Raw genomic sequence first — 115,343 nt, 5'->3', positions numbered from 1 at the left:
TATCGCGGGTGTAAACCTTTTCTGCCACATCATCCAGACACTTGTCATACCGGTTGGCGATGATGGCCTGGCTCTGCTGCTTGAAGGCATCCAGGTTGTTTACGATGCGGCTTCCGAAGAAGGTGGTTCCGTCTTTCAGCGTAGGCTCGTAGATGATAACCTGCGCGCCCTTTGCCTTGATGCGCTTCATTACGCCCTGTATGCTGCTCTGGCGGAAGTTGTCGCTGTTGCTCTTCATCGTGAGCCGGTATACGCCTATGGTGCAAGGCTTCTCTTCCTCCTCGCTGAAGTTGTTCTGGTTGGCATAATCGTAGTAGCCAGCCATGTTCAGCACGCGGTCGGCGATGAAATCCTTGCGGGTGCGGTTGCTCTCCACAATCGCCTGAATCAGGTTCTCAGGCACATCGGCATAGTTGGCGAGCAGCTGCTTGGTATCTTTCGGCAGACAGTAGCCGCCGTATCCGAAGGAAGGGTTGTTGTAGAAGGTGCCGATGCGAGGGTCCAAACCCACTCCGTCGATAATTGCCTTAGAGTCGAGGCCCTTCATTTCGGCGTAGGTATCCAGCTCGTTGAAGTAGCTCACGCGCAGGGCGAGGTAGGTGTTGGCGAAGAGTTTCACCGCCTCTGCCTCGGTAAGTCCCATGAACAGGGTTTCTATGTCTTGCTTGATGGCTCCCTCTTTCAGCAGTTCTGCAAAGGTGCGGGCTGCCTGGTCCAGTCGCTCGTCACCATTCGGTCTGCCTACGATGATGCGGCTCGGGTAGAGGTTGTCGTAGAGTGCCTTGCTCTCGCGCAGGAATTCAGGAGCGAAGATGATGTTCTTGCTGCCCGTCTTCTGGCGGATGCTTTCGGTGTAGCCTACCGGAATGGTGCTCTTGATGACCATGATGGCATCGGGATTCACCTGCATCACCAGACGGATGACTTCTTCTACGTGCGAGGTGTCGAAGTAGTTTTTCACCGGATCATAGTTGGTTGGTGTGGCAATCACTACGAAGTCGGCATCCTTATAGGCTTCTTCTCCATCGGTTGTGGCTTTGAGGTTGAGTTCCTTTTCAGCCAGATATTTCTCTATGTATTCGTCCTGGATAGGCGAGCGGCGCGAGTTGATGAGCTCCACCTTTTCGGGTACCACGTCTACTGCCACCACCTCATGATGCTGGCTCAGCAGGGTAGCGATGCTCAGGCCTACATATCCTGTTCCGGCTACGGCGATTTTTATCTTTTTATTCTCCATTTCTTTCTGTTCTTTTAGGCAGTCTATACCTTAATATATATATTAGATGCAAAGATAGTATAAAAGGAGGAGACTACAAAATGAAAATGTTTTTTTTATTAAAAAATAACGCGAGAAGGGGGATGGGAGGAAAAGGAGTGCTCAAAAAGGGAGAGGAAAAGGGGCAGAAAAAGGCCTCCAAAATTCGCGAATTCTAAAACGGATGGCCGGTTGGGCGGAAATTCGCAAATTTTGAAGGCTGGGGAAGCTCTGTTTAAAAACTTCCGGATTATCCTCCGACGCTCTCATAATGTCAATAAATCGGAATAATCGGGAATGGTCTCAAAAAATACATATTTTTTACTTTCATAATCCATCTTGCAGATGTAATGCTCCAGCCCGTTGCTCACCACCAGAAAGTCGACATGGAGCAGAAGATTGTAAACCGAAATCTGGTCGAATACTTTCTGTGTGATGGGGATGTGAGGGGCTTTGTACTCGATGATCATGCGGGGCTGCAATTCACGGGAGTAGAGCACACTGTCGGCGCGCAGCACCTTGTCGCCACATTTCAGCTGGATTTCGTTGGCGAGCAACGAGGCAGGATACCCCTTGTGCTCGATGAGAAAATGAACGAAATGCTGGCGCACCCACTCTTCGGGAGTGAGCGTGATGAACTTCCGGCGCAGCACATCCAGTATCTGGGGATGCTGTTTTGAGCCCGAAACCTTGATGTCGAAAGATGGCAAATTTAAGCGAATCATTTTTCTGTACCTTATTATATATAGGGTTATATTTCTTTCTTTTCTGTTTTCGATATGGTTTCTTTTCTTCTTTTAACCATACCTCATTTTCAAAAACTACCTCTTTTATATAGGAAGTTCAATTTATTTTTTGTAACTTTGCAGTCGAAGTGCAGCTGAAAACTGCACCTCAGAAAACTGCGAACTTGGAGGCGGAGCAAATGCTTGTCCGCGCCCCCGGAGTTTGCTGGGTGCAAAGTTACAAAAAATAATCCAATGGTAGAAAAGAAAAGTGCAATAAGTTACGAGTCAATCATGAAAGATTTGAAGGCTCGGAAGTATTCTCCCGTCTATGTTCTGATGGGTGAGGAACCTTTTTATATAGATAAGATCTGCGACTACATTTCAGAAAATGTGCTCCAGCCCGAGGAGCGTGACTTCAATCAGACGGTGGTTTTCGGAGCTGATGTTACGGGTGCGCAAGTGGCAGATTTGTGTAAGGGCTACCCGATGATGGCGGAGTATAGAGTAGTGGTTGTGAAAGAGGCTCAGAATTTGCGGAATTTGGAAGCGCTCGAGAAGTACCTCGAAAATCCGGTAAAAACAACCATCCTTGTTTTCTGTCATAAAAACGGCAAGCTCGACAGTCGTAAAAAGTTTTCTGCCCTCGCTGCCAAGGCGGGTGTGGTTTTTGAAAGCAAGAAGCTTTACGACCGAAATCTGCCGGGCTTCATCGAGACTTATCTCAAGACCCGTAAGGCAACCATTGAACCCAAGGCTACCCAGATGGTGGCAGATCATGTGGGAGCAGATTTGCACCGACTCACTTCCGAGCTCGACAAACTGCTCATTTCTCTTCCAGAGAACGACCGGCGTGTTACTCCGGAGATTGTGGAGCGAGAAATAGGGGTGAGCAAAGACTTCAATGCCTTCGAGCTGAGAAGTGCCATCATCAGCCGCGATGTGTTCAAGGCAAATCAGATAATAAATTATTTTGACAGCAATCCGAAGAGTGGTTCTCTCTTCACGCTTCTCCCGATGCTCTTTACTTATTTCCAAAACCTGATGATTGCTTATTATGCACCCAACAGGCAGAACGAAAATGAGCTCGCAAAATTCCTGGATTTGCGCGGAGCTTGGGCGGCGCGCGAATATATTACAGGAATGAGGAACTATACGGGCGTGAAAGTGATGGCGATTATTGAGAAGTTTAAGGAGGTGGATGCGAAGATAAAGGGACTGGATAATCCATCCACTCCGGTGGGTGAACTGATGAAAGAACTCATCTTTTTTATCCTTCACTGATGCTGAAGAGCGAGGTGGGGGAGAGTAGGCGAGCTCCTGCTGAGAGTTTTCTCTCGGCAGGAGCTCGTTTTCGTTTTCTGCCTTCTTTGCCGCCTGTTTCCAGAAAGCAGCCAACTAGCGTTTAGCATTATAAATTTGCCCCAAATAGGGGATTTTCAGCTCTTTTTGGAGCATTTATCTGGGCTCATTTTGGGCGATTTTTTGGCAAAAATGGGGGATTTAAGCGATTTTTCGAGCTAGATGCCCATTTTTCGTTTTCGCCTGAAAATAGACTTAACTTTATTGGTTATCAGTAACTTACATAAATTAACCCTCTTCATTACTCGCGAATTTGCCCGTTTCCTTGCCGATGGGCTGGAATACGCTAGAAATGGAAAAATTTGCCATTTCCTGTAGTCTGAAATTGGTCGTTTGCATTTATTAAGGTTTACGATTCCTAAGTTTAGGTTTTTAAATTTATAAATCAAAACGTGCGGTTTTGATTTATAAACATAAATACAAGGAAACTAAATGCACGAATTTATGTTTTATATTTACAAAAATAAAGATAAAACAAGGTATTTATGATTGTGAATGAATAAATATTCATGTCGTATTATGAATTTGTAAGTAATGGAAACTCAGTTGGTTATGTATTTTAGTTGTTTTATAAACCATAGTTTTTTACATAGGTGTGGTGGAAATATTGCATAAATCGCTCTATATGCCATTATTTAGGAGGTTTATAGTATGAATAACCAGTGATTTAGCCTAAATCTATAAAGAAAAAGTTAGTCATATATTTTGATTGATAGGTTTATATTTATAAAACTAAACATAAAAACCGAACACTGGAGTGAGTAGAATTCAAATTTACAAACAGAAACCTAAAGTTTAAAAATCTAAATTTATTCAGAAATGTTTGGTTATTCTAAATTTTTGCTTTATCTTTGTAAAATCAACCGAAAAAGGGTCCAAAAGTGGCTTGTTCGGAAATAAAACATCGTATCAGTAGAAAAATGAACACTAAAAATTTTAGAGCATGAAAGATAGAATCAGACAGCTGATGGAGGACCAGCACCTCACTCAGCAAAACTTCGCTCAGATGATCGGAATCTCGACCGCTACGCTGAGCAATATTTTCAACGGGAAGACCAATCCATCGCTCAGCATTGTGGATGGCATCCATAAGAGTTTTCCACAGGTAAACGTTTATTGGGTACTCTACGGTACTCCTCCTATGTATCAGAACCAGGCTTCCCAGGGTGGCAGTGAAGAGGGTGCTGCTGATATGCATCAAGGCATTACGGATGGGGCAGCCGGTGGTGCTGAGGGGATGAAGCAGGGCAGTCAGCCTTCTGGAGCCGCCTCTGCCGAGCCTATGCTCGATTTTGGAGCCGAAGGAGCCACAGCCTCCCCTACTTCTCCCTCGCTCTTTGACCAGCCTCAAATGCATGGTGTAAATCGTACACCTAAAAATATAGCCCAAGCGGCGGTAAAATTTGTAGACAAACCGCAAAGAAAGATTACCGAAATCCGTATTTTCTACGATGATCAGACCTGGGAAACCTTCGTTCCTAAGAAATAAAGTAGGGATTGGGGAACCCTAAAACAAACACATAGGAGCGGCGATAAAGAAAAAATATCTCTTTTCTTTTCGTAGATTCGGATTTTTGATGTACCTTTGCATCGTAGAAAACGTAGGTGGTCGTAACCGGAAGCTACGCGTACCTATTATGATATACGTATATTATATAATAAGCATATTAAAAATTAGCAATAAGATGAAAAAATATGTTCTCGACCTCAAGGTGGTTTCTGTAGAGGCGCTTAGCGATAAGCACGTTTTGATTAAGCTTACCGATGAGAAACCTTTGCCTGAAATCTTGCCTGGCCAATTCGTAGAAGTAAGAGTAGACCATTCGCCTACTACCATGCTTCGCCGTCCTATTTCCATCAATTTCGTGGATCGTGAAAATAATCAGCTCTGGTTGCTCGTTGCAATGGTGGGCGACGGTACTCGTCAGCTCGGACAGCTCAAGGAGGGCGATGTGCTCAACTGTATGCTGCCTCTCGGCAACGGCTTCACCATGCCTACCGGGAAGAGCCAAAAATATCTGCTCGTAGGTGGTGGCGTAGGTGTGGCTCCGCTCCTCTATTTCGGAAAACTCATCAAGGATTTCGGGGCTGAAGTTACCTTCCTGCTGGGTGCACGCAAGGCTACAGATCTGCTCGAACTGGATGAGTTTGCCAAGATCGGAAAGGTATGCATCACTACTGAGGATGGCTCGGCTGGCGAGGTAGGTTTCGTTACCAACCACTCTGTTCTGGAGAACGAGAAGTTTGATATGATTTCTACCTGCGGACCTAAGCCGATGATGGTGAGCGTGGCTCGCTTTGCCAAGAAGGCTGGTGTGGAGTGTGAGGTTTCTCTTGAGAACAAGATGGCGTGCGGTGTGGGCGCCTGCCTCTGCTGCGTAGAGAAAACTACCGAGGGTAACCAGTGCGTCTGCAAGGATGGACCTGTCATCAACATCAAGAAACTTACTTGGGAAATTTAAGTGAAGAGTGAAGAACGAAGAGTGAAGAATTCGTTGGAAACGAAGAACGAAGAGTGAAGAACGAAGAATTCTTTTGCCTTTGTTTGTAAAAACATTTTTAAGTAAAACAGAAGATTATGGCTGATTTAAGTGTAAAGATAAAGGATTTGGAGTTGAAGAACCCTGTGATGACTGCATCGGGTACTTTCGGCTACGGATTGGAATTTGCCGATTTCGTTCCTCTGGAGGAGATTGGCGGTATTATCGTGAAGGGCACTACCCTGGAACCGCGCGAGGGAAACGACTATCCGCGTATGGCTGAAACGCCTCAGGGCATGCTCAACTGCGTAGGTTTGCAGAACAAGGGTGTGGAGTATTTCTGCTCTCACATTTATCCTCAGATCAAGGACATTGATACCAATATGATTGTCAACGTGAGCGGACATTCGCCTGAGAGTTATGCCGAGTGTGCGGCGCGCATCAACGAGCTGGATAAAATTCCGGCTATAGAACTGAACATCTCCTGTCCTAACGTGAAGGATGGCGGCATGGCCTTCGGTGTAACCTGCGAGGGTGCAGCCAGCGTGGTGAAGGCGGTGAGAAAGGTTTATAAGAAGACCCTCATCGTGAAACTTTCGCCTAATGTTACCAGCATTGCCGATATCGCTCGTGCCGTGGAGGCTGAGGGTGCCGATTCTGTTTCGCTCATCAACACGCTGATGGGTATGGCGGTGGACATTGAGAAGCGCCAGCCTCTCTTGAGCATCCGTACGGGTGGTTTGAGCGGTCCTTGCGTTAAGCCTGTTGCCTTGCGCATGGTTTGGGATGTGGCTCATGCCGTAAATATTCCGGTTGTTGGTCTGGGCGGCATTTCTTCTGCCAAGGATGCCATTGAGTTCCTGATGTGCGGTGCTACGGCCATTGAGATTGGTACAGCCAACTTCATTGATCCTGCGGTTACGAAGAAGGTGAAGGATGGAATCAACGAGTGGCTTGATGCTCACGGATGCAAGAGTGTGACTGAGATTATCGGGGCCATCAAGTAAATGACACCTTATTATAATAAGGAGTGGCTCATACCTTGACACCCTGTTTTAGAGTGTCAAGTGGGTTAACTCCTTGATATACAACAGAATACTTTTCGAAAAATATAAGGTTATGGATTTAAATCAGATAAACCCTGTTCTGTTGCTTGCTACGCTGACGCAGCAGATTGTAGAGCAGGAGAAAGAATTGGCAGAACAGAAGGATTCTGCGGAACACTCGTCTGTAAAAGCCTCTCTGAGCGCGAATCTCCTGAAGCGCGGCAATCTGTTGATGCAGATGGGCGACAAGGATGGTGCCGGAAAGGACATGAAGCGCTACCTGGAGCTGAACCCCGAGAAAGTAGGGGAGCTGACAGGAGAATTCAAGGCTGAAGGCAGAGAACATTGCAGATAAAGGAAGGGGCTTGCCTCACGGATTCCGGTGTTGCGTCTCTCCCTAGCGCCTAGCTTTTGAGTACATTTTTCTGCATTTTTCCGTATTCTGATGATAAAAATCGGGCGAAAATATGTTTTTTAGCATAAAATATAAGGAAAATGAAGAAAAATATATCAAATTGTTTGGCAATATCAAAGAAAAATGTTACTTTTGCAGTCGAGTTGAGATTTTAGCAAGTCGAGACTCGAAATCTGAGCACTCCCTGCTCCTTATATAATAAAGAGGTGTAGGAAAGAACTCGGGAAAATCTGAGCACAGATAAGTTCCTTATATAATAAAGGAGAAACGGGCTCGGAAAGAACAAAAGTGAGTAACATATAAAATGTAAAGACAATGAAGAAGTTTAACGCATTCTTTTTTAGCTATTACTTTTACTTTGCAAATAATTGTAAAGCGGGAAGTTGCGTGTAAATTTCAACTTAGGATATTAGATTCTTGAAATCATCGAAACGGTCCCGCTCTTATTGAGTAGGACCGTTTTTCGTAACATTAGACAAGATAAAAGAAACATGAAGAGAATAGCAATTCAAGGAGAGCTGGGATCTTTCCACGACATTACCGCCCACCAGTATTTCGAGGGCGAACAGATTGAAATCATCTGTTGTGCTACCTTCGAAGAGGTGTTCGAAAACATCAAGCGCGACCCTACAGTAGTAGGCATCTGCGCCATAGAAAACACCATTGCGGGCAGCCTGCTCCACAATTACGAACTGCTCCGGCAGAGCGGAACCACCATGGTAGGTGAACACAAGCTCCATATAGAGCACAGCATCTGCTGTCTGCCAGAAGACGACTGGAGCACCCTGCAGGAGGTTCACTCCCATCCGGTAGCCCTCATGCAGTGCGGCAAGTTCCTAGCCAACCATCCCGATCTCAAGGCGGTGGAGGCAGAAGATACCGCAGGCTCGGCAGCCTACATCGCCCAGCACAAGGTGAGGGGATGGGCAGCCATCTGCTCTTCTTACGCTGCCCACATGCACGGCATGAAGGTGCTGCAGGAAGACATCCACGACAATCCGCACAACTACACCCGGTTTCTCGTGGTCTGCAATCCCCAGAAGGCAGCCCTGCTCCGTCCCATCGAAAAGGCCAACAAGGCGAGCATCGTCTTCAGTCTGGCTCACGATAAGGGATCGCTCTCCAAGGTGCTCACCATCCTGAGTTTCTACGACATCAATCTCACCAAGATCCAGTCGCTGCCAAACATCGGACATGAGTGGGAATACCTTTTCTACGTAGACCTCACCTTCGACAACCTGACCCGATACCGCCAGAGCATCGACGCCATTACGCCGCTCGTGAAGAAAATAAAGGTGTTGGGAGAATATGAGGAGAAAGAATAGTTGATAGTTAACAGTTAATAGTTGAAAATAAGAATTATGATACAACCAGCCAATAGAGTAACGGAAATACAGGAATACTACTTCAGCCGCAAGCTGAAGGAAGTGGCTAAGCTTAATGCCGAGGGCAAAGACATTATCAGTCTGGCCATCGGAAGTCCAGACATGCCGCCTTCTAAGCAGACCATTGACAAGCTCTGCGAGGTAGCCAACAATCCCAACGCACACGGATATCAGCCTACGGTGGGCATACCAGAGTTGCGCAAAGCAATGGCTGGTTTCTATAAGCGCTGGTATGATGTAGACCTCGACTGGGCTACAGAAATCCAACCCCTCATAGGTAGCAAGGAAGGCATTCTGCACGTAACGCTCGCCTTCTGCAATCCTGGCGATGAGGTGCTTATCCCGAACCCTGGATACCCTACCTATACCGCCATCAACAAGATTCTGGGTACCAAGATTACCTACTACGATCTGAGAGAGGATAACGGATGGCAGCCCGATTTCGACGCCCTGGAGAAGATGGACCTGAGTCACGTAAAACTGATGTGGACCAACTATCCTAACATGCCGACAGGCGGTGTGGCAAAGCGCGAAACCTACGAAAAGCTGGTGGCATTCGCCCAGAAGCACAACATCGTGGTGGTGAACGACAACCCATATTCGCTCATCCTCAACGAGCACCCTATGAGCATCATGCAGGTGCCGGGAGCTAAGGACTGCTGCATCGAGTTCAATTCCCTGAGCAAGAGCCACAACATGCCAGGCTGGCGTGTGGCGATGATTTCGAGCAACAAGACTTTCATCTCATGGATTCTGAAGGTGAAGAGCAACATCGACAACGGAAGCTTCCGAGGCATACAGCTGGCTGCTGCCGAGGCGATGCTTAACAACACGGATGAATGGCATCGCGAGAACAACATCCAGAACTACCGCCGCCGGCGCGACATTGCTGAGGAGATCATGAAGGTGCTCGACTGCCAGTTTGACCCTAACCAGGTAGGCATGTTCCTCTGGGGCAAGATACCTGAGAAATATGCCGATGTAGAAGACCTGACAGAGAAGATTCTGCATGAGGCACGCGTCTTCCTCACCCCTGGCTTCATCTTCGGAACCAACGGCAAGCGTTACATCCGTATCAGCCTCTGTGCCAAGGATGAGAAGATGAAAGAGGCTCTGGAAAGAATCAAGAAGGTTTTTGAAAGGTAAAAGGCCTTTGAAAGGTAAAAAGGTAAAAGGGTAAAAAGAGCCTTTCCCCTTTCCGCCCCCGTTCCCAGCGATTCCATCGCTGGTCCCCAAAGAAAAAAGTAAAAAAATAAAAATATTCGACTATGGAATTAGAATTAGAACCATTGAATTTTCCTAGTGATCAGGAACGCCCTTGCGTCATTGCCGGCCCTTGCTCGGCAGAGACAGAAGAGCAGGTTATGACTACCGCTAAGCAGTTGGCTGCCAAAGGTTGCCACATGTTCCGCGCAGGTGTGTGGAAGCCACGCACCAAACCGGGAGGCTTTGAGGGTAACGGTGAAACAGCCTTGCCTTGGATGAAGCAGGTGAAGGAAGAAACAGGCATGCTGACAGCTACTGAGGTGGCTACCCCAGAGCATGTAGAGCTCGCACTGAAATATGGAATCGACATTCTCTGGGTAGGCGCACGTACATCTGCCAACCCATTCGCCATGCAGGCACTTGCCGACAGTCTTCAGGGCGTAGACGTGCCAGTGCTCGTTAAGAACCCGGTAAACCCAGACCTCGAGCTTTGGATCGGTGCCCTGCAGCGCATCAACCAGGCAGGCATCAAGAAACTCGGTGCCATCCACCGCGGATTCTCCAGCTTCGACAAGAAGATTTACCGCAACCTTCCTATGTGGCAGATTCCTATCGAGTTGCACCGCCGCATACCACAGTTGCCAATCATCTGCGACCCTAGCCACATCGGTGGCCGACGCGACCTCATCGCCCCTCTCTGTCAGCAGGCAATGGACTTAGGTTTCGACGGCCTAATCGTTGAGAGCCACTGCAGCCCAGACGATGCATGGAGCGATGCTAAGCAGCAGGTTACCCCAGAGGTGCTGGATTACATCCTCAGCCTCCTCGTAGTGCGCGATGAGCATTATTCTACAGAGGGTCTGCACCAGCTGCGCGGTCAGATTGACGAGTGCGACAACCAGCTGATGGATCTTCTGGCTAAACGTATGCGCGTTTGCCGCGAGATTGGTACCTACAAGAAGGAGCACAACATGACCATCGTTCAGACCAACCGTTACAACGAGATTCTCGACAAGCGTGGAGCCCAGGCAGCCCTCTGCGGCATGAGCTCTGAGTTTGCCGCTCAGATTTTCGAGCACATCCATGAGGAGAGTGTCCGCCAGCAGTTGGAAATCCTAAACCAGAAGTAAATTAAGTGAAGAGTGAAGAACGAAGAGTGAAGAATTCAAATGCTTTGAGGGCTAGGGTTCTTTGCTGTAGTTTTTCGTTTAAACAAATGATGCTGTAGAATTCTTCGTTCTTCACTCTTCACTCTTCACTTGAAAAATATGAGAATATTAATTATGGGAGCAGGTAAGATGGGAAGTTTCTTCATCGACCTGCTCAGCTTCGACCACGAGGTGGCGGTTTACGAGAAGGATGCCAAGCGCCTGCGCTTCACCTACAACTGTTACCGCTTCACTAAGATGGAAGAGATAGAGATGTTCCGCCCCGAACTGGCCATCAATGCGGTGACGGTAAAATATACGCTGCCAGCCTTTGAAGAGGTGTTGCCACATCTCTCTCACGACTGCATTATCAGCGACATAGCTTCGGTAAAGACCGGACTGCAGGAGTTTTACGAGAAGAGCGGTTTCCGCTTCGTGAGCACGCACCCTATGTTCGGCCCAACCTTTGCCAATCTGAACCAGCTTTCAGAGGAGAATGCAGTCATCATCAAGGAGGGTGACTACATGGGCAAGATATTCTTCAAGGACCTCTACCAGAAGTTGGGGTTGAGTCTGCATGAGTATACATTTGATGAGCACGACCAGACGGTGGCCTACTCGCTGAGTATTCCTTTCGTGAGCACCTTTGCCTTTGCGGCAGTGATGAAGCACCAGGATGCTCCGGGCACCACCTTCAAGCGCCACATGCAGATAGCCAAGGGCGTGCTCAACGAAGATGATTACCTGCTGCAGGAAATTCTCTTCAACCCATACACATCGGGGCAGGTGGCACAGATCAGAGAGGAGCTTGCTGAGCTCATCGACATCATTGACCACAAGGATGCGAAGCGTATGAAACTCTTTCTCACCAAGATACGTAATCATGTGAAGGAAGATATTGAGATTAAAGAAAAATAAAATTGTTGTTACGAGGGGGAGCCCTTATATTATTTCCCCCTTCAGGTTATTGGTGTTTTGCATGTGAATGTAGAACCAGTCAAGTTTTTTTAAGGCCTTGCATGTGAATGTAGGGTCTTTTTTTATGTGTTGCCGGAAGCGGAAAAGCTTAATGACCTTAATGACCTTAATGACCACCCCCGATTAGTGATTAATGATTAGGCAGGTGTGCGTCCCCGGTAAGGCGCCAGCAGGTGGATAATAAGGAAAAAGGGGGCAAAATGAAAATATGTAAGGAGATAGGGGCGATTTCTGAAATATTATTTGTACCTTTGCACCCACAAATCAAAGGATAGATTGTAGAATCAGTAAAAAGGATTGTAGAATCAATAAAACAGATTGTAGAATCAGTAAAAAGAAGAGCAGTTCTATTATGAGCGAACAGAAAGAAACAAAGAATATGAAGAATGCTGCAGAGGCACAGGCCCCTGAGCAGAATACAACAGAACCAGCAGCTAAGCAGAATGATGATGCTAAGCAGGCTGATACAACAGAACAGCAGGCGGATGCTGCTGCCTTCCAGGTAGTGAACGAGGGCTTTTCAACCCACGAAGCCATTGAAGAGGCAAAACGCTGCCTACATTGCAAGATTCCGCAGTGCAAGAAGGGATGCCCGATAGGCAACGACATACCTGATTTCGTACACGAACTCTCTATGGGTAACATGGGTGCAGCGATGAGCATCATCAATGCCAAGAGCAACTTGCCGGCCATCTGCGGCCGTGTATGCCCTCACGAGAAACAGTGTCAAGGCAACTGCGTGCTCGGAAAGAAAGGCAAACCGGTACAGATCGGCAAACTGGAGCAGTTTATTGCCGATTTTGATACCAAGATGAACCTTTCGCGCGAGATGTTGCCACAGAAAACACGTGGCCGTGTGGCAGTCATCGGTTCGGGTCCAGCGGGCTTGACCGTAGCTGGCGATCTGGCGCGTCAGGGCTTCAACGTCACCATTTTCGAGGGCCAGGCTGAGCCGGGAGGCGTGTTGATGTACGGTATTCCTGAGTATCGCTTACCTAAGTCGGTAGTGCGCGATGAGGTGGCTAAGATTGCTGCCCTCGGCGTGCAGTTTATCACCAACTGCATGGTGGGCGAGAACAATGTAACCATCGACAGTCTGTTCCGTGCAGGCTACGACGCCATCTTTATGGGCACAGGTACCAGCGTGCCTCAGAACATGGACTCTACACCGGGCTCAAAGCTCCACGGTGTGAGCCAGAGTACATACTTTCTGCATAACGTGAATGCCTATAACGAAGGCGCGTTGACCCGCGACATGGTTCCACTGCGCGACGGCGAGAAGGTGGGTGTCATTGGCGGCGGAAACGTGGCCATGGATGCTGCCCGTACTGCTATCCGTCTGGGTGCCGATGTAACTGTGCTGTACCGTAAGACCCAGGAAGAGATGCCTGCCATCCAGAGCGAATATGAAGATGCTGTGAAGGAAGGCGTGAAATTTGAGTGGAAAACTACCATCGAGGCCTTTCTGAAGGGCAAAAACGGCCGTCTGGGAAGCTGTGTGCTGAACACTCCTGAGGGTGAAAGGGTAGAAAAATTCGACAGAATCTATCTCGCCATTGGTTCAAGACCAGCCAACCGTATCGTTTCTACCACTGCCGGAATCGAGGTGGATGAGAAGGGATATGTAAAAGTTGTTGAACGTCCGTTCGGTATGACCACCCGTCGCGGTGTGTTTGCCGGAGGTGATGTGGTACACCGTCCGCAGACTGTAGTCCTGGCAATGAAGGCTGCCAAGGAGGTGGCTCAGGGCATCGCTCAGTATGTAGATGCCATCAAGCTTCTTGAAGAGGCTAAGAGAATCGAGCAACGTGGAATAGTAGAATAATCAAATGAACTCAATAGAATATAAGTGAATTATTTCTGCAGTTACGGAACTGGTTTAACAGAGAGTTGTCACTAGGCTCGGCAGAGCTGCTGAGCCTAGTGATAATATCTGGGAAGCTATGTGTTTTGACTTAAAAGACTATATGCAAGAACTCTAAAAACTGTATGCTTTTACTTACTAAAAATATTTCTTAGTGTTGAAAACACCATATCTTTCCTTTGAATGATACTATATACCTTTGAATGATGCTATATAAATAGGCCAACTGTTATAGACGCTTAATTTTTTTACATTACTCTTTAAATGAACTTAAACTTCTTGGGGAATTTAATGAAGTATCAGATTTAATCATTACTTTTGTATCAGATTCATATTAAGAAGAAGTAATTTGTCTGGTACAAAGAAAAGATATAAATCAGAGAAAAAGCATGAAGCGTATCATATTGATTTTAATAGTATTGCTTGCCATGTTAGGGCAGGTAGCCTATGCGCAGAAAACGTGTGTCATCGCATCGGCAGAAAATCATGTGCCTATTCGTGAAGCACTTATTCATACCAATAACAATCATTGGGCAAGAACAGATTATCGGGGCTATTGGACGATGCGCTATCAGTTTGATTCAGCAACCGTATCGAAACCTGGTTTTATGAAGGCAACTATCCGGTACAAGGAACTGCCGGATACTCTGTTTCTCTTGCCGGATGCCAAACAATTAGGCGAAGTGACAGTTTGGGGCAAAAATCAGGAAGGCATCAAAAACATGGAAGAGGATATTCAGGAGAAGATAAACTCTTTGCCAACTTCATCTGCTGGCATCGGGTTTGATGCTTTCGGATGGATGGATAAACAGGGGAAACGTGATAAGAAGCATCTGCAACAGGCTAAAAAGGTATTTGAAAAAATGGAACATAAGGATCCTGTGGTAGCTGCTTATGAAAAAGCAACGGGGAAAAAGTATGAATTGACTAATCCGTATGATGTTTCGGCTTTTAAGAAAGATCCTTCTTCTGAAATGGCTACAGAAGAGAAAAAAGCAACTTCTGATGCTGAATCAAAATCGAATAAGAAGGAGAATCCTGAAAAATAAGCACAAGAGTAAACTGAAGAAATGAACTCGGGAAAGGCAGAGCGACAGCTATTTTAGCCGACGGGATAAAAAAAAACATAAACAAGTTGGCTTTCTCGAAAAAAAGTCGTATCTTTGTAGCCAAAAATATAAAGAAAGAAAAATGTTTGAAAATTTAAGTGATAGACTGGAACGCTCGTTCAAAATCTTGAAGGGCGAGGGAAAAATTACAGAAATCAACGTGGCGGAAACCATGAAGGATGTGCGCCGTGCACTCCTCGACGCCGACGTAAACTATAAAGTGGCTAAGGAATTCACCAACAAGGTGAAGGAGAAAGCACTCGGCATGAATGTACTTACTGCCGTAAAGCCGGGACAGTTGATGATCAAGTTGGTGCACGATGAACTGGAAGAACTCATGGGCGGCGAAGAAGCTCCATTGAAGCTCGAAAGTCATCCGGCCGTCATCCTCATGAGCGGTCTGCAGGGTTCGGGTAAGACTACCTTCAGTGGCAAGCTTGCCAATATGCTCAAGACCAAGAAAGGCAAGAAGCCATTGCTCGTGGCCTGCGACGTTTACCGTCCGGCAGCTATCCAGCAGCTCCATGTTGTGGGTGAGCAGGTGGGTGTTCCGGTATACAGCGAGCCAGAGAACAAGGATGTGCTCAGTATCGCCGACCATGCTATCCAGCAGGCTAAGACCAACGGCAACGATGTGGTAATCGTCGATACAGCCGGACGTCTTGCCATTGATGAGCAGATGATGAACGAGATCAGCAATCTCAAGAATCATCTCCGTCCAGACGAAACCCTTTTCGTGGTTGACTCCATGACCGGTCAGGATGCCGTAAACACAGCCAAGGAATTCAACGACCGCCTTGACTTTAACGGCGTTGTTCTCACCAAGCTCGATGGTGATACCCGCGGTGGTGCAGCCCTCAGTATCCGTACCGTGGTAACCAAGCCAATCAAGTTTATAGGTACCGGCGAGAAAATGGACGCCATTGACGTGTTCCACCCAGCTCGTATGGCAGACCGAATCCTCGGCATGGGTGATGTGGTATCCCTCGTAGAGCGCGCACAGGAGCAGTTCGACCTGGAAGAGGCCAAGAAACTGGAGAAGAAGATCAGAAAGAACCAGTTCGACTTCAACGATTTCTACAACCAGATCCAGCAGATTAAGAAGATGGGTAACATCAAGGATCTGGCAGCGATGATTCCGGGTGTTGGCAAGGCCATCCGCGACGTAGATATCCCAGAGGATGCATTCAAGGGCGTAGAGGCCATTATCCAGAGTATGACTCCTAAGGAGCGCACCAACCCAGCCATCCTCAACACATCACGCCGCCAGCGCATCGCTAAGGGTTCGGGCACCAACATCCAGGAGGTGAACAAACTCATCAAGCAGTTTGACCAGACCCGAAAGATGATGCAGATGATGACCGGCAACAAAATGGCGCAGATGATGAGCCGCATGAAGGGTATGCCAGGCATGCCTAAGATGCCGGGAATGTAAGAAGTGAAGAACGAAGAGTGAAGAATTCGTATGCTTTGCAACTTAACATAGAACATTTAATATTAATATAGAATAAAAATGCAGCTTATAGACGGAAAGGCGACGGCAGCCGCCATCAAGGAACAGATAGCCCAGGAGGTGGCACAGATCGTAGCCGCCGGTGGCAAGCAGCCACACCTGGTAGCCGTGCTCGTAGGGCACGACGGGGGCAGTGAAACCTATGTGAAAAACAAGGTGCTGGCCTGCGAGAAGTGTGGATTCAAGTCGACCCTCATCCGTTATGAGGAGGATGTTACCGAAGAAGAGCTCCTGCAGTGCGTAGACAAGCTGAACCAGGATGATGATGTTGACGGATTCATCGTTCAACTTCCTCTGCCTAAGCACATCGATGAGCAGAAGGTGACCATGGCAATAGATTACCGTAAGGATGTAGACGGATTCCACCCGGTAAATGTGGGCAGAATGTCGCTCGGCATGGCTTGTTTCATTTCTGCCACTCCGCTCGGTATCCTCACCCTGCTGCAGCATTACAATATTGAGACCAGTGGCAAGAAATGCGTCATTCTGGGCAGAAGCAACATCGTAGGCAAGCCAATGGCTCAGCTGATGATGCAGAAGCAGTATGGCGATGCTACCGTCACCGTATGCCACTCCCATTCCAAGAATTTGAAGAAAGAGTGTCAGGAGGCAGATATCATCATCGCAGCCATCGGTCGTCCTGATTTCGTGACAGCTGATATGGTGAAGCCGGGAGCCGTAGTCATTGATGTGGGTACCACCCGCGTGCCTGATGCTACGAAGAAAAGCGGTTTCCGCCTGAATGGTGATGTGAAATTCGACGAGGTGGCAGAGAAGTGTTCCTTCATCACTCCTGTTCCGGGAGGCGTTGGTCCGATGACCATCTGCTCGCTGATGAAGAATACGCTGGCTGCCGGCAAGAAGGAATATTACAGCTAGAAAGAAGATAATTATTTCAGAAAGAAGCAGTGTTTAAGTCACTGCATACTTGATTTTTTATAACTCTCTAATTTGTGGGGGCAGGGTGCAGTGATGCACTCTGCCTTTTTATCAAGCCGAGAGAAAGAGTGTAAAATAAACAAACAATATTAATCTAAAAATATAGAAACATGATAAAACTAAAGTACATATTTACATCAGCGCTACTCGTGGCAGCTGCCAGTGCCAGTCAGGCTGTCAGCAGGCAGCAGATGCAGACGCAAATAGACAAGGATGCCCCTGCATACACCATACAGGGCAAGGATTCCATCTGCCAGATATTCATCTATTCGCCAGCACCCAACCAGGGGTTGCATCTGGCTTATTTCACCGACGATGAGCGTTGGGTGGATGTAGGACAGCTCTGCGCCAGCGACTATGGTCCGTGGGGAGCTGAAAAGAAGATGTATAACCCCTTCGTGGTAAAAGCCAACGACGGCACATGGCGCGCACTCTGGAGCGTGAACCAGCATGCGCCGCAGTTTGCCGTAGCCTATTCAGAAGACCTCATCACCTGGCGCCCGCAGGATTATCCCATCATCCGCGAAAAAGGCGTGAAGGATGTGGCTGCCTATCAGATGGATGACGGTAACTTCGACATCTATCTCAAGACATCCAAAGGCAAGCGATACGTACAGGCAAGCAACGATTTCCGTACCTTCAAGGAAGATACGCTGGAAGCTTCTGCCGATGAGATACTCTGGCAGCGCGACACCGCAACCATAGACGGAAAACTCTTCCAGGGCTGCGATTTCGAGGTGCCGGCTGTACATCTCAACTACATTCGCTCCTGGTTCCACGCCCTCTCTGAAGAGGCAAAACTCAACGCCCAGCCGATACCGAAGACCGATGCCGACCTCGCAGCTTATGTCAAGGACAACCACATCGACCTGCCGAAAGATTCGGAAATCCCTGCTAACCTCAGCATCAATCCACAGAAATCCCACCGCATCTCCAACAAGCTGATGGGTATCTTCTTCGAAGACATCAGCCGCGCTGCCGACGGAGGACTCTCTGCAGAAATGTTGCAGAACGGCGACTTTGAGTATAACAAGGAAGACCACCGCCACCAGTGGAATGCCACCACGGCATGGGTGGGGGTAGAGAAAGAGGGCATCGCCACCGAAAACGGGGTGAGCCAGAACAATCCCCATTATGCCGTTTTGGGCGCCACACCTATTTATAATATAGGTTGGGACGGCATCGCCATACGTCGCGGAGCTGCCGTTGAGGGCAAGGAGGGTAAGCATCAGCCGGCCATCTACGAGGTGAGCCTGCACGCCCGCTGTTTCGATGCCAAGAAGAAAAATCTCACCCTGGCGCTCGTAAACCAGGAGGGATTGCCGGTATGCCAGGCCAAGATTAAGGCGCAGGGAACTGACTGGAAGGAATATAAGGCGCAGCTCATCGTTACCGATAAATATGAGGGCGAACTCGCCAGCGAAGCCATCACCAAGGAAGGCAAACTGGGCAAGAACATCCGGTTCGCCATCTTGCCTAAGGGCGAGCAGAAAGTGGCGGTAGATTTGGTAAGTCTCAAACCACAAGATACTTACAAGGGGCATGGACTGCGTAAAGACCTTGCCGAGGCCATTGCCGACCTGAAGCCTCGCTTCGTGCGCTTCCCGGGCGGCTGCATGCTCCACGGTCAGGGGCTCAAGAACATTTATCACTGGAAGGAGAGCGTGGGTCCGCAGAAAGATCGCAAGCCAGCCTACAACATCTGGGGATACCATCAGACCCGCCAGCTGGGTTTCTATGAGTATTTCCAGTGGTGCGAGGATATGGGAGCCGAGCCGCTGCCTGTATTGGCGGCAGGTGTTCCTTGTCAGAACTCTGTGGCAGATGAGCGCGGAGTGGCTGGTCAGCAGGGCGGAATCCCGATGAGCGAGATGCCGCAGTATATTCAGGACGTGCTAGACCTGGTAGAATGGGCGAATGGCGACCCTGCCACCTCTAAGTGGGCTAAGATGAGAGCCGATGCGGGTCATCCGGCTCCGTTCAACCTCAAGATGATAGGCATCGGCAACGAAGACCTTATCTCTACCGATTTCGAGCAGCGCTACCTGATAATCTGCAAGGCAGTGAAGCAGAAGTATCCTCAGATAGAGGTGGTGGGTACCGTAGGTCCGTTCCACTTCCCGTCTTCCGATTATATTGAGGGTTGGAAGATTGCCCGCGAAAACAAGCGCTGGATTGATGCCGTAGACGAGCATTATTATGAGCAGCCGGGCTGGTTCCTGAACCATCAGGATTATTACGACCATTACGACCGCAAGGCTCCTAAGGTTTATCTGGGCGAATATGCATCTCGCGGTGCCAATGCGGTAGACAATGCGCTGGCTGAGGGCATCCACCTCTGCAATGTGGAGCGCAACGGCGATGTGGTAGAAATGACATCTTATGCTCCTCTCTTGTGTAAGGACGGATACAGTAACTGGCAGCCGGACATGATTTACTTTGATAATAATAATGTACGCGCGAGCGAGAGCTACAAGATGCAGAAGATGTTCGGTCAGCATGCCGGTGACCTTTACATCTCATCCGTGCTCAGTCTGCCGGATGCGCTGAAGAAATATGTGGGCACCAGTGTGGTGAAGGATTCTAAATCGGGCAAAACCTGGCTTAAAGTGGTGAATGCCTTGCCTCGCACGCTGAAACTCTCGGTTTCTGGCTTGGGCAACAAGCAGGTAACCATCGCAGGCAGAAGCGCTCAGGTTTTCGAACTTTAGCTTTCTTCAGAAGATGTTTTCTGATAGAAACGGATAGAACCAATAATGGCTCAGATTATTCATTTTGAGTAAAATAGAATAGAGAAATAGGATATTAAAATGTTCTTTTTCTCCATATTTCATGTTTTACAGCATGAAATATGGCCAAAAATTTGGCAGTTAATAATTTTTTTTATTATTTTGCACCTTGAAAATGAAGTTTTAAGTAATTTATATACAATCAAATTTTAGAGAGAAAATGAAAAAGTTAGTATTAATGTTTGCTGCTGTCGTAATGGCAGTATCTGCATCTGCTCAGACTACACAGGAGAGCAAGTTCTTTGACAATTGGTATCTTGGTGTAAACGTTGGAGCTGCTACAAAGACTACTCACAATGCATGGTTCAAGAACGTAAATCCTTCAGTAGGTGTACGTCTCGGAAAGTGGTTTACTCCAGTTTGGGGTGCTGCTGTAGAGGCTGACCTCTATGCTCGTAATCGCAACCTGCCTTATACACATAAGACTTTGGTTCGTGGTGCAAGCGGTAAGTTCATCGGTACTATCAATGCAACAAACCTCTTCTTGGGTTACAAGGGTGAGCCACGTAAATTCGAAATCATCCCATTGGCAGGCATCGGCGCTTACCACTCTTTCAATCTTCATAATGGCAACCTCAATGCCCTCACAGCTAACGCAGGTGTTGACTTCGCATTCAACCTTGGCGCAAACAAGGCTTGGCAGGTATATGTAGAGCCATCTATGAATTGGTTCCTTCACGACAACAAGAGTGCTTGCAATGGTTGCCAGTTTGATGTTAACAAATCTGCTTTCCAGGTTAAGGTGGGTGTTAACTACAAGTTCAAGGGTTCTAACAACTCTCACAACTTCACTATCGTAACTCCACGCGACCAGAACGAGATTGATGGTTTGAATGGTCAGATCAACAACCTCCGCAACGACTTGAATAGCAAGGATTCTGAACTCGCTGCTAAGGACAAGCAGATCAAGGATCTCCAGAATGCGCTCAATGAGTGCCAGAAGACTCCTAAGTATGTAAAGCCAGCTACTGCTACCAATTTGCAGCCAACAGTATTGTTTACTGTAGGTAAGTCAAAAGTAGAGCGTAGCCAGATGCCAAACATCGAGATGATTGCTCAGTATATGAAGAATCATCCAGATGCTAAGGTTGAAATTAAGGGTTATGCATCTCCAGAGGGTTCTAAGGAACTTAACCAGAAACTTTCTGAGGCTCGTGCCAATGCTGTAAAGAACATTCTCGTTAAGACTTACAAGATTAGCGCAAAACGTCTTCAGGCTAAGGGTATGGGTGCTACTGACAAGCTCTTCAAGCAGGTTGAGTTCAACCGTGTTGCTACATTCAATGATAACAATGCAGCTGAATAAAGAAATAAGTAGTTCAGATATTTGGTCTTGTGACCAGGTCCTCCTAAACTTCGGTTTAGGGGGATTTTTTTTCTTCTTGCCTTTCTTACATGTCTGGCCACCTCGCTTTATACTTTTTCGTCAGGTAATCTTAATAAGATAAGAGTTCAGTGTGGTTAATAAGCTCTTTCTTGTTTTTTTTGCACAAAATCAGCAGAAATGAGTATCTGTTGTGATAAATTGTAAGCATTTTATTTGTTTTTCTAACAAAAAAACGAAGTTTTGTGAAATTTTATGCGAAATTAGTTGGCTATTACATAAATTCTCTGTATCTTTGCAGGCAAATTATAACAAATGGGTTCGAAAGAGTCCTTTTAAGCAAGGAAATAAAAGAAAAAAGATATGAAACATCCATTAAGAAGTAGCGTCTGCACTGAAGGCAGAAGAATGGCAGGTGCCCGAGCACTCTGGGTCGCTGCAGGTATGAAACACGAGCAGTTTGGTAAACCAATCATTGCTATCGTGAATAGCTTTACTCAGTTTGTGCCAGGTCATACCCATCTTCATGAAATCGGTCAGATCGTCAAGAAGGAAATTGAAGCTATGGGGTGCTACGCAGCCGAATTCAATACCATTGCCGTTGACGACGGTATCGCAATGGGACACGACGGAATGCTCTATTCCCTCCCAAGCCGTGACATCATTGCCGACTCTGTAGAATACATGGTCAATGCTCACAAGGCCGACGCCATGATCTGCATCTCAAACTGCGACAAGGTAACCCCAGGTATGCTCATGGCATCTATGCGACTGAACATTCCTACCGTGTTCTGCTCAGGTGGACCTATGGAAGCTGGACGCTGGAAGGGTGAGAACGCCGACTTGATTACAGCTATGATTAAGGGTGCTGATACAAGCGTTTCTGACGAGGAGATGATGCAGATTGAGCAGTGCGCCTGCCCAGGTTGCGGTAGCTGCTCAGGTATGTTTACCGCCAATTCAATGAACTCACTCACCGAGGCCATCGGTCTGAGTTTGCCAGGCAACGGAACCATTCTTGCTACCCACAAAAACCGTATCCAACTTTTTAAAGATGCAGCACGCCAGATAGTTAAGAACGCTTATGCATATTATGAGGACGGCGACGAGAGCGTATTGCCACGCAATATAGCTACCCGCGACGCATTCCTCAACGCCATGACCCTGGACATCGCCATGGGCGGAAGCACTAACACCGTGCTCCACTTGCTGGCAGTAGCTCAGGAAGCTGGCGCAGACTTCAAGATGGAAGACATCGACCAATTGAGTCGCAAGGTGCCTTGCCTCTGCAAGTTGAGCCCTAACACCCAGAAATACAGTGTACAGGAGTGCAACCGCGCAGGTGGTATCCTCGGTATCCTGAACGAGCTGAACAAGGGCGGTCTGATCAACGGCGCCGTAAAGCGTGTTGACGGCAAGACACTCGATGAGCAGATGAAGAAATACGACATTACCGACACAGAGATTGATGCCGAGGCTGACAGAATCTACCACTCAGCACCGGGCAGAAAGTTCTCTACCCAGATGGGTAGCCAGGACGCTCAGTGGGAGAGTCTTGACATCGACCGCGCCGAGGGTTGTATTCGCGACCTCGAGCATGCCTACACCAAGGATGGCGGACTGGCAGTGCTCTTCGGTAACATCGCCCAGAATGGTTGCGTAGTAAAGACAGCCGGCGTAGACCCAGTGCTCTGGCATTTTGAGGGTCCAGCCGTATGCTTTGATTCTCAGGAAGATGCATGCGAAGGCATCCTCGGCGGAAAGGTTAACTCAGGCGACTGCGTAGTCATCACCCACGAGGGTCCGAAGGGTGGCCCTGGCATGCAGGAGATGCTCTACCCAACCTCTTACATCAAGAGCCGTCACCTGGGCAAGGAATGTGCCCTCATCACCGACGGCCGCTTCTCAGGCGGTACATCAGGCTTGAGCATCGGTCACATCAGTCCTGAGGCTGCAGCAGGTGGTAACATCGGCAAGATTAAGGATGGCGACATCATCGTCATTGATATCCCTAGCCGCTCCATCAATGTGAAGCTCTCTGACGAGGAACTCGCTGCACGCCCACAGCAGCCGCTGAAGCGCAACCGCTTGGTTAGCAAGGCACTGCGCGCTTATGCCCAGAGCGTAAGTTCGGCAGATAAGGGCGGTGTGAGAATCATCGACTAGTCTTCAAGAGTCTTTGAAAAGACAGTTTTTAGAGTCTTTGAGAAAAGAAAAGTTTTTGAATTATTCAGAATAATAACATATAAATGGCAAAAGAAGTAATAACAGGAGCCGAAGCACTGATGCGCTCCCTGAAAAACGAGGATGTTAAAACCATCTTCGGATATCCGGGCGGCAGCATCATGCCAGTGTTTGATGCACTGTACGGTTACACGAGAGGTGAAAAGAAGATGTTTGACCACATCTTGGTACGTCACGAGCAGGCTGCTGCTCACGCTGCACAGGGTTATGCCCGAGTCAGCGGCGAAGTGGGCGTCGCTCTTGTCACTAGTGGTCCTGGAGCTACTAATACATTGACCGGCATCGCTGATGCCATGATGGATTCTACACCAATTGTAGTCATCGCCGGACAGGTAGGCGTAGGTGCCCTGGGTACCGATGCCTTCCAGGAGGTAGACCTCGTGGGTGTTACCCAGCCAATCTCCAAGTGGTCTTACCAGATACGCCGTGCCGAGGATGTGGCATGGGCTGTGAGCCGTGCTTTCTACATCGCCCGCAGCGGACGTCCGGGACCTGTGGTGCTCGACTTTACAAAGAATGCGCAGGTGGCTACATGCGAGTGGGAACCAGTGAAATGTGAGAAGGTTACATCTTACAACCCTTATCCTACGATAGATGAAAAGGCGGTGGCTGAAGCTGCCGAACTCATCAACAATGCCAAGAAACCATTCGCCCTCGTGGGTCATGGAGTAGAGCTTGGCGGTGCACATAATGAACTCATCGAATTCCTCGAGAAGGCAGATATCCCTGCCGGCAGAACCCTGCTCGGCCTTTCTGCCCTGCCTAGCAACCACCCGCTCAACATGGGTATGCTCGGCATGCACGGTTCTTATGCTACCAACATGAAGACCCAGGAGTGTGATGTGCTCATCGCCATCGGTATGCGTTTCAGCGACCGTATCACAGGCGTGCCTTCTAAGTATGCTCCTCAGGCAAAGATTATCCACCTGGACATTGACAAGGCTGAGATTGATAAGGTTATCAAGACCGATGTGGCTGTGGTGGGCGACTGCAAGCAGAGTCTGCCAGCCATTACCCGTCTGCTGAACAAGAATGTTCACCGCGAGTGGAGAGACTCCTTCGAGGAATACTGCCAGCAGGAACAGGAAAAGGTAATAGAGAAGGATATCCATCCTACAGAGGGACCGCTGCTCATGGGCGAGGTGACCAACGTGGTAACGGAAGCTACTCATAATGAGGCTGTTCTCGTAAACGACGTAGGTCAGAACCAGATGATCAGTAGCCGCTACTTCAAGTTTACCAAGAAGCTGAGCATCGTAACCAGTGGTGGTTTCGGAACCATGGGCTTTGGCCTTCCGGCAGCCATCGGTGCCACCTTCGGAGCTCCCGACCGCACCATCTGCTGTTTCTTCGGCGACGGCGGTTTCCAGATGAACATCCAGGAACTAGGCACCATCATGGAGCAGCAGGCACCGGTAAAGATGATTCTGCTGAACAACAACTATCTGGGCAACGTTCGCCAGTGGCAAGACCTGATGTTCGGCGGCCGTCACTCCTTCACCCACATGATGAATCCTCATTATGCAGAGATTGCCAAGGCCTACGGCATACCATACGATGTGGTAATAGACCGCAAGGACCTTCAGGCTAAGGTGGAGAAGATGATCAGCACCAAGGGTCCTTACCTGCTGGAGTGCGCCATCAAGGAGAATGAAGACATCGTTCCGATGACGCTGCCGGGCAAGAGTGTAGATGAGATGCAACTCGAGTTGAATTATTAAAAGTTCTCGGCTATATATATAATAAGGTGTAAATTCCTTCAAGAGGGAGCATCCTCCGAAAAGGAAAGACTCCGAAAAGTAACCGATTATTTTAAAATTTGGAAAAATGGAGAATAACAACGAAAAGAAATTATATACATTGCTTGTTTACTCAGAAAACATTGCCGGTATCCTGAATCAGATTACCGCCGTGTTTACTCGCAGACAGGTAAACATCGAGAGCTTGAATGTTTCGGCCAGCAGTATCAAGAATATACACAAGTATACCATCACGGTTTGGAGTGATGAAGAGCAGATTGAGAAAATCAACAAGGCAATAGAGAAGAAGATTGACGTGGTGAAGAGCGATTACTACTCCGACGACCAGATCTTCATCCATGAAGTGGCTCTCTTCAAGATTTCCACTCCGGTATTGCTCGAAAATCCAGAGGTTTCGCGCACCATCCGCAAGCATGATGCCCGCATGATGGAGGTGAATCCTACCTACAGCACCGTGCTTCTGGCAGGACTTACCGAAGACATCGCCGACCTCTTCCAGCAGCTCAACAGCTACAACTGCCTGCTTCAGTATACCCGAAGCGGCAGAATCGCTGTAACGAGAAGTTTTGACGAACCCATCTCTGATTATCTCAAGCAGAATTCAGAAGATTAGATTTCTTTCATATTTTGATGCCCTTTGTTCCCCTGGCTTCAAACTAGCGGAGCAGGGGGCTTTTTCGGTTTAAAACAACAAGACAAACAACAAGATAAAAGGACGAGACAGATATTATGGAACAGAAAATATTAGATAAGGTAGGGCGTTACGAATTTCTTTCGGAGCCTTTCCACTGCGATTTCAGCAGCCACCTCTTTATGGGGCATCTCGGAAATCATCTGCTCAATGCTGCCGATTTTCACAGCAACGACCGCGGGTTCGGTATGAACTACCTCATGCCCCGACACAAGACATGGGTTCTCAGCCGACTGGCTATTGAGATGACAGAGATGCCGAAGTCTTACGACCGCTTTGTGGTAGAAACCTGGTGCGAGAGTGCCATGAAATATTTCACATCCCGAGATTTCAAAATCTGCGGCAAGACATCATCATCAGAAGAAGCCAAGGTTTACGGTTACGGCAAGAGCGTGTGGGCAATGATTGATACGGAGACCCGACAGCCTGTTGATATTTTTGAAATTCACGACGGACTCATCAAAGAATATATTGATTCGGAAAAACCTTGTCCTATCCAGGCAAGTTCGAGAGTGAAAATGGGCAAGGATGCCAAGCTGGTGAGAACCATTGACACCTATTATCATGATGTAGATGTTAACGGACACATCAACTCGGTAAAATACATCGAACATATCCTCGACCTCTTTGATCTGGATTATTACAAAAATCACTTTTTGCAAAGATTTGAGATAGCTTACGTAGCAGAAAGTCACCAGGGAGACCAACTTCATTTCTATTTGGAAGAAACAAGTGAGGCAGAAAAAATGCAAGAATACTGCATAAAGATAACAAAAACCGGCAAAAATGACGTAAATGAGGTGGAAGTTGTAAGAAGTAAGGCTAAATTTATTAAAAATTGAAAGAAAAATTTGGTGGTTTCATTTTAATTGCTTACCTTTGCACTCAGAAAATAAAAATAAACCCAGAGCCGCCTTCTTGGATAGGGGGTGGACGGATCAAACAGGCTATCTTTGGATAAGAATACAGCTCGCATCCGTATGGACAAGTATAACCCGCGGCTCCACAAACGGCAAGCCGCACAAAAAATTAAAAATTATGGCAGAAATGAATTTCGGTGGCGTAATGGAAACTGTTGTCACCAGTCATGAATTTTCATTGGAGAAAGCACGTGAAGTATTGAAGAACGAAACTATCGCAGTTATCGGTTATGGTATCCAGGGTCCTGGTCAGGCTTGTAACCTTCGCGATAATGGTTTCAACGTCATCGTCGGACAGCGTCAGGGTAAGACCTACGAGAAGTGTCTGAAGGATGGTTGGGTTCCTGGTAAGACTCTGTTCTCTATCGAGGAAGCTGCTGAAAAGGGTACTATCATCTGTATGTTGCTTTCTGATGCCGGTCAGATTGCATGCTGGCCAAAGATTAAGCCATACCTCACACCAGGTAAGACTTTGTATTATTCACATGGTTTCGCTATCAACTGGAGCGACCGTACAGGCGTTGTTCCACCAAAGGATATTGATGTAATCATGGTTGCTCCTAAGGGTTCTGGTACTTCTCTCCGCACTATGTTCTGTGAGGGTCGTGGTTTGAACTGCTCTTACGCTGTATACCAGAATGCATCTGGCAAGGCAGAGGATAAGACTATTGCCTTCGGTATCGGTATCGGTGCCGGTTATTTGTTTAAGACTACATTCCAGCGTGAGGCTACTTCTGACCTCACAGGTGAGCGTGGCTCATTGATGGGTGCAATTGAGGGATTGTTGGAGGCACAGTATGACGTGCTCCGCGAGAATGGTCACTCACCATCTGAGGCTTTCAACGAGACTGTTGAGGAGCTCACACAGAGCCTTGGCCCTCTCTTCGGTGCTAAGGGTATGGATTGGATGTATGCTAACTGTTCAACAACAGCTCAGCGTGGTGCTCTTGACTGGGCTCCTCGTTTCCGTGAGGCTATCAAGCCTGTAATGGAGTGGTTGTACTACTCTGTAAAGACTGGTAACGAGGCTCAGATTTCTATCGACAAGAACTCTCAGGCTGATTACCGCGAGAAGTTGAACGCTGAACTCGAGGCTATGCGCAACAAGGAAATGTGGCAGGCTGGTGTTACAGTTCGTAAACTTCGCCCTGAGAATAACTAATTTTTTTCTCGTACATAATGTTGAAAAGGGAATGGCCCGAGAGGTGTCGTTCCCTTTTTTCTGTTTATAAGGGGCTTTAGTGATTTCATTTGGGAGCGGGCTCATAAAGTATAACTTATGATACACCTTTCTACTATTTCATTTATGGGTCATGAACGATTTTGTCTCCCTCGACATAAAACATATTCTCTGCAACCATTTCTTCAAGAACTGCAGCCATATCTTCTGAATCATATTTCAGTTGGTTTAATTCTGTAATGTCATGTGGCTTTCCGTCTTTCAGCAAGTCTAGAATTTCTGATATAATGGTTTGCTTCTGGGGTATTTTGTGGTCTATGCAGACATCACATATCCCGCAGTCGTCCTTCATTTTCGTTTTTTCGCCAAAATAATTCAGAAGCTGGCGCGAACGGCAAATGCTGTCGTTCTTTGCATAACTGATAATGCTCTTGATGTGGGCAGTAAACTGTTTCTTGCGTACTTCCCATACCTCCTCAGGGATGATAACTCTGAAACCATCTTCCCTAGGACGTGTGTAGCTGATATAAGGTGTCTTGCGGCGGGGAATGAAGTCGATGATGTGGCGGGCACTCAGATTTTTCAGAATCATGTATACCTGCTGACGGTTTAGTTCGCTTACACGCTCTATCAGCGATTCATCAATGTAAACATAGTCGGTAAACAGACCGCCGTAATTACGCAGAAGCCCCGTAATGACAGACTCTTCCTTCTCCGAAACATTCTCTAGCAGATAGAGATCATTTCGGCTGATGTTAAATCTGATTCTTGCTTTTCCGTCAGGATTGTCCTCGTAGTGGATATAGCCTGAGCGCTCCAGAATGTGCAGAGCCGAGTCTACGCGAGTAGGGAAGTACTTGTAGGTGAAGCAGAACTTCTCTATCTCGAACATGAAAGTCTGTCCCATTCCGCTTCCAACTGCCACCTGGAAAAAGTAAGCAAGATGCTCGTAAACGTCTTTGATGAATTCTTTGTCTGGGAAGGTTTCGTCTATGCGTTTCATGAGTTTGTTTTCATCGCTCTGGTTGTAGAGCAGCACAGCATAAGCCTTTTCGCCGTCTCTTCCGCCTCGTCCCGCCTCTTGAAAATAGGCTTCCAGTGAGTCTGGACAATCTATATGAATTACCATTCTCACATCTGACTTGTCTATTCCCATGCCGAAAGCATTGGTTGCTACCATTACCCTTATCTCGTCATTTTGCCAGTTTTTCTGTCGGATATCCTTCACGTCGGAATCCAGTCCGGCATGGTAAAATGTAGCAGAAATACCTTGTTTGTTCAGAAGTTCTGCCATCTCCTTGGTTCGTTTTCGGCTTCTCGCGTAAATGATTGCTGAGCCTTGGGTACACTGCAGGATATGAACCATTTCGGTCAACTTGTCGTTGGTGGTGCGCACCACATAGGCAAGATTCTTGCGGGCAAAACTCATTTTAAATACGTTTTGCTTCTTGAAGTGAAGCTGGTTCTGGATATCTTCTACTACATCGGGAGTGGCCGTAGCCGTAAGAGCAAGGACTGGTACACCGGGCTTCATATCTCTTATTTTTGCAATTTCGAGATAAGACGGGCGGAAATCGTAACCCCACTGGCTGATGCAGTGAGCTTCATCTACCGTGATGAAACTCACCGGAATGTGGCGCAGTTTAGTTTGGAACAATTCTGAAGAAAGACGTTCTGGTGAAACATACAGAAACTTGATTTCACCGAAAATACAATTTTCCAATATTCGGAGAATCTCTTGGCGCGACAATCCTGTGTAGATGGCTTCAGCCAGGATGTTGCGGGCCTTGAGATGCTGTACCTGATCCTTCATTAGCGCAATGAGTGGAGTTACCACAATGCAGACGCCCTTTTGGGCAAGGGCTGGAACCTGGAAGGTGATGGATTTACCGCCACCCGTAGGCATAAGACCGAGGGTATCCTCACCTCGGGCTATACTCTCGATGATGTCTCGTTGTATGCCGCGAAAGTCAGGATACCCCCAATATGTACGTAGTATTTCTTGATATTTATCTGCCATTTTTTGAAACTTTTGCCCTTACAGATTTCGATGCTTTTGCGCGTCCTGACGGATTTGCTCTACAAATCCGTGTAATCCGAGTAATCAGTGCCTAATCCATGCATAAGGCTAAGTACCTCATCCTTCGTTTGGACGGATGTCTTCTATCTGAAGTTGAACTTGGTTTTTCTTAAAAATATTCTCTTCTATGGTGAAGGCTATATCGAAACTTCGCTTACTCTTGATGTAGCGGGCAGCTGCACTCTGACCGAAAGCGATGCCGTTTAAGACCGTGCTCGATTTTGAGTCTACCAGTTCCAACTTGATGTGCTCCTGTTCTCTGCCCACCACCTTGCTGGTGCCATAATCATATACCCGGTTGGTGCAGAAAATAGGTTTCTGGTTACATGGACCGAAAGGAGAGAAGCGCTTCAAGTCGGCCTGCAGATGCTTGGTAATGTCTTTAAAGTCAATTTCAGCATCTATGTTGAGCATCGGTTCTGTCTGTTGAGGCGAAATATGCTCTTCTACATAATGCTGGAACCTGTCTCTGAACTCTCTAACCTTATCCCACTTCAAGGTAAGTCCGGCAGCATAGGTATGACCACCGAAATTGAGCAGGAGGTCGCGGCAACTCTTGATGGCTGAGTAGATGTCAAATCCCGTTACGCTACGTGCTGAACCTGTAGCCATATCACCATCCCGGGTCAGAACAATGGTAGGGCGGAAGTAGATTTCGGTGAGTCGGGAAGCAACAATGCCAATGACTCCCTTTTTCCAGCCTTCATCATAGAGCACGATGCTGGAGTTGTGTTTCATGCTTTCCAGACGCGATACGATGCCGTTGGCTTCTTCAGTCATCTGCTTGTCTATGTCTTTGCGCTGCTCATTGTACTCATTGATGTGTCTGGCCATGCGCAGGGCTGAGGAATAGTCTCTTTCTACCAGCAGATCTACGCTCAGCTTGCCGTTCTCCATTCTGCCTGAAGCATTGATGCGGGGACCAATCTTGAACACAATATCGCTCATAGAGAGCTCGCGTCCGTTCAGTCCGCAGATGTCGATGATGGATTTCAGACCGATACTTGGATTGGTATTCAGCAACTTAAGACCATGGAAGGCGAGTATTCTGTTCTCATCTACCACCGGCACAATGTCGGCAGCAATACTCACGGCGCAGAAGTCGAGCAGAGGAATGAGCCTGGAGAATGGAATGTTGTTGTTCTTGGCAAAAGCCTGCATAAACTTGAATCCTACACCGCATCCGCAGAGATGCTTGAATGGGAATGGATCGTCAGGACGCTTCGGATTGAGTATGGCCACAGCAGGTGGCATCACATCGTCAGGAACGTGATGGTCGCAGATGATGAAGTCTATTCCCAGACTCTTGGCATATTCTATCTCCTGAATAGCCTTGATTCCGCAGTCTAGAATAATAATCAGTTTTACACCAGTCTGATGAGCAAAATCAATTCCTTTCTTACTCACTCCGTAACCTTCGTCGTAGCGGTCGGGAATGTAGTAGTCGATGTTTGAATAGAATTGCTGCAAGAATTTGTACACCAGGGCAACGGCGGTGCATCCGTCTACGTCATAGTCTCCGTAAACAAGGATACGTTCCTTTCTACCCATAGCATCGTTCAGGCGGTCTACGGCAATATCCATGTCTTTCATCAGGAATGGATTGATGAGATCTGAGAGTTGTGGACGGAAGAACCGTTTGGCTGCAGACTCTGTCGTAATCTCGCGCTTGATGAGCAAATGGGCAAGAACTGGGCTCATATTTAGCTTGGCGCCTAATTCTTCAGCTGCTTTTTGCTGTTCAGGTGTTGGTGATTCGTAATTCCATTTAAAATGCATTTTAATTATTTTTTATTTCTGCCCCCAAAGTTACGAAAATAAAATGACAAAAGGAAATGTTTAGGGAGGAATTTTACTAAATTACCTAGAAATAAGTAAAAATAAGACTTGTTGGCAACCCAAAATAAGTAAATAAGAGATTTTCTTGGCAACAAAAAAGGCAGCAAACTCATCGGTTTGCTGCCCCTTGAATATTTTTGTTTAGGAGAATGTCCATAGAAAACCTATAGACTGTTAACTATAAACTTTTAACTATTAAAACTCTCCTAGATTCCGAGCTTCTTGCGGATGTCCTTAGGAAGGGCGTTCTTGTTAACCATGAAGTCCATAGTCTTGTAAGCTACGAAAGCTTTGGTCATGTACCAGGTTCCCTTGTAGTCACCATACTCGCCCCAAGAGTTCTTAACCATGTAGTACTCCTTGCCGTTCTGATCCTTAGCGATACCGTAGATGTGCATACCGTGGTCGTCAGTTGTCTCCCAATTGTCGAATGCTTCCTGACGCATAGCCTGGGTAGGAACAATCTCAGGAGCATTTACGCCGAGAGAATCAAACTTCTCCTTCTTCTCGTCCTTAGAGAGCTTGAACCAATGGTCAGCATCTGTACCGGCCATAGAGCGAACCTTCTTTACGTCGTAAGCGATGCCGAGACCCTTGCGAGTGAAACCATCTTCTGTTACGTCACCGCCCCAAGCTACTGTGTAACCGTTGTTTACTGCGTTGTCGATGATCTTGCAGATGTCTTCCATAGGAACGTTGTAACTCAAAGGCCAGCGCCAGTTATCCTGTACCTCAACAGCAAACTTGCTCCACATTGGGTGGTGGGTGTAGCTGGTAATGGTTACATAATCATCAAGATTCAAACCGAGGCTTTGGCAGAAGCTCTGTGGAGTATACTGCTTGCCCTCGTATGTAAACTTCTCAGGAGCCTTACCGATGTAAGAGTCGATGATGCCCTGAAGACCGCTCTTCCAGGCTGGAGAAAGCTTCTTAGCTGTGCTCTTTGCTACTGCCTCTACGTATGGAGTCATTACATTGAAGAACTCACCGAAGTTAGCCAAAGAGTCACCTGTCAATGAACCTGGTGCAGGCATGGCAGACTCAGGTACAATACCATAGTGCTGCAAAGCATAGAGTACATCGTAGGCGCTACCACCCTCAGAGAAGCTCACGTCGCCGTGCATTCTTACAGCCACTGTGGCGCGGTCCATATAAGTCTTGTTGGCTACGAACATTTCGCTGAGGTCGTAGGTCTTGCCTGTCTTCTTCAAGATTTCGCTCTCGAAGTAGCTGAGGGTAGAGTAAGCCCAGCACGTACCACTGCGATTCTGGTCCTTGATGCTAGTGATAGGATTCTGCTTTACTACAGTAAATACAGGTTTGTTCTTTGCTACTTCTGCAGAGTCTGCAGCTTTCTTCGCATTTGCTCCTGTGGCTACCAAAGCCATCAAGGCTGCAACAATCATAGTTTTCTTCATGAATTCTTTTCTCTTTATATTAATGTTCTTGTTATATCTTCTCTCTGATTCCTTTTTCTGAAATGATTTCTCTTTCAGGAATTTTATTCCTTGTTGGCTGCCATGAACTCCTCAACATCTTTTGGATGATAAGGTATGCGGTCTTTGCCCAGGAATCTGCAACCATCTTTGGTGATGAGTACATCGTCCTCAATTCGGATACCACCGAAATCTTTATAGGTCTCAATCTTGTCGAAGTTGAGGAATTCTGCACAGTGACCGGATGCCTTCCAGTCGTCGATGAGGGCAGGGATGAAGTAAACTCCCGGCTCGTCGGTTACCACGAAACCTTCCTGCAGACGGCGACCCATACGCAGGCAGTTGGTACCGAATTGCTCCAGATTAGGGCGTACCTCTTCGTCGAAACCAACGTTAATCTGGTCGAGGTTCTCCATGTCGTGAACATCCATTCCCATCATGTGGCCCAAACCATGAGGCAGGAACATGGCGTGTGCTCCAGCCTTTACAGCCTCTTCTGTATCACCCTTTGCAAGTCCGAGCTCCTTCATGCGGTCGAAGAGCAGGCGGCAAACAGAGAAGTGTACGTCAGCCCATTTTACGCCTGGCTTGGCTACATCCAGTGCATGGTCGTGGCATTCTTCTACAATAGAGTAGATTTCCAACTGGCGCTGGCTGAACTTTCCGCTCACCGGCATGGTGCGGGTGTTGTCTGAACAGTAGTTGTTCATAGTTTCTGCACCTGCATCACAGAGTGCCAGTCTGCCTTCTTCCAGTACATTCATAGATGGATAACCATGCTGAATTTCACCGTGCTGACTGAAGATGGTTGGGAAACTGACCATGGCTCCGTAAGAGTGGGCAATGCCGCTTACCTGACCTGCAACATATTTTTCTGTCACACCCGGACGTACGAGCTTCATCGCTGTGGTATGCATCTTGTATCCGATGACAGCAGCACGCTCCAATTCCTCGATTTCTTCCTGGGTCTTAGTTGAACGCATCTTCACAACAGCCTTGATGAGGTCCATGCTGGCCTCTTCTTTCTGCTGGTTAGGATGGATGCCCAGAAGGTCGAATATCTGCAGTTTGATGTCGTAGCGGTAAGGTGGCAGGAAATGAATCTTGCGCTTCTTCGACATGGCGTCGTTGCAGATAGTCTTGAGCGTTTTCATAGGTGCTGAGTTGTGAACGCCTACCTGCGCTGCAAGATCGTGAACACTGTCAACGCTTCCGTACCATACGATGTCTACGAGGTCGATGTCGTCGCCAATCAGGGTTTCAATATCGTTGTCTATATCTATCACACCTACCAGACCGTCGCGCTGCAATCCGAAATAATAGAGAAATGTCGAGTCCTGACGGAAAGGGTAATATCCGTTATTAGGGAAATTACATGGTGAGTTGTTGTTTCCGAAAAGTATAATTACGCCGCTTTTCACAAGCTTCTTCAACTCCTGTCTGCGGCTGATGTAAGTCTCTTTGCTGAACATATTTTTAGTATTTTACATTATTTTGCTTGCAAAGTTAGCAATTATTTCCCAAAAAATACGTATCTTTGCAAGCAAAATTGAATAAAACGCGTAAATTTATAAATAATTAATATAAAAACGGCTTTTTTGCTAGACAAAATGTAAGAAAATTGTCTATACTGAGAGCAAAATATAATTATTTTCAGAATTTTAAAAGCAGAGAGTGTGTTATGAAATTGAATTTGAAAACAACAGGTTTGGTTCTTGAGGGAGGAGGCATGCGAGGGGTCTTCACCAGTGGGGTACTGGATGCCTTCATGAAGCATGATGTTCATTTCCCTTATACGGTGGCTGTATCGGCTGGGGCATGTAATGGCATGTCGTATATGAGCCGCCAGCCTCGGCGTGCCCGTATCTCTAACATCGATTATCTGGCCCGATACCAGTATATCGGTATTCGCCATCTGGTGACTCAGGGGTGTATCTTCGACCGCAAATTGCTCTACGATAAGTTTCCGAACCAGCTCTTACCTTTCGATTTTGATACCTATTTTAAGTATGCCGATGGTTTCGAGATGGTTACTACCAATTGTCTTACGGGCAAGGCTATGTATCTTTCCGAGAATCATGACAGGCAGCGTGCACTGGATGTTGTGCGTGCTTCTAGCAGTTTGCCATTTGTGAGCAAGATAGTGGAAGTGGATGGCATTCCGATGTTGGATGGTGGTATTGCGGACAGTATTCCGGTACAGCACGCCATTGACATGGGGTGGCAACACAATGTGGTTGTCCTGACTCGCAACAAAGGATGGCGTGATATGGGCAAAGACCATAAGATACCTTATTTATATAAGAACTATCCTCGCCTGCGTGTGGCTCTGAGTCACCGTCATCGGGCTTATAACGAACAGATCCAGCTTGTAGATGATCTGGAGGCTGCGGGTAAGATTACCTGTATCCGTCCAATCCGTCCGTTGGAAGTTGGCAGAATAGAGAAGGATACCGATAAACTGGAACGCCTCTACGAAGAAGGTTTCATGCTGGGTGAGGCTTTCTGCGAAAAATGCGTAGAAAAAGAATAATATTAATAAGGTGTAGTTGATAAATAAGGTGTAGAGTTTTAGTATATGGCTTGAGAATGAGTAGAACGGTGATTTTTTAGGAACGGATTACACCGTGCCTAAAAATCACCGTTCTGGGTATGATAGTAATCAGCAATGATTTCTTCTTATTTCAGTAGGTCAGGGCGCAGGCGCTTGGTTCTTTCCATGGCCTGGTCGAATTCCCACTGGCGAATCTTGGCTTCGTTGCCACTGAGCAGAATCTCCGGAACCTTCCATCCCTTGTAGTCGGCAGGACGGGTGTAGATAGGGGCGGCAAGAATGTCGTCCTGGAAACAGTCGGAAAGTGCGCTCTGTTCGTCGCTGATAACACCCGGAACCAGTCGGATGACGGCATCTGAGATGATGGCTGCAGCAAGTTCGCCACCCGTCAGCACATAATCACCTACACTGATTTCTCGGGTAATGAGATGGTCGCGCACACGCTGGTCAATACCCTTGTAGTGACCGCAGAGGATGATGAGGTTACCCTGCATCGACATTTCGTTGGCTATCTTCTGGTTGAAAGTTTCACCATCTGGCGAAACGTAAATCACGTCATCATACTCGCGCTCTGCCTTCAGTGCAGCAATGCAGCGGTCTATTGGTTCACATTGCATCACCATGCCGGCACTTCCGCCGTATGGATAGTCGTCCACACGCTTCCATTTATCTAATGTGTAGTCACGCAGATTGTGCAGATGAATCTCCGCTAGACCCTTCTTCTGCGCACGTGCCAGAATGGACTCATTGAAGAATCCCTCCAGCATCTCTGGTAATACTGTAATAATGTCTATTCTCATAACATCTGCAAAAATAATAAATAATGCGGAGAGTACCAAAAATTTTTGCTTTTTCTTTCATTTTAACTCCTCTTTTCTTCACTTTCCTTTCTTTTTTTCTCTGTTTTCCTGCCTTTCCGTAGCCATTCTTGTCTTTTCATATCATAATCCTATTTTTCCGGAAAAAGAGAGTGATTAACGTATAAATATGCAACAAAATTATCAAAAAATAGAAAAATCATATCAAAATGATAAATTTTCGATAAAACATGCTACTATTTGTAGAAAAAGTTGTATTTTTGCAAACAGAATTGCTCGAAAGAGTGTATAATTAATTAAAATTGTGAACAAGATGATATTGGACATTGAAATGCTGAGAAGCTTTTACGCTTCGTATTCGGAAAGTGTAGCCCAGGCTAAGGCTACGGTGAAACGACCTCTTACTTATGCCGAGAAGGTGCTCTTTGCACATCTTTTCGACCCAACACAGTTGCGATCATATAAAAGAGGTGTGGAATATGTTGACTTCCGACCTAATCGCGTGGCGATGCAGGATGCGACTGCGCAAATGGCACTCTTGCAGTTCATGAATGCGGGTAAGGACAAGGTGGCCGTACCTGCTTCCGTACATTGTGATCACTTGATTCGTGCCGATGTGGGCGCAACACAAGATCTTCCTGAGGCTTGCAAAACCAATAAGGAGGTTTACGACTTCCTGAAGTCTGTTTCTCAGAAATACCATATCGGATTCTGGGGACCTGGTGCCGGAATCATCCATCAGGTAGTGCTCGAAAACTATGCATTCCCTGGAGGTATGATGGTGGGTACCGATTCTCATACTCCTAATGCCGGCGGTCTCGGCATGGTGGCAGTAGGTGTAGGTGGTGCTGATGCCGTAGATGTGTTGACCGGTCAGCCTTGGGAACTCAAGATGCCACGTCTCATTGGTGTGCATCTCACAGGTAAACTCTCTGGCTGGGCCACTCCTAAGGATGTGATTCTCGAAATCCTCGGCATCCTTACCGTAAAGGGCGGAACCAATGCCATCCTCGAATACTTCGGCGAGGGATTGGACAGCATCTCTACCACCGGCAAGGCTACCATCTGTAACATGGGAGCCGAATTGGGTGCCACATGCTCTATCTTCCCATTCGACCAGAATGCCAGCGAGTATCTCCGCAAGACAGGCCGTGAAGAAATTGCATCTCTCGCACAGATGAATGCAGCCGAACTCCGTGCTGATGATGAGGTGTTGGCAGATCCGTCTGCTTTCTACGACCAGATTGTTGAAATCGACCTTTCTAAGGTTGAACCTCATCTTAACGGTCCGTTCACTCCAGATGCAGCCACACCAATCTCTCACATGAAGGCAAAAGGTCCTGCCAACGATTATCCGATGGTAGTAGAAGTAGGATTGGTAGGTAGCTGTACCAACTCTTCTTATCAGGACTTGGCCCGTGCTGCCAGCATTGCCCGTCAGGCTTATGAGAAAGGTATTGAGGTGAAAGGACAGCTTATCATCAACCCGGGTTCAGAGCAGATTCGCTATACAGCCGAGCGTGATGGCATCCTTGATGATTTCAAGAAGATTGGAGCCCTCATCATGACCAATGCTTGCGGTCCTTGCATCGGACAGTGGAAGCGTCATACCGACGATAATACGCGCAAGAATGCCATCGTTACCTCTTTCAACCGAAACTTCCGCCGCCGTGCTGATGGTAACCCTAATACGTTTGCTTTCATCGGCAGTCCAGAGCTCACCGTGGCTCTCACCATTGCGGGCCGTCTCGACTTCAATCCGGCTACAGATACCTTGCTGGATAAGGATGGCAACAGCGTGATGCTCGATGCGCCTACAGGTTTCACCTTCCCACCTAAGGGTTTTGCCGTAGAGGATAAGGGATTCATTGCCCCAAGCGAAGAAAATGCCAATGTAGAGGTAGTCATTTCGCCTGACAGCAACCGACTCCAGAAACTTGCTCCGTTTGCTCCATGGGATGGAAAAGACCTGACAGATATGCCGCTTCTTATCAAAACCGAGGGCAAATGTACCACCGACCACATCTCTATGGCGGGTCCTTGGCTGAAGTTCCGTGGACATTTGCAGAACATCTCCGACAACCTTTTAATGGGTGCCGTTAATGCCTTTAACGGTGAGAGCAATAAGGTGAAGAACCAGTTGGATGGTGCTTATGTCGAGGTTTCTACCGCTGCCAAGGCTTACAAGGCAAAAGGCATCTGCAGCATCGTGGTGGCAGAGGATAACTATGGTGAAGGTTCTTCCCGTGAGCATGCTGCTATGGAGCCTCGTTTCCTCAACGTGAAGGTGATTCTCGCCAAGAGTTTCGCCCGCATCCACGAAACCAACTTGAAAAAACAGGGTATGCTTGCCCTCACATTCTGTAACAAGGATGATTATAATAAGGTGCAGGAGGACGACCGCATCTCTTTGACAGGTTTGAAGGAGTTTGCTCCAGGTTCTAAACTCACCGTCACCCTGAAGCACAAGGATGGTTCTGAGGATAATTTCGAGGTTGAGCATACTTATAATGATACACAGATTGCATGGTTTAAGGCTGGTTCTGCATTGAACTTTGCTGCAAAGAAATAATAGTTGTAGCCATGCAGCTAAAAAAGTAACAGTTATGAATAAAGAATATTTAATATATAAATTAAGCGATGAGGTAAAAAACTCATGCAAGATTGATAAGGATGCATTCAAGAAGTTCAATGTGAAGCGTGGACTTCGTAATGAGGATGGCTCTGGTGTGTTGGTCGGACTGACCAATATCGGTAATGTAGTGGGTTATGAGCGCGATGCAGAAGGTAAGTTGACTCCTACAGAAGGTAAACTTTATTATCGTGGTTATGAACTTGATGACCTGGTAACTCCTCTCTTGAAGGAGAAGCGCTTCGGATTCGAGGAAGTAGCCTTCCTGCTGCTCTCGGGCCAGTTGCCTGATAAGGAGGAATTGGATGCTTTCAAGGAACTTTTGAACGATAATATGCCGCTTGATCATCGTACGATCACCCATATCATCGAGCTGGAAGGCAGCAACATCATGAACATCCTGGCCCGTTGTGTGCTCGAAATGTACACCTTCGATCCGAATCCGGATGACATCAGCCGTGACAATCTGATGCGCCAGAGTATTGAGTTGATTGCCAAGTTCCCAACCATCATTGCTTATGCATACAATATCTACCGTCACTCTGTTCAGGGTAGAAGTCTACATATTCGTCATCCTCGTGAGAATCTCTCTATTGCAGAGAACTTTCTTTATATGATGAAGCATGAAAACTATTCCGAACTGGATGCCCGTATGCTCGACCTTCTCCTGATTATCCAGGCAGAACATGGTGGTGGTAACAACTCAACCTTTACAGTACGTGTAACATCTTCTACCCGTACAGATACTTACAGTTCTATTGCTGCTGGTATCGGTAGTTTAAAGGGTCCTTTGCATGGTGGTGCCAATATCAAGGTTATCAATATGTTCCACCACTTGAAAGAAGCTATCAAGGATTGGGGTAATGTAACTGAACTTGATACTTACCTTAAGCGAATGCTCAACAAGGAGGCTTATGACAAGACAGGTCTCATTTATGGTATCGGTCATGCGGTCTATACTTTGAGTGACCCACGTGCCGTTGAACTGAAGCGCCTGGCAGGTGAACTTGCCAAGGAAAAGGGTAGAGAAGACGAGTATAATTTCCTGAAGCTGATAGAGCAGGAAGGTATCAAATGTCTGCAGGAACACCGTGGAGGCAGCAAGCCAGCGTGTGCGAATCTTGATTTCTACAGTGGCTTTATCTATGAAATGATTGGTTTGCCACAGGAAATCTATACACCTATTTTCGCCATGGCACGTATCGTGGGTTGGACAGCCCATCGTATTGAAGAACTCAATTTCGAAGGCCGTCGTATTATCCGTCCTGCATATAAGAATATTCTTGGCGAACTGGAGTATAAGCTACTTAATGAGAGATAAAATTCCTCTTTGTTATTATACAAGAAAGGCAATGCCCGTCGTTGGGTGTTGCCTTTTCCTGTCTATATACAAGCAGGCTATTGTCAAGTGATGCAGTGAAGGGCAAGTTTTTGTTTTGACCATTAGAATTAATATACGTTAAATATTCAAAGTAGTATGTTGTAATTTTGGAGAAATGAATAATTATTCTTATCTTTGTAGCCGAAAAGTATAAAGAAAAGTATAAGTATTGAAGTTTTAACCGTCTAGTTTTAAGACAAAACAGTAAATGGATTGCATGGAAAAAGAATTTGAAGATTACTGGAATAAGCACCAGAAAAGATTAATCTTGAATGCTCCAAAAGCACTACGCGATGAATATATCGAATCAACCAAGCTTGACAGCCCGATAGATTGGGTCTGTTTTATCCTGCCTGTGGTTTTGGGCATTGGCCTCCAGCCAATTTTGGATATTCAGAGTGAGATTCTCTCTTGGGCAGTAGTATTGCTTATTGTGGTAGTTTGTTTTGCTGTGATGCAGCTGGTTAAGCCTATGTTGCAGAAAAAGAAATCTACCATACAAGTGGTCAAGAGCATTAAAGCTTTTTATTATGAAGTATACAAGAAAAATGGTTTAAAGAAATTAGAGCCTTGGAATTAGATTCCAAGGCTTTTTTGTTTATTGAAACCATTATATAATCATGAAATCACTCATCACATCATCCGATATGTAAAGACCTTCCCGAGTGAGGGAGAGCCTGCCGTTCTTTATTTTCATCAGCCCCCGGCTGATATGCGACTGGGCTTCCTGGAGCAGTCTGTCTGCCAGTTCTTTTCCGAATTCCTGCTCCATCTTCATGAGGTTTATTCCGTCGCTTGTTCGCAAGGCGGTTGTTATCAGATCGTTGTATCGGGTGGAAATATCTAGCTGTTCACTCTCAGAAGGCAGAATGCCATCGCCGATGCTTCGAATATAAGTCTGGATATTTTCGATATTCCAGCTGCGCTGCTTCCTATTGTAGGAGTGGGCGGCTGCTCCTATTCCGATATATGGTACCTCGTGCCAGTAGCTGCTGTTGTGACGTGAACGGAAGCCCGGATGGGCAAAATTGCTGATTTCATAATGTTCGTAGCCTGCTCCAGTAAGCTGGTCTATCAGGGTTTCATACATCTTGCGACTGGTTTCTTCATCTATTTCGCTAATCTTTCCCTGTTTCAGCATATGGTAGAGGGGCGTTCCCTCTTCGTACATCAGACTGTAGGCAGATATGTGTTCCACATCCAGCTGTATGGCGTGCCTGATATCGCTCATCCATTGGGAAAGAGATTCTTCAGGGAATCCGAACATCAGGTCGATACTGATATTGCGGATGCCGATGTTACGGAGTAGGGTGACGGCTTCTTCTACCTCTCCGGCATTATGACGGCGATGCAGAAAGCGTAAACGCTCGTTACAGAAGGTCTGTGCCCCCATGCTGATGCGGTTGATGGGGAGTTGCTTCAGCGTTTCACAGAAATCGCCGGTTACATCGTCTGGATTGCATTCCATCGTGATCTCCATATTCTCTGCCAGCGTATAGTTTTTTCTGATAGCAGAGAAAATCTGGTTGAGTTGGGAGCCGTTGAGCTGACTCGGGGTTCCACCGCCCAGATAGATGGTTTCGATAGTTTCATTGCTTCCGAGAGCGGCTTTTGCCGGGCGCATCTGCATCTCCCGGCAGAGAGCATCAGTGTAATCATCCCTTAACTTGAGGGAGGTGGTACTGTAAAAACCGCAGTAGATGCACCGGCTTTCACAAAAGGGGATATGTATGTATAGTCCTGCCATATTTCTGAACTTCTTTTTCTATATATAATAAGGTGTAAAGACAAAAACATGTCTAAACAAAGTGCAAAAGTACTAATATGTTTTAAAAAACAGAAGTTTTTTGCCCAAAACTTTTGGCAATGTGCGATTTTTTTGTACTTTAGTAGCATGAAACAGAAAAACCGATGGTTTGACTGTGGATTGCAACTAGCAAATTTAAGTATAACCCTTAAAAATCTATAAGCGTCATGAGAGTTTATCAGACAAATGAGATTAAAAACATTGCGCTGTTGGGCAGTGCGGGTAGCGGCAAGACTACACTTGCCGAGAGTATGTTATTTGAAGCAGGCGTTATCAAGCGTAAAGGCTCTGTAGAAGCGAAAAATACGGTGAGCGACTACTTCCCAGTTGAGTTGGAATACGGCTACTCTGTGTTCCCTACAGTTTTTCATGTAGAGTGGAACAACAAGAAGCTTAACATTATAGATTGCCCAGGTAGCGATGATTTCGTGGGAGGCGCCATTACTTCACTCAATGTTACCGATCAGGCAGTTATCCTTATTAATGGTCAGTATGGTCCAGAAGTAGGTACACAGAACAACTTCCGTTATACAGAGAAGTTGGGTAAACCTGTCATCTTCCTGGTAAACCAGCTCGACTCAGACAAGTGCGACTTTGATAATATCATAGCCACCATGAAGGACATTTACGGTTCTAAGTGTGTGCAGATACAATATCCTATCGAGACCGGTTCAGGCTTCAATGCTCTCATTGACGTCTTATTGATGAAAAAATATTCCTGGAAGCCTGAGGGCGGTGCTCCTATTATTGAAGATATTCCAGAAGAAGAAATGGAGAAAGCCATGGAACTTCATACGGCTCTTGTAGAGGCTGCAGCCGAGAACGATGAAGGACTGATGGAGAAGTTCTTCGAGAGCGAGAGTCTGACAGAAGATGAACTTCGCGAGGGCATCCGCAAGGGATTGGTTACCCGTAGCATCTTCCCTGTATTCTGCGTTTGTGCAGGTAAGTCGATGGGCGTTCACCGCCTGATGGAGTTCCTGGGCAATGTGGTTCCTTTCGTAAGCGAGATGCCGAAACTGCATAATACACGTGGTGAAGAAATTACGCCAGACAGCAATGGTCCTGAGAGTGTTTACTTCTTCAAGACTGGTATGGAACCTCATATCGGTGAGGTAAGCTACTTCAAGGTGATGAGCGGCTCTATCAAGAATGGTGACGACCTGACTAATGCAGATCGTGGCTCCAAGGAGCGTATCGGACAGATTTATGCCTGTGCGGGTGCCAACCGTGTGCCTGTGGAGCAGTTGAATGCCGGTGATATTGGCTGTACCGTAAAGATGAAGGACGTGAAGACTGGCAATACCCTTAATGGTAAGGGAGCTGAGTGGCGTTTCGACTTCATTAAATATCCTAACCCTAAGTATTCACGTGCTATCAAGGCTGCCAATGTTCAGGATACAGAGAAACTGATGGCTGCACTCCTGAAGATGCGCCAGGAAGACCCTACTTGGATTGTTGATCAGAGCAAGGAATTGCGTCAGGTAATCGTAAGAGGACAGGGTGAGTTCCATCTCCGCACGCTGAAGTGGCGTCTGGAAAACAACGAAAAACTCAATGTGACTTTCGAAGAGCCACGTATTCCATATCGTGAGACTATTACCAAGAAGGCTCGTGCCGACTACCGTCATAAGAAACAGAGTGGTGGATCCGGTCAGTTTGGTGAGGTGCATCTCATAGTTGAACCATACGCAGAAGGTATGCCTGATCCTACGTCATTCACCTTCAACGGCCAGGAATTCAAGATGAATATCAAGAGCCGTGAAGAGGTTAGTTTGCCATGGGGTGGTAAACTGGTATTCCTCAACTCTGTGGTTGGTGGTGCCATTGATGCCCGTTTCATGCCAGCTATTCTGAAGGGTATTATGGACTGTATGGAACATGGTCCGTTGACGGGCAGTTATGCACGTGATGTACGTGTCATCGTTTATGATGGTAAGATGCACCCAGTAGATAGTAATGAACTTTCGTTCATGCTTGCTGCCCGCCATGCGTTCAGCGATGCCTTCAAACAGGCTGGTCCGAAGATTCTGGAGCCTATCTATGATCTTGAGGTTTATGTACCTGCTGATTTCATGGGTGATGTGATGAGTGATCTCCAGGGACGTCGTGCTCTCATTATGGGTATGGACAGCGAGGCTGGTTATCAGAAGCTGAGTGCCAAGATTCCTCTGAAGGAACTTGCCAGCTATTCCATCTCTCTGAGTTCATTGACAGGTGGACGTGCTTCATTCACTACCAAGTTTGCCAGCTACGAGTTGGTTCCTTCCGACATTCAGAGTAAGCTGATTGCGGATCATGAGGCAGAATTGGAGAAGGATGCTGAATAGCAATTGTTAGGTTAGAGAAAAATCTCTCTTATATAAATTAAAATTTTATGTTGATATGACCAATATGGGGAAGTGTGCATGTGATATGTATACTTCCTCTCTTTTTTTATGGAAAATGAAAATTTAGTTTTATATACGAAACTAAAAATACGGGAAAATGTTAAAAACTAGAAAGAGTGAATAATTAATTAACGATTTTAAGTTAACTGATTAAGAAATTTCTTATCTTTGCCCCCATGAAGAAGAAAACGATTTGGACCATAGCCATTATCATGGGCTTTTCGTTCCTTGCGCTGCTGTACTTGCAGCTCAGTTACATCCAGGAGATGGTAAACATGAAGAAGGAACAGTTTGACGAGTCGGTCAACAGAGCCCTGTATCAAGCTTCAAGAAATTTGGAGCTTAATGAAACTCTGCGCTATCTCGAAAAGAATGTCAACGAGACAGAACGTAAGGCCAATAAAGATAAGAACAAGGGAACGGCAGTTTATTCAACTTTCGAGCTGAAAACAAATGCCACACATCCTGGCAATATGCCGAAGGCGATGATACTGCGTAGCGATAAGAATTCGCTGACAGAAACACAGAAGTCGCTTCAGGAAATCGTGAAGAACCGCTATGTCTATCAGAAAGCGTTGCTGGATGAGGTGGTATATTCTATCCTTTATTCGGCATCAGACAAGCCGCTGAAGGAGAGAATCAACTTCAAGCAGCTCGATCAGGACCTCAAGGCTGAGATGATGAATAATGGTATCAACATACCTTATCATTTCACCGTGACTACCCAGGATGGACGAGAGGTTTACCGCTGTCCTGACTATACGGACGAGGGTGAGGAATACAGCTACTCACAGGTGCTCTTCCGCAACGACCCACAGTCGAAGATGGGGGTAGTAAGGGTGCATTTCCCGGATATGAACAGCTATATCTTCTCCAGTGTGCGCTTCATGATTCCTAGTGTCATCTTCACGCTGGTACTGCTGATTACCTTCATCTTTACCATCGTGGTCATCTTCAGACAAAAGAGATATACTGAGATAAAGAACGACTTCATCAATAATATGACCCACGAACTGAAGACGCCGATAGCCAGTATCAGTCTGGCAGCGCAGATGCTCAATGATACCTCGGTAGCAAAGAGTGAACAGATGCAGAAACATCTGGGTAACGTGATCAACGATGAATCGAAGCGTCTTCGTTTCCTGGTAGAAAAGGTATTGCAGATGAGTATGTTCGACCGCAAGAAGGCGGTGTTCAAGAAGAAAGAACTCGATCTGAACGAGATGGTTGAGAATATTGCCAATTCCTTCTCGCTCCGCGTTGAGCATACAGGTGGTAAGGTCTATACCGATATCGAAGCCATCGATTCGGGACTATATGTTGACGAGGTGCATTTCCAGAATGTCATCTTCAATCTGATGGACAATGCCGTGAAATACCGCAAGCCAGACGAGCCGCTTAACATTACGATGAAGACCTGGAATGATGAAGAACATCTGTATCTCTCGATTACGGATACCGGTCTGGGTATGAAGAAGGAGAATCTGAAGAAGATATTCGACAAGTTCTACCGCGTACATACGGGCAATGTCCATGATGTGAAGGGATTCGGACTGGGATTGGCTTATGTCAAGAAGATAGTAGATCTTCATGATGGTGAAATTAAGGTAGATAGCGAATTGGGAAAGGGCACAACCTTTACCATCAAGTTGCCGGTGATTCACAGTTAAGACTTGAAGAAACAGAATAAAGAATTAAAAGAATATTAATAATTTTAAAGAATAAAGATATGGAAGAGAAAATTAAAATCTTGCTTTGCGAGGACGATGAAAATTTAGGTATGTTGCTTCGCGAATATTTGCAGGCAAAGGGATTTACCACAGTTCTGTGCCCTGATGGCGAGGTAGGTTATAAGGAATTCAATAAAAATAAGTTTGATATTGCAGTACTCGACGTGATGATGCCAAAGAAGGACGGCTTTACCCTGGCACAGGAAATTCGTCAGACCAATGCCGACCTCCCAATCATCTTCCTTACTGCCAAGACATTGAAGGAAGATATCCTTGAAGGTTTCAAGATTGGTGCTGATGATTATATCACCAAGCCATTCTCTATGGAAGAATTGGTATTCCGTGTAGAGGCTATTCTCCGCCGCGTACGTGGCAAGAAGAGCAAGGAGTCTACCATGTATCACATTGGTGACTTTACCTTCGATACACAGAAGCAGCTTCTTACCATTGGTGAAAAGCAGACGAAGCTTACCACCAAGGAGAATGAACTTCTTGCTTTGCTCTGTGCTCACTCTAATGAAATTCTGCAGCGCGATTTTGCTCTGAAGACCATCTGGATTGATGACAATTACTTCAATGCACGCTCAATGGATGTTTATATCACCAAACTCCGTAAGCATTTGAAGGACGATCCTCAGATTGAAATCATCAATATCCATGGTAAGGGATACAAACTGATAGTTCCTAACGAAGATTAAATGATTCTGTAATTAGGAAAAGATTCCCAAAGATATAAAAAGGATAAGTCGATGACCGGCTTATCCTTTTTTTAATGAATATACAAATCCGGCTACTCCCGCCAGAATGAAAAAGAGGCCAGCGAAGAGTACGCTGTTTCCCTGAATGGAAAACGCAAAGCTGGCCACCATCAGCAGGACGCCTAAAACGATGAAAGCCATGCCCATAGATGGTAGGGTATGGAGCAGAGTAATCAGTTTCTTGTTCATTTTTGCCATATTCTTTACAATTTAGAGGTTGTTTTTATACTATTAACAATTATTTTGTGCAAAAGTACGAAAAATATTTGGTTAATTCAAGAAAAAGTCGTAATTTTGCACCGCAATTCGTGAAAAGGCTGTGTTTCCGCACACATTTTCCGGTTTGCATGAGAATTTTTATATTAATATTTAATCATTTAAAGTAGTATGAATCAATACGAAACCGTTTTCATTTTGACTCCCGTTTTGTCTGATGAACAGATGAAGGAAACGGTCGCTAAGTTCGAGAAGGTACTCACCGATAATGGTGCTGAGATTCTGAACAAAGAGGCTTGGGGTTTGAAGAAGTTGGCTTACAACATCGAGAAGAAGACATCAGGCTTCTACAGCTTGGTTGAGTTCAAGGCTGAGCCAACTGTTATCGCTAAGCTCGAAACAGCTTATCGCCGCGACGAGAAAGTAATTCGTTACATGACTGTTAAACTTGACAAGTATGCTGCCGCTTACGCAGAGAAGCGTCGTGCAAAGCTTGGTAAAAAAGAGGAGGCTTAATCATGGCAGATCAGAAATCAGAAATCCGTTATTTGACTGCTCCTTCTATCGACACAAAGAAGAAGAAGTATTGCCGTTTCAAGAAGAGCGGTATTAAGTACATTGACTACAAGGATCCAGAGTTCTTGAAGAAGTTCTTGAACGAGCAGGGTAAAATCCTTCCACGTCGTATTACAGGTACATCTTTGAAGTATCAGCGCCGTGTAGCACAGGCTGTAAAGCGTGCTCGCCAGATCGCTTTGCTTCCTTACGTAACCGATTTGATGAAGTAATTTAAGGAGGATAAAGAAGAATGGAAATTATTTTGAAGCAAGATATTATCGGTCTTGGATATAAGAACGATATCGTAAATGTAAAGAGTGGTTATGGTCGTAACTTCCTTATCCCTACAGGTAAGGCTGTTATCGCATCTCCATCTGCTAAGAAGCAGTTGGCTGAGGATTTGAAGCAGCAGGCTCACAAGCTTGAGGCTATCAAGGCTGAGGCTGTTAAGAAGGGCGAGGCTCTCGAGGGCATTGTTCTTACTATTGCTGCTAAGGTGAGCGCTACTGGTCAGCTCTATGGCTCAGTTAACGCTGCAACTGTTGCTGAGGAACTCGCTAAGAAGGGCATCGAGGTTGATCGCAAGATCATCACTATGAAGGATGCTAAGAAGGTTGGTGAGTACGAGGCTACTGTACACTACCACAAGGAGGTTGAGGTTAAGGTTCCAGTTAATGTTGTTGCTGAGAACGCTCCTGTTGCAGCTCCTGCTGCTGAGGAGGCTCCAGTTGAGGCACCTGCTGAGGCTGCAGCTGAGGAAGAGGCTCCAGCAGCTGAATAATCCTAGCTCAATCAATTTGTATGAAGTACGATATTTTTCGCACTGTAAAGCAAATTAATATAAAGATCCCTTTTGCCGCAAGGCATTAGGGATTTTTTTTATGCCTGTTCCGCATTCAGAATGGAAAGTTTTTACCATTCTTGTAGTAATTTAGAATATATAACTTTATTTTTTAATATTCTCTGCTGATTCTCAGAATTTTATTGTACCTTTGCAGTCGGATTCAAAGAATTCATGTATATTGCAGGAATATTTATTATAAACTTAAAAAATAATAGGATAAAATGAAAGCATTTGTTTTCCCTGGACAGGGTTCTCAGTTCGTAGGTATGGGTAAGGACCTCTACGATAACAACGCATTGGCAAAAGAACTTTTCGATAAGGCCGACGAGATTCTCGGCTTCAAGATTACTGATATCATGTTCGCCGGAACCGACGATCAGTTGAAGGAAACCAAGGTTACCCAGCCTGCTGTATTCCTCCATTCTGTTATCTCTGCTCTTTGCCTGGGTGAGGAGTTCAAGCCAGCTATGGTTGCAGGTCACTCTCTCGGTGAGTTCTCTGCATTGGTTGCTGCCGGTGCTATGGCTTTCGAGGATGGTTTGAAACTCGTTGCTGCCCGTGCCAATGCCATGCAGAAGGCTTGCGAGGCTAACCCTGGTACCATGGCTGCCATCATCGGTTTGCCAGATGAGAAGGTTGAGGAAATCTGCGCTGAGGTAAGCACAGAAGGCAACGTGGTAGTTGCTGCTAACTACAACTGCCCTGGTCAGCTCGTTATCTCAGGTAACGTAGATGCTATCAATGCTGCTTGCGAGAAGCTGAAGGCTGCTGGTGCTAAGCGTGCATTGCCTTTGAAGGTTGGTGGTGCTTTCCACTCTCCATTGATGCAGCCAGCTAAGGATGAACTTCAGGCTGCTATCGAGAAGACTACATTCTCTGCTCCTAAGTGCCCGGTTTACCAGAATGTAGACGGTAAGCCTCATACTGATCCAGCTGAGATTCAGCAGAACCTCATCGCACAGCTTACAAGCTCTGTACGTTGGACTTCATCTGTACAGACTATGATTGCTGATGGTGCTGATGACTTCACAGAGTGTGGTCCTGGCAAGGCATTGCAGGGCATGATTGGCCGCATCGACAAGAATGTTGCCGCTCATGGTATTGCTTAATCAACAATAAAACTATTCAACGTTTTATCTTTTCAGCAAAGGTGTTGTTGGAAAGGTAAAACGTTTCATTTTTTTAGTAAAGCCGCTAAATGAAGGAAAAAGTTATTATATACCAGGTTCTCCCACGACTCTTCGGAAACCAGAATACAACCTGTAAGGAAAATGGTACCATCGAAGAAAATGGTTGCGGAAAGCTGAATAATTTCTCAGATGAAGTTCTGGCACGCATCCACGATATGGGATTTACACATATTTGGTATACGGGTGTGATTCGTCATGCCACTCAGACAAACTACTCTTCTTATGGAATTCCTACTCAGCATGCAGAGGTAGTGAAGGGAAAAGCAGGTTCGCCATATGCTATTACCGACTACTATGATATCGATCCAGACTTGGCTGTGAATGTCAGTATGAGAATGAAAGAGTGGGAGCAGCTGATAGAGCGTACTCACAAGGCTGGTATGAAAGTAATCATGGATTTCGTTCCGAACCATGTAGCCCGAGAGTATCATTCCATTTGCAAACCAACAGGTGTACGGGATTTGGGAGAAGATGATGATCCGAACATGCACTTCTCTACCAGGAATAATTTCTATTATGCATGGGGCGATTTGGATTTGAATGAAATCCGTCAGTCCAAACCAGAGTTCAAGGCTTTCTCTGCGAAAGATGCCAAGATTTATGAACCTTATACCGAGAGCCCAGCCAGAGCTACAGGAAACGACCGGTTTGATAACCATCCTGGCTGTAACGACTGGTATGAGACCGTGAAACTCAATTACGGTGTAGATTACTGTGATGCAGGAGGCAGAAGCTATCATTATGAACCAGTGCCAAACACATGGGGCAAGATGACAGATATCCTCCTCTTTTGGGCAAGCAAGGGTGTAGATGGCTTCCGCTGTGATATGGCAGAAATGGTGCCAACGGCATTCTGGTCATACGCTACCGGAATATTGAAGGCGAAGTATCCTCACATCGTGATTATCGGCGAGGTTTATGATCCTAACCAGTACCGCAACTATGTAAAGGCTGGTTTCGATTATCTTTATGACAAGGTAGGAATGTATGATTGCCTGCGTGGCGTGGTTCGTGGTGAGCGTCCGGCAGCCAGTATCACTCACGAGTGGCAGGTAGTGGATGATATCCGCGATCACATGCTCTATTTCCTTGAGAATCATGATGAGCAGCGCATCGCCAGCGATTTCTTCTGTGGCTCAGCCATGAAGGCGATTCCTGCTGCAGCCATGAGTCTCTTCTTCCAGAAGAATCCTTTCATGCTTTACAGCGGTCAGGAATTCGGCGAGAAGGGAATGGATGAGGAAGGATTCAGCGGCACGGATGGCCGTACCACGATATTCGACTATTGGAGTCCGGAAACTCTGGCGCATGCCTATCAGGATTCATCTGACTCGGCATTGAGTCAGGAGCAGAAATATCTGGCAGCCACTTATCGTCAGCTTCTTCGCTTCGCCAATGAAGAGAAAGCCATCCGCGAGGGTGAGACCTTCGATTTGATGTATGTGAATCCGGGTTCTGAGAATTTCGATCCCCGTACCAATTTCGCCTTCCTTCGCAAGAAGGATGATGAAGCTATGCTGATAGTGCTCAATTTTTCCCAGGAGGCGCGCCAGTTGCAGGTTTGTATCCCTGGTCATGCTTTCGATTTCTTCCATATTGCTGAAGAGGAGGTGCTGGTAACAGAACTGTTCTCGGGTGGTAAGAAGAAGGTTGAGTTGAAGAAGGATGGCGTATTCCCGATATCAATGGATGCTAACGGAGTAAGAATCTATAAATTCAATGTCAAGATGGAGGAAAGTGATATCATATTGAATGAGCATCATAAGGAGGAATTCCCTCCTGCTCATACGGCTGAGCATCTGCTCAATCAGTTGATGGTTCGCCTGTTTGGCTGTGAGCGCAGCCGCAATGCACATATTGAGCGCAAGAAGAGTAAGATGACCTTCGTAGTCGATCACAAGCCTACCCGTCAGGAGGAGAAGGAGATTGAGACGGAGATGAATCGCCTGATAGAGCTTGATATGTCTGTTACTTACGAGTTTGTGGATCGTGACCATATTCCGGCTAACGTCAAGTTAGACCGTCTGCCGGATGATGCGAGCGAGACCTTGCGTCTGGTTCGTATCGGTGATTATGATGTTTGTCCATGTATCGGCAAGCATGTCCGTTCTACCGCCCAGATTGGCAAGTTCGTATTGCTTGGTACCAATTGGGATGAGCATGCGCATTCTTTGCGTATCCGCTTCAAGATTGTTCAGTAAATATAAAATAAGCAGCAATGGAGTAGTAGCCATTGCTGCTTTTTTCTTTTATAATTACTGCTTTCTTCTTTCCTTTTCTTTCGTGCACATAAAAGTTTTTTCTCGAAAAAAAGTCTCAAAGTCTCATTATTTGTGGCTAAAACCGATGTATGCGATTGATATATAATGGTTTATAAAAATGAGACTTTTCTGTTTATTTTACAAAGAAGTATCATAGAAGTATCATAAATTCAATAGAAGTATCATAAAATTCAGGTAAGTTGCTTGCAAAAAAGCCTTTTTTGAGGATTTATGTCTAGAAATACAGGCACAAAAGCTAAGAAATGTCTAGTATTTCAGTTTTATAGAATTGATAATGTCTACTATTTCCGTTTTATAAAACTGATAGTGTCTACCTTTCTAGTTTATAAAGTATGCCAATATTAACCAGGAATAAGATGGAAAACACAGACAACTGTAGTTAGGAATAAGCACATAGGTTGGTCTCTTAGTGCCCGTCACACGGTCACTAAGGGATCAGGTGACGGGCATCGATAGACCAAGTGTTGGGTACTCATTGCCCGTACTGCGGGCATTGAGTGCCCATTTCATGGGGTGATTTTTGGGCATTATTTTGAGCAAGCAAATTGTAGTTTTTCGTAAGCGGCTCCGCATTTATACCTTGCCCTTTATCGTAAAAGTTCTTACCTTTGCACCATAATTTTAAAAGCAACGCAATTATGAGAGCAACAGAACGTTATGAGAGGGCATGGAATGCCTTCCAGATTCATTTGAATCATAATCCAAAAGCCAGTTTGATTCCTTTTTTAAAGGAACGGCATGTAAACCATCGCTCGATGCATAGATGGATGTCAGAGAAAGGTTATTCTGTTAGGTTAGCCAAACAGCAGATTCGTCTGCTTCAGGCCGAAGCCCGTAAGGAATGTTCCGAAGCAACAGCCAAGGACACTGGGATGATGTTCCTTCCCATGGAAATGCCATCCGATTCCGTCTGCCCGGAAAATTATCTTTTCGGCATAACCTTAACCTTTCCCAATGGAACGATAGTCACCATCAAGAAAGGTAGTGCCAAATCAGTCATGCATCTGATGAAACTTTACGAGAAGGAGGACTTGCTATGTTTGGATTAAACGAAAACACCCAGTATTACGTCTGCCAGCGATATGTCCGAATGAACATGGGCATAAATGGCCTGTACCAGATTGTGAGGACGGAGATGGAGCTGCCGCCACTCGGTGGTGCCGTCTTCATCTTCTTCTCAAAGAATCGCCAGCAGGTAAAAATGCTAAAATGGGATGGCGACGGTTTCTTGCTGTATCAGAAGCGACTGGAGCGAGGAACCTTTGAATTACCATTCTTTGATCCCCAAAGCAAACAATGCAAAATGCCGTACAAGACGCTATCTGCCATCATGAGCGGAATTTGCCTGAAAAGTATGAGATATAGGAAACGGCTTAATCTATAGGCGCATAAGATTATATTTAATGAACTGTGTATCAATAAGATAGAAAAATAAATATCTAAAAATCCTTGCATATCTCGATATTTTTTCGTACCTTTGCACTATGAAAAAGGACGAAATTATAGTACTTTTAAAGGAACAGCTTCAGCTTGCAAACGAACAGCTTCAGCAAGCTAATGCTACGGTGAGTTCGTTGACTACACAGGTCAACGAACTCATTGAACGTATAAAGTCATTAGAAGAATTACTCGTCCAGAAAGGAATCGCCATTGACAAAGCGAATCGTCAGAACAAGGCACTCGGCAAGCTCGTTTCAGGCAAGAAGTCCGAACGTCAGGAAAAGAATCCACAAGACTCGATGACCCAGGAGGAATTTGACAAGAAGAAAGAAGAGCAGGCCGAAAAGAGAAAGGCACGCAAAAACAACGGAGCCAAGCGCGACATGCATTACGAGATGAAAGAGGTGCATGTTACGATAGATCCTGTCATGGATGCAGAGTTTTTGAAGACGTTGCGTCTCTTCGGAACTCGTACCTGTATACGTTACAGCATGGAACCCATCAAATTCATCAAGACCGTGTATCACATCAACACTTATACTGATGGAAGTATCATGTATCCGGGGAAAACTCCGCCGGCTCTGTTGTTGAATTCTTCCTATTCACCTTCCTTTGCAGCAGGACTCCTGCAGATGCGATACATCTATTCCATGCCGGTAGAGCGAATCATCAAATACTTTGCCGACAATGGGTTTACGTTAAGGAAAGCCACGGCAAACAAACTGATTGCCAGAAGTGCCGATGTACTGGAAAACTTCTATAAGGCTATCTGCCAAGTAGTGTTGCAGCAGGATTATGTCTCGGCAGACGAGACATACCATAAAGTGCTGTTAGCCAAGACAAAGCCTACGGACAAGGGTTCGAAGAAAGGCTACTTCTGGGCTGTAAGTGCGCCTAAACTGGGACTTGTCTTCTTCGTATATGAGGATGGATCACGCTCTGAGCAGGTCATACTTAACATATTCTCTGATTATAAAGGTACCATACAGAGTGATGCATATGCTCCTTACCGGAAACTGGAGTCGGATGCTTATCCTGACATTATGAGAATCGCCTGCCTGCAGCATGTCAAGAGAGATTTCATCGACTGCGGCAAGGAAGACAAGGATGCTCAGGAAGTCGTAGATATCCTCAACAGATTTTATCGAGAAGACAAAAAACATAAGGTTGGGGTAAATGGATGGACCGTTGAAGACCATCTAGCCTATCGGCAGTCATATGCACCGGACATTTTACAGGATTTATTGGAGAAACTGGAGGAAATATCTTCCAGGAAGGATTTGCTGCCCAAGTCTACCTTGGCGCAGGCGGTCGGTTATGCCCTTAATGAATATAATGCCATTTGTGACATCTTCAAAAGAGGTGATACGGCTCTCGATAACAACTATATTGAGAGAATCCAGAGGTACATATCACTATCTTTTACCTTTGCACCTGGAAACAAGTTTAAACGAATTGGTTAACGGGTGTTAAGGTGAACTGTATGTCACTCTAGAATATCACTATTTTTTGATTCAGTCCTTCGCCAAGCCAAATGTTTTCTTGTTTCCATTTAATGCTAAAATGTCAATAATATGGATAAGGAACTTTACTTTGGCGTAGATGTCTCCAAGAAGACTCTCGACCTTGCTTATTATGATGGTGAAACCATCGACTGGAAGAATGCTCATATTAAGGTGAGCAATGATGATGCTGGGTTCAAAAAGATTGGCTCCTGGGTCGCAAAGGTAGGAAAAGACTTCGATACCTTTTTGTTCTGTATGGAATATACTGGACTCTATAACCAAAACTTCAGATTATGGCTGGAATCCAAAGAATATATCTATGGTATGGTGGAACCTCGCAAAATGCATCGCTTCGAGCCAGACTTGGATGATGACCAGCGCTCTCTAGACCGTATCAAGACTGATGAACTGGATGCTTTCAGAATAGCAATCTATTGTGAGCAGAACCACAAGAAGATTCTTCGCAATCCCTCCAAACTTCCTTCACCTGTCTATTTCAAGTTGAAGAGATTGCTGGCAGAGCGTAAGCAGAACACCAAGCAGTCAACTCTCTATAAGCAGCAGCTTCATGATATCAGCGCATACGATACAGACTTATCCGTTGAACGCAAGAAACTCCTGCTGAAGAACATGCAGGAAAACCAGAAAGCAATAGACAAAGAGATTGACAGCTACATGAATGAAGATACAAGCATCAGAAAGAATTACAATCTGCTGACCTCCATTCCTGGCATTGGTCGCATCATAGCGTTGGAAACCATTGTATTGACGGAAAATTTCACTGCAATCAGCAATCCTCGCAAATATGCCTGTTACATAGGAATAGCCCCTTTTAAAAAGGAATCTGGTACCTCAGTAAGAAAGAAAACGGGGGTTTCCAAGAAAGGCTTTTCTGAAGCCAAGGCAGACTTATCCATAGCTGTCCTTTCCGCCATAAGGAACAATCCTTCAATAAGAGACTATTGGATACGCAAGAGAAAGGAAAAATGCGGTGGCATCGTGCTCAATGCCGTCAAGTTCAAGCTGGTCCTTCGTATGTTTGCCGTGATAAAGCGTGGAACACCATATGTGGAGACAGATGCATATAAGAACTAAAATGCAGCAAAAGTGAACTATCGCACTTCTTAGAGCATAACTATTTCCCGACTAAGTCTTTTGTCTGCGTTTTTTTCACTACCTTTGCCGGAGCATCTGAAATGGAAGGAACTCCGGACGGGGGTAGTGAACTATTTTGTCTTAGACAAAGACCTTTCCCTGATCTAGTCTCCCCAGCCTGAAATGCCAGGTCAAGTGCCGTTTAGGGAATTAGCCGTGGAAGCTTTTAAAAGATGTGGCTTACCCTGACATAGAGAGCTCCTTCCTACAAAATGCGGTACAAAGGTATGAAAAATAAATCATTTATCGGCATCGACATCTCAAAAAATGTCATTGACGTATCAATTTTCTGTGAAGAAACCCCAATTAAGGACTTTTCTCACGATGTATTCAACAATTCCCGCAAGGGATTTGGCGAAATGTGCACATGGCTCAAGAAGAATCATGTGGTTCTCTCGAACAGTCTCTTCGGAATGGAGTTCACCGGCAGCTATTCCATGGAGCTGGAGAAGTTTCTTAATACCAGGAACTATCAGTTCTGCATGCTCTCCACCCATGTGGTAAAGCATTATCCCATGGGGCCCAAGGACAAGAGCGACAAGATTGACTCTGCCAAGATTGCAGACTTTCTCTATCGCTATAATGGTACTGAATGTGTCAAGCCTTATAATATGCCTGACAAGACCATGCAGAGACTCAAGGCACTGATGAATGAGCGTAAGTTCCTGGTGGAACAGCGTACATGCTTCATGAACAGAAGACAGCTATGCATCACAAAGGAAGATGCCCAGTTATATGATGGCTACATCAAAAAATTCAGCCGTGACATTGAGAACATCGAGTTGGAAGAACAGAAGTTGCTGGCTACAGACGATAGCCTCTTGTCTACTTACAAGAATCTTCTGACAATACCGGGAATAGGCTTCGTCAATGCCATAAATGTCATTGTCATTACCCGAAACTTTACCGCTTTTGAAACAGCAAGGCAATATGCCAGTTATGTCGGCGTGGCACCGCACTTCCGCACTTCAGGCACCAGTGTGAAATGGCGTCCCCGACCTTCAGCACGCTGTGATGGTCAGGCGAAAGCAGATCTATCCATGGCGGCCACAGTTGTTGTACAATATGATGCAGAGTTACAATCATTTTATAACCGTAAATTAGGAGGTAAGCAAGATTCAGACACAAAACGCAAGGCATTGAATGCCGTTAAGTTCAAACTTGTTCTCAGAATGTTCGCTATAGGTAAGCAGAACAGAAAATGGGAACCGTTGGATTCAAAGAGCAGCAATGAAAAACTTGCAATATCATAAGTCCGAAACAAGTGAACTATAGCAGTCTGTGCTACTGCCATTTAGAGTCTTGTAAAGACACAAACACGGATAACTAATTAGGAATCTAGCCACACGCTATTAAAAGAACGAGTTCCGTGTTGATTTGTAACAGAAAAATCATTTTTGACCATTTCTGCTACCGATATTTTAGTGCCTGTATGTTCCAAAATACCTCTTTTGTATTTATTAACACAAAAAGTTGCTCAAAAATTTGGCTATGTCTTAGGAATCAAGAAGAAACTCAATGTTCTTTGGTTCGCACGAAGGAGCAAGCCGGGCGGCTATCCTATATTCTATCGCCATCTCATGCAGACAGAATGGCATTAATCTGTTTGAATACATATGCGACGTAATAGAAAAGACTGTAGAATGGCAACCCAATACCCCATTAGAAAAATATAGAGACTTACTTCCTGACCGATGGAAAAAGCAGTAACAGCATTTGTTTAATCAGCTGTTACTGCTTTTTTTGAATTATGCAAGGTATAAACGCGGAGACGCTTACAGTTTTTCTATATTTAGTTGACTATAATTTCGTGTTTTTTTATGATGCATCATGGTGATTTAATGATACTTCTATTGAATTTATGATACTTCTATGATACTTCTTTGTAAATATATTTGGAAGTGTCATTTTGTAATTCATTATGTATCAGTGATATATCTGTAAATAATGATACTTTGAGACTTTTTCCAAGAAAAAAATATATGCGAGGGATAAAGGGATGGGCGAATCTGCGTCATTTGTAAGCGACTCTCACCCAGAAGGAGGTTGCCGAGCTTACTGGGCTTGGCTTGACCACCATCCACAAGTTTGAGAATGGTACAGCGGGCAATCTTTCGCTTTCCACTTTTCTCCTCTTGCTGAAGGTGGTGGGGCAGATTGATGCCATCAATGATGTGCTTCCAGAACTTCCTCCATCTCCTTATCTGATGAGAAAGGATGAGAAGACGGCACAGAGAATACGTCATACAAAACGATGACAGGTGGATCAGTTCCATAGAGTCAGCGATAAATGTTCATCTCGTTTCATGGGGGTTGGAGGATAAAGACAACAGTTCTTCTTCTTCTTTTGAGAAGATGGCAAAAGTTGTACAGATGTTCGTATAGAGCAGGCTTACAAAGCCAACTTCCATTTGTATGCAAGCATAGATGGGCGAGACTGTAAGTTTATTATCGGAAAGAATAAGCCAGAATATGCTTTGATTCAAGAGTCGGGAGTATCTAATCTTCCGGAGTCGATGCTTAGAGATTTGGTCGCGAAATATCTGGTGAGATAGAAGAAAAGTGACTAAAAATAGAAAAAAGGAAAGAAAAGTGAGGCTTATATGCAAATTTTCCCCCAAAACTTGTGGCTATGTCGGGAAAGTTTTGTAATTTTGAAGCGGATTTGGTGTATGCCATCTCCAAGACATATTAGAATATAAAGAGGCGTTATGCTTATCTTGTAACTTTGGAAACCTGAGAAATTTTCAAAAAGAGATACAATGGTAGCATAGTGGTTCTCACGCATAGCGTGGGCTACTATTACTATATCTGTATCTCAGGGTTTTCTCAGGACCTCCAAAGTTAGGTGTGGTATATGTAGACCACGCTTCTTGTATATGAAAGTTTAACTAATAAATAATGAGATTATGAAAGTAATTTTAAAGAAAGCCGTTGTGGTTGTTACCATAGGAATGATGGCAATGCTACAGTCTTGTTCTAGTAATGACGACCTGGATGGTTACACTCCTACTAATTTTAATGTAGGTGGTAAGGTAGAAAAAGGTCCTTTTGTTAGAGGTACAGCCATTCAAATGCAGCCTTTGGATGCTGACCTAGATGAAACAGGTGAGTCTTTTACTTCTACGATTACAGATAATGAGGGTACTTTTACTTTTGGATCTAAATTGTTAAAGTCACCCTATGTAAAACTGTCTGCTTCTGGATATTATTTTAATGAAGTAACTGGCGAACTTTCTAAAGGAACCTTGGTTTTAAATGCTGTTGCTAATCTTCAAAATGCAGCTGATGTGAATTTGAATATTCTTTCACATCTTAAGTATCAGAGAGTTATGAATTTGGTAGCTAAGGATGGTAAGTCATTTAAGGAAGCCAACAATCAGGCACAAGAAGAAGTCCTCAAGACTTTTGGTCTCGAAAAGTATGCCAAGACTGATGTTAATCATTTCTCGATTACTTCTGGTACTGATGAAGCTGCTGCTCTTATTGCCGTGTCATCTTTAATTCTGTATAATCGTTCTGAAGCACAAATTACTGAATATTTATCTCAACTTTCAGAAGAGTTTGCTGAGGATGGTAATTTCTCAGAAACTACCAAACTACAAATTCGTAAAGATATGTTCTCTTTGGAAAGCAAATTGCCTCAAATAGCAGAGAATATCAAGAAACGCTATCAAGAGATGGGTAAAGAGGTTGCCGTTAAGAATCTTATCTATTATTTCGATTGGGATGGAGATGGAACCGCAGGAAATGAAATTGCGCCTGAAAATCATCCTGTCAGTTTGGAAACAAATAATATCAATGTACCTATGGAAGGTGGAAGCTATGAGGTAAAGGTAAATACAACTGTACCTGTTTACTTAGAGCGACCAAGTATTCCTGGTGATGATATATACGATAATTCGACTTCTGTTTCGGGAATGGAAATTTATGAAACCGGAAGTGGAAGTGTACCTAGTATCAACTATACTAAAGAATTGAAAAATAATATCTTAAAGGTGGTTGTAAAGGCTGCCTCTTTTAGAAAGAAACAAGCAGTTTCAATTCCTTTATATGATGGTATGGGTAATGTAGTGGCTCGCTTGAACTTAACTCAGCAAGCTAATCCTAATGCAGAAATCATAGTACCTCGACTCGGAAGGGATGGCATCGCTTGTGTTTCTGAATTTATGAAGAGTTTGGCAAATGCTGTAACCCTTGAGGCTCAGATGAATTATCGTTATACAAAGATAATAAATGATCCTAGTTTTGTTGCTCCTATTCGTAGCAGTGAACCGAATATCCATAATTGTTATATAAACTCATACCAAGCGCTGAATATGATTGCAAGGTTGTATAGAGCAGATGCCATGTATAGGGCAGTATATTCTCCTTATCTGAATGTTTATCGAGATATGTGCTACTATCAAATGTTGATTTGGTGGGGTGGTGTAGTTGTGGTGCCTAATGCAGGTTTTGAAGGTTATGCAGATACTTATGTTCCAAGAACATCCGAATCTAGTATTCTACAAATGCTGGAAGAAGAACTGGTAGAAGCAATAAGAAATTTGGATGAAAAGAAATGTGTAGCTTTTGCAACCAACGCCAATGATGCTGTGTTTGTATCGAAGGATGTGGCTCGTATTCTTTTGGCGAAAGTATATATGTATCAGCAAAAATGGGCTGCAGCTAGTAATCTTCTCCAACAAGTTGTTGACAAAAATATATACTCTATGGAAAAAGTTCCAACAAAATATACATCTGAAAACAAAGATTTAATATTGGCTTTGAAGGTTGGCAATGAGTCAAGAGACTCTAGGGTAAATGTAGACGGAAGTCCTGAAAAGGTAGTACCTATTATGACTACTACGGATGTCAAGCTTTTATATGCTGAATGCGAAATTCACTTGGGTAACAATGCAAAGGCTTCAAAATATATTTCAGAAGTGGGTAATATAAATGGTATTTCCGGAACAAATGTTTCAGTTGAGGGAATTAAGCAACTGAGGAAGTCTCTTAAATTGCAAGACTATTTTGCTTTCTTGAAAAGGAATGGTTTGGCGATAAAAGAACTCGGATTAGAAAAATATCAGTTGCTTTTACCTATTCCTCAAAATGAACTAATGGTGAATCCAAATTTGACTCAAAACCCAGGGTATTGATATACAAAAATAGGGAACGTTGGTTTTTCATAACGTTCCCTTTTTTTCAAATAGACTCTGATAGTCTAGTAGTCTGTAAAGTCTAAAAGTTGAGTAAAGGTTACAAAGTGTTTCAACTCGACCCTTGTATCCTTATACGTAAAATGCCCCACCGCCTCCCACTTTGGAATTTCGTTTGCAAATGGTACGAAATTTATTTTAAATCGGGACTTCCGGTATGGGGGGAGATGTTACATGGGTAGCATTTTTATCTCATATTCTTTCTTGTTTTGTAGACAAAATGCGTTTTTATGACCTGATTTAACATTCTTAAATACAAATATGTCAATGAAATCTACTTTTTCGTGAATTTTCTAGCTCAAAAGTTTGTATTATCAATAATTATTCGTATCTTTGCAGCAACAGAATCCGCCACGCTTCCCATTTGAACAGCGAACCAGGGCGGGTCTTTTGCTTTTTATGGGTACATTAAGATTATACACTAAGCAGGCTCTTTCTATTTCGGAACAAATAGAACTACTAAAAAGTAGAGGCTTAAATATTGCTGATTCATCCAAGGCTGTAAAATTTCTTGGTGAGGTCAGCTATTTTCGTTTTGTTCAATACCTTCGTCCTATGGAGGAAGACAAGACTACGCATCAATTTAAGCCTAATAGTAGATTTAAAGATGCCGTAGCTCTCTATAACTTTGATATAGAGTTGAGAGATTTGATGTTCAAGGCTGTTCAACGATTAGAGATTGCTTTGCGCACAAAGATTATACAAGAGTTCTCTTTGGCACATGGACCATTTTGGTTCTTTGATACAAGCCTTGCTGACGATGAGCACAAGTTTATTGAGAATATGAACTCCATAGACCGAGAGCTTCAGCGTTGTAAAGAGGACTTTATCAAGGAACATAGGCGCAACTATGACAAGCCGATATTCCCTCCTGCATGGAAAACGCTTGAACTGGCATCTTTCGGTACGCTTTCAAAACTCTATTACAATTTCGGTGACAAGAAGTTGAAGAAGCGTGTAGCTCGTCAGTTCAATCTTCCACAGCATGAGGTGTTGGAAAGTTGGATGCGTAGTGTAACTGTCCTAAGAAACTGTTGCGCTCATCACTCACGACTTTGGAATCGTTATCTCTCCAATGCTCCACAAATGAATGCCTCTTTGCGTGGTGCATGGGTGAATATAGAAGGTGTTGATGCGAACAAAGTATATGCTATAGCCTGTTGTATTGCATATTGGCTTGATTCTATGGGATATGGATTGGACTTCAAGAATGAGCTCAAATCCTTACTCGTTTCTTATCCACAGGTAGATCCTGCAGCAATGGGATTCCCTGAAAATTGGATTTCCGAGCCCCTATGGAGATAACTTTATAGATAAAATACAAGTAAGCTTATGCCTAGTAAAAACTTGCAGGAAACATTATAAATGAAAAACAGCCAACTTTCAAATATGCTATTGAAGGTTGGCTGTTTTTTCTTGCTCAAAAGTTTGTATTATCAAAGATTATTCGTATCTTTGCAGCGCGAGAACCCGCCAAGCCTCTCAACGATGCTCAAATGTGCGGGTCGTTTTTTAAGGCCGTTACCGCCCCGTTTCAAGCATGTTTTGTTGAATTGCGGTTCTATTTTTGCAGTGATATATTGTTAATAATCAGAAAAATGCTTGCTTTCTGAAATATTATCTGTATCTTTGTACCTAGATTATAAAGAGTAAGATTATGGCTTCAAAGAGATATCCTTTGGGAATACAAACGTTCTCCGAAATCGTGAAGGGGAATTACTTCTATGCTGACAAGACGGCTATCGTCTATCAGTTGGCTCATTATGCCAAGTTTCATTTTCTGAGTCGCCCACGCCGATTCGGAAAATCCTTGTTTGTATCTACCCTCCAGGCTTACTTCGAGGGTAAGAAAGAACTGTTCAAGGGCCTTGCCATCGAACAGATGGAGAAGGAATGGACGGCATATCCTGTCATCCACTTGGATCTGAGCTGCGGTAAATATTATAGTTTGGAGAATACATATTCAATTCTTAACGGAATACTAGAAATAGAAGAGAAAAAATATGGTTTAAAGGTTAAGCCGATAGATGAGAAGTCTTTTGGAGGCCGTCTCAAGAACATCTTGCTGGCAGCTGCTGCTCAAACAGGTAAACAAGCAGTCGTTCTCATCGATGAATATGATGCTCCAATGCATGATTCTGTAAGTGACGAAGACTTGCAAAAGACCATCCGCAACATCATGCGAGATTTCTTCAGCCCCTTGAAGCAGCAAGAGGGAAACATCCGCTTTGTATTCATCACAGGCATTTCCAAGTTTAGTCAGCTCAGCATCTTTAGCGAGTTGAACAATCTCAAGATTCTCACGTTGAAGGATGAATACAGTAGCTGTTGTGGTATTACCAAGAGTGAATTGACTCAGTATTTCCGTGAGGGAATCGAGGAGATGGCTGAGTATAATGGACTCACTTATGAGGAGACCTTGCTGCAACTCAAGCAGCATTATGATGGCTACCACTTCAGTATCAATAGCGAGGATATCTTCAATCCTTACAGCATTATCAATGCTTTGGACGATAAGGAGTTTAATAGCTATTGGTTTACATCCGGTACGCCTACGTTCCTGGTAGAGTTGTTGCAGCAGAAGAATTTGGATATGCTCAATCTGGACGATTTATGGGTTAATGATGATCGTTTTGATACCCCTACTGAAAAACTTACAGACCCGATTCCAGTTCTTTTCCAAAGTGGTTATCTTACCATTAAAGGATATGAGCGAAGAGGAAAATTGTATCATCTCTGTTTCCCAAATCAGGAAGTAAGACAAGGCTTCTCGAAAAGTCTCGTCAGGTATTATACTGCGCAAGACATGAACAGATATGATGCCATTGTGTATGCTTATTCCAAGAATGTGCTCATCAATGACGACATGGGAGCCTTTATGCCTCACTTGAAGGCATTCTATGATAAGTTCCCATATACGATTATCAACAATAATGAGCGTCACTATCAAGCCGTGATATTCACCATCTTCACCATGCTTGGCGAAGATGTGAAGGTGGAGCATACCACTTCTGATGGAAGAATAGACCTTGTGCTCAAGACGGATAAGAGTATCTTTATCTTTGAGTTGAAATATAAGAAGTCTGCCGACATCGCCATGGCGCAAATCAGCGATAAGGACTATGCCAAGGCTTTTGCCGATGATGGGCGAAAGGTTGTGAAAGTGGGTATTAACTTCTCGGAAAACCAGCGAAGTATAGAGGATTGGGTGATAGAATAAATGAAATAGAAGAAAGTTGGTGACCTTCATCAGGTGTATGTCACCACACAATATAGATAAAAATATGCTTGAACAGGGGCGGTAACTCGATTTTTTAGGTAGTTACCGCCACAATTCATGCATATTTTGTTCTTTTGTACAGTCGCAGAACTTAGATAATCACCGCCGTTCCGCTGCATGTAACCATCAGCATGGAACCGCTGTTGCCCACGGTTTCGTAATCCAGGTCGATGCCCACGATGGCGTTGCAGCCCAGGGATGCGGCACGGTCGGCCATCTCTCTGAGGGCTGTATCCTTAGCCTCGCGGAGGGTGCTTTCGTAAGAACCGCTTCTGCCGCCGATTACATCACGGACACTGGCAAAGAAATCCTTTACAAAGTTGGTACCGATGATGGTTTCGCCGGTTACTACGCCACGGTATTCACGGATAGGGTGGCCTTCTATGGTTGGAGTGGTACTTAAAATCATAATCTTTTCCTTTCTTTTTTATGTTATTATCAATGTTATTTATAGCTTAGACGATAAAAGTAGAGAAAAGGTTGCAGAAAATCCAAAAATAATTGTTACTTTTGCATCTGAAATATAAATATTTATAGGTTATATGAACAAGAGATTGATGTTTTCGGCAGCACTCGTGATGGCGCTGCTTTCGGCAAACGCTCAGAAAAGGGCGTTTACCATCGAGGATTTGTACAGGGTGAAGGGCGTATCTTCGGTGAGCCTTTCGCCTGATGGTAAGACGGTTTGCTATACCGCCAGTTCTTCTGACCTGAAGAACCAGAAGTCTGGCTCCGATATCTACATCATGAATGCGGATGGCTCTCACGCCAAGGCTCTTACCGAGGATGGAAAGAGCAGTTCTGCCGTATGGAGCAAGGATGGGAAGAGTATCTTCTTTACTAATTATGAGAAAGGGACGGCTCAGATCTTTCGCATGGATCTGACTACCTGTGAGACGGAACAGGTAACTGATTATGAGTTGGGTATCGGTAGTCCTGTCATCTCTCCGGATGAGCGATACATTGCCTTTACCGCAGAAGTATATCCCGACCTGGGAGCTGATGCCAAGGCTAACAAGGCCCGGATGGAGAAAAAGGAGCAGGGACCTGTACAGGCGCATATCGCCGACAAGTTGCTCTACCGTCATTGGACGAGCTATAATGATGGCAGATGCAATCACCTTATCCTTTTCGATACACAGACGAAGACTTACAAGGATCTGACTCCGGGCAATTATTCGCTGATATTCGTGGTTGGAGGTGGAATCACCTATCAATTCTCTCCTGACAGCAAGGAGATCTGTTTCGTATCCAATCATGATGAGCATCAGGAGGCTAGCACCAATGCCGACCTGTGGACGGTATCTGTGAATGGGGGAGAACCGGTCTGCATCACGAAGGAGAACAAGGCTTGGGATGGTACTCCAGCCTATTCGCCTGACGGCAAGTATATCGCTTACCGCTTGCAGCAAGTGCCTGGTTATGAGTCTGATCGCTTCCGTCTTGCTATCTACGACCGGGCTGCAAAGAAGTCTACCGTTCTGACAGAGAAGTTTGATAACTGGGTAGATGATTACAAATGGGCTCCCGACAGCAAGAGTATCTTCTTCCTCGGTCAGGTACAGGGCACTCAGCCGCTCTACAAGCTCGGTATAGCCAGAAAAACCATCTCGCCGGTATTGACGGGCAAGGCCATCTCGGAGTTTGATTTCGACAATAAGGGTATGGTATATTATACCTATAGCACGACAGGTAAGCCATCGGCTCTCTATCGCCAGCAGATGAAAAAGTGGAATGGAACTCCTGTAGCAAGCGGCAAGGAACAGCAGATTACCTTCCTTAACCAGAAGTTGGAGAATGAGGTGGATATCCGTCCATCTGAGAGTATCTGGGTAGATGGCGCTGGTGGCGACAAGGTACAGGTATTCATCGTGAAGCCACACAACTTTGATGCCAGCAAGAAATATCCGCTTATCATCAATGTGCATGGCGGACCACAGATGCAATGGATGAATTCCTTCCGTGGTGACTGGCAGGTTTATCCTGCAGCCGGTTATGTGGTGGCTTATCCTAATCCTCATGGCTCTACGGGATATGGTCAGGCCTTTACCCGTGCCATTTCCGGTGATTGGGGCGGAAAGGTATTTGAGGATGTGATGAAGGTTACCGATAAATTGGCAACCCTGGAATATGTTGACTCCACGAGGATGGGAGCGATGGGATGGTCGTATGGCGGTTACATGATGAACTGGCTGCAGGGACATACCAAGCGATTCAAGTGTCTGGCTTCCATGATGGGCGTATATGACTTGCGCTCTATGTGGGGCAGTACTGAGGAAGTATGGTTTCCTAACTTTGAGTTAGAGGGACAGCCTTATAATTCCGATCTCTACGAGAAGTGGTCACCATCCTCATACATCAAGAACTTCTCAACACCAACCCTCGTGATGACGGGCGAGCTAGACTATCGTGTACCGTATACCCAGAGTTTGCAGTATTTCACAGCTTTGCAGACCCTGAACATTCCTTCTCGACTGATAGTCTTGAAGTATGATGGTCACTGGCCAAGCAACCTGAAGTCGATGCCGCTCTATTACAATGCGCACCTCGACTGGTTCCATCGTTATCTCGGCGGTGCTCCTGCACCTTGGGATACAGAGAAGATGGTGAATAATGAGATAGAGTACTGAAATGCCCTATATATAATAAGGTGTAGAAAAACAAAATAAAAAAGCTCCATTCGCAATCAGATGCGAATGGAGCTTTTTTTCTGATAATTAAAAACTTACTTTGTTTCCTGTTCTTCCTGCATGTCCAGATACTGGTTGTCCTTGTCGTAGAATTCGTACTGGAGGAACGCCAGTTTCTGTGAAGGAATCACATTGAAGCCGAAACCATACTTAAACTGCCATCTGCGCTTCAGGGAAATGAAGCCCTTGTTGATGAAGGCAGCCACGTAAGGATTCACATACAAAGTGAATTTCTTGACGCCGATCTTGTTGACTAGGCGGTCGATTTTTCTTTCCAACTGGTCGGTGAAGAGGATGCTAGACTTGATCTTGCCCGTACCGAAACAGGTAGGGCAGGTTTCATCTACATTCACATCCATAGCCGGACGTACACGCTGGCGTGTAATCTGCATCAGTCCGAACTTGCTCAATGGCAGGATGTTGTGCTTGGCACGGTCCTTCTGCATGTTCTTGCACATGCGTTCATAGAGCAACTGTCGGTCTTCGGCAAGATTCATGTCGATGAAGTCGACAACAATGATACCTCCCATATCTCGGAGGCGCAATTGTCTTGCCAGCTCATCAGCAGCGCCGAGGTTAACGTCCAGTGCATTTGCTTCCTGACCTTTCTCACGAGTTCTGTTACCACTGTTTACATCGACAACGTGCAAGGCCTCGGTGTGCTCGATGATGAGATAAGCACCGTGCTTGTAGTTAACAACACGACCAAAGCCAGCTTTAATCTGCTTGGTAATGCTGAAATTGTCGAAGATAGGTACCTTACCGGTGTAGAGCTTAACTATGCCCGCCTTTTCAGGGGCTATTAGAGAAACATAGTTCTTCACCTCGTTCATCACATCTTCGTTGTTCACGTAGATGTTCTCATAAGATGGGTTAAACAAGTCACGCAAGAGAGCAACGGCTCTTCCGGTCTCCTCGAATGCAAGTTGCGGGCGCTGCTGGGTCTTCTGTACCTTGGCGATAGCATCCTCCCATCGCTTCACCAGGACTTTCAGCTCAGCATCGAGCTCAGCGACCTTCTTACCCTCAGCCACAGTGCGGACGATAACGCCGCAATTCTTTGGTTTGATGCTGTGAATGAGTTGTTTGAGTCGGGAGCGTTCTTCACCGCTTTTAATTTTCGACGAGACAGAAACTTTATCACCGAATGGCATGAGTACCAGGTATCGGCCCGCGAATGAGATTTCGCCTGTGAGTCGAGGTCCCTTGGTAGAGATTGGTTCCTTTACGATTTGTACCAGCACTTCCTGTCCTGCTTTGAGTACATTCTGTATGCTGCCGTCCTTTTCCAATTCAGGCATTTTGCTGGCTTTAGAGAATGGGAAAAGTTTCTTTCTGTCGCTCTGTACTTGTTTAAGATACTTCTGGTAGGAATTAAAATGACTTCCTAGGTCAAGATAATGAAGAAAGGCGTCGCGTTCATAACCTACATCCACGAAGCAGGCGTTAAGACCCGGCATCAGTTTTTTTACCTTTGCGATGTAGATGTTGCCCACAGAGAACGATGCTTCACGAGGTTCGTTCTGGTATTCCACCAGCTGCTTGTCCTCCATGAGTGCGATAGAGATGTCTTTCTGTTGGACATCAATTACAACTTCGCTTGTCATATCTTCAATAATCTTTTAACTTTAAATTAATACAAAAAAAGGGTATGTCATTCCATATCAGAACTGACACACCCCCTCAGTCACGAACTGACCGAGAGCTATAGTAGACTAGCTACAATGCTAGCTTACTTGCTCTTATGTCTGTTCTTACGTAATCTCTTTTTACGCTTGTGAGTAGCCATCTTGTGGCCCTTCTTTTTCTTTCCGTTTGGCATGATTTTAAAATTTTAAAATATTGTTATTATAAAAAATGATATTTCTCTCTTCCTGTCCAGCAGTATTACTGAGCGTTCTGCATCTCCTCGATGAAGCTCTTTGATGGCTTGAAGCTTGGTAAGTCGTGAGCTGGAATCGTGATGGTTGTATTCTTAGAGATGTTACGGGCAGTCTTAGCAGCACGATGCTTGATGTTGAAGCTGCCGAAGCCACGCAAGTATACATTGTCCTTCTTTTCGATGAGGCACTTCTTAACCTCTTCCATAAAAGCCTCTACTACAGTACCTACTTCTTTCTTAGGCATACCAGTAGCGATAGCTACCTCATTAATGATATCTGCTTTGGTCATTTCTTTATTTTTTACTAATTTTACTTGTTATTCTTTATTTCGGTGTGCAAAGATACAAGTTTTTTATGATATAACAAAATACTTAAGGCTTTTTTTGCAAAAATAATGCTCTAAGTATTTGCATATAAGGTTTTTATTGCGTATTTTTGCACCAAAATAGAGAAATTATGAGATTTAAGAGATATTTTTTGGCTTTGATGATGGTTGCCTTTCATGCATTGGCGTTGACGGCTGGGGAGGTCTGGACGGCGAAAAATGTACCGATTCCTTGCCTCAGGGATTCTACGCAATATGTTTCCGACCCGGATGGATATGTTGATAAGGCTCAGAAGGATTCTGCCAATTTCTATCTTCAGAAACTGAAGTTGGAGTGTGGCGTACAGAATGTGCTCATCATTGTGGGAAAGGTTGACAACCAGGATGCCTTCCGGATGGCGCAGGATGTGGGCAACCAATATGGTATCGGTTACAAGAAGAGCCGGAGAGGACTGGTTATCGTCATCGCGGTGGAGGACCATAAGTACTTTATTGCTCCAGGAAGTGGACTGGAGGGTGAGTTGACTGATGTGGACTGTGATGATATTGCCCGGGCTTGCATCGTGAAGTATATGCGTGAAGGCAATCCGGGCGAGGCGGTAGCATCTGTGAGCCGTGCTATATATAATAAGGTGAAAAGTGGACGGACGGGAATTGCGGATGTTGATGAAGGTTCGGTTAATGACGAAGAGGACTGGTTCCTGGTCATTATCCTGTTCCTTATCTTCTTCGGTATTCCTATCTATCTGTTTATCAGGTATATTCTGGAGATGCTCGGTATTGTGAAGCCAAGACCGAAGAGCAATCAGAGAAACCAGTCTCGTAGGAGAAACAATGACGATGACTGGATACCTCCTTTCTTTATGGGAGGTGGCGGTTCTTCCGGCGGCGGTTTCTCGGGCGGTTCTTTTGGCGGAGGTACCTTTAGCGGAGGTGGCTCTGGCGGAGGATGGTGATGACTGATTATAGTTAATAGTTTATAGTTAATAGTTTATAGTAAATAGTTTATAGTAAATAATTAATTAATAATAATGACAATGGAACAGACAATGAATTCAAACATGCAACCGGCAAAGAGAGGTATAAAGAAAAGTTGGATTATCCTGGGCATCGTAGTTGTGCTGGTACTATGGATGTTCAGTGGTTATAACGGATTGGTAGAAAAACAGGAGTTGGCTACCACAGAGTTGGCTAATGTTCAGACTCAGTATCAGCGTCGTGCAGACATGATGCCACAGTTGGCAAAGATAGTAAAGGCTTATGCCAAGCATGAGAAAGAAACCTTTGCCGAGGTAACCAAGGCTCGTGCTGCTGTTGGTCAGGTAAAGCTGGATGCCAACAATCTTACTGAGGCTAGCCTGAAGAAATATGCTGCAGCACAGGGGGAGTTGGCGAATGCATTCTCCAAACTGATGGTAGTAGCCGAGAAATATCCTGAGTTGAAAGCCAGCGAGAACTTCAAGGCTCTTCAGGTTCAGGAAGAGGGTACGGAAAACCGTATCAGCGAGGCACGCCGCAAGTATAATGAAGCCGTTCAGAACTATAATCAGACGGTTAGAAAAATGCCTAGTGCCCTTATCGCCGGCCTCTTCAATTTCAATGTGATGCCTAAGTTTGAGGCAGCAGCAGGAGCTGAGAAGGCGCCAGATTTGGATATCTAATTTAGAATTGATCATTAAGAATCCTGTTTTTCAACGGGATTAATAGATTTGTTATCTAGTCAATGGGAACGAGAAGTGTCCCATTGGCTAGATTTTCTGTTTAATGCGCTTTCAATTTGAAAGTAACTCAATATTTTATATATATTTTGTATTTCAGATGTTTTTTATTTCAGAAATTCTTTGTATCTTTGCACGCAATTTAAGAAATATGGTAGAAATACCGCAAACATTGAAATTTCAATAAGGTAAATTACAAATATGAAACAAACAAAGATTGTCGCTTCCATCAGTGATCGTAGATGTGATCAGGATTTTATCCGAAAACTGTTTTTCGCCGGTATGAACGTTGTTCGTATGAATACTGCTCATGCCACAGAAGAGGGTATACGCACCATCGTAAAGAATGTAAGAGCCGTGTCTCCACATATTGGTATTATGATTGATACCAAAGGTCCTGAGGTGCGAACTACAGGTGTGAAGGAACCTATCCACTACAATGTTGGTGATGTAGTGAAAATCTTTGGACGTCCGGAAATGGAGTCTTCTCATGATATTGTGAATGTGAGCTATCCTGACATCGCAGCCGATGTTAAGGTAGGTGATGATTTGCTCTTCGATGATGGTGAACTCGATATGAAGATTATCGACAGCCAGGGTCCTATGCTGGTTGCTGAGGTTCAGAACGAAGGTGTGCTCGGTGCTCACAAGAGCGTGAATGTGCCGGGAGAGCATATCGACCTGCCTGCACTGACCGAGAAAGACCGCCGAAATATTGAACTCGCAATCGAACTGGATATTGATTTTATTGCTCACTCTTTTGTACGCAATGCAGCCGACGTGAAGGCTGTTCAGGATATCTTGGACGCTCACAACAGTGATATCAAGATTATCTCTAAGATTGAAAATCAGGAAGGTGTAGATAATATTGACGAGATTATTGATGCCTGCTATGGTATCATGATTGCCCGTGGCGACCTGGGTATCGAGGTGCCAATCGAGAGAATTCCTGGCATCCAGCGTCGTATCATCTCTAAGTGTGTGAAGGCGCAGAAACCGGTTATCGTGGCAACACAGATGTTGCATACCATGATTAAGAATCCACGTCCTACCCGTGCAGAGGTAACCGATATTGCCAATGCTATCTTCTATCGCACCGATGCGCTGATGCTTTCTGGTGAGACTGCAAGCGGAAAGTATCCTGTAGAGGCAGTGCAGACCATGGCTCGTATTGCTGAGCAGGCAGAGAAGGATAAGTCTCCACTGAATGATATTAATCCAATGGAAGATGGTAAGATTGACCAAAAACTCTTCCTGGCCCATGCTGCCATCGAGGCTACAAAGAAGTTGGGTGTAGCCGGTATCATCACTGATGGTGAAACCGGTCAGACCGCACGCGACCTGGCAGCCTTCCGTGGTCCTAATCCGGTATTGGCTATCTGCTACAAGGAGAAACTCCAGCGCTGGTTGAATTTGAGCTATGGTATTATTCCAATCCATCAGAAGGATCAGGTTTCTACCAAGGCTATGTTTACTGCTGCGGTACGTATGCTTCGCCAGAAAGGCTACTTAGGTGAGGAGGATAAGATTGCTTATCTGAGCGGTAGCTTTGGAGAGGGTGGAGGCACAACCTTCGTTGAGATTAATAAAGTGAAGAAGATTTTCGATAACAGTTATAGCTTTAATTTGCCATCAAATGGCATCGAAGATAAGTAAAAAAGGCTATTATTTCAAAAAAAAATAGACGTAAGTAGAATTATTGGTGCAAAAATTTGCAGTATTCAAAAAAATACCGTAATTTTGCACCAATATTTTAAAACGAAAATTTTAGAAAATGAAAAAACTCGTTAGTTCAGTTTTAGTCGCTTTGACTATGCTCTTAGTACTTGGCAGTTGTGGAAGTACTAAGAATGTAGCTTATTTCCAAAATGCAGATTCTATCAGCTTGGCTGCTTCAAGAATGCTTTATGAAGCCAAGATTATGCCTAAGGACGAACTTACAATTACAGTTATTACAACAGATCCAAAGGCTGCCATGCCTTTCAACCTCTCTGTCTCTCAAACATTGGGTACAGGCGGACAGCTGAGTTATGGTAGTGGTTCCCTGCAAGGATATCTGGTTGATAATGATGGTAATATTGAGTTTCCTGTTGTTGGAACCTTGCATGTCGGTGGTTTGACCAAGAAGCAGGCTGAAGATCTCATCAAGAATAAGGTGAAGCCTTATCTGGCAGAAAAAGAAAATCCTATTGTTACGGTTCGCATGGGCAGTTACCATGTATCTGTATTAGGTGAAGTAGAAAAGCCAGGAATTATTTATGCTCCACAGGAGAAGATGAGTATTCTTGAAGCTTTGGCACAGTGTGGCGACTTAACTATCTATGGTAAGCGTGACAATGTATTATTGATTCGTCAGGATGCAGCAGGAGAGAAGCATACTTATCGTATGAACTTGAATGATGCAAATATTATTAATTCACCATTCTATTATCTGCAGCAGAATGATATTATCTATGTAGAACCAAATAAGGTGAAAGCTCAAAACTCATCTATCGGTTCATCTACTACATTGTGGTTCTCTGCCGTTGGAACATTGATTTCTATTGCATCATTGATTGTCAATATCTTGCGATAGCAGGTAATAGGTGGGAGTAAAATCAGGATACTACAAAAATAATAATATATATATGTGTGGCATTGTAGGATATTTAGGTAAGGGTGAGGCTTATCCTGCTCTTATCAAAGGTTTAAAGCGTCTGGAGTACCGCGGATACGATTCTGCGGGAGTTGCCCTTATTGGCAATGACGGCTCTTTGAATGTATATAAGGCAAAGGGTAAGGTGGCAGATCTTGAAGCGTTCTGCTCTGATAAGGATATTTCGGGACATGTGGGTATTGCTCATACTCGTTGGGCTACCCATGGAGAGCCTTCAGCTGTAAATGCTCACCCGCATTATTCCTCTAGCAAGAACCTTGCCATGATTCATAATGGAATCATAGAAAACTATGCCGATATCAAGAAGAATCTCATTGCTAAGGGAGTAGAGTTTAAGAGCGAGACGGATACTGAAGTTCTCGTTCAGCTGATTGAATATATTCAGATAAAGAAAAATCTCGACTTGCTGACTGCCGTTCAGGTGGCTCTCCGTCAGGTAATCGGAGCCTACGCTATCGCTATTCTTGATAAGCGTAACCCTAATCAGATCATTGCTGCCCGTAAGCAGAGTCCGTTGGTTGTAGGTATCGGAAAGGATGGTGAGTTTTATCTCGGTTCTGATGCCAGTCCTATCATCGAATATACAGATAAGGTGGTTTATCTGGAGGATGGTAACATCGCTGTGATGCGCCTCGGTGAGGAATTGCAGGTGGTGAACATCCAGAACGTTAAACTCAACCCTGAGGTACAGACCGTAGACATTGATCTCGGTCAGATAGAGAAGGGTGGTTTCCCTCACTTTATGTTGAAGGAAATTTTTGAGCAGCCAGAGTGCCTTCGTAACTGTATGCGTGGTCGTGTAGTTAGCCGCACAGTGGAAACTCGCGTAATGACTGATGGCGACGATACAACCAGCAAGAAGGAGACTGAGATGGGTGTCGTGCTCAGCTCTATTACCGACCATCGCCAGCAGCTTCTCAATGCCAAGCGAATCATCATCGTGGCTTGTGGTACATCATGGCATGCCGGACTTATCGGCAAGCAGATGATAGAGAACTATTGCCGCATCCCTGTGGAAGTGGAATATGCATCTGAATTCCGTTACCGTAATCCTGTGGTAACGAAGGATGATGTAGTCATCGCCATTTCCCAAAGTGGTGAAACCGCTGATACCCTGGCTGCCATCAAGCTTGCCAAGGAGAGCGGTGCGTTTATCTATGGTATCTGTAACTCCATCGGTTCTTCCATCGCACGAGAGACAGATACAGGTACCTATATTCACGTAGGTCCGGAGATTGGTGTTGCCTCTACCAAGGCTTTCACTGGTCAGGTTACCGTCCTTATCCTCCTGGCACTTGCCATCGGTAAGGAGAGGGGAACCATCAGCGAAAATGAATATCAGAAGATTACAGAACAGCTTTGGAACATTCCTGCCAAGATGAAGGAAGTGTTGAAGCTCAACAATAAGATAGCTGACTTGAGCCGTACGTTTACATACGCTCGCAATTTCATCTATCTGGGCCGTGGATTCCAGTATCCTGTGGCCCTTGAGGGTGCATTGAAGTTGAAGGAGATTAGCTACATCCACGCTGAAGGTTATCCTGCAGCGGAGATGAAGCATGGTCCTATCGCATTGATTGACAGCGATATGCCAGTGGTAGTTATTGCTACCCACAACTTCATGTACGAGAAGGTCTTGTCTAATATTCAGGAGATCAAAGCCCGTCAGGGTCGTGTTATTGCTATTGTCAGCAATGGCGATGAAACCATTTCCAAGATTGCCGACGAAGTGATTGAACTCCCTGAGACCTTGGAGTGCTTGGAGCCATTATTGGCTACCATTCCTTTGCAGCTCTTGGCTTACCATGTAGCTGTATGTAAGGGCAAGGACGTTGACCAACCTAGAAATTTGGCCAAGTCAGTTACTGTAGAATAATATATAAAGGGATTCGTCATTTCTTGACGTTTCCCTTTTTTTGGAGGGGAATCCCTCGGATAGGTATATTCAAATTTAACTAAATAAGATAAGGATAATAGAGAGATGGAACCATTGAAACATGAGTGTGGTGTAGCAATGATCAGATTGCTCAAGCCACTGGAGTATTACCAGCAGAAGTATGGTACTTGGATGTACGCACTCAACAAACTCTATCTGATGATGGAGAAGCAGCACAACCGTGGCCAGGAGGGTGCTGGTATGGCTTGTGTCAAACTGGGCGGTAAGCCTGGTCATGAGTATATGTTCCGTGAGCGTGCAGAGGGCAAGAATGCCGTGACCGAAATCTTCGGCAAGGCGAATGCCAACTTCAAGAGCCTGACTCCCGAGCAGCTTGCTGATGCAAAGTTCGCTAAAGAGGAACTGCCTTTTGCAGGCGAACTTTATATGGGACACCTGCGCTACAGTACCACTGGAAAGAGTGGCATTCAGTATGTGCACCCATTCCTGCGACGTAACAACTGGAAGGCGAAGAACCTCTGCCTTTGTGGTAACTTCAACATGACCAACGTAGATGAAATCTTCGAGGAACTTACCAAGCAGGGCCAGAGTCCTCGCATCTACAGCGACACCTACATCATGCTTGAACTGATGGGCCACCGTCTGGACAGAGAGGTGGAGCGCAACTTCGTAGCTGCTAAGGCGATGGAGATGCAGAATACCGATATCACCAACTATATAGAAGACCACGTGAAGATGAGCAATGTACTCAAGACCACGATGAAGAACTTTGATGGCGGTTATGTGGTTTGCGGTATCACCGGTTCGGGCGAGATGTTCTCTATGCGCGACCCTTGGGGCATCCGTCCTGCGTTCTATTACAAGAACGATGAAATTGTGGTAGTAGCCAGCGAGCGCCCTGTACTCCAGACCACCTTCGACCTGGAGGCAGAGGAAGTGCAGGAACTGATGCCGGGCACGGCGCTTCTCGTGAAGAAGAACGGAGAGTGCAGCATCGAGCGCATCATGGAGCAGAAGGGTGATTCAGCCTGCTCATTCGAGCGCATCTACTTCAGTCGTGGTTCCGACAAGGATATCTATAAGGAGCGTAAGCAGTTGGGCGAGCAGTTGACCCAGCCTATCCTGAAGGCTGTGGATTATGATGTAGACCACACCGTGTTCAGCTATATCCCGAACACTGCCGAGGTGGCTTACTATGGCATGTTGAGCGGTTTCAAGAAGTATCTTAATGAGACCAAGATAGAGCAGATTGCAAACCTCGACCATGTTCCATCAAAAGAAGAATTATACGAAATCCTCGGCGACTTCGTCCGCTCAGAAAAGATAGCATGGAAGGATATCAAACTCCGTACCTTCATCACCGAGGGCAACAGTCGTAACGACCTGGCGAGCCACGTGTATGATGTAACCTACGGAAGCATCGAGCCGAATGTGGATAATCTTGTCATTATCGATGATAGTATCGTGCGTGGTACTACCCTGAAGGAGAGTATTCTCCGCATCCTCGACCGTCTGCATCCTAAGAAGATTGTAGTGGTTTCCAGTGCCCCTCAGATCCGATATCCGGATTACTACGGCATTGATATGGCAAGACTGGAAGAGTTCTGCGTGTTCCGTGCTGCCATCCAGCTTTTGAAAGAGCGCAAGATGGAAGACCTTATCGAGCAGACCTATGAGGCTTGCAAGGCAGAATTGGCAAAGCCAAAGGAGGAGCAGATCAATCCGGTACGCTCCATATACAAGCCATTCAGCACCGAGGAAATCAACGAGAAGATTGTTGAGATGCTTCGCCCAGAGGGCATGACCACTCCTATCCAGCTCGTATTCCAGAGCATCGAGGGCTTGCGCGAGGCGATTCCAAACCACAAGGGTGACTGGTATTTCACCGGTCATTATCCAACCCCAGGCGGCACGAAGCTCTGCAACCAGTCGTTTGTAAACTACATCGAAAACGTTTATCATAAATAAGTGAATAGAGAAGAACGAAGAGTGAAGAATTCATTTGCTCTTATAAGTATGAAATAAAAGAATCAAATGTCAGATATGAAAAAAGTAACCTTAGTTTTGAGCGATGGAACCAAGTTCCATGGCAAATCTTTTGGATATGACGCTCCTGTAGCGGGCGAGGTTGTGTTCAACACAGCCATGATGGGATATCCAGAGAGTTTGACCGACCCTTCTTACGCCGGTCAGTTGATGACACTTACATTCCCTCTCGTGGGCAACTATGGTGTGCCACCATTTACTTTCGAGGAGAATGGTTTGCCAACCTTCATGGAGAGTGACAAGATTTATGCTTCTGCCATCATCGTGAATGATTACAGCGAGCAGTACAGCCACTGGAATGCAGTGGAGAGTCTTGCCGACTGGTTGAAGCGCGAAAAGGTGCCAGGAATCACAGGCATCGATACCCGTGAGTTGACTAAGGTGCTTCGTGAACATGGTGTGATGATGGGTAAGATTCTCTTTGATGATGAGCCTGACAACATTCCTGAGGCTAACTATGAGGGTGTAAACTTCGTTGACCAGGTAAGCTGCAAGGAAATTATCCGTTATAACGAGGGTGCCGGCAAGAAGGTGGTTCTCGTTGACTGCGGTGTGAAGGCAAACATCATCCGTTGCCTCATCAACAGAGGCGTAGAGGTGATCCGTGTGCCATGGAATTACGATTACACCGATATGGACTTCGACGGATTGTTCCTGGCTAATGGTCCTGGTGACCCGGATATGTGCGAGGATGCAGTAAACATTATTCGCAAGCAGATTAGCCAGAGCCGCAAGCCTATCTGCGGTATCTGTATGGGTAACCAGTTGCTTTCTAAGGCAGCCGGTGCTACTATCTACAAGTTGAAGTATGGTCACCGTTCACACAACCAGCCTGTGCGCATGGTAGGAACCAACAATTGCTACATCACCTCTCAGAACCACGGTTATGCCGTTGATGCCAAGACATTGGGCAACGATTGGGAGGAACTCTTTGTAAATATGAATGATGGCTCTAACGAGGGTATCCGCCACAAGGTGAACCCTTGGTTCTCAAGCCAGTTCCACCCAGAGGCTTGCTCAGGTCCAGTGGATACAGAGTTCATGTTTGATAAGTTTGTAGAAACACTTAAATAATTAGGAAAATAATGAAAGACGAAAATATAAAGAAGGTGCTCCTCTTAGGTTCTGGAGCCTTGAAGATCGGTGAAGCAGGTGAGTTCGACTACTCAGGTTCGCAGGCCCTGAAGGCATTGCGCGAGGAAGGTATCGAGACTGTGCTCATCAACCCGAATATCGCAACCGTACAGACATCAGAAGGTGTTGCCGACCAGATTTACTTCCTGCCAGTGCAGCCATACTTCGTAGAGCGTGTTATCCAGAAGGAGAATCCAGACGGTATCCTCCTCAGCTTCGGTGGTCAGACAGCCCTCAACTGTGGTGTGGAACTCTATCGCCAGGGCATCCTGGAGAAATATAATGTCAAGGTATTGGGTACTCCAGTTCAGGCTATCATGGATACTGAGGACCGTGAGCTCTTCGTAGAGAAGTTGGATGAAATCAATGTGAAGACCATCAAGAGCGAGGCTTGCGAGAACATCGAGCAGGCCCGCAAGGCTGCTGCCGAACTCGGCTATCCTGTCATCATCCGTGCTGCTTACGCCTTGGGTGGTCTCGGTTCCGGTTTCGCAGACAACGAGGAGGAGCTGAACAAACTCGCTGAGAAGGCTTTCTCTTTCTCTCCACAGGTATTGGTAGAGAAGAGTTTGAAGGGCTGGAAAGAGATTGAGTATGAGGTAGTTCGCGACCGTTACGACAACTGTATCACAGTTTGTAACATGGAGAACTTCGACCCACTGGGAATCCATACTGGTGAGAGTATCGTCATCGCTCCATCTCAGACCCTGAGCAATTCTGAGTATCATAAGCTCCGTGCCCTCGCCATCAAGATTATCCGTCACATCGGAATCGTGGGTGAGTGTAACGTGCAGTATGCCTTCGACCCTAAGAGCGAGGATTATCGTGTAATCGAGGTGAATGCCCGCTTGAGCCGTTCATCAGCCTTGGCATCTAAGGCTACTGGTTATCCTCTTGCCTTCGTTGCAGCCAAGCTCGGTATGGGCTACGGTCTGTTCGAGTTGAAGAACTCTGTAACCAAGACCACATCTGCCTTCTTTGAGCCAGCATTGGACTACGTAGTTTGTAAGATTCCTCGTTGGGACTTGTCTAAGTTCCGTGGCGTAGATAAGGAGTTGGGTTCATCTATGAAGTCAGTAGGTGAGGTAATGGCCATCGGCCGCAACTTCGAGGAGGCCATCCAGAAGGGTCTTCGTATGATTGGTCAGGGCATGCACGGTTTCGTAGAGAACAAGGAACTTGAAATCGATGATATCGATGCAGCTTTGCGCGAGCCAACAGATAAGCGTGTGTTCGTGATTTCAAAGGCAATGCACAAGGGCTATACCGTAGATCAGATTCACGACTTGACCAAGATTGACAAGTGGTTCCTTGAGAAGTTGAAGCATATCATCGACATCGACGAGGCGATGAAGAAGTGCAACATCAATACTCTTGACCAGAATCTGCTCCGTACCGCTAAGGTTTATGGTTTCACCGACTTCCAGGTAGCCCGTGCCGTGGGCTTGGAGCAGGAGTTGGGCAACATGCACAAGGCTGCCCTCCTGGTTCGCAACAAGCGCAAGAGCTATGGCATCCTGCCTGTAGTGAAGCAGATTGATACCCTGGCAGCAGAGTATCCTGCTCAGACCAACTACCTCTATGTAACTTACGCTGGCGTGAAGAGCGACATCACCTTCGAGAACGACCACCGTTCTATCATCGTACTCGGTTCGGGTGCTTACCGCATCGGTTCTTCTGTAGAGTTCGACTGGTGTGGCGTTCAGGCATTGAACACCATCCGCAAGGAAGGCTGGCGCTCAGTGATGATCAACTACAACCCAGAGACCGTATCTACCGACTACGATATGTGCGACCGTCTCTACTTCGACGAGTTGACCTTCGAGCGTGTGATGGATATCATCGAGATGGAGCAGCCTCATGGCGTCATCGTATCTACCGGTGGTCAGATTCCAAACAACCTGGCTATGCATCTGGATGCACAGAATGTGCCAATCCTGGGTACTGCTGCCAAGGACATCGATAACGCTGAGGACCGTGCCAAGTTCTCTCAGATGTTGACCAACAACGGCATCAACCAGCCAGAGTGGAGTGCCCTGACCTCTATGGAGGATATCGACAACTTCATCGAGCGTGTAGGCTTCCCTGTATTGGTTCGTCCTAGCTACGTGCTTTCTGGTGCTGCGATGAACGTATGTTCTAACGAGGAAGAGCTGAAGCGATTCCTGCAGTTGGCTGCCAATGTAAGTGAGGATCACCCAGTGGTAGTAAGTAAGTTTATCGAACATGCCAAGGAGATTGAGATGGATGCAGTGGCAAAGAATGGCGAGGTGATTGCCTATGCCATTTCCGAGCACATCGAGTTTGCCGGTGTTCACTCAGGCGATGCAACCATCCAGTTCCCTCCTCAGAAGTTGTATGTTGAGACAGTTCGTCGTGTGAAGCGAGTAGGTCGTCAGATTGCCAAGGAGTTGCATATCAACGGTCCGTTCAACATCCAGTTCATGGCTCGTGACAATGATATTCTCGTTATCGAGTGTAACTTGCGTGCCAGCCGTTCATTCCCATTCGTGAGCAAGGTATTGAAGATCAACCTCATCGAGTTGGCTACCCGCGTAATGCTCGGTTTGCCAGTAGAGAAGCCACACAAGAACCTCTTCGATCTCGACTATGTAGGTATCAAGGCATCCCAGTTCAGCTTCAACCGTCTGCAGAAGGCAGACCCAGTATTGGGTGTGGATATGAGTAGTACGGGTGAGGTAGGTTGCTTGGGCGACGATACATCTACCGCCCTCTTGAAGAGTATGCTTTCTGTGGGTCATCGCATTCCAGCCAAGAACATCCTGCTTTCTACAGGTTCTGCCAAGCAGAAGGTAGATTTGCTCGATGCTGCCCAGATGCTGGTTAAGCATGGCTACAAGCTGTATGCAACCGGTGGTAGTAGCAAGTTCCTCACCGAGAATGGCATTGAGAACACCCGTGTGCTTTGGCCATCAGAGGAGGCAGAAGGCGGTGCGCCTAAGGCTTTGGAGATGCTCCACAACCATGAGATTGATATGGTAGTGAATATTCCAAAGAACTTGACCAGCAGCGAGTTGAGCAATGGTTACAAAATTCGTCGTGCAGCCATCGACCTGAATGTGCCATTGATTACCAACAGCCGTCTGGCGAGTGCATTCATCTATGCATTCTGCACCACCAAGCTGGAGGATATTGATATCAAGGCTTGGGGAGAATATAAATAATGTTTAGTGATTATTTATTAGTGTTTAAGAATTGACAGTTAAGTCATTCTTGATGATTCTCAATAGAAAAATCCCTGCTGTAGGAAAGGCTTCCTATGGCAGGGATTTTTATTTGAACAAAAAAGCCGTGAAAACTTTGGTTGTTTCAAAAATAAATCCGTAACTTTGCACATGTAAACTGGTTAAATTTCATTGCATGATGAAAATGTGGTGTTCTTGTGAATTTTAACACAGATAATCTTGATTAGAATGGCTCGTATGAGTCTGATAACTCTATCTTTTATCACAAAACATGTCTTTATAACTCTATATTTTAGCAAAGTTAACATAAAATAATTGCTTATCTCGCTAATAATCAGTATATTTGCGCATAATCTTTTAAAGGATCAAAAAAACTGAGAATATGGCTAGAGCAACAGGTTCAATCAATTATTTGGAGCATCGCACGCCCTTGAAGGACGAAAGCGGTAAGTATCAGATACATCCGATGTTCGTGAAACAGGATGTCGTTGACAGGGAGAAGATGGAAAAGCGTGTTCGCGATCATTGTGCGATGAACGTTTCGTCCTTTATCTCCGCATTGGAAACGCTGGAGGATGAAACGCTTTATGCCTTGGCTGAGGGCAACGAGGTGAGGGTAGGCGATATGTTTATCGTCAAGCCTAAGTTGGGGATGGTGAAGCATAAGGACAAGAATGGAATCGAATGGAAAAGAACCTATCATGAGGGGGATCTGATTCCAGCCAATGAGGTGGATATCTGCGGCTTGGAAATTCAGCCCACGAAGGAGTTTCTGGAAAGGCTGAAGCGTCACTCTAATGGCTGCAGCCGACAGTATTGGAGTGTGAAATCTACTCCGAAAGAGGCGGATAAGGAGTTTGCTGATATTGTAGAGATTTGTCAGCAGCAGGGTTATATCACGGTGAAGGATATGATTCGTGAATTCGGTGTCACCCGCTATCATGCCAATAAGGTGTTGAATGATCTCTGTGAGGAACCGGCTGCCAGAATGTATGCTACCAAGGAAGGTCCAATAACGCTCTATCGTTTGTGGAAGAAGGAGTAACTAAGACGTAGTTGTTGAAACGGCTCTTTAGGTTGACGGAATCGTTTCCTTAACTTGAATAAAGCGTCTCTTCTCGTTGAAGGATGCGTCTCCGAGAGTTAAAAGAAGCGTTTCCTGGAGTCAGAACAAGCGTCTTTTAGAGTACAAGCATATACCTTCTCAGACATTGCCACTAGGCTCAGCAGCTCTGCCGAGCCTAGTCAGCAGGTCTGCTGACTGCAGTCAGCACCTCTGCTGAGCCTAGTGACAACACCTTTTAGTCGTATAGCTATAACCTCTTTAGTCGTACAACTATAACCTCTTTAGTTGTACAACTATACACTTTTTAGTTGTACAATCGTAAAATGATGATACTTCTATGATATATTGGGTGCTCTCATTCAATCCAAACATACAGCATCTTCCTTTTATAACGTTCGTTTGCTTTTGTTCTATTTCAACGAACGAAATGAGGAAAAGCAGCTTCTCCTAATTCTGGCTCATATTCAAAACCTTCGTAACTGAAGCCTGCCAGTTCCTCTGGAGTAAGAAGCTGATTATTCAAGATATATCTCACCATGGCTCCACGGCAAGATTTAGCCCATACAGCCTGCATCTTCAATCTGCCGTCTTTCTGGCGGACATAAAAGAGTGGCTGAATGACCTTTATCTCCTGACAGACTCTCTTCCAATCAAACAGATGTTCATATTCCTCTGTAGAAAGATGGATGAGTATACCGTCGTCAGCTTTCACACTATCGATGAGAACATCTGTCAGTTTGTCTTTCCAGAACTGATTGATAGGCTTGTCGTTTGTAGCTTCGAGCGATACGCAATGCTCCATACGATAAGGTACGATGCCATCCAACGGTCGAAGCAATCCATAAAGGAAGCAGGTAATCCAGAGATGTTTCTGGGCATACTCTAACGACTCCTCGCTCAAAGAACTGGCACGCAAATGTTTGTATGCCTGACCATTGTAAGCCAGGATAGCAGGCATCTTCTCTGCAGCCATAAAATCATGATATCGCTTCCAGTTCGTCATTGCAATCTTGCTGCTGCAATCCAGTTGCTTAGCCAATTCCTCTACATTCATCATTGCCATTTCTTTGGCCAAGTCATTGGCAACTGATTGGAATAGTGGCACGGAGATAGGCTTCCTGTCTGCCTTCTCAAACATGATTTTGGCATTTGCCAATAATATCTGCATAATAATCAATCTTTTGAATTGTACTTGCAAAGATAAGAAAAAATCAATATACAATGCTAAATAGCCAAGAAAAATCCTATAAAATTAAAATTTTTTATAAAACGAGCATTATATAGTACTTTTTCTTGTGTAATCTATAAATATTTGTTACCTTTGCCCCATGAAAACATTATTAGACGTTCATACACATACAATAGCATCAGGTCATGCCTTCAGCAGTTTGCAGGAAATGACCTTGGCAGCAAAGGAGAAAGGGTTGGATATCTTGGGAATCACAGAGCACGGTCCCAATATCCCGGGTACCTGTGATCCTATTTATTTCAGAAACCTTCATTGTGTTCCACGCCAGCTCTATGGAATCAAACTGATGCTTGGAGCAGAACTCAACATCCTCAATACGAAGGGAGATATCGATCTCGACGAGGATTACTGGCGTATGCTGGATATCCGAATAGCAGGCATCCATAGCCTTTGCTGGCAGGGAGGAAGTAAGGAGGAGAATACGCAGGGTGTCATCAATGCCATGCGCAATCCCTTCGTGCAGATTATCTCTCATCCCGGCGATGGTACGGCAGAACTGGATTTCGAAGAACTCATGAAAGTTTCCAGGGAGACGCATACCTTGCTTGAAATCAACAACCATTCCATGGCTCCCATCCGCCACAAGACGGTGGCTGCTCCCAATAATCTGGAACTGCTGGAACTTGCCAAGAAGTATGAAACTCCAGTCATCTTCGGAAGTGATGCCCACTTCTCTGCGATGATTGCCGACTACAGCAACATTATGCCACTGGTAGAAAAAGCAGAGTTCCCGGATGAGCTGGTTCTCAACTATCAGCCAGAGAAATTCATGGCTTACCTCAAGCCAACCCCTGAGAAATAGGAAAATTTAGTTTCACATTTCAATTTACATGACTATGATTATAGAAGAAATCATCAAGTATAATGAAAACTTCGTAGCCAGTAAGGCTTACGAAAAGTATCTTACGAGTAAATATCCAGACAAGAAACTTGCCATTCTTTCCTGTATGGACACCCGCCTCACTGAGCTTCTGCCAGCAGCTTTGGGCCTGAAGAACGGAGATGCCAAACTCATTAAGAACGCCGGTGGACTGGTTATCAGTCCTTTCGACTCTGCCATGCGTAGTCTCCTTGTAGCCATCTACGAATTGGGTGTAGAGGAAATCATGGTCATCGCCCACTCCAACTGCGGTGCATGCCACATGAACGGACAGCAGATGAAGAAATTGATGCTCAAACGTGGCATCCATCAGAATGTTATCGATACCATCGGGCTTTGCGGCATCGACCTCGACCATTGGCTGGAGGGATTCCACGACACAGAGGATTCTGTAAGGAATACCATCAATACGATCCGTACACACCCTCTCGTACCAAAAGACGTCAATCTTCATGGCTATATCATTGACTCACAGACGGGCAAACTGACAGAAGTGAAATAGAATAAAGGTATTATTTTAATTAAAACACATAACAGCAGTTTGTTGTACTTTCACCTTCCCTCTATGATGCTCTTTCCAAGAAAGTAACTTTCGTTACAGCCCCCACATATCATTCAGCATACTGATTGCTGACTCCGAGCGGAAGACATGATTGCGGAAGGTGATGATGCCTTCGGGAGCAAGATGGTCTTCGAAGGAATTCACCAGGAAATCTGCTTCGAGCAGAATGCGATGGTCGAGGCTGGTTACATCCTTATAAGTATGATGATGGGCAATGAGCCAGCAGATTCTTTCTATCTGTGCGGCTGTGAATCCTTCAACTTCTGACAGTACTTTTCTTGCCTCGTCAGGACCCAGTTCTTCCTGATGCTTGCCATCGCAGTTGCCGTATCTGGCTTCTGAAACGTGAATGCCTACATCGTGAAGAATGGCTGCTGCTTCGAGCACGAAGAGGTCTTCCTCGTTCATTCCTTCTGCTATTGCAATCATACGGGCAAAGTCGTGTACCTTTACGAAATGCTGGATGCGAGGCGCATCGCTACCATCATATTTTATCATCGCCCTCATCAAATTGGCGAGTATCAATTCCTTGTTTGTCATAATCTTATGTTTTTTACCAATAAAAAGAATACTAATCGAAGAGCTTCTTCCAAATCCACAATACCGCTATGGCGCCAATGACGCAGAAGACGAAGTTGGTAAGATAACCCTTGCCAAACAGTTCTATGTTCAGTAGATTGCTGATGATGGCGCCGGCATAACTGCCCACAATACCTATGAATAGGTTCATACAACATCCTTTGCCTTCTCCGCTCATGATGCGGTTGGCAATATAGCCAATGAAAATTCCCGTAAGGATTGGCCACGCTGTGAAATCTGCAATGTGTTCTAACATATTTTTTTCCCACTTCGTTCGTTTTGTTCTTTATTGATGGATGTAATCCAGAATCTGCTCGGCATGAATCTTGGTCTTGATCTCTTTAGGAGTGAAGATCTTCTCAATGACGCCTTCTTCGTTGACAAGATAGGTAGTGCGGAGGATGCCGATGGTCTTTCTGCCGCAGGTTACCTTCTCGCCCCAGCAGCCGAGTTCCTGCAGTAGGGTGGTTTCGGTATCTGCGATAAGAGGGAACTGCAAACCCTTGGTTTCGGCAAACTTCTTCTGCAGAGCTTGCTTGTCCTTGCTTACGCCGATAATCTCATAACCGGCTGCTGCCAGCTCCTCCTTATGTGCCTGCAGTGAGCAGGCCTCGGCAGTGCATCCGCTGGTGTTAGCCTTCGGATAACTGTAGAGCACAATCTTGCGACCACGATAATCGCTTGCCTTTATCTCACGTCCGTCCTGGTCAATGCCAAGAATCTCTGGTATTTTATCTCCTACATTCATAATTCTATATTTATTTATTATATGTCTTGTTATGATGCAAAGATAATAAAAATAATGCGAACCGATGTGATTCTTATGATTTTTAACACAAATAATCGTTGTTTATCTTTCTACCTGGAAGTTTAAACGAATCTTTCTTTTGGATAAAAAAAAGAAAAATATTGGGAGGATATTTGGTAATATGCTGATATTTACTTACTTTTGTGTGATGAACGTTCATCGTATGAAACAGGGAGCGTGATACTAAACAGGTAAAAAAGGAAGAAAATGAAGAAGATATTTTTGTTTATATTATTCTGTCTTTCCGTATGCAGCATGTCGGCTTACGACTTTCTGCGAGCTGTGAAAGATGAGATTCCGGGAGGTTACAACTTCTGGGTTTATACGCCGGTAGATTATTTCTATTCGCAAGAGCAGACACCGGTCATCATCTTTCTGCATGGTGCCAGTCTTTGTGGAAGAAATCTGAATAAGGTGAGAAGATACGGACCGCTTGATGCCATCGTCAAGGGGCGCGATATTGATGCGCTGACCATCGTTCCGCAGAATCCGGGAGGAGCCTGGAATCCGAAGAAAATCATGGATATGCTAGACTGGGTGAAGAAGAATTACCCATGCGATTCTAATAGAGTTTATGTCTTGGGTATGAGTTTGGGCGGTTATGGCACCATGGATGTCTGTGCTACTTATCCCGATAGGATAGCTGCCGGTATGGCGCTGTGTGGCGGCTGTTCGTATAAGGATGTGAGTGGATTGGGCGATTTGCCATTCTGGATTATCCATGGCACAGCAGATAGGGCAGTACCGGTCAAGCAATCGAAGGTTGTGGTAGATAAACTTGAAAAGGATGGCAAGGATACCCGATTGATATACGACTGGTGGAAGGGTGCCAATCACGGTACCCCTGCCCGCGTGTTTTATCTGAAGAAAACCTATCAGTGGCTCTTCTCTCACAGCCTTTCAGATAAGGACAGACCCGTGAACCGCAACATCAGTTTTACGATGAGTGATCTGGGCAGAGCATATGGTGATGTGAACAGAAATGCCCCTCAGCCTGAACTCATCGATGGTCCGAGTGTGATCAAGCAAGAGGGAAATGAATATTAAGGAATCAGGTGAACAGTTCTGCTACCTTCCCCAGCCAATTCTTATCAATATCATCGAAGGTGCTGAGGTGTTCGCTGTCAATATCCAGTACGGCGATTACCTCACCATTCCTGATAACAGGTACTACAATCTCCGAACGGGAGGCGCTGCTGCAGGCAATATGCCCCGGAAATTTCTCAACATCTTCTACCACGATGGTTTCCGCCTTGTCCCAAGCTGTGCCGCAAACTCCCTTGCCCCTTTTGATGCGGGTGCAGGCCAGCGGTCCCTGAAAAGGACCCAGCACAAGGGTTCCGTCGATGACCCGGTAGAAGCCCACCCACCAGAAGTGGAAGGTGTCCATGATGCATGCTGAAATATTCGCCATATTGGCGATGATGTCGCTTTCGCCCTCTACGAGCGACTTGAGCTGAGGGAGGAGCGTGGCGTAAAGTTCCTCCTTCGTTTCTCCTTTTATAATAAGATGTTCTGCCATGATGTTTTTACTTTTCAATTCTGTGTCTATTATCTGTTTAGATATTCTATCTCTGCAAAAGTAATAAAAATAATTGAAATACTGTCATTTTCATAGAATTATTTCTATCCTTTCAATCTTTTTTCGTACTTTTGCACCATCAATTAAAATAAAGAAAATCCAGTTTTTAAAATGTGAAGTAAGAAAATGGCTGATAAAGATATGAAATGGAAGACGCTCTCGCAGAAGTATCTGATAGAGAAGCCATGGCTCACGGCACGAGTGGATAAGGTGGAATTGCCTACGGGAGCCATTATCGATGAATATTACGTGCTGGAATATCCCGATTGGGTGAACACCATCGCCATTACGAAGGACGGAATGTTCGTATTTGTGCGCCAGTATCGCTATGCGATAGGTAAGACGGTGAATGAACTCTGCGCAGGAGTGATAGAGAAGGGCGAGGACCCGATGGCGGCTGCCAAGCGAGAGCTGATGGAAGAGACTGGGTTCGGTGGCGGAAACTGGCAGAAGTGGATGACGATTTCGGCTAATCCGAGCACTCATACCAATCTTACCCATTGCTATTTGGCTACGGATGTGGAGCGCATGGATGTTCAGCATCTTGACCAGGCTGAGGATATCGAGGTTCGCCTCTTCTCCAGGGATGAAGTGATGGATATGCTAGAGAAGGGAGAAATCTGGCAAAGCCTGATGGCGGCTCCGCTTTGGAAGTATTTTGCGAAAGCAAAGTAAGCTGCAGGACTTCATCTGCTCGAGCAAACAGCAGAACTTCGTTTGCTCGAGCAAAGTAAACATTAAACAATAAACATTAAATATTATAAAAATGGTAATAGATTTCGAAAAAATTGCTGAGGCTCATTTGGAGGGCTTCAAGGGTGGACAGGGTAAACTTGATACTCGTAACTATGTGGATGACAAGGTGAAGATTATGTATTCTACCTTGCGTCCGGGTGCATCAACTGGTCTTCATACTCACGAGGGCAACTGCGAGATTATCTATGTGGTAAGCGGCACTGCTACTTTCCATTATGATGATGTCGTAGAAGAGATTCGCCAGGGACAGGTGCATTACTGCCCAATGAACCATGCTCATTATATGGAGAATCTCACAGATCATGATCTGGTGTATCTCGCCATTGTGCCTGAGCATCATTAATATCCTTGAAGTATCTGGGAAAACCATATCATATTCCTCCTGAGGAAAATGTAAAAAGAAAGTCCAACTCGGATGCCTCTCTCTTAAAGGCTCCAAGCTGGACTTTCATCGTTTTTATTTTCTTCATATTACTCTTCTTCATTCTCTAGCAAGTCGGTGCCGAGGTGGGTGGTCTGCTCACGCTTCAATCGGTCGCGCACTTCCTTAGGCTTGGTGGCGTAGGTAATCATTCGGATGGAATCGTTGTAGCTCACGTACTTCCAGAGCCAGTTGAGCAATACCATTACCTTGTTCTTTACTCCGAGGATGGAGCGGAGGTGAACCACCAGCCACAATACCCAGGCAAAGAAGCCCTGACTGTGGAACTTGCCAAGCTCTACTACAGCCTTGTGTCTTCCGATGGTAGCCATAGAACCCAGGTTCTTGTAGCGGAAAGGCTTGAGCTGCTGGTCGATGTTTGGGGCTGAAGAACCAGGATGCTTCTCATTCTCCTCATCTGCCTTCGCAATCTTCTGGATATTCTTAGCCAGGAGTGCTGCCTGCTGAATGGCTACCTGAGCCAACTGTGGATGACCGCCAGGATAAGCTGGGGCTGTGGTCTGGATACACTGGTCGCCGATGGCGAAGAGACCGTCCATGCCAGGGATGCGGTTGAATTCATCTACTACGATTCGGAAACCACGGCCCAGATGGTCGCCATCGATACCCGTGATAGGCTGTGCCTTTACACCTGATACCCAGAGGAAGGTGCGGGTAGGAATCTCCTGACCGTCCTTCATCAGGACCTTGTGGTCCTTGTAGTCGGTTACCATTTTGCCAAACTGTACATCCACACCCATACTGGTAAGGAATTCGTATGCTTTCTTAGAAGAGTCCTGTGACATTCCGGCGAGCAGTCTGTCGCCCGCTTCCAGAAGATAGATGTGCATCAGAGATGAGTCCATATCAGGATAATCATAAGGAATCACGTAGCGCTTCATTTCAGAGAGGGCTCCGGCAATCTCTACACCTGTGGCACCACCGCCTACAATGACCACGTTCAGGAGTTCCTGTCGCTCCTCTTCTGTGGCACAAGTCAGTGCACGCTCCAGGTTGCTCAACACAGCGTTGCGCAATCCCATTGCCTCTGAAACGGTCTTCATCGGAATAGCCCACTTCTCGATGTTGGCATTGCCATAGAAATTGGTAGTGGTTCCTGCTGCGAACACCAGGTAATCGTACTCAATCTTACCGATGGAAGTTTGCAGAATCTTCTTGTCTGGGAATACGGCTCTCGCCTCTGCCATGCGGAAGTAGAAGTTCTTGCGCTTGCGGAAAATCTGGCGGAAAGGGAAGGAGATGGAGCTTGGGTCGATACCTGCTGAGGCAATCTGATAGATAAGTGGAGGAAACTGATGGAAGTTATTCTTATCAATCAACACCACCTGCAGGTTTGCCTTGCTCAGGTCTTCTGCCAAGCGAAGGCCACCGAGTCCGCCACCTACAATCACTACTCTCTTCAACTGATTTCTCTTGATATTAATGCTCATAACTACTTCTGTTTTTTATATATTAATTACATATATTTGCTGAAAATTCTATTCTTTATAAGGCGCAATGCCTGGTACTCGCAGAAAATTCGATTGCAAAGGTACAACTTTTTTATGAGGCGGCAAAAGAAGATGGGTAGAAATATGGGATTGAAGCTTGTTGCAATCGTTCTCATTTTATATTCTTGCAAATGATGTTACAAAATGTAATATGCAGATAGCATTTTTACTTTGGCGGTGGATGGCTTGAAGGAATATACTTCCAAGGCTTCGGGCTTGTTCATGATGGGAGTTTTTCTTTTTTTTATCATTCCGCAATCTGGTGAATCACATAGGTAACCACGCCCCAGATCATGAAGCGGTTGGTTTCATCTACCCGGATAGGGGAGAAGTTCTTGTTCCATGGGATGAGCCAGCCGAAGGTGCCGCTCTCATCCATCTTGAATTTGTGCCTTGTATGGCCTGGCGTATGGTGCCATAACCATTCTTCCGGTTGATGGCGTCGATAGCCTCCATCAGCTTTTTTGCTTGCTTCGGTCGATGGGGTCGAAGAGGTCTTGCTGGCGAGGATGGTCGGGTGAGGCTACCTTGTCTCCTTAATTTTTCTGTACAACGTACAGCGAAATTAGCCACGGCTTCTTCTATCACATTTTTGTCGGTAATGCCCTCGTTGGCAAAACTCCTGCTGGTGCAGATGCTCTTCTTCTGCGGTAATTCCTCGATGCTGATGCAGCTTTCGCCATTCAGTTCTTTCCATGTTCTTAGGGTGGTGATATTGAAATGGCTGCGGACCCAACTTTCTTTCTTGTCGGCAAACTGAGCGGCGGTCCTGATGCCCATATAATCGAGCTTTCGGGCTATCTGTCTGCCTATTCCCCATACATCTTCTACGGGGAAGAGAGACAGCGCCTTGTGTCTCCGTTCATCTGTGTCGATGAGGCAGCAGCCTTGGAAGCCCTTGTATTTCTTGGCGAATTTAGAGCCGATTTTCGCCAATGTCTTCGTTTCTGCAATGCCTACGGATATCGGGATTCCAACAGCCCGAAGTACATCTGCCGATATTTTGGAGCCATAGCGATAGAGCAGGCTATCGGGCTTTTCTGACAGCTCGTCTATTGTTATTTTATTGAACAAAGTAGGATGGTCTTCCGTATGCTCCCGAAAGAAAACTTTCGCCATTGATTCGTCTGCCTCGAAGAAACTCTCATCGATAGAGTATTGGTCGATGCGTGGGGAATAATGGGATAGCATCGACATCACGCGGTTGGAGAGCGAACCGTAGAGCGTATAGTTGCTCGAGAAGATAGCCACTCCTTCAGCCTCCAGTTTTTCCTTCACCTGATAGAAGGGGTCGCCCATCTTATAGCCCAATGCCTTAGCTTCTTCAGAGCGTGCGATGACGCACCCGTCGTTGTTACTCAATACAACCACGGGCTTTCCTGTCAGGTCGGGGCGAAACACTCGCTCGCACGAACAGTAGAAGTTGTTGCAGTCTGCCAGTCCTATCATATCTTATCATTAACACCTCTTGTTCTCACCAGAAATCCTGGTATAATGTGCAAAAATACAAAAAATAATCCGAAAACGATAGTTTTTCATTCAAGTTTTTTGTCGTTTCGTGATTTATTCTTACCTTTGTGGTCATAAGCTAGTATTGAAACATTATAAAACTGAACGATATGAATGATAAGAATAACATGTTGGCATTGAGCCAGGAGCGTTTTTCGGCTCGCAAGTTTACTCCGGAGGCGGTGAGCCAGGAGGATCTGGACTATATCATGGAGTGTGTGCGCCTGGCACCATCGGCAGTGAACAGGCAGCCTTGGCGCTGGCTCATCGTGCGCTCAGAAGAGGCGAAGAAGAAACTGCAGGAGTGCTACGACCGCGAATGGTTCAAGACGGCTCCTATATATATTATAGGTATGAAAAACGTGAATGAGAACTGGGTGCGCAGATATGATGAGAAACCGCATGGCGATATTGATGTGGCGATAGCGGCAGAGCATCTCTGTCTGGCTGCCACCGAAAAGGGACTGGGTACCTGCTGGGTCTGCAATTACGATACGGAGAAGATGCAGCAGTTCTTTGCTCGCGAGGGCTATGAGGCGGTGGTAATCATTCCTGTAGGTCATATTGCTGAAGACTGTCCACGCACAGAGAAGAAGCGCAAGGAGATGAGCGAAATCACGGAAGAAATCTAGTTCTGATATAAAATCTGGTACAAAAAAGAAGCTGTATGGAAATGAACGAAGAATCCATCCTGGCATGGAATATCATAGAAAAGACAAATGCCAACCTCTTCCTTACCGGAAAGGCGGGCACAGGTAAGACGACCTTCCTCAAGCGATTGAAAGAACTGTCGCCAAAACGAATGATTGTGCTTGCTCCTACGGGCATTGCAGCCATCAACGCCGGAGGAATGACCATCCATTCGTTCTTCCAGCTTCCCTTCTCGCCATACGTGCCGGGCACGACCTTTGGCAGCGGCGAACAGAAACGCTATCAGTTCAGCAAGCTCAAGCGCAATATCATCCGCAGTATCGACCTGCTCGTTATCGACGAAATCAGTATGGTGCGCAGCGATCTGCTCGATGCTGTAGATTCTGTGCTTCGCCAGTATCGCAAGCGCCACGATTTGCCTTTTGGTGGTGTGCAACTCCTGATGATAGGCGATTTGCAGCAGCTGGCACCCGTGGTTACGCCACAGGAAGAGCATCTGCTGGGGCAGCATTATGATACTCCTTTCTTCTTCAGCAGCAATGCTCTGAAGCAGGTGGGTTATCTCACCATCGAACTTAAGAAGGTGTACAGGCAGCAGGATGAACAGTTTATCTCGCTGCTCAACCAGATTAGGGAGAATAAGGCTTCTGAAGCTACGCTGCAGGCTCTGAACCAGCGCTATATTCCAAATTTTGTACCACCTAAGGAGGGCAATTATATCAGGCTTACCACCCATAATGCACCTGCCCAGTATATCAACGAACAGCAGCTCGCTGCCTTGCCTGCGCAGTCATTTTCTTTTACAGCAGAAATAGAGGGCGATTTCCCAGAAACATCTTATCCTGCCGATTTCAAGCTCACATTGAAGCCGGGAGCCCAGGTGATGTTCATCAAGAACGACCCGCAGCACCGTTTTTATAATGGTATGATAGGCGAGGTGATAGGGGTTAGGACCGATGAAGACGGCAGCAAGATTACCGTTCGCAGTAAGGATTCGGGCGAGGAATTTGACCTGGAGAAAATGGAGTGGACCAATGCGAAATATACGCTGAACGAGAAAACCAAGGAGATAGAGGAGACGGTGGAAGGAAAATTCATGCAGTATCCTCTGCGTCTGGCGTGGGCGATAACTATCCACAAGAGTCAGGGACTTACTTTCGAACATGCCATCATCGATGCTTCTCATTCTTTTACCCATGGTCAGACCTATGTGGCACTGAGCCGCTGCAAGACTTTGGAGGGCATGGTGCTCAGTCAACCGCTTTCTCGCGGAGCCATTATCAGCAGTCAGACGGTGGATGCGTTCACCAGCCAGCTTGCTGCGCCTAGTCAGGAGCAAATCAGCAGCCTGGAGCTGCAATACATCATTTATTGCATCAGCGAACTCTTCGATTTTTATTCCATCAGAGCCAGCTATGAGCATCTGATGCGCTGCCTGGTAGAGTTTTTTAATGGTAAATATCCGCGCGTGGTAAGCGAGTATCAGAAGTTGCAGGTGGTGCTGAAGAGTCTGATAGCCGTATCGGATAAATTCCGTGTGCAGTATACGGGTATGCTTGCCCGAAATCCTGATGTAAGACAGGCTGAGCTGCAAGACCGTATTCATAAGGGAGCTATGTATTTTCTTGACAAAATCGGCATTCTGAGTGATTTAATCAGAAAGTCGAATCTTGATACAGACAACAAGGTGGCTAGGAAACAGTTTGAAGACCGCTTCTCTGTTTTCTCAGAGGATGTAAAATTAAAAGAACGGCTTTTGAAGTATGAATGTAGTGCAGAATTCACGGTAACAGATTATCTGAAAAAGAAGGCCCAGTTCTTGCTGTTGGATGCAGATGCCTCATCAGATAGCGGTTCGGGTAGAAAGTCAAGGAGACAGAAGAAACCGAATGAACCGAAGGTGCCGAAAGTCGCTTCGAAGGAGGTAAGTTATGATTTCTATATGCAGGGAATGACGGTAGATCAGATTGCTGCTAAGCGGGGTTATACCAAAGGTACCATTATTGGTCATCTTACTCCTTATGTGAAAGAAGGAAAGATTGGACTGCGGGCGCTGATTTCAAGTGCCCATGAAAAGAAAATCCGTGATTTCATGAAGGCTCATCCTGAATTGGAGCTTTTTAGTGAAATAAAGGAAGCTTTGGGAGCTGGTATTGATTATTACGAAATCAAACTGGTTCATGATTTGATGGAGGGGGAATAAAGGTTTTCTTCCACCATATTATAATAATAGCCGTAACTATATTTGCAGTAGTTACGGCTATTGTTTTTCTTAAAAATCTAGAGTTGGCTCACAGCCTTTTCCAACTGCTGTAAAGCCTGTTTGATAACACTTCTTGGTGCAGCCACATTCAATCGCATGAATCCTTCTCCGCCAGGTCCGAACATCTCCCCATCATTCAATGCCAGATGAGCCTTGTCGATGAATAGGTCGAGAAGCGCATCGTGTGAAAGATGCAGGTCTCGGCAGTTGAGCCATACGAGGAAGGAAGCCTGTGGATTCCTATTGATTATGTCCTGTTATTTGTCTTCCTACTGGCTGTTCATTCCACCTGTCTGAATGCCCTGCTTTTCTTCCTGGAAATCATTTTTGATGTTGGATTTCACCTTTTGGAATTGCTTCTTGGTGTTGCCGAATTTCCAGGTGAGTGTGAGGCTGATCTGGCGCAGAGGCACCTTTACCGTCATATTCTGTACATAGTCTGAACCCACAGTTTTCTGCTTGATGTTGAGCTTGTCATCGGTTGGTGTGAGGAACATCAGACTCAAGTCCAGCTTATCCTTGACGATGGATTTGGAGAGGGTGGAGTAGAAGAATGACATTCCGCTCTGATAGCCTTGCAGGTTGTGCTGTTTGCTCTGAATGATACTTCCTATTGTCCATTGCAACTCCCAAGGAAGTGTCTGTTGCAGATTGATCATCGTACTGCTGTTCCAGCCATGATTCTTCCATCCCAATACTTCACTTCGCAAATCATTGTAGCTCAGACTCTCGTTCAGCATCAATCTCGTCTTCTTGAACACCAGCCAGTTGGCAAAGACATTCAGACTGGCGTTGCGGGTTTTCGAAACATTGCCGTAGGTGGTGTTGAGCAGGTTGTCTGCATCGATGAACGAATACTGCTCTATCTGGTTGTTGCAGAATCCGTAGCCCAGAGTTGTACTCAGAATGAATCGTGGATTGTAATAATTAAATACCATGTTCACCTGATGCGACTTCACCACGTCGAGGTCTGTATTACCATAGCTAATGGCGGTAGGATTACTGCGGTCAACATAAGGGTTGAGGTAGGTAATTCCCGGACGGGTGATGCGCATGCTGTAGTTCACACCGAGATTCATGCCTGGAGCGATGGCGTAAGAGATGCTGGCGCTCGGTACGAGATTGCCGTAATCTTTATCAAAATCATCACCCTTACCCTGTTCAAACTTCACTTTCTCCCAGGTCTGTTCGTATCGGGTTCCCAGCATGGTTCCTATCTTTCCGAAGTTTCCCTTCCATTCAGCATAGGCGGCAAGAATGTTCTGGGTGTTCTTATACTCCATACTGTTGGCAGGGTTCAGCGTCTCTGTTTTATCTGCCGCCACATCGTAGTAGCGTGAATTGCTTCTGTTGATGCGGGCTATGTATTTGGCTCCGAAATTCAGGCGCTGGGTGGCGCTGAGCGAATGGGTAAAATCTGCCTGGAAAGTATGTTCTGTGCCGCGCATCTTGCTCTTCGAGAGTAGGTCGTTGAGCTGGAGAGCCGTTACATGGCTGATGTCGTCGTAGAACGTATAGTTGTCAGTGTGAGATGGGTTGGTGCTGAAGAGATAGCTGAGAATGAGGTAGTTCGTGCGCTCCTTGTTGAAAAATCGCTGATAATCGATGCTTCCGTTGAAGGAGGTATTGCCCAGATTCTGTTTCATCTCATTGCCATATTCGAATCCTTTGCCATAGATTCCGCCTGTCATCTTTGTGAGTGGATGGCCTGTAATTTTCTGGTTGAAGGTGGTCAGTCCTGTCGTAGCGCTGATGCTGCTCAGCGAGTCGAGTTCGTAGCTCAAACTGATGTTGCCCATAGAGAAAGGCTGCTTCATATCCGAATTCTGGTAATAGTTCATCGTGCTGCCATCCTTCTGGAATCGGTCGAAGGAGATGGTGGTTCCATCCATGCGCTGATGATTGTACATTCCGTTGGCACTATAGGTGAGCTTGCCCTGCTGGCCGCTGATGAAGGCGGAGATGCGCTGTGTCTGGTTGCCGGCAGCTGCACTGATGTTGCCATTATAGCCATTGCTGAAGTCGTTGCCTCCGGCTCCATTCACTGCTTGCTTGTTGAGTACGATGTTGAGCACGCCGCCCGTACCTTCAGCATCATATTTGGCTCCCGGATTGGTGATTACTTCTATGTTTTTTACCATAGTTGCCGGCATTGCCTTGAAAATCTGCGAAGGGTTGGCAGAGAACATCGGATTCGGCTTTCCATCCACATACACTTTGAAACTAGATGAACCGTTCACGGTGATATTGTCCTGTCCATCTACCGTAACCATCGGCACCTTGCGCAGCATGTCGAGAACGGTAGAGGCCTTGGCGTCAGCATCCTGCTGCACGTTGTAGGTCATCTTGTCGGTCTCCATTTTTACCAGAGGTTTCGAGGCAACCACGGTAACGCTTGCCAGGTCGAAGTCCTTCCATATCGAGTCGTTTTTCTCGACATCACTCTGTGCGAAACTTTCGAGTGAGCAGACGAGCAGGGTGCTCATCAATATCAATGATTTCTGTTTCATATTCTTCCCTTTTCTTATTCTTTTTAAGTTCATGCGCCTTTCTTTTGTAGATTGGCGATGCAAAGATAAGGTGTTTTCTTGAAACAGCAATGAATGGGAGAGGGGTTTAACCCAACAATAACCTACTGGCTCATCCGGTTAACGTAGAGATAACATTTGTATGGCAAAAATGCAGCAAAAAAAGCAAATTGTAACAGAAACATTCGTTTATCTCGAATTTTATTTGTAATTTCGCACCAAAATCAAAAATAAGGACATTTATGAATAAACTGATTCTGAAAACAACAAAAAGCGGACTGCTGGCAGCTGCCCTGATGGCTTCAATCTCTGCCAGTGCCGAAACTATAGAGGTGAAAACGCTGAAATATGCAGGCCCCTATGCCGTAGCACAGCCTTGGATGGCTGACAGTGTGAACATCAAGGGCGAAGCGTTCGACCTTAAGCAGCTGCTCGATTCGCCACTGTCTTTCACCTTATTAAATAAGGGCAAGGAGGTGAGTGCAGCCCAACTCCTTGCCGACAAGCAGCAGGATGCGCTCCATCTGGCTTCTTTCTGCGTATCTAACACCCAGCGCACTAAAGCAACCATTGCGGTAGAAGGATTGGAGCAATACCGCCTGTTCGTAGACGGCGAACAGGTAGCGGTGAACGGCGATAAGGCTGAAACCATCCTGACTCCTTCGCAGCATACAGTTGTCATCAAATATCTTACCCGGAAGAATGCATCTGCTGATAAGAAATCTATCAAGTTGACCGTAACCGCAGCCAACGGTGCTCCGCTTTCTGTAGGCGATGCGACGGTAAAGCGTACCTATAACATCTATGATGTGATTTGTGCGCCCAACTATCCGAGTGTTTCTATCTCACCAAACGGAAAGTTTATTGTAGTTCGGAAAACCTGGGTAGATAGAAAAGGTAATAACCATAGCATTAATGAATTGCGCAACTATCAGACTAACAGAGTGATGGCTACATTTGAGGAAAGCGTAAAATGGATGCCTGCAAGCAATAAACTGTATTTCACCCAGAAGGCGAGCGACAGCAGTATTGCCGGAGAAGAAAAGCAGGATGGCACATTGCAGCTCATCACCATCAATCCGCTGACGATGGAGCGCGAAGTGCTGGCAAGCCATCTTCCTGAAGGCTGGTTCCAGTTTACACCCGATGAAAAAACGCTCATCTATACGCTCACTACTGAAGGCAGAAAAAAGGATCCGCAAGTTTATGATGTAAAAGAACCGGAAGACAGACAGCCTGGTTGGCGCGAGCGTAGCAATCTCGCCAAATATGATCTTGCATCGGGCATTCTCCAGCCGCTTACCTTCGGTTACCACAACATCTATCTGATGGATATTTCTGCCGATTCGCGTTATCTGCTGATAGGAAAGGAAGAGGAGCGACTCACTAAGCGTCCTACAACCCTGACATCATTCTACCGCCTGGATTTGGGCAGTATGAATGCATCTTCAGCCACAACGCCAAAGGTAGAAACCCTGATAGAAAAGGGCGAATTTCTGAACAGCGCCCAGTTCTCGCCGGATGGCAAGAGCATTCTCGTGAGCGCTTCGCCGGAAGCTTTCAACGGCATAGGAAAGAATGTGGAAGAAGGACAGACACCTAGCATGATCGACACCCAGCTCTATCTGATGACCTTGTCGGATAAGAAGGTTCGTCCGCTGACCAAGGATTTCAATCCGAATGTGCAGAGTGTGGATTGGAGTAAGGCAGATGGCAACATCTACTTCACGGCAGAAGATAAGGATTGCGTGCATCTCTTCCAGCTCAATCCGAAATCGGGTAAGTTTACGCTTCTCAAGACTCCTGAAGAGTACATCAAGAGTTTCTCGCTTGCATCTTCTGCAGCAGAAATGGCTTTCTCCGGTCAGAGTGCATCCAATGCTGACCGACTCTATAAGATGAATACGAAGGCGCTGAAATCGCAATTGGTTGACGATTTGAGTGCGCGCGAGTTGAAGGATGTTGAACTGGGCGAATGCAAGGCTTGGAATTTTGTCAATTCAAGAGGCGACACCCTTTGCTGCCGTTACTATCTGCCACCTCATTTTGATGCTGCTAAGAAGTATCCGATGATAGTGAACTATTATGGCGGTTGCAGTCCTACGAGCCGCATGTTCCAGAGCCGTTATCCTCATCATGTTTATGCGGCAATGGGCTATGTAGTACTGGTTGTGAATCCTAGTGGAGCTACCGGATTCGGTCAGAAATTCTCAGCCCGCCATGTAGATACGGCAGGCGAGGGAGTGGCTGAAGACATCATCTCCAGCACCCAGGCTTTCTGTGATGAGCATGCTTTCGTAAACCGTAAGAAGATAGGCTGCATCGGCGCCAGCTACGGCGGATTCATGACTCAGTATCTTCAGACCAAGACCGACCTCTTTGCTGCTGCCATCTCTCATGCAGGCATCAGCGACCACACCAGCTATTGGGGTGAGGGCTATTGGGGCTACAGCTACAGCGAAGTTTCTATGGCGAACGAATATCCTTGGACCAACAAGCATCTCTTTGTAGATCAGAGTCCGCTCTATAATGCCGACAAGATTCATACTCCGCTGCTGTTTGTTCACGGCACGGCTGATAATAATGTGCCTGTGGGCGAGAGTATCCAGCTCTATACAGCGCTGAAACTCCTTGGCCGTCCTACGGCGATGGTATTGGTAGATGGTCAGGATCATCACATCATCGACTACGAGAAGCGACTGAAATGGCAGAACACCATCTTTGCCTGGTTTGCCAAGTGGTTGCAGGACGATGCTTCCTGGTGGACGGAAATGTATGGTGATGAAAAGATGTAGTTGAAGCTTCGGCAGAAATGCCAGCTTCAGTCTCTATCAAAATAAGAAAAGAGATTATGTTCCTGTAAGTCGGGAATATAATCTCTTTTCTTTTATATGTTTATTTCTTGCAGTTTAGCGTGATAAGCAGAGAAATCATGGCGAAGGCGATTCCTACGATGCAGACACCTAGCCAGTCGGCTTGCGTCCAGACGTATCCGGCACAGAAAGTGCCTAGCGAACCACCGATGAAATAGCTGGTCATGAAAATGGTGTTGGCGCGGTTGGAAGCCTGCGGAATCTCCTGCAGACAACCACTCTGATTGCTGAGCTGCTGACATTGCAGACCGATGTCAACCAGGATGATGGCTGCGATGAGTCCGGCGTAAGTGTTGCCGAAAAGCAAGGCTATTGCCCAGGCGATGATCTGCATTCCTGCTCCGAACAGATTGAATTTTCGAATGCCAAACCTAGGAATCAGTTTTCCAACACCACTGGCAGCAACGGCTCCCATGATTCCGCAAAGTCCGAGCATTCCTACCATATCACTTCCTGCGCTGAAAGGTGGCTGCGCCAGATGGAACGCCAGACAAGACCATATTGCCATCATACTGCCGAACCCGAAGGCTGCACGGGTGGAATAGATGCGGATAGAAGAATGGAAAAAGAAAATTTCTGCTATCGTGGTCATCAGCCCTCGGTAGGTTCCTACATAGTTGCGCTTCATTTCAGGCATCATCAGCAGCATGATTCCCATGCAAAACACCATCACGAAAGCAGCTATGATAAACATCTCCCGCCATCCCAGCCATTCGCCGATGTAACCGCTGATTACTCGTGAGGCAAGAATGCCCGTCAGCAGTCCGGAGAGTACAATGCCCATATTCCTGCTCTTGTTCTTGGGCTCCGAAAACTGTCCGGCTATCGGAATGAAGAACTGCGGAATCACCGAACAGGCGCCAATCAGCAGTGAAGCTCCCCAGAGCATCCAAACGTTTTGCGCTGCAGCCATCACGATAGCCATCAATGCAGCAATGGTCATATTGACAAGGATGAGTTTCTTGCGCGAAAGCATGTCGCACAAGGGAATGAGGAAGAATAAGCCCAGCGCATAACCTATCTGGGTAATGACGGTGATGAGGTTAGCCTTCTGCTCGGTAATATCCAGGTCGTGGCGGATGAGTTCGAGAAGCGGCTGATTGTAGTAGCAGTTGGCTACGGTGAGTCCTGCGACGATAGCCATCATCAGAAGAATGCTGCGGGGAATGCCCTGATTTTCTTTTAGCTGTATCATTTTCTGTCTGTTTGTTTCTTTGTTTTGAGTGCAAAGTTACGAAAAAATTCTCGGCAATCAAAGTTTTTGGGAACGATTTCTTGGGAAAATATTCTCTCTCATGCAGAAAATCTTCTTTCTCATGCAGAAAAAGTTTCTGTTCTTTCCCTCTCGCGCGTACCTTATTATATGTATATAGTGCTGCTCTGAAGAGGTGTTGGCGCGCACCCTTGTTACGCTAAAAACACCGAAAAGTGTTAAAATTAGGCTGTTTCCGAGCACATTAAAAACTTTAACCTTTGTTAGCATTTTGTAAGTGGCTGATTTTTAGCGATTTGTAATTTTATTACAAAATCACCTAAAAAAAAATCGCAAAAAAAAGAACAACGTATCAAAAAAATGCTTACCTTTGCATCGTTCAAAAGAACAAATGATTGTTTTACAGATTTTAAAAAAGCAAAGAAAATGAAGAAATTAGTTTTTATGTTCGTAGCTATCGCAGCTATCTCTTTCGCATCATGTGGTAACAAAACAGCTCAGAACACAGCTTCTGCTGATTCTGACACAGCTCAGGTAGATACAACTGCTGCTGACACTGCTGCTGCTGATACAGCTGCTGCTGATTCTGCTAAGTAATTTGAAATTACTTGCGAACGAAAAATGAGAGAAACAACCGCTGGACTTCGGTCTAGCGGCTTTTTCGTTTTATAGAGACTATGTTTCATTTTTTTAGGTTACCTTTTAGAATATTAGAAAAGATAATTTATGATAGATTCAAGTGCCTTCCAAGGTAAAAAGGCAGCTTACTATACGCTAGGCTGCAAACTCAACTTCTCTGAAACTTCCACTTTTGGCAAAATGCTCGAAGATATGGGCGTCATTACTGCTAAAAAGGGGGAGAAAGCTGATATTTGTCTGATTAACACCTGCTCGGTAACAGAAGTTGCCGATCATAAATGCCGTCAGGCTATCCACCGGATGGTGAGAAACAATCCGGGTGCATTCGTTATCGTGACGGGCTGTTATGCGCAGCTCGAATCTGAGAATGTCAGCAAGATAGAGGGTGTAGATCTCGTGTTGGGTGCTAACGAGAAGGCGCACTTGATTCAATATCTCAGCGATGCATGGGCGCAGAAATTTGCCCAGGAAAACGGATTGACTGCTCAGTCCCCTCAGAACGGCGATGCGGTAACTCCTCAGAACGTCGATACGGAAAGTTCTCAGAACGGCGATGCTGCGGCTCTTCATCAGCATTATAGCGTGAAGACGAAGGAAATCAAGACCTTCCAGCCTTCTTGCTCGCGTGGCAACCGTACCCGTTATTTCCTGAAGGTGCAGGACGGCTGCAATTATTATTGCACCTATTGCACCATTCCATTTGCCCGAGGCAATTCGCGCAACCCAAGCATCCAGTCGCTTGTGGCTCAATGTGAGCAGGCGGCTGCTGAAGGCGGTAAGGAAATCGTCATTACCGGTGTGAATATCGGTGATTTCGGTCAGACTACCCACGAGCGATTCATCGACCTTGTCAAGGCGATGGATCAGGTAGAAGGAATCAAGCGTTACCGCATTTCGAGTCTGGAGCCTGATCTCTGTGATGATGATCTCATAGAGTATTGTGCCCAGAGCCGTGCTTTTATGCCTCATTTCCATATTCCTCTGCAGAGCGGAAGCGATGAGGTGCTCAAGCTGATGCACCGCCGTTACGACAAGGCGCTCTTTGCCCACAAGGTGAATCTTATCAAGGAGAAAATGCCTGATGCGTTTATCGGTGTTGATGTGATGGTGGGCTGTCGCGGCGAAACTCCGGAGTGTTTTGAAGAATGCTATGAGTTCCTGAAGAGTCTGCCTGTTACCCAGCTTCATGTCTTCCCTTATTCTGAGCGTCCGGGCACGGCTGCCTTGAAGATTCCGTATGTGGTTGACGAGAAGGAGAAGAAGAAGCGCTCCAAGCGACTGTTGGAGTTGAGCGATCAGAAGACGCAGGAATTCTATGCCCAATACATCGGTACTGAGGCTGAGGTTCTCTTCGAAAAGGCGCCAAGAGGCAAGGCAATGCATGGATTCACCAAGAACTATATCCGCGTAGAACTTTCGCCGGCTCTCGCCAAGGAAGAATACGACAACCAACTTATCAAGGTTCGCCTGGGTGATTTCAATCACGATAAGACGGCGCTGAAGGGAGAGCTTCTTTAGTTGATAGTTTATAGTAAATAGGGCTTGTTGATAGTTTATAATTAATAGTTTATAGTTAATAGGGCTAAGTAAAAAGGGTTAATCGTAAAGTTCAAAGTCCAATGTATTACAACGATTTTGGAACATGGATCCGGAAGCAGTTTCCTGATTTCCGTGTTCAGAAGATTTCGATAGACGCGGGATTCTCCTGTCCTAACAGAGATGGAAGGATTTCGAGTGGCGGATGTACGTATTGCGACAACCGCACCTTCAATCCGAGCTATTGCGACCGGAAAAAGTCGATTACTGAACAGCTGGAGGAGGGAAAGGCTTTCTTCAGCAGGAAGTATCCTGATATGAAATATCTGGCTTATTTCCAGGCTTATACCAATACATACGCCAGGGTGGAGCAACTGAGGCAGATGTATGAAGAGGCTCTTGAGGTGGAAGATGTGGTGGGAATCGTTATCGGAACCCGTCCGGATTGTGTGAGCGATGAATTGCTCGATTATCTGGAAGAACTGAACCGCCGAACCTTCGTGCTGGTGGAATATGGCATTGAGAGTGCCAATGATGAAACCTTGAAACGCATCAACCGCGGACATGATTTTGCCTGTTGCCGTAGTGCCGTAGAGCGTACTCATGCCAGGGGAATCCTTACGGGCGGCCACATCATCATCGGCTTGCCGGGAGAAGATGCGGAAGAAAGTCTGCGCCAGGCTCCTCTCATCTCTTCCTTGCCGCTTGATATTCTCAAGATTCATCAGATGCAGATTATCAGGGGCACCCGGCTGGCACAGGAATATGCTGAGCATCCCTTCCATGTTTACACGGTAGAGGAATATATTGATGTCATCGTGAAATACATCCGTCTGCTCAGAAAGGATTTGGTGCTGGAGCGCTTCGTCAGTCAGTCTCCCAAAGAACTGCTGGTTGCTCCCAAATGGGGACTCAAGAACTATGAGTTTACCAATCTCCTGAATAACAGATTAAAGAGTTTACAATAAATATGGCAAAAGTAGCAATCGTTATATTAAACTGGAATGGACAGAAGATGCTGGCAAAGTATCTTCCGAATGTCATCGAATATTCCCGTCAGGATGCTGAAATCTGGGTGGCAGACAATTCTTCTTCTGATGGTTCGATGCACCTTCTGGAGACTCAGTTTCCTCAGGTGAAGACCATCGTGCTGGAGCAGAATTTCGGCTTTGCTGAAGGCTATAACCGTGCCTTGAAGCAGATTGATGCAGAATATTACGTGCTCCTGAATAGCGATGTGGAGGTTTCGCATCATTGGCTTACACCGCTCATCGAGTTTATGGATTCGCATCAGCAGGTGGCTGCCTGCCAGCCTAAGTTGCTTGCCGAATACGATAAGGACAGCTTTGAGTATGCTGGCGCTTGCGGCGGATTCCTCGACAAATACGGCTATCCGTTCTGTCGCGGCCGCATCTTTGATACGGTAGAGCGCGATAACGGGCAGTATGATTACCAGCAGGAAATATTGTGGGCTACGGGTGCCTGTATGATGATCCGCTCAAAGGATTATTGGACTGCTGGCGGTTTAGACGGCCGTTTCTTTGCTCATAATGAAGAGATAGATCTTTGCTGGCGCTTGCGTCTGATGGGCAGAAAAATCTACTGCATTCCTGAGAGTGAGGTTTATCATGTGGGTGGTGGAACCCTGCCGAAAAGCAATCCGATGAAGACTTATCTGAATTTCAGAAATAATTTAACCATGCTTTATAAGAATCTGAGTGATACGGAGTTGGCTCATGTGATGCGTATGCGCAGATTCCTGGATTACCTTGCTGCTTTCGAGACATTGGTTCTGAATCGCAACTGGGGTGACTTCAAGGCTATCTTCAAGGCGCGTAGGGCTTTCAAGGCATGGAAACATGAGTTTGACGAAGATCGCAGAAAGATACAGGCGGGCAGGGTGAAGGAGGAGATTCCGCAGGTTTACAATCTCTCTATCATCTGGCAATATTACGCCAAGGGCAAGAAACTCTTCTCGCAGTTGTAGACTATTAATAAACAAACTTAAAAATAAAATCTATGAAGAAAAAACAAATGATGATGGCGCTGGTTTCGCTGATAGTTCTGTCAGCCCAGGGGCAGGTTAATTTCCAGGTGTCGGTTTCCAATCCTTCCAAGGTGGCAAGAACCGATGCTCCGGTGGTGGTAGATCTCAGCAAGTTGGGAGCTATTGGTGACATTCAGCGCGCTGTAGTAACCGTTGACGGTAAGGAGATTCCTTCACAGCTCGACGACATCAACCGCGATTGTACCAACGATGAACTCTGTTTCCTTGCCGATTTGGGCAAGAAAGAAACCAAGACCTATCAGGTGCACCTCTATCGTGAGGGCGAGCAGGCACAGTATCCGGCTCGTACCTTTGCCGAACTCTGTCTGCCAAGCAGAAACAGGAAGCTGGCTAAGAACAGGCAGGATATTTATCTGCGTAGCATCTCGTTTGATAAGAAGACCAAGGACCCTTATCACTACGTCCATTCTCATGGCATCTGTTTCGAAAGCGAACTGATTGCCATGCGTGTTTATTTCGACCATCGTCAGACCATCGACCTTTATGGCAAAATCAACAAGGGACTGGTGGTTCAGGATACGCAGTTCTATCCTTCAGAAGAGCAGATTCAGGCTGGTTCGGGCGATGATTGCCTCTGGGTAGGCAATACCTACGGACTGGGTGCGCTCCGTGGCTGGGACGGTAAAGACCAGGTGCTGTTCAACAACGTGAAATACCAGGAGCAGTGCGTCATTTCAGAAGGTCCGCTCCGTGCCATCGTCGAGGTAGTGGATAAGGGTTGGGTTCCGGCTCCGGGCTTGAAGCCTGTCAATGCCACCATCCGTTACACCATCTATGCCGGTCATCGCGATTTCGATGTAGATGTATTCTTCAACAAGGATGTTTCTGATTATCAGTTTGCTACAGGACTCATTAACGTAAAGGGTTCCAGCGAATTTGCTGATGGCAAGGGATTGCGAGGCTGTTACGGCAGCGACTGGCCAACAGGCAAGGACGATGGAAAGCACAAGCTGGAGACCGTAGGCTTGGGCATTTATGTGCCACAGTCAGCCCTGGTTAGTCAGCAGCCAGCCAATAAGGATTGCTATACTCAGGTGGTGAAACCTGCAGGCAGCCAGCTCAGTTATAAGCTTGCTTATACCAGTGCCAACGAAACCTATGGTTTCAAGGGCGAGAAGGAGTGGTATGAGTGGTTGAAAGCCTGGAAGAAGCAGATAGAAGAGCCGGTTCAGGTTTCAGTTTCTGTCATCATCCGATAAGCAGAAAACTGCGCAAATAGTCAGCAATGAGCAAAAAAGCCTTACGTTTTGCTCATTGCTGGCTATTTTGCAAACAAATTTAAGAGAAAAACCCATTTTTTTTGCGAATGCGTATGATTTTTTAGCAAAAAAGCTTGGTAATTTAAATAATTTTTAGTATTTTTGCAGTCGTAACTCGAAGATTTGTAAATTATCGTGAAAAGTTTTTTTAATTATATAGTCATATTAGCAATAGTGCTTCTCAGTTCGGCCTGCGAGTTTAAGTTCAAGCCGAACGAGGAAGGAGAGGCTGTGCCCCTGTCAGTACAGCGTTACGACCGATTGGAAAGCAGATATCTTACTACCGGTGATTTCTCAGCCCTGCAGCAGATGAACACCGATTACCCGATAGAAACCCGTACGCTGATAGAGAAAATGCTTCAGCTTGGCACCATTACCGACGCCAATATCAGCAACCGTTTCCTCATGTTCTATCAGGATTCTACCCTGCAGGCACTTATTGCCGATGCTGAGGCAGAATTTGCCAATATGGAAGACATCAACGAACAGCTGAAATCTGCCTTCTCACGTCTGAACAGTTGGATTCCGGAGCTCCAGCAGCCTTGTTTCTATGCCCAGATTGGCGCTCTCGACCAGAGCATCGTAGTAGGAGAACACTCAGTAGGAATTTCGCTCGATAAATACATGGGCGAAAACTATCCGCTCTACAAGAAATTCTATACGCCGCAGCAGCGTAGCACCATGTCGCGCCAGTATATTGTGCCAGATTGCCTTACCTTCTATCTGCTGAGCATCTTTCCGATGGATCAGTTCGACACCCGTCCGCAGCTCGACCGCGATCTGCACATGGGCAAGATTATGTGGGCTGTAAACAAGGCGATGGGCAAGGAGATTTTCAAGACCAAGTATGTGAATACAATCAACGCTTATGTAAAGCGCAACCCTAAAGTAACGGTAAAACAACTGCTCAAGGACGAAGATTATTCGCCTATAGAGGCATTACATAAAGATTAACACATGAAAAGATTTCCAGTTTTTATTGCAACTGTCATGATGGTTTCAGCAATGCAAGCTGCAGATAAACTCGACCTGAAGGCCATTACCTCCGGCGAGTTTGCTGCCTCTTATGTTACCGGTATTAACCCTATTGATGGCACCGATTTGTACGCTTCTATCAGCAATGATGGCAAGCAGGTTATCAGTTATTCGTTCAAGACGGGCAAGCAGATGAGCATCCTCTTCGATGTGAGCGCAGTCAAGGCTCCCTTCGAACAGATTGAGGGTTATGTAATCAGTCCTGATGGCAAGAAATTGCTTATCATGACCCATCGCGAGGCTATCTACCGCCGCTCGTTCAAGGCTGAGTATTTCGTATATGATATTGCTAAGAAGAGTTTGAAGAAGCTTTCCCAGGGTGTTAACCAGCAGGTGGCTACCTGGTCGCCTGATTCACGCCACATCGCCTTCGTAAAGGATAACAATCTCTTTGTTACCGATGGAGATAAGGAAACCCAAATTACCCGCGACGGTAAGTTCAACGAGGTAATCAATGGTATTCCTGATTGGGTTTACGAAGAGGAATTCAGCTTCAACCGCGCCTTTGCATGGAATGCGGATGGAACTGCCATCGGATGGATACGCTTCGACGAATCGCACGTAAAGACTTATTCTCTGCAGATGTTTGAAGGTTCTCATCCTACCCATAGCGAGTATCACGACTATCCGGGAGAGTATTCCTATAAATATCCTAAGGCAGGACAGGACAACTCTAAGGTGAGCCTCTGGAGCTATGATATGAAGAACGGCAAGACCGTGGCGCTCGATGTGCCTGTAGATTCCGACGGCTATTATCCACGCATCAAGACATCGCCAGACGCCAACAGTCTGATTGTCTATACGATGAACCGCCATCAGGACGACATGCGCCTCTATGCAGTCAATCCTTTCACCGGCAAGAGCAGGATGCTCATCAAGGAGAGTGTGCCTAAGTTTGTAAAGGAAGAGGTGATTGAAAACAGCATCGTGGGCAAGAAGAACATCCTGCTTCCTAGCGACCGCGACGGCTTCATGCATCTCTATCTCTATGATATGAACGGCAAGCTCCTGCGCCAGGTAGAGAAGGGCAACTATGATGTTACCTCTATCTACGGAATGGATGAGAAGACGGGCGATGTTTATTTCCAGGCTGCTAAGCTCAATGCGCACGACCGCCAGGTTTACGTGGCTCATAAGAACGGAAAGGTGGAGCGGCTTACCGATGCGGCTGGTTCCAACTCGGCTAACTTCTCGGGCGATTACCGCTATTTCGTCAACACCTGGAGCAGCTACAGCCATCCTTATGTCTTCACCGTACGCAGCAACAAGGGCAAGCTCATCAAGACATTGGAAGACAACAAACAGCTGCTCGAAAAGACACGGAAGTATAATTGGGGCAAGCGCGAGACTTTCTCTTTCACCACTTCCGAAGGTGTGAAACTGGACGGCTGGATGGTGAAGCCTGTAGATTTCGACGCCAGCAAGAAGTATCCTGTCATCCTCTTCCAGTATTCCGGTCCGGGCAACCAGCAGGTGCTCGATTCATGGAGCACGGGCAGTATGGGCAATGGCGGTGCTTTCGATTATTATCTTGCACAGGAAGGATTCATCATTGCCTGCGTAGATGGTCGTGGAACAGGCGGTAGAGGAGCTGAGTTTGAGAAGTCTACTTATCTCCGTCTGGGCGATTTAGAGTCGAAAGACCAGGTTGAGACAGCTCTCTACATGGGTTCTCTGCCTTATGTAGACAAGGATAATATCGGCATTTGGGGCTGGAGCTATGGTGGTTTCAATACGCTGATGAGTATGAGCGAGGGCCGTCCTGTGTTCAAGGCAGGTGTGGCTGTGGCTCCTCCTACCTGCTACCGCTTCTATGATTCGGTTTATACTGAGCGCTACATGCGCACTCCTAAGGAGAACGAAGAGGGTTACAAGGTGAACCCTATCGAGCGGGTAAAGCAGCAGCATGGTGCGTTGCTTATCTGTCACGGATTGGCAGATGACAATGTGCATCCGCAGAATACCTTCGAATATGCTGAGGCGTTGGTTCAGGCAGACAAGGACTTCAAGACCCTGTGGTACACGAACCGTAATCACGGCATTTCGGGTGGCAATACCCGTAACCATCTGCTTCGCCAGATAGCTAACTGGTTCAAGCAGAACCTGAAGTAGAAAATGATATGATATAAAAAAGTGAAGCCATTCCCGGCTGAAAGGGAATGGCTTCTTCATTTAATGTTCTCCTTATTACTTTGCAGAGTAAGGATAGTTTGATTTCTTATTCAGTTTTAGCGCCTTTTCTGCGCTCTTCTTTCTTGGCTTTCTTAGCCTTCTTCACTTTTACCTCTTCAACCTCTTCATCGTTTGGCTGAACAGATGAAAAATGAAAATCAGTAGAGTTGATGGTCTTCACCTGATAAGGGCTAGGCGCATCGTTCATCTGCTGTCCGTTCTTTGCCTTCTTAGCCTTTGGCTTCTGAACGTATCTTGCATAGAGTTTGTTCCATTTCTTTTCAGCCTTCTTCTGGTTGAAGTCAAACATCACGATACACGTGCGGTTGCCGGCACCTTTCTGCTCCAGATAGTCGCGCAACTGGTATGAATAGTTCTCGCGGCTTACCAGAAACTTGTTCTTGCGGGTGAAATAGGCAGAATCAACCTTCTGAACGTCTGTGAAATAGACTGTAGAGTCATTAAACGACGAGGCAAATCCAAAGATGTATGCAGTCTTAACTTCGTTCTTGGCTGATGCAGAGAGCGAGCTGAAACATGCTAATGCAATAGATGCTAATGCAATTTTTGTAATTTTCATTTCTTTTTCTGTCTTATTTTGTTTTGTGCTGTCTGCCCCATCAGTCTGCAGGATCTTTCCTTATCCCAGATAGGACTTCAGCAGTTTATCTGTCGTACTGTTCCGGAGTCGCCTTATCGTTTTTTCCTTGATCTGGCGTACTCTTTCCCTGGTGAGATGATACTTGGTTCCGATTTCTTCAAGCGTCAGTTCAGGTGTTCCTATGCCATAGAAGGCAGCAATGATTTTCTGGTCTTTGTCCGGCAGCGTCTTGAGCAGTCTTTCTATTTCAGCTCTCAGCGACTCTGTCAGCAGTTCATTGTCGGTCGGATCATCCGAATTGGCCATCAGGTCGAGCATGCTGCCATCTTCATCATCAGAAAAAGGAGCATCCACGCTCAGGTGGCGACTTGTCGATGTAGCCTTCATGGCGTTCTCTATCTTGTCTTCCGGCAAGTCTACGCGGTCAGCCATTTCATCTACACTCGGTTTGCGTTCAAATTCCTGTTCGAACTTACTCATCTCTCTGTTAATCTTGTTAACGCTTCCCACCTGGTTTTGCGGAAGGCGCACAAGTCTGCTCTGCTCGGCTATGGCCTGCAGAATGCTCTGGCGAATCCACCATACGGCGTAAGAGATGAACTTAAAGCCTCGGGTTTCATCAAACTTCTGTGCGGCTTTGATAAGCCCCACATTTCCTTCGTTGATAAGATCAGGCAAACTGATCCCGTGGTTCTGGTATTGTTTGGCAACAGACACCACGAAACGGAGATTGGCTTTTGTTAATCTCTCCAATGCCCTACGGTCACCTTTTCTTATACGCTGAGCGAGCTCCACCTCTTCATCTGTAGAGAGCAGCTCCTCATGAGCAATATCTTGAAGATATTTTTCTAACGATGCGCTTGCGCGATTCGTAATTGATTGAGTAATTTTTAATTGTCTCATGCTGGCATCAAATTTTAAGTAGTTGCAAAAATACACTTTTTTGTTTAAATACCAAAAAAAATAGTAGATATTTTTCAGAAATACCTACTATTTTATTGTTTTTTGTCTGTTTCTTGAGTTTTTGGCAGTAAAAATGCCTTTTTCACTACTCAATCATGAGACGTTTCTCTTAAAACTCTTACCCTTAGTCTTTCTGCAGCGGAACAGCGAAGTAAGCCTTCTTGCCTGTTGGCCATATACCCTGAATGTAGAGCACTGGGTCCTTGCTGGTAGAAGCACTCTTTACAGCCTTCTGCAGGTCATCAATCGTATTGATGTTGTTGTCGTTGATGCGCTGGATGATGAAACCGCGTGAAATGCCACCATCCTTCAGGGCGCCGCTGTTCACCTTCATCACCTCTACACCATACTTGATGTTGAGCTGGTTCTTCTGGCTCTCTGTAATAGGGCGGAAGCTGCCACCGAGCACGTCGAGGTCGGCACTCTTGATAACCGAAGTATTACCCTGGGCATTCTTCAGCGTGATGGTCTTGGTGCTTGCCTTCTTGTTGCGCAGGTAGGTGATGCTCATCTTGTTGCCAGGGCGCTTGCCGTTCAGGATTTCCTGCAGCTCAGCCATCTTGGTCACCTTCTTGCCGTCAACCTTGGTAATCACGTCACCTTCCTTCAGTCCTGCCTCAGCACCGTTGCCGTCTTCATCAACCTTGGCAATGTAAACACCCTCGTTGGTTCCCAGGTTCACTTCCTTGCCGTTCTCCTTCTGGGCGTTGATATAGTTCAGCACATCGCTTCCCTGTATGCTCAGCATCACGCGCTGTACGCTGCCGTATTTCTTCAGGTCGTCTACCACCTTGTTCATGATAGAGGTAGGGATGGCGAAACCGTAGCCGGAGTAAGAACCGGTCTGTGAATAGAGCATGGCGTTGATGCCTACCAGTTCGCCCTGGGTGTTGACGAGTGCACCGCCCGAGTTACCTGCATTGATGGCAGCATCGGTCTGGATGAAACTCTCTACACCGTTGGCACCGAGCGAACGTGCCTTGGCAGAGATAATGCCGGCTGTAACCGTATTGTTCAGTCCGAATGGGTTGCCCACGGCGATGACCCATTCACCCACCTTCACCTTGTCGCTGTCGGCGATAGGCAGGGTAGGCAGGTTCTTGCCGTCTACCTTGATGAGGGCGAGGTCGGTAGTCTTGTCGGTTCCGATGATGCGAGCCGAGAATTCACGGTTGTCGTTCAGCGTTACGGTCAGCTCGTCAGCACCTTCTACCACGTGGTTGTTGGTAACGATGTAGCCGTCCTGACTGATGATGACGCCCGAACCGGTAGCCTCTCTCTTTGGAGTCTGCACTTTCTGCTTGCGTGTTCCTCCGTTGCCCTGTCCCGGGTTGCCGAAGAAGCCGAACGGGTCGAAGAAACCTCCGAATGGGTCGTCCTGCACATCTACCGTCTTCACCTTCGAGTTCTGTACGTATTTAATATGTACTACAGCAGGCAGCGCCTTCTCGGCAGCATAGGTTAAGTCTACGGGCTGACCTGCTGGCGCAGCGGTAGCTGCAGGTGTAGCATTTACTTTCATGAAAGCACCGGCTGAAAATGCGAGCGAACCAACGCAGAGCACAGCCACAACATAATTACTTAATTTTTTCATGTCTCTTATTTTTTTTATTGTTTACTTTTCTTTTCCTTGGA

General features: G+C 45.8%; 88 protein-coding genes and 4 pseudogenes (1 of these 92 only partly in view). 67 read left to right on the top strand and 25 right to left on the bottom strand.

Translation table 11 applies throughout. The features are described from left to right. Both KUA48_RS04160 and KUA48_RS04155 read right to left on the bottom strand, forming a co-directional pair. A protein-coding gene (locus tag KUA48_RS04160; RefSeq protein ID WP_256613588.1) for a nucleotide sugar dehydrogenase crosses the window boundary here: on the bottom strand, positions 1-1,237 show its 5' portion. Its footprint begins 17 nt before the window's first position; the window shows 1,237 of its 1,254 coding nt (coding positions 1-1,237); it begins with the start codon at positions 1,235-1,237; its stop codon lies beyond the left edge, outside the window. Between the two features lie 284 nt (positions 1,238-1,521). Continuing rightward, on the bottom strand, positions 1,522-1,980 hold the full coding sequence (locus tag KUA48_RS04155; RefSeq protein ID WP_118254829.1) for a type I restriction enzyme HsdR N-terminal domain-containing protein: 459 nt from the start codon (positions 1,978-1,980) through the stop codon (positions 1,522-1,524). A gap of 255 nt (positions 1,981-2,235) precedes the next feature. On the opposite strand from KUA48_RS04155, the gene holA reads away from it, so the two are divergent. The 20 genes from holA to ilvC all read left to right on the top strand — a co-directional run bounded on the left by holA (position 2,236) and on the right by ilvC (position 28,315). Further along, the gene (gene holA, locus KUA48_RS04150) at positions 2,236-3,264 is read left to right on the top strand and encodes a DNA polymerase III subunit delta (RefSeq protein ID WP_119238275.1); all 1,029 of its coding nucleotides are present in this window, start codon (positions 2,236-2,238) and stop codon (positions 3,262-3,264) included. 1,021 nt (positions 3,265-4,285) lie between these two features. Continuing rightward, entirely contained in the window at positions 4,286-4,831 is a 546-nt protein-coding gene (locus KUA48_RS04145; protein WP_153079635.1) for a helix-turn-helix transcriptional regulator, read from the top strand. A 196-nt stretch (positions 4,832-5,027) separates the two neighbouring features. After that, entirely contained in the window at positions 5,028-5,804 is a 777-nt protein-coding gene (locus KUA48_RS04140) for a dihydroorotate dehydrogenase electron transfer subunit (protein ID WP_006847362.1), read from the top strand. Positions 5,805-5,920: 116 nt separating this feature from the next. After that, positions 5,921-6,829 carry a dihydroorotate dehydrogenase gene (locus KUA48_RS04135; RefSeq protein WP_117692223.1) on the top strand — a complete coding sequence of 303 codons (909 nt, stop codon included), beginning with the start codon at positions 5,921-5,923 and terminating at the stop codon, positions 6,827-6,829. Positions 6,830-6,941: 112 nt separating this feature from the next. After that, positions 6,942-7,223, top strand: coding sequence for a hypothetical protein (locus KUA48_RS04130; RefSeq protein ID WP_006847364.1), 282 nt, complete (start codon positions 6,942-6,944; stop codon positions 7,221-7,223). A 551-nt stretch (positions 7,224-7,774) separates the two neighbouring features. Beyond that, a complete protein-coding gene (locus tag KUA48_RS04125; RefSeq protein ID WP_218433053.1) occupies positions 7,775-8,608 on the top strand; it encodes a prephenate dehydratase in 834 nt (277 codons plus the stop codon). Between the two features lie 36 nt (positions 8,609-8,644). Next, entirely contained in the window at positions 8,645-9,814 is a 1,170-nt protein-coding gene (locus KUA48_RS04120; RefSeq protein ID WP_118254832.1) for a pyridoxal phosphate-dependent aminotransferase, read from the top strand. Positions 9,815-9,936: 122 nt separating this feature from the next. After that, positions 9,937-11,004: a bifunctional 3-deoxy-7-phosphoheptulonate synthase/chorismate mutase type II gene (locus tag KUA48_RS04115; RefSeq protein WP_218433052.1), complete on the top strand. Its 1,068-nt coding sequence runs from the start codon at positions 9,937-9,939 to the stop codon at positions 11,002-11,004. Positions 11,005-11,142: 138 nt separating this feature from the next. Continuing rightward, entirely contained in the window at positions 11,143-11,940 is a 798-nt protein-coding gene (locus KUA48_RS04110; RefSeq protein ID WP_118254833.1) for a prephenate dehydrogenase/arogenate dehydrogenase family protein, read from the top strand. Positions 11,941-12,352: 412 nt separating this feature from the next. Then, positions 12,353-13,825, top strand: coding sequence for an NAD(P)-dependent oxidoreductase (locus KUA48_RS04105; protein WP_153073188.1), 1,473 nt, complete (start codon positions 12,353-12,355; stop codon positions 13,823-13,825). A gap of 428 nt (positions 13,826-14,253) precedes the next feature. Continuing rightward, on the top strand, positions 14,254-14,913 hold the full coding sequence (locus KUA48_RS04100; protein WP_153079637.1) for a hypothetical protein: 660 nt from the start codon (positions 14,254-14,256) through the stop codon (positions 14,911-14,913). Between the two features lie 142 nt (positions 14,914-15,055). Next, positions 15,056-16,408, top strand: a complete 1,353-nt coding sequence (ffh, locus tag KUA48_RS04095) for a signal recognition particle protein (RefSeq protein WP_006847372.1) — start codon at positions 15,056-15,058, stop codon at positions 16,406-16,408. Positions 16,409-16,486: 78 nt separating this feature from the next. Then, positions 16,487-17,365 (top strand): bifunctional methylenetetrahydrofolate dehydrogenase/methenyltetrahydrofolate cyclohydrolase FolD, encoded by an 879-nt coding sequence (gene folD / locus KUA48_RS04090; protein WP_153073191.1) that lies wholly within the window; start codon positions 16,487-16,489, stop codon positions 17,363-17,365. 170 nt (positions 17,366-17,535) lie between these two features. Further along, a complete protein-coding gene (locus tag KUA48_RS04085) occupies positions 17,536-20,136 on the top strand; it encodes an alpha-L-arabinofuranosidase C-terminal domain-containing protein (protein WP_218433051.1) in 2,601 nt (866 codons plus the stop codon). A 238-nt stretch (positions 20,137-20,374) separates the two neighbouring features. Then, a complete protein-coding gene (locus tag KUA48_RS04080; protein ID WP_203053738.1) occupies positions 20,375-21,520 on the top strand; it encodes an OmpA family protein in 1,146 nt (381 codons plus the stop codon). 381 nt (positions 21,521-21,901) lie between these two features. Continuing rightward, entirely contained in the window at positions 21,902-23,704 is a 1,803-nt protein-coding gene (gene ilvD / locus KUA48_RS04075) for a dihydroxy-acid dehydratase (protein ID WP_153079216.1), read from the top strand. A gap of 83 nt (positions 23,705-23,787) precedes the next feature. Further along, the gene (gene ilvB / locus KUA48_RS04070; RefSeq protein ID WP_218433050.1) at positions 23,788-25,503 is read left to right on the top strand and encodes a biosynthetic-type acetolactate synthase large subunit; all 1,716 of its coding nucleotides are present in this window, start codon (positions 23,788-23,790) and stop codon (positions 25,501-25,503) included. Between the two features lie 106 nt (positions 25,504-25,609). Then, positions 25,610-26,155 carry an acetolactate synthase small subunit gene (gene ilvN / locus KUA48_RS04065; RefSeq protein ID WP_117692246.1) on the top strand — a complete coding sequence of 182 codons (546 nt, stop codon included), beginning with the start codon at positions 25,610-25,612 and terminating at the stop codon, positions 26,153-26,155. A gap of 116 nt (positions 26,156-26,271) precedes the next feature. Continuing rightward, positions 26,272-27,075 (top strand): acyl-[acyl-carrier-protein] thioesterase, encoded by an 804-nt coding sequence (locus tag KUA48_RS04060; RefSeq protein WP_153073194.1) that lies wholly within the window; start codon positions 26,272-26,274, stop codon positions 27,073-27,075. 196 nt (positions 27,076-27,271) lie between these two features. Further along, entirely contained in the window at positions 27,272-28,315 is a 1,044-nt protein-coding gene (gene ilvC / locus KUA48_RS04055) for a ketol-acid reductoisomerase (protein WP_118254841.1), read from the top strand. Positions 28,316-28,457: 142 nt separating this feature from the next. Here the strand turns inward: ilvC and KUA48_RS04050 are convergent, their stop codons facing one another. From KUA48_RS04050 to KUA48_RS04035, 4 genes are all read right to left on the bottom strand, one after another. Next, positions 28,458-30,353, bottom strand: coding sequence for an ATP-dependent DNA helicase RecQ (locus KUA48_RS04050; protein ID WP_153073195.1), 1,896 nt, complete (start codon positions 30,351-30,353; stop codon positions 28,458-28,460). 117 nt (positions 30,354-30,470) lie between these two features. Further along, positions 30,471-32,192 carry a single-stranded-DNA-specific exonuclease RecJ gene (recJ, locus tag KUA48_RS04045; protein WP_006847382.1) on the bottom strand — a complete coding sequence of 574 codons (1,722 nt, stop codon included), beginning with the start codon at positions 32,190-32,192 and terminating at the stop codon, positions 30,471-30,473. Between the two features lie 266 nt (positions 32,193-32,458). Then, positions 32,459-33,670 (bottom strand): aminopeptidase C, encoded by a 1,212-nt coding sequence (locus KUA48_RS04040; protein WP_022121917.1) that lies wholly within the window; start codon positions 33,668-33,670, stop codon positions 32,459-32,461. A gap of 83 nt (positions 33,671-33,753) precedes the next feature. Beyond that, positions 33,754-35,160 carry an aminopeptidase P family protein gene (locus tag KUA48_RS04035; RefSeq protein ID WP_006847385.1) on the bottom strand — a complete coding sequence of 469 codons (1,407 nt, stop codon included), beginning with the start codon at positions 35,158-35,160 and terminating at the stop codon, positions 33,754-33,756. A gap of 209 nt (positions 35,161-35,369) precedes the next feature. Here KUA48_RS04035 and KUA48_RS04030 point away from each other — a divergent pair, with 209 nt between their 5' ends. Continuing rightward, positions 35,370-36,221 (top strand): patatin family protein, encoded by an 852-nt coding sequence (locus tag KUA48_RS04030; RefSeq protein WP_153073197.1) that lies wholly within the window; start codon positions 35,370-35,372, stop codon positions 36,219-36,221. A gap of 146 nt (positions 36,222-36,367) precedes the next feature. Here KUA48_RS04030 and trmD read toward each other — a convergent pair whose 3' ends face one another. Continuing rightward, on the bottom strand, positions 36,368-37,042 hold the full coding sequence (gene trmD / locus KUA48_RS04025) for a tRNA (guanosine(37)-N1)-methyltransferase TrmD (protein WP_006847387.1): 675 nt from the start codon (positions 37,040-37,042) through the stop codon (positions 36,368-36,370). 331 nt (positions 37,043-37,373) lie between these two features. Between trmD and KUA48_RS04020 the strand changes: the two genes are divergently transcribed. From KUA48_RS04020 to KUA48_RS04010, 3 genes are all read left to right on the top strand, one after another. Further along, positions 37,374-39,632, top strand: a complete 2,259-nt coding sequence (locus KUA48_RS04020) for an aconitate hydratase (protein ID WP_153079217.1) — start codon at positions 37,374-37,376, stop codon at positions 39,630-39,632. Positions 39,633-39,666: 34 nt separating this feature from the next. Then, a complete protein-coding gene (locus tag KUA48_RS04015; protein ID WP_118254844.1) occupies positions 39,667-41,013 on the top strand; it encodes a citrate/2-methylcitrate synthase in 1,347 nt (448 codons plus the stop codon). Positions 41,014-41,290: 277 nt separating this feature from the next. After that, the gene (locus tag KUA48_RS04010) at positions 41,291-41,653 is read left to right on the top strand and encodes a hypothetical protein (protein ID WP_217756138.1); all 363 of its coding nucleotides are present in this window, start codon (positions 41,291-41,293) and stop codon (positions 41,651-41,653) included. A gap of 30 nt (positions 41,654-41,683) precedes the next feature. On the opposite strand, the gene hemW is transcribed toward KUA48_RS04010, so the two are convergent. Further along, positions 41,684-42,820 (bottom strand): radical SAM family heme chaperone HemW, encoded by a 1,137-nt coding sequence (gene hemW / locus KUA48_RS04005; protein WP_217756140.1) that lies wholly within the window; start codon positions 42,818-42,820, stop codon positions 41,684-41,686. 227 nt (positions 42,821-43,047) lie between these two features. On the opposite strand from hemW, the gene KUA48_RS04000 reads away from it, so the two are divergent. From KUA48_RS04000 to KUA48_RS03990, 3 genes are all read left to right on the top strand, one after another. Beyond that, entirely contained in the window at positions 43,048-45,210 is a 2,163-nt protein-coding gene (locus KUA48_RS04000; protein ID WP_118254846.1) for a translation factor GTPase family protein, read from the top strand. A 236-nt stretch (positions 45,211-45,446) separates the two neighbouring features. Then, positions 45,447-46,940, top strand: a complete 1,494-nt coding sequence (locus KUA48_RS03995) for a sensor histidine kinase KdpD (protein ID WP_006847395.1) — start codon at positions 45,447-45,449, stop codon at positions 46,938-46,940. A gap of 59 nt (positions 46,941-46,999) precedes the next feature. Further along, a complete protein-coding gene (locus KUA48_RS03990; RefSeq protein WP_006847396.1) occupies positions 47,000-47,698 on the top strand; it encodes a response regulator transcription factor in 699 nt (232 codons plus the stop codon). Positions 47,699-47,758: 60 nt separating this feature from the next. Here the strand turns inward: KUA48_RS03990 and KUA48_RS03985 are convergent, their stop codons facing one another. Further along, complete coding sequence (locus tag KUA48_RS03985; RefSeq protein WP_118139066.1) at positions 47,759-47,956, bottom strand: hypothetical protein; 198 nt, start codon at positions 47,954-47,956, stop codon at positions 47,759-47,761. Positions 47,957-48,145: 189 nt separating this feature from the next. Between KUA48_RS03985 and rpsF the strand changes: the two genes are divergently transcribed. The 15 genes and pseudogenes from rpsF (at position 48,146) to KUA48_RS03910 (ending at position 65,369) form a co-directional block, all read left to right on the top strand. After that, entirely contained in the window at positions 48,146-48,490 is a 345-nt protein-coding gene (gene rpsF / locus KUA48_RS03980) for a 30S ribosomal protein S6 (protein ID WP_006847398.1), read from the top strand. A 2-nt stretch (positions 48,491-48,492) separates the two neighbouring features. Then, positions 48,493-48,762, top strand: a complete 270-nt coding sequence (gene rpsR, locus KUA48_RS03975) for a 30S ribosomal protein S18 (protein WP_006847399.1) — start codon at positions 48,493-48,495, stop codon at positions 48,760-48,762. 20 nt (positions 48,763-48,782) lie between these two features. Then, positions 48,783-49,313, top strand: coding sequence for a 50S ribosomal protein L9 (gene rplI, locus KUA48_RS03970; RefSeq protein ID WP_006847400.1), 531 nt, complete (start codon positions 48,783-48,785; stop codon positions 49,311-49,313). Positions 49,314-49,597: 284 nt separating this feature from the next. Then, on the top strand, positions 49,598-50,485 hold the full coding sequence (gene fabD, locus KUA48_RS03965) for an ACP S-malonyltransferase (RefSeq protein WP_153079212.1): 888 nt from the start codon (positions 49,598-49,600) through the stop codon (positions 50,483-50,485). Positions 50,486-50,574: 89 nt separating this feature from the next. Beyond that, the gene (locus tag KUA48_RS03960) at positions 50,575-52,767 is read left to right on the top strand and encodes an alpha-amylase family glycosyl hydrolase (RefSeq protein ID WP_218433049.1); all 2,193 of its coding nucleotides are present in this window, start codon (positions 50,575-50,577) and stop codon (positions 52,765-52,767) included. A 719-nt stretch (positions 52,768-53,486) separates the two neighbouring features. Then, positions 53,487-53,897 carry a hypothetical protein gene (locus tag KUA48_RS03955; protein WP_144021577.1) on the top strand — a complete coding sequence of 137 codons (411 nt, stop codon included), beginning with the start codon at positions 53,487-53,489 and terminating at the stop codon, positions 53,895-53,897. Continuing rightward, entirely contained in the window at positions 53,885-54,232 is a 348-nt protein-coding gene (gene tnpB, locus KUA48_RS03950) for an IS66 family insertion sequence element accessory protein TnpB (protein ID WP_117588063.1), read from the top strand. The genes KUA48_RS03955 and tnpB overlap by 13 nt, the downstream gene beginning before the upstream one ends. Positions 54,233-54,332: 100 nt before the next feature. Further along, entirely contained in the window at positions 54,333-55,751 is a 1,419-nt protein-coding gene (locus KUA48_RS03945) for a transposase (protein ID WP_295280096.1), read from the top strand. 111 nt (positions 55,752-55,862) lie between these two features. Further along, positions 55,863-56,888, top strand: a complete 1,026-nt coding sequence (locus KUA48_RS03940; protein ID WP_218433791.1) for an IS110 family transposase — start codon at positions 55,863-55,865, stop codon at positions 56,886-56,888. 287 nt (positions 56,889-57,175) lie between these two features. Next, entirely contained in the window at positions 57,176-58,201 is a 1,026-nt protein-coding gene (locus KUA48_RS03935) for an IS110 family transposase (RefSeq protein WP_181993552.1), read from the top strand. A gap of 250 nt (positions 58,202-58,451) precedes the next feature. Then, positions 58,452-58,658: pseudogene (locus tag KUA48_RS03930) on the top strand (IS66 family transposase); the annotation flags it as partial. 320 nt (positions 58,659-58,978) lie between these two features. After that, positions 58,979-59,206: pseudogene (locus KUA48_RS03925) on the top strand (helix-turn-helix domain-containing protein); the annotation flags it as partial. A 651-nt stretch (positions 59,207-59,857) separates the two neighbouring features. Continuing rightward, positions 59,858-62,089, top strand: a complete 2,232-nt coding sequence (locus KUA48_RS03920) for a RagB/SusD family nutrient uptake outer membrane protein (protein ID WP_218432731.1) — start codon at positions 59,858-59,860, stop codon at positions 62,087-62,089. 615 nt (positions 62,090-62,704) lie between these two features. Continuing rightward, positions 62,705-63,454 (top strand): Abi family protein, encoded by a 750-nt coding sequence (locus KUA48_RS03915; protein WP_252190677.1) that lies wholly within the window; start codon positions 62,705-62,707, stop codon positions 63,452-63,454. 352 nt (positions 63,455-63,806) lie between these two features. Beyond that, a complete protein-coding gene (locus KUA48_RS03910; protein WP_218432732.1) occupies positions 63,807-65,369 on the top strand; it encodes an ATP-binding protein in 1,563 nt (520 codons plus the stop codon). A 151-nt stretch (positions 65,370-65,520) separates the two neighbouring features. Here KUA48_RS03910 and KUA48_RS03905 read toward each other — a convergent pair whose 3' ends face one another. After that, positions 65,521-65,838 carry a heavy metal-binding domain-containing protein gene (locus KUA48_RS03905; RefSeq protein WP_006847412.1) on the bottom strand — a complete coding sequence of 106 codons (318 nt, stop codon included), beginning with the start codon at positions 65,836-65,838 and terminating at the stop codon, positions 65,521-65,523. Between the two features lie 133 nt (positions 65,839-65,971). On the opposite strand from KUA48_RS03905, the gene KUA48_RS03900 reads away from it, so the two are divergent. Beyond that, positions 65,972-68,059 (top strand): S9 family peptidase, encoded by a 2,088-nt coding sequence (locus KUA48_RS03900; RefSeq protein ID WP_218432733.1) that lies wholly within the window; start codon positions 65,972-65,974, stop codon positions 68,057-68,059. Positions 68,060-68,154: 95 nt separating this feature from the next. Here the strand turns inward: KUA48_RS03900 and KUA48_RS03895 are convergent, their stop codons facing one another. Both KUA48_RS03895 and KUA48_RS03890 read right to left on the bottom strand, forming a co-directional pair. Further along, positions 68,155-69,726, bottom strand: a complete 1,572-nt coding sequence (locus KUA48_RS03895; RefSeq protein WP_117692278.1) for an Rne/Rng family ribonuclease — start codon at positions 69,724-69,726, stop codon at positions 68,155-68,157. Between the two features lie 280 nt (positions 69,727-70,006). Beyond that, positions 70,007-70,303: pseudogene (locus tag KUA48_RS03890) on the bottom strand (HU family DNA-binding protein); the annotation flags it as partial. 155 nt (positions 70,304-70,458) lie between these two features. Between KUA48_RS03890 and KUA48_RS03885 the strand changes: the two are divergent. The 9 genes from KUA48_RS03885 (at position 70,459) to KUA48_RS03845 (ending at position 84,029) form a co-directional block, all read left to right on the top strand. After that, on the top strand, positions 70,459-71,283 hold the full coding sequence (locus tag KUA48_RS03885) for a TPM domain-containing protein (protein ID WP_218432734.1): 825 nt from the start codon (positions 70,459-70,461) through the stop codon (positions 71,281-71,283). A gap of 81 nt (positions 71,284-71,364) precedes the next feature. After that, a complete protein-coding gene (locus KUA48_RS03880) occupies positions 71,365-71,988 on the top strand; it encodes a LemA family protein (protein ID WP_228114989.1) in 624 nt (207 codons plus the stop codon). A gap of 258 nt (positions 71,989-72,246) precedes the next feature. Then, entirely contained in the window at positions 72,247-73,701 is a 1,455-nt protein-coding gene (pyk, locus tag KUA48_RS03875; RefSeq protein WP_218432736.1) for a pyruvate kinase, read from the top strand. Positions 73,702-73,819: 118 nt separating this feature from the next. Then, positions 73,820-74,620, top strand: a complete 801-nt coding sequence (locus tag KUA48_RS03870; protein WP_022121476.1) for a polysaccharide biosynthesis/export family protein — start codon at positions 73,820-73,822, stop codon at positions 74,618-74,620. Positions 74,621-74,672: 52 nt separating this feature from the next. Then, a complete protein-coding gene (glmS, locus tag KUA48_RS03865) occupies positions 74,673-76,577 on the top strand; it encodes a glutamine--fructose-6-phosphate transaminase (isomerizing) (RefSeq protein ID WP_218432738.1) in 1,905 nt (634 codons plus the stop codon). Positions 76,578-76,682: 105 nt separating this feature from the next. Further along, on the top strand, positions 76,683-78,566 hold the full coding sequence (locus KUA48_RS03860; protein WP_006847423.1) for an amidophosphoribosyltransferase: 1,884 nt from the start codon (positions 76,683-76,685) through the stop codon (positions 78,564-78,566). A gap of 75 nt (positions 78,567-78,641) precedes the next feature. Beyond that, positions 78,642-79,718 carry a glutamine-hydrolyzing carbamoyl-phosphate synthase small subunit gene (gene carA / locus KUA48_RS03855; protein ID WP_040553026.1) on the top strand — a complete coding sequence of 359 codons (1,077 nt, stop codon included), beginning with the start codon at positions 78,642-78,644 and terminating at the stop codon, positions 79,716-79,718. 11 nt (positions 79,719-79,729) lie between these two features. After that, the gene (gene carB / locus KUA48_RS03850; RefSeq protein WP_218432740.1) at positions 79,730-82,963 is read left to right on the top strand and encodes a carbamoyl-phosphate synthase (glutamine-hydrolyzing) large subunit; all 3,234 of its coding nucleotides are present in this window, start codon (positions 79,730-79,732) and stop codon (positions 82,961-82,963) included. Between the two features lie 403 nt (positions 82,964-83,366). Beyond that, positions 83,367-84,029, top strand: coding sequence for a hypothetical protein (locus KUA48_RS03845; RefSeq protein WP_118063809.1), 663 nt, complete (start codon positions 83,367-83,369; stop codon positions 84,027-84,029). Between the two features lie 436 nt (positions 84,030-84,465). On the opposite strand, the gene KUA48_RS03840 is transcribed toward KUA48_RS03845, so the two are convergent. After that, positions 84,466-85,218, bottom strand: coding sequence for a YaaA family protein (locus tag KUA48_RS03840; RefSeq protein ID WP_153080843.1), 753 nt, complete (start codon positions 85,216-85,218; stop codon positions 84,466-84,468). Positions 85,219-85,378: 160 nt separating this feature from the next. Between KUA48_RS03840 and KUA48_RS03835 the strand changes: the two genes are divergently transcribed. Both KUA48_RS03835 and KUA48_RS03830 read left to right on the top strand, forming a co-directional pair. Then, positions 85,379-86,101: a phosphatase gene (locus KUA48_RS03835; RefSeq protein WP_118063813.1), complete on the top strand. Its 723-nt coding sequence runs from the start codon at positions 85,379-85,381 to the stop codon at positions 86,099-86,101. 37 nt (positions 86,102-86,138) lie between these two features. Further along, the gene (locus KUA48_RS03830; RefSeq protein WP_117587733.1) at positions 86,139-86,681 is read left to right on the top strand and encodes a carbonic anhydrase; all 543 of its coding nucleotides are present in this window, start codon (positions 86,139-86,141) and stop codon (positions 86,679-86,681) included. Positions 86,682-86,774: 93 nt separating this feature from the next. On the opposite strand, the gene KUA48_RS03825 is transcribed toward KUA48_RS03830, so the two are convergent. From KUA48_RS03825 to KUA48_RS03815, 3 genes are read right to left on the bottom strand one after another with little or no spacing between them, the layout of a single operon-like run. After that, positions 86,775-87,281, bottom strand: a complete 507-nt coding sequence (locus KUA48_RS03825) for an HD domain-containing protein (RefSeq protein WP_153094093.1) — start codon at positions 87,279-87,281, stop codon at positions 86,775-86,777. Positions 87,282-87,312: 31 nt separating this feature from the next. After that, entirely contained in the window at positions 87,313-87,576 is a 264-nt protein-coding gene (locus KUA48_RS03820) for a GlsB/YeaQ/YmgE family stress response membrane protein (RefSeq protein WP_022120864.1), read from the bottom strand. 30 nt (positions 87,577-87,606) lie between these two features. Continuing rightward, positions 87,607-88,068, bottom strand: a complete 462-nt coding sequence (locus tag KUA48_RS03815) for a peroxiredoxin (protein WP_117727864.1) — start codon at positions 88,066-88,068, stop codon at positions 87,607-87,609. Positions 88,069-88,335: 267 nt separating this feature from the next. Between KUA48_RS03815 and KUA48_RS03810 the strand changes: the two genes are divergently transcribed. Further along, entirely contained in the window at positions 88,336-89,175 is an 840-nt protein-coding gene (locus KUA48_RS03810; RefSeq protein WP_228112643.1) for a prolyl oligopeptidase family serine peptidase, read from the top strand. Between the two features lie 4 nt (positions 89,176-89,179). Here the strand turns inward: KUA48_RS03810 and KUA48_RS03805 are convergent, their stop codons facing one another. Then, a complete protein-coding gene (locus KUA48_RS03805; protein WP_022120868.1) occupies positions 89,180-89,650 on the bottom strand; it encodes a GAF domain-containing protein in 471 nt (156 codons plus the stop codon). 186 nt (positions 89,651-89,836) lie between these two features. Here KUA48_RS03805 and KUA48_RS03800 point away from each other — a divergent pair, with 186 nt between their 5' ends. After that, complete coding sequence (locus tag KUA48_RS03800; RefSeq protein WP_153073211.1) at positions 89,837-90,385, top strand: NUDIX hydrolase; 549 nt, start codon at positions 89,837-89,839, stop codon at positions 90,383-90,385. A gap of 91 nt (positions 90,386-90,476) precedes the next feature. Continuing rightward, the gene (locus tag KUA48_RS03795; protein WP_218432742.1) at positions 90,477-90,809 is read left to right on the top strand and encodes a cupin domain-containing protein; all 333 of its coding nucleotides are present in this window, start codon (positions 90,477-90,479) and stop codon (positions 90,807-90,809) included. Positions 90,810-90,937: 128 nt separating this feature from the next. Here the strand turns inward: KUA48_RS03795 and KUA48_RS03790 are convergent, their stop codons facing one another. Next, entirely contained in the window at positions 90,938-92,338 is a 1,401-nt protein-coding gene (locus KUA48_RS03790) for an NAD(P)/FAD-dependent oxidoreductase (RefSeq protein WP_218432748.1), read from the bottom strand. Between the two features lie 372 nt (positions 92,339-92,710). After that, a complete protein-coding gene (locus KUA48_RS03785; RefSeq protein ID WP_218432750.1) occupies positions 92,711-93,847 on the bottom strand; it encodes a Y-family DNA polymerase in 1,137 nt (378 codons plus the stop codon). Between the two features lie 170 nt (positions 93,848-94,017). On the opposite strand from KUA48_RS03785, the gene KUA48_RS03780 reads away from it, so the two are divergent. After that, positions 94,018-94,539, top strand: coding sequence for a nitroreductase family protein (locus tag KUA48_RS03780; RefSeq protein WP_153080056.1), 522 nt, complete (start codon positions 94,018-94,020; stop codon positions 94,537-94,539). A gap of 35 nt (positions 94,540-94,574) precedes the next feature. Beyond that, on the top strand, positions 94,575-96,761 hold the full coding sequence (locus tag KUA48_RS03775; protein ID WP_153073214.1) for a helix-turn-helix domain-containing protein: 2,187 nt from the start codon (positions 94,575-94,577) through the stop codon (positions 96,759-96,761). 77 nt (positions 96,762-96,838) lie between these two features. Here KUA48_RS03775 and KUA48_RS03770 read toward each other — a convergent pair. After that, positions 96,839-97,057, bottom strand: a pseudogene (locus tag KUA48_RS03770) (cystathionine beta-lyase); the annotation flags it as partial. Positions 97,058-97,090: 33 nt separating this feature from the next. Beyond that, positions 97,091-99,331 (bottom strand): outer membrane beta-barrel family protein, encoded by a 2,241-nt coding sequence (locus KUA48_RS03765; RefSeq protein ID WP_218432752.1) that lies wholly within the window; start codon positions 99,329-99,331, stop codon positions 97,091-97,093. Positions 99,332-99,591: 260 nt separating this feature from the next. On the opposite strand from KUA48_RS03765, the gene KUA48_RS03760 reads away from it, so the two are divergent. Next, positions 99,592-102,144, top strand: coding sequence for a prolyl oligopeptidase family serine peptidase (locus KUA48_RS03760; protein ID WP_218432753.1), 2,553 nt, complete (start codon positions 99,592-99,594; stop codon positions 102,142-102,144). Between the two features lie 100 nt (positions 102,145-102,244). On the opposite strand, the gene KUA48_RS03755 is transcribed toward KUA48_RS03760, so the two are convergent. Next, positions 102,245-103,417: an MFS transporter gene (locus tag KUA48_RS03755; RefSeq protein ID WP_218432755.1), complete on the bottom strand. Its 1,173-nt coding sequence runs from the start codon at positions 103,415-103,417 to the stop codon at positions 102,245-102,247. A gap of 444 nt (positions 103,418-103,861) precedes the next feature. Here KUA48_RS03755 and KUA48_RS03750 point away from each other — a divergent pair, with 444 nt between their 5' ends. From KUA48_RS03750 to KUA48_RS03720, 7 genes are all read left to right on the top strand, one after another. Beyond that, positions 103,862-104,032 (top strand): hypothetical protein, encoded by a 171-nt coding sequence (locus KUA48_RS03750; protein ID WP_022122035.1) that lies wholly within the window; start codon positions 103,862-103,864, stop codon positions 104,030-104,032. Positions 104,033-104,161: 129 nt separating this feature from the next. Next, positions 104,162-105,592, top strand: coding sequence for a tRNA (N(6)-L-threonylcarbamoyladenosine(37)-C(2))-methylthiotransferase MtaB (gene mtaB, locus KUA48_RS03745; RefSeq protein WP_218432759.1), 1,431 nt, complete (start codon positions 104,162-104,164; stop codon positions 105,590-105,592). Between the two features lie 101 nt (positions 105,593-105,693). Next, on the top strand, positions 105,694-106,578 hold the full coding sequence (locus tag KUA48_RS03740; protein WP_118191749.1) for a TIGR01212 family radical SAM protein: 885 nt from the start codon (positions 105,694-105,696) through the stop codon (positions 106,576-106,578). A 2-nt stretch (positions 106,579-106,580) separates the two neighbouring features. Next, entirely contained in the window at positions 106,581-107,597 is a 1,017-nt protein-coding gene (locus KUA48_RS03735) for a glycosyltransferase family 2 protein (protein ID WP_218432760.1), read from the top strand. Positions 107,598-107,629: 32 nt separating this feature from the next. Then, positions 107,630-108,877, top strand: a complete 1,248-nt coding sequence (locus tag KUA48_RS03730) for a DUF4861 domain-containing protein (protein ID WP_218432761.1) — start codon at positions 107,630-107,632, stop codon at positions 108,875-108,877. Between the two features lie 234 nt (positions 108,878-109,111). Next, positions 109,112-109,891, top strand: a complete 780-nt coding sequence (locus KUA48_RS03725; protein ID WP_228114679.1) for a gliding motility protein GldB — start codon at positions 109,112-109,114, stop codon at positions 109,889-109,891. A gap of 3 nt (positions 109,892-109,894) precedes the next feature. After that, complete coding sequence (locus KUA48_RS03720) at positions 109,895-112,084, top strand: S9 family peptidase (protein WP_153073221.1); 2,190 nt, start codon at positions 109,895-109,897, stop codon at positions 112,082-112,084. Between the two features lie 106 nt (positions 112,085-112,190). Here KUA48_RS03720 and KUA48_RS03715 read toward each other — a convergent pair whose 3' ends face one another. The 3 genes from KUA48_RS03715 to KUA48_RS03705 all read right to left on the bottom strand — a co-directional run bounded on the left by KUA48_RS03715 (position 112,191) and on the right by KUA48_RS03705 (position 115,302). Continuing rightward, the gene (locus KUA48_RS03715) at positions 112,191-112,724 is read right to left on the bottom strand and encodes a hypothetical protein (protein ID WP_153094101.1); all 534 of its coding nucleotides are present in this window, start codon (positions 112,722-112,724) and stop codon (positions 112,191-112,193) included. A gap of 60 nt (positions 112,725-112,784) precedes the next feature. Continuing rightward, positions 112,785-113,648 (bottom strand): RNA polymerase sigma factor RpoD/SigA, encoded by an 864-nt coding sequence (locus tag KUA48_RS03710; protein ID WP_215652704.1) that lies wholly within the window; start codon positions 113,646-113,648, stop codon positions 112,785-112,787. Positions 113,649-113,832: 184 nt separating this feature from the next. Further along, positions 113,833-115,302, bottom strand: a complete 1,470-nt coding sequence (locus KUA48_RS03705; RefSeq protein WP_118254090.1) for a Do family serine endopeptidase — start codon at positions 115,300-115,302, stop codon at positions 113,833-113,835. Positions 115,303-115,343 lie beyond the last annotated feature (41 nt).

Origin of the sequence: Segatella copri (assembly GCF_019249795.2) — a bacterium.
In the GTDB taxonomy this organism is placed as follows: Bacteria; Bacteroidota; Bacteroidia; order Bacteroidales; family Bacteroidaceae; genus Prevotella; species Prevotella copri_B.
Note: the sequence above shows the minus strand (reverse complement) of the source record. Positions and strands in the feature narration are given on the sequence as shown.

Excerpts from the sequence above, each read along its gene's own strand:
- carA (WP_040553026.1), top strand. The coding sequence starts at position 78,642 with ATGAAAAAAGTAACCTTAGTTTTGAGCGATGGAACCAAGTTCCATGGC.
- KUA48_RS03775 (WP_153073214.1), top strand. The coding sequence starts at position 94,575 with ATGGAAATGAACGAAGAATCCATCCTGGCATGGAATATCATAGAAAAG.
- KUA48_RS04145 (WP_153079635.1), top strand. The coding sequence starts at position 4,286 with ATGAAAGATAGAATCAGACAGCTGATGGAGGACCAGCACCTCACTCAG.
- KUA48_RS04120 (WP_118254832.1), top strand. The coding sequence starts at position 8,645 with ATGATACAACCAGCCAATAGAGTAACGGAAATACAGGAATACTACTTC.
- fabD (WP_153079212.1), top strand. The coding sequence starts at position 49,598 with ATGAAAGCATTTGTTTTCCCTGGACAGGGTTCTCAGTTCGTAGGTATG.
- ilvC (WP_118254841.1), top strand. The coding sequence starts at position 27,272 with ATGGCAGAAATGAATTTCGGTGGCGTAATGGAAACTGTTGTCACCAGT.
- KUA48_RS03805 (WP_022120868.1), bottom strand. The coding sequence starts at position 89,650 with ATGGCAGAACATCTTATTATAAAAGGAGAAACGAAGGAGGAACTTTAC.
- KUA48_RS03820 (WP_022120864.1), bottom strand. The coding sequence starts at position 87,576 with ATGTTAGAACACATTGCAGATTTCACAGCGTGGCCAATCCTTACGGGA.
- KUA48_RS03880 (WP_228114989.1), top strand. The coding sequence starts at position 71,365 with ATGGAACAGACAATGAATTCAAACATGCAACCGGCAAAGAGAGGTATA.
- KUA48_RS03720 (WP_153073221.1), top strand. The coding sequence starts at position 109,895 with ATGAAAAGATTTCCAGTTTTTATTGCAACTGTCATGATGGTTTCAGCA.
- KUA48_RS03755 (WP_218432755.1), bottom strand. The coding sequence starts at position 103,417 with ATGATACAGCTAAAAGAAAATCAGGGCATTCCCCGCAGCATTCTTCTG.
- KUA48_RS03885 (WP_218432734.1), top strand. The coding sequence starts at position 70,459 with ATGAGATTTAAGAGATATTTTTTGGCTTTGATGATGGTTGCCTTTCAT.
- rpsF (WP_006847398.1), top strand. The coding sequence starts at position 48,146 with ATGAATCAATACGAAACCGTTTTCATTTTGACTCCCGTTTTGTCTGAT.
- ilvN (WP_117692246.1), top strand. The coding sequence starts at position 25,610 with ATGGAGAATAACAACGAAAAGAAATTATATACATTGCTTGTTTACTCA.
- KUA48_RS03715 (WP_153094101.1), bottom strand. The coding sequence starts at position 112,724 with ATGAAAATTACAAAAATTGCATTAGCATCTATTGCATTAGCATGTTTC.
- hemW (WP_217756140.1), bottom strand. The coding sequence starts at position 42,820 with ATGGCAGGACTATACATACATATCCCCTTTTGTGAAAGCCGGTGCATC.
- KUA48_RS03990 (WP_006847396.1), top strand. The coding sequence starts at position 47,000 with ATGGAAGAGAAAATTAAAATCTTGCTTTGCGAGGACGATGAAAATTTA.
- KUA48_RS03785 (WP_218432750.1), bottom strand. The coding sequence starts at position 93,847 with ATGATAGGACTGGCAGACTGCAACAACTTCTACTGTTCGTGCGAGCGA.
- tnpB (WP_117588063.1), top strand. The coding sequence starts at position 53,885 with ATGTTTGGATTAAACGAAAACACCCAGTATTACGTCTGCCAGCGATAT.
- KUA48_RS03800 (WP_153073211.1), top strand. The coding sequence starts at position 89,837 with ATGGCTGATAAAGATATGAAATGGAAGACGCTCTCGCAGAAGTATCTG.
- KUA48_RS03765 (WP_218432752.1), bottom strand. The coding sequence starts at position 99,331 with ATGAAACAGAAATCATTGATATTGATGAGCACCCTGCTCGTCTGCTCA.
- KUA48_RS03915 (WP_252190677.1), top strand. The coding sequence starts at position 62,705 with ATGGAGGAAGACAAGACTACGCATCAATTTAAGCCTAATAGTAGATTT.
- KUA48_RS03780 (WP_153080056.1), top strand. The coding sequence starts at position 94,018 with ATGAATGATAAGAATAACATGTTGGCATTGAGCCAGGAGCGTTTTTCG.
- KUA48_RS03710 (WP_215652704.1), bottom strand. The coding sequence starts at position 113,648 with ATGAGACAATTAAAAATTACTCAATCAATTACGAATCGCGCAAGCGCA.
- KUA48_RS03940 (WP_218433791.1), top strand. The coding sequence starts at position 55,863 with ATGGATAAGGAACTTTACTTTGGCGTAGATGTCTCCAAGAAGACTCTC.
- KUA48_RS04080 (WP_203053738.1), top strand. The coding sequence starts at position 20,375 with ATGAAAAAGTTAGTATTAATGTTTGCTGCTGTCGTAATGGCAGTATCT.
- KUA48_RS03750 (WP_022122035.1), top strand. The coding sequence starts at position 103,862 with ATGAAGAAATTAGTTTTTATGTTCGTAGCTATCGCAGCTATCTCTTTC.
- KUA48_RS03985 (WP_118139066.1), bottom strand. The coding sequence starts at position 47,956 with ATGGCAAAAATGAACAAGAAACTGATTACTCTGCTCCATACCCTACCA.
- KUA48_RS03845 (WP_118063809.1), top strand. The coding sequence starts at position 83,367 with ATGGCTAGAGCAACAGGTTCAATCAATTATTTGGAGCATCGCACGCCC.
- KUA48_RS03835 (WP_118063813.1), top strand. The coding sequence starts at position 85,379 with ATGAAAACATTATTAGACGTTCATACACATACAATAGCATCAGGTCAT.
- ffh (WP_006847372.1), top strand. The coding sequence starts at position 15,056 with ATGTTTGAAAATTTAAGTGATAGACTGGAACGCTCGTTCAAAATCTTG.
- KUA48_RS04030 (WP_153073197.1), top strand. The coding sequence starts at position 35,370 with ATGAAATTGAATTTGAAAACAACAGGTTTGGTTCTTGAGGGAGGAGGC.
- KUA48_RS03920 (WP_218432731.1), top strand. The coding sequence starts at position 59,858 with ATGAAAGTAATTTTAAAGAAAGCCGTTGTGGTTGTTACCATAGGAATG.
- trmD (WP_006847387.1), bottom strand. The coding sequence starts at position 37,042 with ATGAGAATAGACATTATTACAGTATTACCAGAGATGCTGGAGGGATTC.
- KUA48_RS03790 (WP_218432748.1), bottom strand. The coding sequence starts at position 92,338 with ATGAGCATTAATATCAAGAGAAATCAGTTGAAGAGAGTAGTGATTGTA.
- KUA48_RS03955 (WP_144021577.1), top strand. The coding sequence starts at position 53,487 with ATGAGAGCAACAGAACGTTATGAGAGGGCATGGAATGCCTTCCAGATT.
- KUA48_RS03815 (WP_117727864.1), bottom strand. The coding sequence starts at position 88,068 with ATGAATGTAGGAGATAAAATACCAGAGATTCTTGGCATTGACCAGGAC.
- KUA48_RS03860 (WP_006847423.1), top strand. The coding sequence starts at position 76,683 with ATGGAACCATTGAAACATGAGTGTGGTGTAGCAATGATCAGATTGCTC.
- KUA48_RS03730 (WP_218432761.1), top strand. The coding sequence starts at position 107,630 with ATGAAGAAAAAACAAATGATGATGGCGCTGGTTTCGCTGATAGTTCTG.
- KUA48_RS04130 (WP_006847364.1), top strand. The coding sequence starts at position 6,942 with ATGGATTTAAATCAGATAAACCCTGTTCTGTTGCTTGCTACGCTGACG.
- KUA48_RS03895 (WP_117692278.1), bottom strand. The coding sequence starts at position 69,726 with ATGACAAGCGAAGTTGTAATTGATGTCCAACAGAAAGACATCTCTATC.
- KUA48_RS04015 (WP_118254844.1), top strand. The coding sequence starts at position 39,667 with ATGAATAAAGAATATTTAATATATAAATTAAGCGATGAGGTAAAAAAC.
- KUA48_RS04050 (WP_153073195.1), bottom strand. The coding sequence starts at position 30,353 with ATGGCAGATAAATATCAAGAAATACTACGTACATATTGGGGGTATCCT.
- KUA48_RS04155 (WP_118254829.1), bottom strand. The coding sequence starts at position 1,980 with ATGATTCGCTTAAATTTGCCATCTTTCGACATCAAGGTTTCGGGCTCA.
- KUA48_RS03705 (WP_118254090.1), bottom strand. The coding sequence starts at position 115,302 with ATGAAAAAATTAAGTAATTATGTTGTGGCTGTGCTCTGCGTTGGTTCG.
- KUA48_RS04135 (WP_117692223.1), top strand. The coding sequence starts at position 5,921 with ATGGCTGATTTAAGTGTAAAGATAAAGGATTTGGAGTTGAAGAACCCT.
- KUA48_RS03760 (WP_218432753.1), top strand. The coding sequence starts at position 99,592 with ATGAATAAACTGATTCTGAAAACAACAAAAAGCGGACTGCTGGCAGCT.
- holA (WP_119238275.1), top strand. The coding sequence starts at position 2,236 with ATGGTAGAAAAGAAAAGTGCAATAAGTTACGAGTCAATCATGAAAGAT.
- KUA48_RS04125 (WP_218433053.1), top strand. The coding sequence starts at position 7,775 with ATGAAGAGAATAGCAATTCAAGGAGAGCTGGGATCTTTCCACGACATT.
- KUA48_RS03740 (WP_118191749.1), top strand. The coding sequence starts at position 105,694 with ATGTATTACAACGATTTTGGAACATGGATCCGGAAGCAGTTTCCTGAT.
- recJ (WP_006847382.1), bottom strand. The coding sequence starts at position 32,192 with ATGCATTTTAAATGGAATTACGAATCACCAACACCTGAACAGCAAAAA.
- KUA48_RS04035 (WP_006847385.1), bottom strand. The coding sequence starts at position 35,160 with ATGTTCAGCAAAGAGACTTACATCAGCCGCAGACAGGAGTTGAAGAAG.
- rplI (WP_006847400.1), top strand. The coding sequence starts at position 48,783 with ATGGAAATTATTTTGAAGCAAGATATTATCGGTCTTGGATATAAGAAC.
- KUA48_RS03910 (WP_218432732.1), top strand. The coding sequence starts at position 63,807 with ATGGCTTCAAAGAGATATCCTTTGGGAATACAAACGTTCTCCGAAATC.
- rpsR (WP_006847399.1), top strand. The coding sequence starts at position 48,493 with ATGGCAGATCAGAAATCAGAAATCCGTTATTTGACTGCTCCTTCTATC.
- KUA48_RS03735 (WP_218432760.1), top strand. The coding sequence starts at position 106,581 with ATGGCAAAAGTAGCAATCGTTATATTAAACTGGAATGGACAGAAGATG.
- KUA48_RS03810 (WP_228112643.1), top strand. The coding sequence starts at position 88,336 with ATGAAGAAGATATTTTTGTTTATATTATTCTGTCTTTCCGTATGCAGC.
- KUA48_RS03995 (WP_006847395.1), top strand. The coding sequence starts at position 45,447 with ATGAAGAAGAAAACGATTTGGACCATAGCCATTATCATGGGCTTTTCG.
- KUA48_RS04085 (WP_218433051.1), top strand. The coding sequence starts at position 17,536 with ATGATAAAACTAAAGTACATATTTACATCAGCGCTACTCGTGGCAGCT.
- KUA48_RS04040 (WP_022121917.1), bottom strand. The coding sequence starts at position 33,670 with ATGAAGAAAACTATGATTGTTGCAGCCTTGATGGCTTTGGTAGCCACA.
- KUA48_RS03825 (WP_153094093.1), bottom strand. The coding sequence starts at position 87,281 with ATGACAAACAAGGAATTGATACTCGCCAATTTGATGAGGGCGATGATA.
- KUA48_RS04100 (WP_153079637.1), top strand. The coding sequence starts at position 14,254 with ATGAAGCGTATCATATTGATTTTAATAGTATTGCTTGCCATGTTAGGG.
- KUA48_RS04060 (WP_153073194.1), top strand. The coding sequence starts at position 26,272 with ATGGAACAGAAAATATTAGATAAGGTAGGGCGTTACGAATTTCTTTCG.
- KUA48_RS03795 (WP_218432742.1), top strand. The coding sequence starts at position 90,477 with ATGGTAATAGATTTCGAAAAAATTGCTGAGGCTCATTTGGAGGGCTTC.
- KUA48_RS03870 (WP_022121476.1), top strand. The coding sequence starts at position 73,820 with ATGAAAAAACTCGTTAGTTCAGTTTTAGTCGCTTTGACTATGCTCTTA.
- KUA48_RS03905 (WP_006847412.1), bottom strand. The coding sequence starts at position 65,838 with ATGATTTTAAGTACCACTCCAACCATAGAAGGCCACCCTATCCGTGAA.
- KUA48_RS03960 (WP_218433049.1), top strand. The coding sequence starts at position 50,575 with ATGAAGGAAAAAGTTATTATATACCAGGTTCTCCCACGACTCTTCGGA.
- KUA48_RS03900 (WP_218432733.1), top strand. The coding sequence starts at position 65,972 with ATGAACAAGAGATTGATGTTTTCGGCAGCACTCGTGATGGCGCTGCTT.
- KUA48_RS04010 (WP_217756138.1), top strand. The coding sequence starts at position 41,291 with ATGGAAAAAGAATTTGAAGATTACTGGAATAAGCACCAGAAAAGATTA.
- KUA48_RS04110 (WP_118254833.1), top strand. The coding sequence starts at position 11,143 with ATGAGAATATTAATTATGGGAGCAGGTAAGATGGGAAGTTTCTTCATC.
- KUA48_RS04140 (WP_006847362.1), top strand. The coding sequence starts at position 5,028 with ATGAAAAAATATGTTCTCGACCTCAAGGTGGTTTCTGTAGAGGCGCTT.
- KUA48_RS03840 (WP_153080843.1), bottom strand. The coding sequence starts at position 85,218 with ATGCAGATATTATTGGCAAATGCCAAAATCATGTTTGAGAAGGCAGAC.
- KUA48_RS03935 (WP_181993552.1), top strand. The coding sequence starts at position 57,176 with ATGAAAAATAAATCATTTATCGGCATCGACATCTCAAAAAATGTCATT.
- folD (WP_153073191.1), top strand. The coding sequence starts at position 16,487 with ATGCAGCTTATAGACGGAAAGGCGACGGCAGCCGCCATCAAGGAACAG.
- ilvD (WP_153079216.1), top strand. The coding sequence starts at position 21,902 with ATGAAACATCCATTAAGAAGTAGCGTCTGCACTGAAGGCAGAAGAATG.
- carB (WP_218432740.1), top strand. The coding sequence starts at position 79,730 with ATGAAAGACGAAAATATAAAGAAGGTGCTCCTCTTAGGTTCTGGAGCC.
- glmS (WP_218432738.1), top strand. The coding sequence starts at position 74,673 with ATGTGTGGCATTGTAGGATATTTAGGTAAGGGTGAGGCTTATCCTGCT.
- KUA48_RS04105 (WP_153073188.1), top strand. The coding sequence starts at position 12,353 with ATGAGCGAACAGAAAGAAACAAAGAATATGAAGAATGCTGCAGAGGCA.
- KUA48_RS04020 (WP_153079217.1), top strand. The coding sequence starts at position 37,374 with ATGATATTGGACATTGAAATGCTGAGAAGCTTTTACGCTTCGTATTCG.
- KUA48_RS04000 (WP_118254846.1), top strand. The coding sequence starts at position 43,048 with ATGAGAGTTTATCAGACAAATGAGATTAAAAACATTGCGCTGTTGGGC.
- ilvB (WP_218433050.1), top strand. The coding sequence starts at position 23,788 with ATGGCAAAAGAAGTAATAACAGGAGCCGAAGCACTGATGCGCTCCCTG.
- mtaB (WP_218432759.1), top strand. The coding sequence starts at position 104,162 with ATGATAGATTCAAGTGCCTTCCAAGGTAAAAAGGCAGCTTACTATACG.
- pyk (WP_218432736.1), top strand. The coding sequence starts at position 72,247 with ATGAAACAAACAAAGATTGTCGCTTCCATCAGTGATCGTAGATGTGAT.
- KUA48_RS03945 (WP_295280096.1), top strand. The coding sequence starts at position 54,333 with ATGAAAAAGGACGAAATTATAGTACTTTTAAAGGAACAGCTTCAGCTT.
- KUA48_RS04115 (WP_218433052.1), top strand. The coding sequence starts at position 9,937 with ATGGAATTAGAATTAGAACCATTGAATTTTCCTAGTGATCAGGAACGC.